Annotated in this window: 108 protein-coding genes and 1 pseudogene (2 of these 109 cut by a window edge); 40 read left to right on the forward strand and 69 right to left on the reverse strand. The window is 60.1% G+C overall.

Going from position 1 to position 115343, the window contains the following annotated elements; genetic code table 11:
* The 4 genes and pseudogenes from coaBC to argB all read left to right on the forward strand — a co-directional run.
* On the forward strand, window positions 1-13 hold the 3' portion of the coding sequence (coaBC, locus tag IF199_RS29310; RefSeq protein ID WP_096817285.1) for a bifunctional phosphopantothenoylcysteine decarboxylase/phosphopantothenate--cysteine ligase CoaBC. Its footprint begins 1196 nt before the window's first position; only the last 13 of its 1209 coding nucleotides appear in the window; its start codon lies off the left edge, out of view; the stop codon is at window positions 11-13.
* 5 nt (window positions 14-18) lie between these two features.
* Window positions 19-474, forward strand: coding sequence for a dUTP diphosphatase (dut, locus tag IF199_RS29315; protein ID WP_096817283.1), 456 nt, complete (start codon window positions 19-21; stop codon window positions 472-474).
* A 236-nt stretch (window positions 475-710) separates the two neighbouring features.
* Window positions 711-2114, forward strand: a pseudogene (locus IF199_RS29320) (phosphomannomutase/phosphoglucomutase); the annotation flags it as partial.
* Between the two features lie 24 nt (window positions 2115-2138).
* The gene (gene argB / locus IF199_RS29325; protein ID WP_003229488.1) at window positions 2139-3044 is read left to right on the forward strand and encodes an acetylglutamate kinase; all 906 of its coding nucleotides are present in this window, start codon (window positions 2139-2141) and stop codon (window positions 3042-3044) included.
* Window positions 3045-3114: 70 nt separating this feature from the next.
* On the opposite strand, the gene pyrE is transcribed toward argB, so the two are convergent.
* Window positions 3115-3759 carry an orotate phosphoribosyltransferase gene (pyrE, locus tag IF199_RS29330; RefSeq protein WP_011336558.1) on the reverse strand — a complete coding sequence of 215 codons (645 nt, stop codon included), beginning with the start codon at window positions 3757-3759 and terminating at the stop codon, window positions 3115-3117.
* A gap of 82 nt (window positions 3760-3841) precedes the next feature.
* Here pyrE and IF199_RS29335 point away from each other — a divergent pair, with 82 nt between their 5' ends.
* Window positions 3842-4621: an exodeoxyribonuclease III gene (locus IF199_RS29335; protein WP_007920349.1), complete on the forward strand. Its 780-nt coding sequence runs from the start codon at window positions 3842-3844 to the stop codon at window positions 4619-4621.
* A 93-nt stretch (window positions 4622-4714) separates the two neighbouring features.
* Here the strand turns inward: IF199_RS29335 and IF199_RS29340 are convergent, their stop codons facing one another.
* Both IF199_RS29340 and rph read right to left on the reverse strand, forming a co-directional pair.
* Window positions 4715-5083, reverse strand: a complete 369-nt coding sequence (locus tag IF199_RS29340; RefSeq protein ID WP_096817279.1) for a DUF4870 domain-containing protein — start codon at window positions 5081-5083, stop codon at window positions 4715-4717.
* Window positions 5084-5111: 28 nt separating this feature from the next.
* Window positions 5112-5834 carry a ribonuclease PH gene (gene rph, locus IF199_RS29345; protein ID WP_085731379.1) on the reverse strand — a complete coding sequence of 241 codons (723 nt, stop codon included), beginning with the start codon at window positions 5832-5834 and terminating at the stop codon, window positions 5112-5114.
* 268 nt (window positions 5835-6102) lie between these two features.
* Between rph and IF199_RS29350 the strand changes: the two genes are divergently transcribed.
* The 6 genes from IF199_RS29350 to IF199_RS29375 all read left to right on the forward strand — a co-directional run bounded on the left by IF199_RS29350 (window position 6103) and on the right by IF199_RS29375 (window position 11413).
* A complete protein-coding gene (locus IF199_RS29350) occupies window positions 6103-6966 on the forward strand; it encodes a YicC/YloC family endoribonuclease (RefSeq protein WP_192559294.1) in 864 nt (287 codons plus the stop codon).
* Window positions 6967-6978: 12 nt separating this feature from the next.
* Entirely contained in the window at window positions 6979-7599 is a 621-nt protein-coding gene (gene gmk, locus IF199_RS29355; RefSeq protein WP_003229498.1) for a guanylate kinase, read from the forward strand.
* Window positions 7600-7767: 168 nt separating this feature from the next.
* Window positions 7768-8031, forward strand: coding sequence for a DNA-directed RNA polymerase subunit omega (rpoZ, locus tag IF199_RS29360; RefSeq protein ID WP_003229503.1), 264 nt, complete (start codon window positions 7768-7770; stop codon window positions 8029-8031).
* Window positions 8032-8088: 57 nt separating this feature from the next.
* Window positions 8089-10194, forward strand: coding sequence for a bifunctional GTP diphosphokinase/guanosine-3',5'-bis pyrophosphate 3'-pyrophosphohydrolase (gene spoT / locus IF199_RS29365; protein ID WP_007954439.1), 2106 nt, complete (start codon window positions 8089-8091; stop codon window positions 10192-10194).
* Between the two features lie 24 nt (window positions 10195-10218).
* Entirely contained in the window at window positions 10219-10599 is a 381-nt protein-coding gene (locus IF199_RS29370; protein ID WP_003229509.1) for a RidA family protein, read from the forward strand.
* Between the two features lie 73 nt (window positions 10600-10672).
* Window positions 10673-11413 (forward strand): putative periplasmic lipoprotein, encoded by a 741-nt coding sequence (locus tag IF199_RS29375; RefSeq protein WP_192559295.1) that lies wholly within the window; start codon window positions 10673-10675, stop codon window positions 11411-11413.
* 63 nt (window positions 11414-11476) lie between these two features.
* Here the strand turns inward: IF199_RS29375 and IF199_RS29380 are convergent, their stop codons facing one another.
* Window positions 11477-12334 (reverse strand): SDR family oxidoreductase, encoded by an 858-nt coding sequence (locus tag IF199_RS29380; RefSeq protein WP_192559296.1) that lies wholly within the window; start codon window positions 12332-12334, stop codon window positions 11477-11479.
* 188 nt (window positions 12335-12522) lie between these two features.
* On the opposite strand from IF199_RS29380, the gene exbB reads away from it, so the two are divergent.
* From exbB to IF199_RS29410, 6 genes are all read left to right on the forward strand, one after another.
* A complete protein-coding gene (exbB, locus tag IF199_RS29385) occupies window positions 12523-13485 on the forward strand; it encodes a tonB-system energizer ExbB (RefSeq protein ID WP_192559297.1) in 963 nt (320 codons plus the stop codon).
* Between the two features lie 6 nt (window positions 13486-13491).
* Window positions 13492-13920 carry a TonB system transport protein ExbD gene (exbD, locus tag IF199_RS29390; RefSeq protein ID WP_096817269.1) on the forward strand — a complete coding sequence of 143 codons (429 nt, stop codon included), beginning with the start codon at window positions 13492-13494 and terminating at the stop codon, window positions 13918-13920.
* Window positions 13917-14663 (forward strand): energy transducer TonB family protein, encoded by a 747-nt coding sequence (locus IF199_RS29395; protein WP_096817268.1) that lies wholly within the window; start codon window positions 13917-13919, stop codon window positions 14661-14663. Before exbD ends, IF199_RS29395 begins: the two co-directional genes overlap by 4 nt.
* 175 nt (window positions 14664-14838) lie before the next feature.
* Window positions 14839-15768 carry a hydrogen peroxide-inducible genes activator gene (locus IF199_RS29400; protein WP_007954418.1) on the forward strand — a complete coding sequence of 310 codons (930 nt, stop codon included), beginning with the start codon at window positions 14839-14841 and terminating at the stop codon, window positions 15766-15768.
* Window positions 15769-15777: 9 nt separating this feature from the next.
* Window positions 15778-17853, forward strand: coding sequence for an ATP-dependent DNA helicase RecG (gene recG, locus IF199_RS29405; protein WP_192559298.1), 2076 nt, complete (start codon window positions 15778-15780; stop codon window positions 17851-17853).
* A 79-nt stretch (window positions 17854-17932) separates the two neighbouring features.
* The gene (locus IF199_RS29410) at window positions 17933-19333 is read left to right on the forward strand and encodes an aminoacyl-tRNA deacylase and HDOD domain-containing protein (protein WP_085708861.1); all 1401 of its coding nucleotides are present in this window, start codon (window positions 17933-17935) and stop codon (window positions 19331-19333) included.
* 211 nt (window positions 19334-19544) lie between these two features.
* On the opposite strand, the gene IF199_RS29415 is transcribed toward IF199_RS29410, so the two are convergent.
* On the reverse strand, window positions 19545-19928 hold the full coding sequence (locus IF199_RS29415; RefSeq protein ID WP_096817262.1) for an SCP2 sterol-binding domain-containing protein: 384 nt from the start codon (window positions 19926-19928) through the stop codon (window positions 19545-19547).
* Window positions 19929-20353: 425 nt separating this feature from the next.
* On the opposite strand from IF199_RS29415, the gene IF199_RS29420 reads away from it, so the two are divergent.
* A complete protein-coding gene (locus IF199_RS29420) occupies window positions 20354-20713 on the forward strand; it encodes a DUF6124 family protein (RefSeq protein ID WP_192559299.1) in 360 nt (119 codons plus the stop codon).
* Between the two features lie 62 nt (window positions 20714-20775).
* On the opposite strand, the gene IF199_RS29425 is transcribed toward IF199_RS29420, so the two are convergent.
* The 46 genes from IF199_RS29425 to tssA all read right to left on the reverse strand — a co-directional run bounded on the left by IF199_RS29425 (window position 20776) and on the right by tssA (window position 65199).
* Entirely contained in the window at window positions 20776-21864 is a 1089-nt protein-coding gene (locus IF199_RS29425) for a hypothetical protein (protein WP_244142422.1), read from the reverse strand.
* A 28-nt stretch (window positions 21865-21892) separates the two neighbouring features.
* Window positions 21893-22885, reverse strand: coding sequence for a hypothetical protein (locus IF199_RS29430; protein ID WP_244142423.1), 993 nt, complete (start codon window positions 22883-22885; stop codon window positions 21893-21895).
* A gap of 51 nt (window positions 22886-22936) precedes the next feature.
* Window positions 22937-23692 carry a lysozyme inhibitor LprI family protein gene (locus tag IF199_RS29435; RefSeq protein WP_192561022.1) on the reverse strand — a complete coding sequence of 252 codons (756 nt, stop codon included), beginning with the start codon at window positions 23690-23692 and terminating at the stop codon, window positions 22937-22939.
* 2 nt (window positions 23693-23694) lie between these two features.
* A complete protein-coding gene (locus tag IF199_RS29440) occupies window positions 23695-24543 on the reverse strand; it encodes a tetratricopeptide repeat protein (protein WP_192559300.1) in 849 nt (282 codons plus the stop codon).
* On the reverse strand, window positions 24530-25078 hold the full coding sequence (locus IF199_RS29445; RefSeq protein WP_192559301.1) for a hypothetical protein: 549 nt from the start codon (window positions 25076-25078) through the stop codon (window positions 24530-24532). Before IF199_RS29445 ends, IF199_RS29440 begins: the two co-directional genes overlap by 14 nt.
* A gap of 19 nt (window positions 25079-25097) precedes the next feature.
* Window positions 25098-25475, reverse strand: coding sequence for a hypothetical protein (locus IF199_RS29450; RefSeq protein ID WP_085708856.1), 378 nt, complete (start codon window positions 25473-25475; stop codon window positions 25098-25100).
* A gap of 28 nt (window positions 25476-25503) precedes the next feature.
* Window positions 25504-25986 (reverse strand): hypothetical protein, encoded by a 483-nt coding sequence (locus tag IF199_RS29455; protein ID WP_192559302.1) that lies wholly within the window; start codon window positions 25984-25986, stop codon window positions 25504-25506.
* Between the two features lie 22 nt (window positions 25987-26008).
* Window positions 26009-26518 (reverse strand): hypothetical protein, encoded by a 510-nt coding sequence (locus tag IF199_RS29460; RefSeq protein ID WP_244142424.1) that lies wholly within the window; start codon window positions 26516-26518, stop codon window positions 26009-26011.
* Window positions 26519-26648: 130 nt separating this feature from the next.
* On the reverse strand, window positions 26649-27380 hold the full coding sequence (locus tag IF199_RS29465; protein WP_192559303.1) for a hypothetical protein: 732 nt from the start codon (window positions 27378-27380) through the stop codon (window positions 26649-26651).
* A gap of 53 nt (window positions 27381-27433) precedes the next feature.
* Window positions 27434-29884 (reverse strand): PEP-utilizing enzyme, encoded by a 2451-nt coding sequence (locus tag IF199_RS29470; RefSeq protein ID WP_192559304.1) that lies wholly within the window; start codon window positions 29882-29884, stop codon window positions 27434-27436.
* Window positions 29885-29893: 9 nt separating this feature from the next.
* Window positions 29894-31288, reverse strand: a complete 1395-nt coding sequence (locus IF199_RS29475; RefSeq protein WP_192559305.1) for a TIGR01777 family oxidoreductase — start codon at window positions 31286-31288, stop codon at window positions 29894-29896.
* A gap of 99 nt (window positions 31289-31387) precedes the next feature.
* Complete coding sequence (locus IF199_RS29480) at window positions 31388-31984, reverse strand: hypothetical protein (RefSeq protein ID WP_192559306.1); 597 nt, start codon at window positions 31982-31984, stop codon at window positions 31388-31390.
* Window positions 31985-32030: 46 nt separating this feature from the next.
* Entirely contained in the window at window positions 32031-32471 is a 441-nt protein-coding gene (locus IF199_RS30715) for a lysozyme inhibitor LprI family protein (RefSeq protein ID WP_102620694.1), read from the reverse strand.
* On the reverse strand, window positions 32444-33493 hold the full coding sequence (locus IF199_RS29490; protein WP_192559307.1) for a sel1 repeat family protein: 1050 nt from the start codon (window positions 33491-33493) through the stop codon (window positions 32444-32446). The genes IF199_RS30715 and IF199_RS29490 overlap by 28 nt, the downstream gene beginning before the upstream one ends.
* 21 nt (window positions 33494-33514) lie before the next feature.
* On the reverse strand, window positions 33515-33976 hold the full coding sequence (locus tag IF199_RS29495; RefSeq protein WP_192559308.1) for an XAC2610-related protein: 462 nt from the start codon (window positions 33974-33976) through the stop codon (window positions 33515-33517).
* Window positions 33977-33985: 9 nt separating this feature from the next.
* A complete protein-coding gene (locus tag IF199_RS29500; RefSeq protein ID WP_425220397.1) occupies window positions 33986-34417 on the reverse strand; it encodes a hypothetical protein in 432 nt (143 codons plus the stop codon).
* Between the two features lie 28 nt (window positions 34418-34445).
* Window positions 34446-34844 (reverse strand): hypothetical protein, encoded by a 399-nt coding sequence (locus IF199_RS29505; RefSeq protein ID WP_192559310.1) that lies wholly within the window; start codon window positions 34842-34844, stop codon window positions 34446-34448.
* 175 nt (window positions 34845-35019) lie between these two features.
* Complete coding sequence (locus tag IF199_RS29510) at window positions 35020-35424, reverse strand: hypothetical protein (protein WP_192559311.1); 405 nt, start codon at window positions 35422-35424, stop codon at window positions 35020-35022.
* 41 nt (window positions 35425-35465) lie between these two features.
* Window positions 35466-36212, reverse strand: coding sequence for a lysozyme inhibitor LprI family protein (locus IF199_RS29515; RefSeq protein WP_244142425.1), 747 nt, complete (start codon window positions 36210-36212; stop codon window positions 35466-35468).
* Between the two features lie 145 nt (window positions 36213-36357).
* The gene (locus IF199_RS29520; RefSeq protein WP_192559312.1) at window positions 36358-36903 is read right to left on the reverse strand and encodes a hypothetical protein; all 546 of its coding nucleotides are present in this window, start codon (window positions 36901-36903) and stop codon (window positions 36358-36360) included.
* A complete protein-coding gene (locus IF199_RS29525) occupies window positions 36900-39584 on the reverse strand; it encodes a glycoside hydrolase family 19 protein (RefSeq protein ID WP_192559313.1) in 2685 nt (894 codons plus the stop codon). The genes IF199_RS29520 and IF199_RS29525 overlap by 4 nt, the downstream gene beginning before the upstream one ends.
* The gene (locus tag IF199_RS29530) at window positions 39577-39777 is read right to left on the reverse strand and encodes a hypothetical protein (protein ID WP_192559314.1); all 201 of its coding nucleotides are present in this window, start codon (window positions 39775-39777) and stop codon (window positions 39577-39579) included. The genes IF199_RS29525 and IF199_RS29530 overlap by 8 nt, the downstream gene beginning before the upstream one ends.
* Before the next feature lie 5 nt (window positions 39778-39782).
* On the reverse strand, window positions 39783-41819 hold the full coding sequence (locus tag IF199_RS29535) for a type VI secretion system Vgr family protein (RefSeq protein WP_192559315.1): 2037 nt from the start codon (window positions 41817-41819) through the stop codon (window positions 39783-39785).
* Window positions 41820-41847: 28 nt separating this feature from the next.
* Window positions 41848-42849 carry a serine/threonine-protein kinase gene (locus IF199_RS29540; RefSeq protein WP_192559316.1) on the reverse strand — a complete coding sequence of 334 codons (1002 nt, stop codon included), beginning with the start codon at window positions 42847-42849 and terminating at the stop codon, window positions 41848-41850.
* The gene (locus tag IF199_RS29545; RefSeq protein ID WP_011336583.1) at window positions 42846-43574 is read right to left on the reverse strand and encodes a PP2C family protein-serine/threonine phosphatase; all 729 of its coding nucleotides are present in this window, start codon (window positions 43572-43574) and stop codon (window positions 42846-42848) included. The genes IF199_RS29540 and IF199_RS29545 overlap by 4 nt, the downstream gene beginning before the upstream one ends.
* Window positions 43574-47113: a type VI secretion system membrane subunit TssM gene (gene tssM, locus IF199_RS29550; protein ID WP_096817228.1), complete on the reverse strand. Its 3540-nt coding sequence runs from the start codon at window positions 47111-47113 to the stop codon at window positions 43574-43576. The genes IF199_RS29545 and tssM overlap by 1 nt, the downstream gene beginning before the upstream one ends.
* 13 nt (window positions 47114-47126) lie before the next feature.
* Window positions 47127-48002, reverse strand: a complete 876-nt coding sequence (icmH, locus tag IF199_RS29555; RefSeq protein WP_007954389.1) for a type IVB secretion system protein IcmH/DotU — start codon at window positions 48000-48002, stop codon at window positions 47127-47129.
* Between the two features lie 5 nt (window positions 48003-48007).
* Window positions 48008-49339, reverse strand: a complete 1332-nt coding sequence (gene tssK, locus IF199_RS29560; protein ID WP_096817226.1) for a type VI secretion system baseplate subunit TssK — start codon at window positions 49337-49339, stop codon at window positions 48008-48010.
* Between the two features lie 2 nt (window positions 49340-49341).
* On the reverse strand, window positions 49342-49842 hold the full coding sequence (gene tssJ, locus IF199_RS29565; protein WP_102620680.1) for a type VI secretion system lipoprotein TssJ: 501 nt from the start codon (window positions 49840-49842) through the stop codon (window positions 49342-49344).
* 5 nt (window positions 49843-49847) lie between these two features.
* Complete coding sequence (tagH, locus tag IF199_RS29570; protein WP_096817222.1) at window positions 49848-51041, reverse strand: type VI secretion system-associated FHA domain protein TagH; 1194 nt, start codon at window positions 51039-51041, stop codon at window positions 49848-49850.
* A gap of 18 nt (window positions 51042-51059) precedes the next feature.
* Window positions 51060-51200 carry a hypothetical protein gene (locus tag IF199_RS29575; RefSeq protein WP_003229566.1) on the reverse strand — a complete coding sequence of 47 codons (141 nt, stop codon included), beginning with the start codon at window positions 51198-51200 and terminating at the stop codon, window positions 51060-51062.
* 93 nt (window positions 51201-51293) lie between these two features.
* Window positions 51294-52820, reverse strand: coding sequence for a sigma-54 interaction domain-containing protein (locus tag IF199_RS29580; RefSeq protein ID WP_192559317.1), 1527 nt, complete (start codon window positions 52818-52820; stop codon window positions 51294-51296).
* A gap of 10 nt (window positions 52821-52830) precedes the next feature.
* A complete protein-coding gene (gene tssH, locus IF199_RS29585; RefSeq protein WP_192559318.1) occupies window positions 52831-55488 on the reverse strand; it encodes a type VI secretion system ATPase TssH in 2658 nt (885 codons plus the stop codon).
* 11 nt (window positions 55489-55499) lie between these two features.
* A complete protein-coding gene (tssG, locus tag IF199_RS29590; RefSeq protein ID WP_192559319.1) occupies window positions 55500-56507 on the reverse strand; it encodes a type VI secretion system baseplate subunit TssG in 1008 nt (335 codons plus the stop codon).
* Complete coding sequence (gene tssF / locus IF199_RS29595; protein ID WP_096817214.1) at window positions 56471-58258, reverse strand: type VI secretion system baseplate subunit TssF; 1788 nt, start codon at window positions 58256-58258, stop codon at window positions 56471-56473. Before tssF ends, tssG begins: the two co-directional genes overlap by 37 nt.
* Before the next feature lie 27 nt (window positions 58259-58285).
* Window positions 58286-58711, reverse strand: coding sequence for a hypothetical protein (locus IF199_RS29600; protein ID WP_192559320.1), 426 nt, complete (start codon window positions 58709-58711; stop codon window positions 58286-58288).
* Window positions 58704-59153 (reverse strand): hypothetical protein, encoded by a 450-nt coding sequence (locus IF199_RS29605; RefSeq protein WP_192559321.1) that lies wholly within the window; start codon window positions 59151-59153, stop codon window positions 58704-58706. The genes IF199_RS29600 and IF199_RS29605 overlap by 8 nt, the downstream gene beginning before the upstream one ends.
* The gene (locus IF199_RS29610) at window positions 59150-59545 is read right to left on the reverse strand and encodes a hypothetical protein (RefSeq protein ID WP_192559322.1); all 396 of its coding nucleotides are present in this window, start codon (window positions 59543-59545) and stop codon (window positions 59150-59152) included. Before IF199_RS29610 ends, IF199_RS29605 begins: the two co-directional genes overlap by 4 nt.
* Window positions 59542-59925: a hypothetical protein gene (locus IF199_RS29615; RefSeq protein WP_192559323.1), complete on the reverse strand. Its 384-nt coding sequence runs from the start codon at window positions 59923-59925 to the stop codon at window positions 59542-59544. The genes IF199_RS29610 and IF199_RS29615 overlap by 4 nt, the downstream gene beginning before the upstream one ends.
* A gap of 52 nt (window positions 59926-59977) precedes the next feature.
* Complete coding sequence (locus IF199_RS29620; RefSeq protein WP_192559324.1) at window positions 59978-60322, reverse strand: hypothetical protein; 345 nt, start codon at window positions 60320-60322, stop codon at window positions 59978-59980.
* A 26-nt stretch (window positions 60323-60348) separates the two neighbouring features.
* The gene (locus tag IF199_RS29625) at window positions 60349-60720 is read right to left on the reverse strand and encodes a hypothetical protein (RefSeq protein WP_192559325.1); all 372 of its coding nucleotides are present in this window, start codon (window positions 60718-60720) and stop codon (window positions 60349-60351) included.
* A gap of 35 nt (window positions 60721-60755) precedes the next feature.
* Window positions 60756-61160, reverse strand: a complete 405-nt coding sequence (locus IF199_RS29630) for a hypothetical protein (RefSeq protein WP_244142426.1) — start codon at window positions 61158-61160, stop codon at window positions 60756-60758.
* 19 nt (window positions 61161-61179) lie between these two features.
* Complete coding sequence (gene tssE / locus IF199_RS29635) at window positions 61180-61587, reverse strand: type VI secretion system baseplate subunit TssE (RefSeq protein WP_007954373.1); 408 nt, start codon at window positions 61585-61587, stop codon at window positions 61180-61182.
* Window positions 61588-61596: 9 nt separating this feature from the next.
* Window positions 61597-63072, reverse strand: a complete 1476-nt coding sequence (gene tssC, locus IF199_RS29640; protein ID WP_096817193.1) for a type VI secretion system contractile sheath large subunit — start codon at window positions 63070-63072, stop codon at window positions 61597-61599.
* Between the two features lie 28 nt (window positions 63073-63100).
* On the reverse strand, window positions 63101-63604 hold the full coding sequence (gene tssB / locus IF199_RS29645) for a type VI secretion system contractile sheath small subunit (RefSeq protein WP_096817191.1): 504 nt from the start codon (window positions 63602-63604) through the stop codon (window positions 63101-63103).
* A 32-nt stretch (window positions 63605-63636) separates the two neighbouring features.
* Window positions 63637-65199 (reverse strand): type VI secretion system protein TssA, encoded by a 1563-nt coding sequence (gene tssA, locus IF199_RS29650; protein ID WP_102620672.1) that lies wholly within the window; start codon window positions 65197-65199, stop codon window positions 63637-63639.
* 717 nt (window positions 65200-65916) lie between these two features.
* Between tssA and tssI the strand changes: the two genes are divergently transcribed.
* Genes tssI through IF199_RS29665 form a run of 3 tightly spaced genes read left to right on the forward strand, consistent with a single transcriptional unit; the run spans window position 65917 to window position 71033 of the window.
* The gene (gene tssI, locus IF199_RS29655) at window positions 65917-69258 is read left to right on the forward strand and encodes a type VI secretion system tip protein TssI/VgrG (protein WP_192559326.1); all 3342 of its coding nucleotides are present in this window, start codon (window positions 65917-65919) and stop codon (window positions 69256-69258) included.
* Window positions 69251-69940 carry a DUF2931 family protein gene (locus tag IF199_RS29660; protein ID WP_192559327.1) on the forward strand — a complete coding sequence of 230 codons (690 nt, stop codon included), beginning with the start codon at window positions 69251-69253 and terminating at the stop codon, window positions 69938-69940. Before tssI ends, IF199_RS29660 begins: the two co-directional genes overlap by 8 nt.
* A 13-nt stretch (window positions 69941-69953) precedes the next feature.
* Entirely contained in the window at window positions 69954-71033 is a 1080-nt protein-coding gene (locus IF199_RS29665; protein WP_192561028.1) for a hypothetical protein, read from the forward strand.
* A 95-nt stretch (window positions 71034-71128) separates the two neighbouring features.
* On the opposite strand, the gene IF199_RS29670 is transcribed toward IF199_RS29665, so the two are convergent.
* From IF199_RS29670 to IF199_RS29680, 3 genes are all read right to left on the reverse strand, one after another.
* The gene (locus IF199_RS29670; RefSeq protein ID WP_003213368.1) at window positions 71129-71404 is read right to left on the reverse strand and encodes an HU family DNA-binding protein; all 276 of its coding nucleotides are present in this window, start codon (window positions 71402-71404) and stop codon (window positions 71129-71131) included.
* 192 nt (window positions 71405-71596) lie between these two features.
* Entirely contained in the window at window positions 71597-72745 is a 1149-nt protein-coding gene (locus tag IF199_RS29675; protein WP_096817182.1) for an NAD(P)/FAD-dependent oxidoreductase, read from the reverse strand.
* Between the two features lie 20 nt (window positions 72746-72765).
* Window positions 72766-72933, reverse strand: a complete 168-nt coding sequence (locus IF199_RS29680; protein ID WP_007954349.1) for a rubredoxin — start codon at window positions 72931-72933, stop codon at window positions 72766-72768.
* 199 nt (window positions 72934-73132) lie between these two features.
* Between IF199_RS29680 and IF199_RS29685 the strand changes: the two genes are divergently transcribed.
* A complete protein-coding gene (locus IF199_RS29685) occupies window positions 73133-73684 on the forward strand; it encodes a chorismate--pyruvate lyase family protein (protein ID WP_192559328.1) in 552 nt (183 codons plus the stop codon).
* Window positions 73684-74574, forward strand: coding sequence for a 4-hydroxybenzoate octaprenyltransferase (gene ubiA, locus IF199_RS29690; protein ID WP_192559329.1), 891 nt, complete (start codon window positions 73684-73686; stop codon window positions 74572-74574). The genes IF199_RS29685 and ubiA overlap by 1 nt, the downstream gene beginning before the upstream one ends.
* Before the next feature lie 64 nt (window positions 74575-74638).
* On the opposite strand, the gene IF199_RS29695 is transcribed toward ubiA, so the two are convergent.
* The gene (locus tag IF199_RS29695; protein ID WP_192559330.1) at window positions 74639-75016 is read right to left on the reverse strand and encodes a COG4315 family predicted lipoprotein; all 378 of its coding nucleotides are present in this window, start codon (window positions 75014-75016) and stop codon (window positions 74639-74641) included.
* A gap of 151 nt (window positions 75017-75167) precedes the next feature.
* Between IF199_RS29695 and phoB the strand changes: the two genes are divergently transcribed.
* The 3 genes from phoB (at window position 75168) to IF199_RS29710 (ending at window position 78670) form a co-directional block, all read left to right on the forward strand.
* Window positions 75168-75857: a phosphate regulon transcriptional regulator PhoB gene (gene phoB / locus IF199_RS29700; protein WP_003229608.1), complete on the forward strand. Its 690-nt coding sequence runs from the start codon at window positions 75168-75170 to the stop codon at window positions 75855-75857.
* Window positions 75858-75931: 74 nt separating this feature from the next.
* Window positions 75932-77218: a phosphate regulon sensor histidine kinase PhoR gene (phoR, locus tag IF199_RS29705; RefSeq protein WP_218887987.1), complete on the forward strand. Its 1287-nt coding sequence runs from the start codon at window positions 75932-75934 to the stop codon at window positions 77216-77218.
* Between the two features lie 111 nt (window positions 77219-77329).
* The gene (locus IF199_RS29710; RefSeq protein ID WP_096817174.1) at window positions 77330-78670 is read left to right on the forward strand and encodes a hemolysin family protein; all 1341 of its coding nucleotides are present in this window, start codon (window positions 77330-77332) and stop codon (window positions 78668-78670) included.
* A 6-nt stretch (window positions 78671-78676) separates the two neighbouring features.
* On the opposite strand, the gene IF199_RS29715 is transcribed toward IF199_RS29710, so the two are convergent.
* The 8 genes from IF199_RS29715 to IF199_RS29750 all read right to left on the reverse strand — a co-directional run bounded on the left by IF199_RS29715 (window position 78677) and on the right by IF199_RS29750 (window position 89258).
* Window positions 78677-79573: a peptidoglycan DD-metalloendopeptidase family protein gene (locus tag IF199_RS29715; protein ID WP_192559331.1), complete on the reverse strand. Its 897-nt coding sequence runs from the start codon at window positions 79571-79573 to the stop codon at window positions 78677-78679.
* 185 nt (window positions 79574-79758) lie between these two features.
* Window positions 79759-80715 carry a response regulator gene (locus IF199_RS29720; RefSeq protein WP_096817171.1) on the reverse strand — a complete coding sequence of 319 codons (957 nt, stop codon included), beginning with the start codon at window positions 80713-80715 and terminating at the stop codon, window positions 79759-79761.
* A gap of 178 nt (window positions 80716-80893) precedes the next feature.
* On the reverse strand, window positions 80894-81655 hold the full coding sequence (gene phoU / locus IF199_RS29725; RefSeq protein WP_007954334.1) for a phosphate signaling complex protein PhoU: 762 nt from the start codon (window positions 81653-81655) through the stop codon (window positions 80894-80896).
* A 74-nt stretch (window positions 81656-81729) separates the two neighbouring features.
* On the reverse strand, window positions 81730-82563 hold the full coding sequence (gene pstB / locus IF199_RS29730) for a phosphate ABC transporter ATP-binding protein PstB (RefSeq protein ID WP_065258233.1): 834 nt from the start codon (window positions 82561-82563) through the stop codon (window positions 81730-81732).
* A gap of 82 nt (window positions 82564-82645) precedes the next feature.
* Window positions 82646-84316 carry a phosphate ABC transporter permease PstA gene (gene pstA, locus IF199_RS29735; protein WP_192559332.1) on the reverse strand — a complete coding sequence of 557 codons (1671 nt, stop codon included), beginning with the start codon at window positions 84314-84316 and terminating at the stop codon, window positions 82646-82648.
* A gap of 15 nt (window positions 84317-84331) precedes the next feature.
* The gene (locus IF199_RS29740; protein WP_173861303.1) at window positions 84332-86365 is read right to left on the reverse strand and encodes an ABC transporter permease subunit; all 2034 of its coding nucleotides are present in this window, start codon (window positions 86363-86365) and stop codon (window positions 84332-84334) included.
* 424 nt (window positions 86366-86789) lie between these two features.
* Window positions 86790-87791: a phosphate ABC transporter substrate-binding protein PstS gene (locus tag IF199_RS29745; protein WP_085731336.1), complete on the reverse strand. Its 1002-nt coding sequence runs from the start codon at window positions 87789-87791 to the stop codon at window positions 86790-86792.
* 168 nt (window positions 87792-87959) lie between these two features.
* Window positions 87960-89258: an MFS transporter gene (locus tag IF199_RS29750; protein WP_096817164.1), complete on the reverse strand. Its 1299-nt coding sequence runs from the start codon at window positions 89256-89258 to the stop codon at window positions 87960-87962.
* A gap of 503 nt (window positions 89259-89761) precedes the next feature.
* On the opposite strand from IF199_RS29750, the gene IF199_RS29755 reads away from it, so the two are divergent.
* Complete coding sequence (locus IF199_RS29755) at window positions 89762-90166, forward strand: acyl-CoA thioesterase (RefSeq protein WP_003229628.1); 405 nt, start codon at window positions 89762-89764, stop codon at window positions 90164-90166.
* Between the two features lie 59 nt (window positions 90167-90225).
* Window positions 90226-91125 (forward strand): D-hexose-6-phosphate mutarotase, encoded by a 900-nt coding sequence (locus IF199_RS29760; RefSeq protein WP_192559333.1) that lies wholly within the window; start codon window positions 90226-90228, stop codon window positions 91123-91125.
* Between the two features lie 49 nt (window positions 91126-91174).
* Here the strand turns inward: IF199_RS29760 and IF199_RS29765 are convergent, their stop codons facing one another.
* The 5 genes from IF199_RS29765 to IF199_RS29785 all read right to left on the reverse strand — a co-directional run bounded on the left by IF199_RS29765 (window position 91175) and on the right by IF199_RS29785 (window position 94859).
* Complete coding sequence (locus tag IF199_RS29765) at window positions 91175-91711, reverse strand: DUF3299 domain-containing protein (RefSeq protein ID WP_096817160.1); 537 nt, start codon at window positions 91709-91711, stop codon at window positions 91175-91177.
* A 90-nt stretch (window positions 91712-91801) separates the two neighbouring features.
* Window positions 91802-92047, reverse strand: a complete 246-nt coding sequence (locus IF199_RS29770) for a GlsB/YeaQ/YmgE family stress response membrane protein (RefSeq protein WP_096817158.1) — start codon at window positions 92045-92047, stop codon at window positions 91802-91804.
* Between the two features lie 106 nt (window positions 92048-92153).
* On the reverse strand, window positions 92154-93236 hold the full coding sequence (locus IF199_RS29775) for a 5-(carboxyamino)imidazole ribonucleotide synthase (RefSeq protein ID WP_096817156.1): 1083 nt from the start codon (window positions 93234-93236) through the stop codon (window positions 92154-92156).
* A gap of 10 nt (window positions 93237-93246) precedes the next feature.
* On the reverse strand, window positions 93247-93738 hold the full coding sequence (purE, locus tag IF199_RS29780) for a 5-(carboxyamino)imidazole ribonucleotide mutase (protein WP_007954291.1): 492 nt from the start codon (window positions 93736-93738) through the stop codon (window positions 93247-93249).
* A gap of 212 nt (window positions 93739-93950) precedes the next feature.
* The gene (locus IF199_RS29785) at window positions 93951-94859 is read right to left on the reverse strand and encodes a LysR substrate-binding domain-containing protein (protein WP_096817154.1); all 909 of its coding nucleotides are present in this window, start codon (window positions 94857-94859) and stop codon (window positions 93951-93953) included.
* Between the two features lie 180 nt (window positions 94860-95039).
* Between IF199_RS29785 and aspA the strand changes: the two genes are divergently transcribed.
* The 8 genes from aspA (at window position 95040) to IF199_RS29825 (ending at window position 109486) form a co-directional block, all read left to right on the forward strand.
* Window positions 95040-96464, forward strand: a complete 1425-nt coding sequence (gene aspA / locus IF199_RS29790; protein WP_096817152.1) for an aspartate ammonia-lyase — start codon at window positions 95040-95042, stop codon at window positions 96462-96464.
* Between the two features lie 429 nt (window positions 96465-96893).
* Window positions 96894-98339 carry an alanine/glycine:cation symporter family protein gene (locus IF199_RS29795; protein ID WP_102620659.1) on the forward strand — a complete coding sequence of 482 codons (1446 nt, stop codon included), beginning with the start codon at window positions 96894-96896 and terminating at the stop codon, window positions 98337-98339.
* Window positions 98340-98438: 99 nt separating this feature from the next.
* Window positions 98439-99443 carry an asparaginase gene (locus IF199_RS29800; RefSeq protein WP_192559334.1) on the forward strand — a complete coding sequence of 335 codons (1005 nt, stop codon included), beginning with the start codon at window positions 98439-98441 and terminating at the stop codon, window positions 99441-99443.
* An 87-nt stretch (window positions 99444-99530) separates the two neighbouring features.
* Complete coding sequence (locus tag IF199_RS29805; protein WP_192559335.1) at window positions 99531-100523, forward strand: AraC family transcriptional regulator; 993 nt, start codon at window positions 99531-99533, stop codon at window positions 100521-100523.
* A 72-nt stretch (window positions 100524-100595) separates the two neighbouring features.
* Window positions 100596-102485 carry an ankyrin repeat domain-containing protein gene (locus IF199_RS29810; RefSeq protein WP_192559336.1) on the forward strand — a complete coding sequence of 630 codons (1890 nt, stop codon included), beginning with the start codon at window positions 100596-100598 and terminating at the stop codon, window positions 102483-102485.
* Window positions 102486-102649: 164 nt separating this feature from the next.
* Window positions 102650-103675: a histone deacetylase family protein gene (locus IF199_RS29815; protein ID WP_007954279.1), complete on the forward strand. Its 1026-nt coding sequence runs from the start codon at window positions 102650-102652 to the stop codon at window positions 103673-103675.
* The gene (locus IF199_RS29820) at window positions 103672-104772 is read left to right on the forward strand and encodes a polyamine ABC transporter substrate-binding protein (protein ID WP_096817142.1); all 1101 of its coding nucleotides are present in this window, start codon (window positions 103672-103674) and stop codon (window positions 104770-104772) included. Before IF199_RS29815 ends, IF199_RS29820 begins: the two co-directional genes overlap by 4 nt.
* Window positions 104773-104890: 118 nt before the next feature.
* Window positions 104891-109486, forward strand: coding sequence for a dermonecrotic toxin domain-containing protein (locus IF199_RS29825; protein WP_192559337.1), 4596 nt, complete (start codon window positions 104891-104893; stop codon window positions 109484-109486).
* Here IF199_RS29825 and pdxR read toward each other — a convergent pair whose 3' ends face one another.
* Window positions 109487-111040 carry a MocR-like pyridoxine biosynthesis transcription factor PdxR gene (pdxR, locus tag IF199_RS29830; RefSeq protein ID WP_192559338.1) on the reverse strand — a complete coding sequence of 518 codons (1554 nt, stop codon included), beginning with the start codon at window positions 111038-111040 and terminating at the stop codon, window positions 109487-109489.
* A gap of 92 nt (window positions 111041-111132) precedes the next feature.
* Between pdxR and IF199_RS29835 the strand changes: the two genes are divergently transcribed.
* From IF199_RS29835 to IF199_RS29850, 4 genes are all read left to right on the forward strand, one after another.
* Window positions 111133-111756: an FMN-binding negative transcriptional regulator gene (locus IF199_RS29835; RefSeq protein ID WP_192559339.1), complete on the forward strand. Its 624-nt coding sequence runs from the start codon at window positions 111133-111135 to the stop codon at window positions 111754-111756.
* Window positions 111757-111766: 10 nt separating this feature from the next.
* Window positions 111767-112213, forward strand: coding sequence for a GNAT family N-acetyltransferase (locus IF199_RS29840; RefSeq protein ID WP_011336633.1), 447 nt, complete (start codon window positions 111767-111769; stop codon window positions 112211-112213).
* A gap of 12 nt (window positions 112214-112225) precedes the next feature.
* The gene (locus IF199_RS29845) at window positions 112226-112897 is read left to right on the forward strand and encodes a GNAT family N-acetyltransferase (RefSeq protein ID WP_192559340.1); all 672 of its coding nucleotides are present in this window, start codon (window positions 112226-112228) and stop codon (window positions 112895-112897) included.
* 212 nt (window positions 112898-113109) lie between these two features.
* Window positions 113110-115343, forward strand: the 5' portion of a protein-coding gene (locus IF199_RS29850; RefSeq protein WP_192559341.1) for an autotransporter outer membrane beta-barrel domain-containing protein. It continues 724 nt past the right edge of the window; only the first 2234 of its 2958 coding nucleotides appear in the window; the start codon lies at window positions 113110-113112; the stop codon falls past the right edge of the window.

A 115343-nucleotide genomic window follows, 5' to 3' on the forward strand; every position in this document is an offset into this window, starting at 1 on the left:
GAACCAGGTTTAATTTACATGCACGCTTTGCAAGCCAAGATCCTCGACCCACGCATCGGTACCGAATTCCCGCTGCCGCAATACGCCACGCCAGGCTCCGCCGGCCTCGACCTGCGCGCCATGCTGCAAGAGGAAATCGTGATCAAGCCGGGTGAAACCGTGCTGATCCCTACCGGTCTGTCGGTGTACATCGGCGACCCGAACCTCGCCGCGCTGATCCTGCCGCGCTCGGGCATGGGCCATAAGCACGGCATCGTGCTGGGCAATCTGGTCGGTCTGATCGACTCCGATTACCAGGGCCCGCTGATGGTCTCCTGCTGGAACCGTGGCCAGACCGAATTCACCATGCCGGTCGGCGAGCGTCTGGCGCAACTGGTGCTGGTGCCGGTGGTGCAGGCGCACTTCGAAATGGTTGAAGAGTTCGTCGAAACCGAGCGCGGCGCTGGCGGTTTCGGCCACTCCGGCACCAAGTGATCGGCTAGAAATCTGTCGTGGCGAGGGCGTGTTTCTCGCCACGAATTTCAAAATGTCATCTGCAAGGTTTAGCACCGAAAATCAAGGCATTGGCAGGCCAAAGCCACGCCGGACAAGGCGTCATGGCCCTTTCACACCACGAACTCTCTGTGAAAACCGCCGTCATACCCTTCAGTTTGAGCCAGCCGCCGAGATGATTCGTCGGCGTGTCCCGCCACTTTCGAGATGGAGCATTTCCGCAGATGAGCACCCCCGCCCAAGTCGCCCCGAAGCTTCCCGACAGCATCTTCCGCGCCTATGACATTCGCGGCACCGTGCCGGAATTCCTCAATGCCGAAACCGCCTACTGGATCGGCCGCGCCATTGGCTCCCAGAGCCTGGCCCAGGGTGAACCGAACGTGTCCGTTGGCCGTGACGGCCGCCTGTCCGGTCCCGAACTGGTTGCCGCGCTGATTCGCGGCATCGCCGAAAGCGGCTGTCACGTCAGCGACGTCGGCCTGGTGCCGACCCCGGCGCTGTATTACGCCGCCAACGTGCTGGCGGGCAAATCCGGCGTGATGCTTACCGGCAGCCACAACCCGTCGAACTACAACGGCTTCAAGATCGTGATCGCCGGCGACACCCTCGCCAACGAACAGATCCAGGTTCTGCACGAGCGTATCAAGACCGGCAACCTGAGCAGCGGCCAGGGCAGCGTGACCCAGGTCGAGATCCTCGACCGCTACACCACCGAAATCGTCCAGGACATCAAACTGGCCCGGCGCCTGAAAGTCGTGGTCGACTGCGGCAACGGCGCGGCCGGCGTGATCGCCCCGCAACTGATCGAAGCGCTGAACTGCGAAGTCATCCCGCTGTTCTGCGAAGTCGACGGCAACTTCCCGAACCACCACCCGGACCCGGGCAAGCCTGAAAACCTTGTCGACCTGATCGCCAAGGTCAAGGAAACCAAGGCTGACATCGGCCTGGCCTTCGACGGTGACGGCGACCGCGTCGGCGTGGTGACCAACACCGGCACCATCGTGTTCCCGGACCGCCTGCTGATGCTGTTTGCCCGCGACGTGCTGGCCCGCAACCCGGGCGCGGAAATCATCTTCGACGTCAAATGCACCCGTCGCCTGATCCCGCTGATCAAGGAATATGGCGGCCAGTCGCTAATGTGGAAGACCGGTCACTCGTTGATCAAAAAGAAAATGAAACAGACCGGCGCGTTGCTGGCCGGTGAAATGAGCGGGCACATCTTCTTCAAGGAACGCTGGTTCGGTTTCGACGACGGCATTTACAGCGCCGCACGGCTGCTGGAAATCCTCAGCAAGGAAAAATCCGACGCGGAAACGCTGTTCGCGACCTTCCCGAACGATATTTCCACGCCGGAAATCAATATCCATGTGACCGAAGAGAGCAAATTCAGCATCATTGATGCACTGCACGATGCACAGTGGGGCCCAGGCGCCGACCTGACCACCATTGACGGCGTGCGGGTCGATTACGCCAAAGGCTGGGGCCTGGTGCGCGCCTCCAACACCACACCGGTGCTGGTGCTGCGTTTCGAGGCCGATGACCAGGCTGAATTGCAGCGCATCAAGGCTGTGTTCCATGCCCAACTGAAACGCGTTGCACCTGATCTCCAACTACCGTTCTGATTTCTGATTCACCCGGAGCCCTGAATGACCCTCGAACGCGAAGCCGCCGCCCACACCGCCCAGGTCCTGTCCGAAGCGCTGCCTTACATCCGACGTTATGTCGGCAAGACCCTGGTGATCAAATACGGCGGCAACGCGATGGAAAGCGAGGAGCTGAAAACCGGCTTCGCCCGCGACATCGTCTTGATGAAAGCCGTGGGGATCAACCCGGTCGTGGTTCATGGCGGCGGCCCGCAGATCGGTGATCTGCTCAAGCGCCTGTCGATCGAAAGCCACTTCGTCGACGGCATGCGCGTGACCGACGCGGCGACCATGGACGTGGTGGAAATGGTCCTCGGCGGTCAGGTCAACAAAAGCATCGTCAACCTGATCAACCGTCACGGCGGCAGCGCCATCGGCCTGACCGGCAAAGACGCGGGGCTGATTCGTGCGAAAAAGCTCACCGTCACCCGCCAGACCCCGGAGATGACTCAGCCGGAAATCATCGACATCGGCCAGGTGGGCGAAGTCGTCGGGATCAACACCGAACTGCTTAACCTGCTGGTCAAAGGCAACTTCATCCCGGTGATCGCGCCGATCGGCGTGGGTGAGAACGGCGAGTCGTACAACATCAACGCTGACCTGGTGGCCGGTAAAGTCGCCGAAGCGCTGAAAGCCGAGAAGCTGATGCTGCTGACCAACATCGCCGGCCTGATGGACAAGTCGGGCACCGTGCTGACCGGCCTGAGCACCCAACAGGTCGACGACCTGATCGCCGACGGCACCATCTACGGCGGCATGCTGCCGAAGATCCGCTGCGCACTGGAAGCGGTTCAGGGCGGTGTCGGCAGCTCGCTGATCATCGACGGCCGCGTGCCGAACGCGATCCTGCTGGAAATCTTCACCGACACCGGTGTGGGCACGCTGATCAGCAATCGCAAGCGTCCGTAAGCCGTAGCGCAAACAAAAAGACCCCGCTCAGCCAGGCTGAGCGGGGTCTTTTTTTGCCCTGAAGAAGCGATCAGACACCGAACTGGGCGCGATAGGCTTCAACGGCTGGCAGGTGTTGCTTGAGCTGCGGGTCGTCAGCCAGGAATTCCAGCACCTGGTTCAGCGACACGATGCTGATGACCGGGATGCCGAAATCACGTTCGACTTCCTGAATCGCCGACAGCTCACCGTTGCCACGCTCCTGACGGTTCAGGGCGATCAGCACGCCGGCAGCCTTGGCGCCGTCCTGGGAAGCGATGATCTGCATCACTTCACGGATCGCGGTGCCGGCGGTGATCACGTCGTCGATGATCAGCACGTCGCCGGTCAGCGGAGCGCCGACCAGGCTGCCGCCTTCGCCGTGGGCCTTGGCTTCCTTGCGGTTGAAGCACCATGGCAAATCGCGGTTATGGTGCTCGGCCAGCGCCACGGCAGTGGTTGCCGCCAGCGGGATGCCTTTGTAGGCCGGGCCAAACAGCACGTCGAACGGAATTCCGCTCTCGGCGATGGCTGCGGCGTAGAAACGACCCAGCTGCGCCAGCGCGGAGCCCGAGTTGAACAGACCGGCATTGAAGAAGTAAGGACTGGTGCGCCCGGACTTCAGGGTGAACTCACCGAAGCGCAAAACGCCGCGATCGATGGCAAAACGAATGAAATCGCGCTGATACGCTTGCATGAAAAAAACCCCAAATACCACGGATTTAGCTAATTAGCTTGACGCCGTGTATCATACACGCACGCGATTTTTGGGGCCATTTATGCGGATCATCAGTGTGAACGTCAATGGTATTCAGGCTGCAGTCGAGCGAGGTTTGCTCAGTTGGCTGCAGGCACAGAATGCCGACGTCATCTGCCTGCAGGACACCCGTGCCTCCGCCTTTGAACTGGACGACCCAGCCTTCCAACTGGATGGCTACTTCCTTTATGCCTGCGACGCAGAAGTTCCCGCCCAAGGTGGCGTGGCTTTGTACTCGCGGTTGCAACCGAAGGCTGTCATCAGCGGTCTCGGTTTCGAGACGGCCGACCGCTACGGGCGCTACCTGCAAGCAGATTTCGACAAAGTCAGTATTGCCACCTTGCTGCTTCCTTCGGGGATGAACGGCGATGAGGACTTGAACCAGAAGTTCAAGCTCATGGACGACTTCGGCAAGTACCTGGACAAACAGCGGCGCAAACGTCGCGAGTACATTTATTGTGGCTCGCTGTACGTCGCGCAGCAGAAGCTCGACATCAAGAACTGGCGCGACAGCCAGCAATCCCCGGGCTTCCTGGCGCCGGAACGCGCCTGGATGGACGAGATTGTCGGCAACATGGGCTACGTAGACGCCCTGCGCGAAGTCAGCCGCGAAGGCGACCAGTACAGCTGGTGGCCGGACAACGAACAGGCCGAGATGCTGAATCTGGGCTGGCGCTTCGACTACCAGATCCTGACCCCGGGCCTGCGGCGCTTCGTGCGCAGTGCACGCCTTCCGCGTCAGCCACGGTTCTCGCAGCACGCGCCGCTGATCGTCGACTACGACTGGACGCTGACCATCTAAGCGTCGATTCGTGGATGCAAAAAAGCCGACATCGATGTCGGCTTTTTTGTGGGCGCTGATTTTTGCTTTTATGCAGGGGACTCGAGTTGATCGTTATTTGAGCAATCGCCAAGTGAACGGATAGCGGTAAGGGAATCCGTTGTTAGCCTTCACCCCTGCAATAATCGGCAGCACAAACGAGCAAATGACCACCGGGATAATCAGCAGATACCCAATAAGCACTACCGTCAGCCCCACGCCAATGAGCGTAGCAATGGTCATCGTGATCTGAAAATTCAGTGCTTCCTTACCCTGCGCATCAATAAACGAGTCCTTCTCACGCTTCATCTGCCAGAGGATCAGCGGCCCGATCAAACTGCCAAATGGAAACCAGATCCCCAGCAAACCGGACAAGTGACAGAACATCGCCCATTGGCGAACCTCCTGGCTCGGCTTGGGCAGTAACTCTTGCTCATCACTCATCGCGTCTTCCTTGTGGGTACGAACCGTCTCAGTCGGCCAGTGCGGCCGTTTGCAGTTCGAAGATCTCGTTCATGCCTTTCTTGGCCAGTTCCAGCATCGCGTTCAGCTCTTCAGGCTGGAACGGCGCGCCTTCGGCGGTGCCCTGCACTTCGATAAAACCACCGGTGCTGGTCATTACCACGTTGAGGTCAGTCTCGGCGGCGGAATCTTCAAGATAGTCCAGGTCCAGCACCGGCTCGCCCTGGTACATGCCCACGGAAACAGCGCCGATCATTTGCTTGAGCGGGTCGCCGCCCTTCAGGCCGCCGCGCTTCTTGATCACTTTCAAGGCATCGACCAGTGCAACCATCGCGCCGGTGATCGACGCGGTACGGGTGCCGCCGTCAGCCTGGATCACGTCGCAATCGACGTACAGGGTGACGTCGCCCAGCTTGGACATGTCCAGCGCGGCGCGCAGGGAACGGCCGATCAGACGCTGGATTTCCAGGGTGCGGCCGCCCTGCTTGCCACGGCTCGCTTCACGCTGGTTACGCTCGCCGGTGGCGCGCGGCAGCATGCCGTACTCGGCGGTCAGCCAGCCCTGGCCCTGGCCTTTCAGGAAACGCGGTACGCCGTTTTCGACGCTGACGGTGCAGATGACTTTGGTATCACCGAATTCGACCAGTACCGATCCTTCGGCGTGCTTGGTGTAGTTGCGGGTAATGCGGATCGAGCGGAGCTGATCGGCAGCGCGACCACTTGGACGTTTCATAGGAGATACCTGTACTGGGGACGGAAAACTGCGGAGCATTATAGAGCTGCGCACCGCGCCTGGGCACTGCTTAAAAATTCCGGCCGTCGATCAAGGGCCCTGAAACGCACTTCGCCGACGGCCTGCAGCCCTTTGTCACACCGTGTGTTTGGGCGCATCTGCCGCACTGCGCTACAATCCTGCGCCTTTGCTGCCAGTCGGCTTAAATTCATTGATATCGAGCTGCGGAGCTTCAATCCGCGCCGATCTGTATCGCGAGGTCACCGCCATGGTGCACAGCATGACCGCCTTCGCCCGCGTCGAGAAAGCCGGCGTTCAGGGCACCCTGAGCTGGGAACTGCGCTCGGTCAACAGCCGCTACCTGGAACCCCATCTGCGCCTGCCGGAGTCGTTCCGCGACCTCGAAGGCGCCGTCCGCGAAGCCCTGCGCCAGGGCCTGTCGCGCGGCAAACTGGAATGCACCCTGCGCTTTACCGAAGAAAGCACCGGCAAGCCGCTGCAAGTGGACCGCGAGCGCGCTGCGCAACTGGTCGCTGCCGCTGAAACCGTCGCCGGCCTGATCAAGAACCCGGCCGCGCTGAACCCGCTGGAAGTGCTGGCCTGGCCCGGCGTACTGGTCGCCGACGCCACCGACCCGCAGGCGTTGAACGCCGAGGCGCTGGCCCTGTTCAATCAAGGCCTGAAAGATCTCAAGGCCGGGCGCGAGCGCGAAGGCGGGGAGCTGGCACGTCTGATCAACGATCGCCTGACTTCCATCGAGGAAGATGTGGTGACCCTGCGCGAACTGGTTCCGCAGATGCTCGCCACCCAGCGCCAGAAAGTCCTCGACCGCTTCGCCGACATGAAGGCCGAGATGGACCCGCAGCGCCTGGAACAGGAAATGGTCATGCTCGCGCAAAAGAGCGACGTGGCCGAAGAACTGGATCGCCTGAGCACCCACATCATCGAAGTTCGCCGGGTGCTGAAATCCGGCGGTGCCGCCGGTCGGCGCCTGGACTTCCTGATGCAGGAACTCAACCGCGAAGCCAACACACTGGGCTCCAAGGCCTTCGACCCGCGCAGCACCCAGGCGGCGGTCAACCTCAAGGTGTTGATCGAGCAGATGCGCGAACAAGTGCAGAATATTGAGTAAGGCTACCCCGACATGACCCACAGCACCGGCACCCTGTACATCATTTCCGCCCCTTCGGGCGCGGGCAAGAGCAGTCTGGTCAAGGCCCTGACCGACGCCAACCCGGAAATCCGCGTCTCGATTTCCCACACCACCCGCGCCATGCGCCCGGGCGAAGTGGACGGCGTGAACTATCACTTCGTGACCCGCGAAGAATTCGTGAAGATGGGCGAGCACGGCGATTTCCTCGAACGCGCCGAAGTCTTCGGCAACTTCTACGGCACCTCGCAAAGCCGCCTGCAGCAGACCCTGGACGAAGGTCACGACCTGATTCTGGAAATCGACTGGCAAGGCGCCGAGCAAGTGCGCAAGCTGATGCCGCAGGCCCGTTCGATCTTCATCCTGCCGCCATCGCTGCAGGCCCTGCACCAGCGCCTGACCAACCGTGGCCAGGACAGCGACGAGATCATCGACGGCCGGATGCGTGAAGCGGTCAGCGAGATGAGCCACTACGTCGAGTACGACTACTTGATCATCAACGACGATTTCGCCCACGCGCTGGACGATCTGAAAGCGATTTTCCGCGCCAATCAGCTGCAACAGAAACGCCAACAAGTGCGTTTCGGCAAATTGCTGGCTGAATTGCTGGGCTGAAACAGCACTTCCCAAAACCGCTGCAAGGGCTTTACATTGGTGCTTGCAGCGCGTTGAAGAGTCTGGTCAAAAAATCAGCGCTTCCCTAATCGCTGGTGATTTTTTAAACTGTTGAGTCCGCTCGCCCAACCGGGCAGCGCGCATATTGCATTCGCTCCGAGGAATACCATGGCCCGCGTAACCGTTGAAGACTGCCTAGAACACGTGGAAAACCGCTTTGAGCTGGTCATGCTCTCTACCAAGCGTGCCCGTCAACTGGCCACCGGCGGCAAAGAGCCCCTGGTACAGTGGGAAAACGACAAACCGACCGTAGTTGCGCTGCGTGAAATCGCTGAAGGCCTGATGAGCTACGAGTTCATCGCCGAGCAGGAAATCGTCCACGAAGACCCGGTCTTCGCTGCGTTCGAGGACGAGTCCAACGAGGCCGTCTAAGCCTATGCCTGGTCGACGTAGCACGGCGCGGGATCACAGCCTACGGCAGGAGTTATCATGCCGAGCATAGACGCCCTCGCCGATCGCTTATCGACCTACCTCGGCAACGACCAGGTCAACCTGGTCCGCCGAGCGTATTTCTACGCCGAACAAGCCCACGACGGCCAACGCCGCCGCAGTGGCGAGGCGTACGTCACGCATCCTCTTGCCGTGGCCAATATTCTTGCCGACATGCACATGGACCATCAGAGCCTGATGGCCGCGATGCTGCATGACGTGATCGAAGACACCGGTATCGCCAAAGAAGCGCTGCAAGCGCAATTCGGTGAAACCGTGGCCGAACTGGTCGACGGGGTCAGCAAACTGACCCAGATGAACTTCGAGACCAAGGCCGAAGCCCAGGCTGAAAACTTCCAGAAAATGGCCATGGCCATGGCCCGCGACATTCGCGTGATCCTGGTCAAGCTCGCCGACCGCCTGCACAACATGCGCACGCTGGAAGTGCTGTCCGGCGAAAAACGCCGGCGCATCGCCAAGGAAACCCTCGAGATCTATGCCCCCATCGCCAACCGGCTGGGCATGCACGCGATCCGCATCGAGTTCGAAGACCTCGGTTTCAAGGCCATGCACCCGATGCGTTCCGCGCGGATCTACCAGGCGGTCAAGCGCGCCCGGGGCAACCGCAAGGAAATCGTCAACAAGATCGAAGAGTCCCTTGGCCATTGCCTCGCCATCGACGGCATCCAGGGTGAAGTCAGCGGTCGCCAGAAACACCTCTACGGCATCTACAAGAAAATGCGCGGCAAGCGTCGGGCCTTCAACGAAATCATGGACGTCTACGCGTTCCGGATCATCGTCGACAAGGTCGATACCTGCTACCGCGTACTGGGTGCTGTACATAATTTGTACAAACCGTTGCCGGGGCGCTTCAAGGATTACATCGCGATCCCCAAGGCCAACGGCTATCAGTCGCTGCACACCACGCTGTTCGGCATGCACGGTGTACCGATCGAGATTCAGATCCGTACCCGCGAAATGGAAGAGATGGCCAATAACGGCATCGCCGCCCACTGGCTGTACAAATCCAGTGGTGACGAGCAGCCGAAAGGCACTCATGCCCGGGCCCGCCAGTGGGTCAAGGGCGTGCTGGAAATGCAGCAACGTGCCGGCAATTCGCTGGAATTCATCGAGAGCGTGAAGATCGACCTGTTCCCGGACGAGGTCTACGTGTTCACGCCCAAAGGCCGGATCATGGAGCTGCCCAAAGGCTCCACGGCGGTCGACTTTGCCTATGCGGTGCACACCGACGTCGGCAACAGCTGCATCGCCTGCCGGATCAACCGTCGTCTCGCACCGCTGTCCGAACCGCTGCAAAGCGGCTCCACGGTCGAGATCGTCAGCGCCCCCGGCGCGCGGCCGAACCCGGCGTGGCTCAATTTCGTGGTCACCGGCAAGGCGCGGACCCACATCCGTCATGCGCTGAAACTGCAACGCCGCTCCGAGTCCATCAGCCTCGGCGAACGCCTGTTGAACAAGGTGCTCAACGGCTTCGACAGCGCGCTGGAACAGATTCCGGCCGAACGCGTGAAGGCGATGCTCACCGAGTACCGCCTCGAACTGATCGAAGATTTGCTTGAAGACATCGGCCTGGGCAACCGCATGGCCTACGTCGTGGCGCGCCGCCTGCTCGGCGAAGGCGAACAATTGCCAAGCCCGGAAGGTCCGCTGGCGATTCGCGGCACCGAAGGCCTGGTCCTCAGTTACGCCAAATGCTGCACGCCGATCCCGGGCGACCCGATTGTCGGTCACCTGTCGGCGGGCAAAGGCATGGTCGTGCACCTGGACAACTGCCGCAACATCAGCGAAATCCGCCACAACCCGGAAAAATGCATCCAGCTCTCGTGGGCCAAGGATGTCACCGGCGAATTCAACGTCGAACTGCGCGTCGAACTGGAGCACCAGCGCGGCCTGATCGCCCTGCTGGCCAGCAGCGTCAACGCGGCCGACGGCAATATCGAGAAAATCAGCATGGACGAACGCGATGGCCGCATCAGCGTCGTCCAACTGGTGGTCAGCGTCCACGACCGTGTGCACCTGGCCCGCGTGATCAAGAAACTGCGCGCACTGACCGGGGTGATCCGCATCACCCGCATGCGTGCATAACTCAGACATTACAAGGAGTCATACATGACCAAGACCGTTATCACCAGCGACAAGGCCCCGGCCGCCATCGGCACTTACTCCCAGGCGATCAAGGCTGGCAACACTGTCTACATGTCGGGCCAGATCCCGCTGGACCCGAAAACCATGGAACTGGTCGAAGGCTTCGAAGCCCAGACCGTCCAGGTGTTCGAGAACCTGAAAGCCGTGGCCGAAGCTGCCGGCGGTTCGTTCAAGGACATCGTCAAGCTGAACATCTTCCTCACCGACCTGAGCCACTTCGCCAAGGTCAACGAGATCATGGGCAAGTACTTCGACCAGCCGTACCCAGCGCGCGCCGCCATCGGCGTTGCTGCCCTGCCAAAGGGTTCGCAGGTTGAAATGGATGCCATTCTGGTCATCGAGTAATGCGCACGGCGCGGCCCTTCAAGGTCGCGCCGACTGCTCTGCGGTAAAGAAAAGGTTTTGAAAGGATTCCACCATGCGCAAAGCGCTTGCTCTCTCGCTGCTCGCCATTTTCCTCGGCGGTTGCGCCAGCAACCCTGCCGACCGTGACATCAGCGGCACCTGGATCAACCAGGTCGCCATCGATGCCGCCGCCAAGGGCGGCCCCCTGCGCGAAGCGCTTCAGGCCTACGGCCCGAACCTGGAATGGGACATCAACACCAAGGCCAGTCAGGCCCGCTTCACCAACGGTTTTGAGAACGTCGAAGGACGGCTGCTGGGCGAACAGTCCGGCGCCTGGAAAGTCGATTTCTACGGCAGCTCCGGCAGCGAGCTGAAGCGCGACGGTAGCCAGTTGCACCAGGCCGCCAGCGAAAACGAACCACAGCAGCTCTTCGACCGAGCCCAGATCCCCGTGCCGGAAGGCGCACCGATCGGTGCCAGCTTCGAACGCGCCCTGTACTCAGCCTACCTGGGTGGCAACTGGACGATCGCCAGCGGTCAGGGCGAAGGTGCCACCGTGCAATTCCAGGCCGACGGACAAGTCTCCGGCCTGCCGGGTGCCGATCGCTATGCCCTGTGCCTCGCAGGCGATTGCGCGTCGATGAGCAGCGGCAACGACAGCATGTGGCTGCAACAGAACGGTCAGGGCAACAACTGGATCTTTGTGCGCAAGGGCAAGGAACTGGAAATCCTGCAGGCCGTGAACACGGCGCTGGCGGATGAACAACCGCAGTTCAGCCCCGGCGAACGCAAGTGGTTGCTCGAAAAGCAGTGATCTGCGCTTGAAACAAAAAAGGCGGAAGCAAGCCATTGCTCCCGCCTTTTTTACGTCCGGAAGTCAGCAGCGACCTTCAAGAATCGCGGCATACCCCTCGCGATAACTCGGATACGTCGGCACCCAGCCCAACGCCTTCGACCGGGCATTGCTGCAGCGCTTGCTGCCGGTTCGACGCACGCTCTCGTCTTCCGACCATTCGGTGACACCCAGATACTCACGCAACCAGGCAACGACCTCGGCCAGCGGTGCCGGCGCATCGTCCACGCCGATGTAGATGTCATCCAGCGCCACACCTTTGCGATCCGCCTCCAGCAGAAACGCCATCAAACCCGCTGCGTCATCGGCATGAATGCGATTGCCATACAGCGGCGGATCGACCGCCACGCGATAACCACGCCGCACCTGGGTCAGCAGCCATTCACGGCCCGGGCCGTAGATGCCGGTCAGACGCACGATGGTCGCCGGGATGCCGCTGTTCAGCGCGATTTGCTCGGCCTCCAGCATCAATCGACCGGAATAACCCGCAGCCACGGTTTCGGAGGTTTCATCTACCCATTCCCCGTCCTGCTGCCCGTAAACACTGCTGCTGGAAACGAACAACAGCCGATCCGGCACCTGTCCGTAATCGTCCAGCCAGCCCAACACATGCTGCAAACCCTGCACATAAGCCGCGCGATAACCGGCTTCATCGTGCTCGGTCGCAGCCGCGCAATACACCAGATAATCCACGGCGCCGACCGGCCAGGTCTCGGGGCAATCTTCATTGAACAAGTCACCGGCCACACCGATAACGCCTTCCGGCAAACGTGAAACATCCCGGCGCAGGCCATACACCTGAAAACCGGCAGCCAGTAATTGCTTTGCCAGACGGCTGCCGACATCACCGCAACCGGCGATCAAAACAGAGGGCGCGGACATCAAAAATCTCCCATCGGAAAGCGACAGACTAGCCTTGGCAGGGGACGAGCGGCTAGCAATGAAGGAAAAAAAGCAACTCTATTACTTTTGTTAACAAGAATTACTTGCAATAATGCACGCCACTTTTGTTCTCGGCCTCACGAGGCCTGGAAGAGCATCACCGTTTTTCTATCTCAGGTCCGGCCAGCATGACACGCAATCAAATCCCCGCTTCGCCAACCAACCGACCTCGCGCCTGGAGCGCGGTGGCTGCCCTGCTCCTCAGCCTGATGCTGGCGCCAACCGCCGCTTTCGCTGACGCCCAGACGCCGGCCACTCCAGCCGCTCACGAGCAGACTGCACCGGCCGCCCCTGCCGCAGCGCCGGCCGCGACCGACCCGGTTCAGGCCGTGGACGCCAGCGCCGAAGACGCACCTGAAGTCCTCGAAGCCGACAACACCCTGGGCATGGCCCACGACCTGTCGCCTTGGGGCATGTACCAGAACGCCGATATCATCGTGAAAATCGTGATGATCGGCCTGGCCATCGCGTCGATCATCACCTGGACCATCTGGATCGCCAAGGGCCTTGAGCTGATGGGCGCCAAGCGTCGTCTGCGTGGCGAAATCGCTGCCCTGAAAAAAGCCACCACCCTTAAAGAAGCCAGCGCCACTGCGGCGAAGGAAGGCACCCTCGCCAACCTGCTGGTTCACGACGCCCTTGAAGAGATGCGCCTGTCGACCAACGCACGCGAGAAAGAAGGCATCAAGGAACGCGTCAGCTTCCGCCTCGAGCGTCTGGTGGCTGCCTGTGGCCGCAACATGAGCAGCGGCACCGGCGTACTCGCCACCATCGGTTCCACCGCACCGTTCGTCGGTCTGTTCGGCACCGTGTGGGGCATCATGAACAGCTTCATCGGCATCGCCAAAACCCAGACCACCAACCTCGCCGTCGTGGCACCGGGCATCGCTGAAGCGCTGCTGGCCACCGCACTGGGTCTGGTCGCTGCGATCCCGGCGGTGGTGATCTACAACGTGTTCGCCCGCTCCATCGCCGGTTACAAGGCTCAGGTGTCCGATGCGTCGGCAGAAGTCCTGCTGCTGGTCAGCCGCGATCTCGACCACCAGCCTGAGCGCAGCAGCTCGCAACCGCACATGGTGAAAGTGGGGTAATCGGCCATGGGCCTGCATTTGAAAGAAGGCGCAGACGACGATCTGGCCGAGAACCACGAAATCAACGTCACGCCGTTCATCGACGTGATGCTGGTGCTGTTGATCATCTTCATGGTGGCTGCTCCGTTGGCCACCGTGGACATCAAGGTCGACCTGCCTGCCTCGACCGCCAAACCGGCGCCGCGGCCGGAGAAACCGGTGTTCCTCAGCGTGAAAGCTGACCAGCGCCTGTTCCTCGGCGAAGACGAGGTGAAAGCCGAAGCGCTTGGCGCCACCCTCGACGCCCGGACCAAAGGCAAGAAAGACACGACGATCTTCTTCCAGGCCGACAAAGGCGTGGACTACGGCGACCTGATGAGCGTGATGGACAACCTGCGCGCCGCCGGTTACCTGAAGGTCGGTCTGGTCGGACTCGAGAGCGCAGTCAAGAAATGATCACGACGCGCCATAAGCTGACGCGTTACAGCGGTAGCCTGGCCGTGGTGCTGGGCGTTCATGCGCTGGCCATCGCGCTGGCGCTGAACTGGACCGCCCGCCCGCCCATCGAATTGCCGCCGCAGGCAATGATGGTCGAGCTGGCACCGGTTCCGGCCCCGCCACCGCCTGCACCGCCGAAAGTCGTCACGCCACCGCAGCCACCGGCTCCGGTCGAAGAACTGCCGATCCCGAAACTGGCCGAAGCCCCCAAGGCAGAAATTGCTGTGCCCAAGCCGGTGAAGCCCAAGCCGAAACCGCAACCGCCAAAACCGGTTGAGAAGAAACCGGAGCCTGTGAAGGAAAAACCTTCCGAGGAAAAACCGGCAGAAACTCAGCAGACCCAGGCGCCGACGGAGAAATCCGCCCAGCCGGCACCGGGCCCGTCGCCAGCACAACTGGCGGCCAAGGCCAGTTGGCAAGGCACCCTGCTCGCGCACTTGCAGAAGTACAAGAAGTACCCGCAAAGCGCACAGGCGCGGGGCAAGGAAGGCTTGAACCGGCTGCGTTTCGTGGTCGATGCCGAAGGCAACGTGCTGTCGTTCGAACTGGTGGGCCGTTCTGGTAACGCTGATCTGGACCGGGCTACCCTGGACATGATCCGCCGCGCTCAACCGCTGCCCAAGCCACCGGCTGACATGCTGACCAATGGCTCGATCGAAATTGTTGCGCCGTTTGTTTACTCGCTGGAACGCCGCCGCTGATCTGCACTGGCAGAACACGGCTCGATCCCGCCAGAAAGGCACCGAAAGGTGCCTTTCTCATATCTGCAAACGGCAAACCGGCATTGCCCGGTGTCGCATTCATCACTCAGTCTGATAACGTGCGTCTATCGATTGCAGCCGGTATGCTTGGCCCGCATCTTCATGGACGCTTGCTATGACCCTCACAGAATTACGCTACATCGTTACCCTCGCCCAAGAGCAGCATTTCGGCCACGCGGCCGAGCGTTGCCACGTCAGCCAGCCGACCCTGTCGGTGGGCGTGAAAAAGCTTGAAGACGAACTCGGTGTGCTGATTTTCGAGCGCAGCAAAAGCGCCGTGCGCCTGACCCCGGTCGGCGAAGGCATCGTCGCCCAGGCGCAGAAAGTGCTGGAGCAGGCCCAAGGCATCCGCGAACTGGCCCAGGCCGGCAAGAACCAACTGACCGCCCCGCTGAAAGTCGGCGCGATCTACACCGTCGGCCCGTACCTGTTCCCGCACCTGATTCCACAACTGCACCGGGTCGCCCCGCAGATGCCGTTGTACATCGAAGAAAACTTCACCCACGTGCTGCGCGACAAACTGCGCAACGGCGAACTGGACGCGATCATCATCGCCCTGCCGTTCAACGAAGCCGACGTGCTGACCCTGCAACTCTACGACGAGCCGTTCTACGTCCTGATGCCGGCCCAGCACCCGTGGACCCAGAAAGAATCCATCGACGCCGCGCTGCTCAACGACAAGAGCCTGCTGCTGCTCGGCGAAGGCCACTGCTTCCGCGATCAGGTTCTGGAAGCCTGCCCGACCCTGACCAAGGGCAACGACGGCGCCAAACACACCACGGTGGAATCCAGCTCCCTGGAAACCATTCGCCACATGGTCGCGTCCGGCTTGGGCATTTCGATCCTGCCGCTGTCGGCGGTGGACAGCCATCACTACGCCCCGGGTGTGATCGAGGTTCGTCCGTTGTCGGCACCGGTGCCGTTCCGCACCGTGGCCATCGCTTGGCGTGCGAGCTTCCCGCGGCCAAAAGCCATCGAGATCCTCGCCGACTCCATTCGCCTGTGCTCGGTCGCCAAACCCGCCGCGCCGGTCACGGCCGGTTAAGCCAGCGTCATGACTGAGCTGTCGCAGGTGTCGGTCACCGCACTCAAGGGTGTCGGTGAGGCCATGGCCGAGAAACTGGCCAAGGTCGGTCTGGAAAACCTCCAGGACGTACTGTTCCACCTGCCGCTGCGCTATCAGGATCGCACCCGCGTGGTGCCGATCGGCGCATTGCGGCCGGGGCAGGACGCCGTGGTCGAAGGCACCGTCAGCGGCGCCGACGTGGTCATGGGCCGACGCCGCAGCCTCGTCGTGCGTTTGCAGGACGGCACCGGCGGCTTGAGCCTGCGCTTCTACCACTTCAGCAACGCGCAGAAAGAAGGCCTCAAGCGCGGCACGCGGATTCGCTGCTACGGTGAAGCCCGGCCGGGTGCCTCGGGGCTGGAGATCTACCACCCGGAATACCGCGCCATCAACGGCGACGAACCGCCGCCAGTGGATGAAACCCTGACCCCGGTCTACCCGCTGACCGAAGGCCTGACCCAGGCGCGTCTGCGCCAGTTGTGCCTACAGACGCTGACCCTGCTCAAGCCGGCCACCCTGCCCGACTGGCTGCCGACCGAGCTGGCCCGCGATTACCAACTGGCGCCGCTGGCCGACGCGATCCGCTACCTGCACAACCCGCCCGCCGATGCCGACGTCGACGAACTCGCCCTCGGTCATCACTGGGCCCAGCATCGCCTGGCCTTCGAAGAGCTGCTGACCCATCAACTGTCCCAGCAGCGCCTGCGCGAAAGCATGCGTTCCCTGCGCGCACCGGCCATGCCGAAAGCCACGAAGCTGCCACCGAAATACCTGGCCAACCTCGGCTTCAACCCGACCGGCGCTCAGCAGCGGGTCGGCAACGAAATCGCCTACGACCTCAGCCAGCACGAACCGATGCTGCGGCTGATTCAGGGCGACGTTGGCGCCGGCAAAACCGTGGTCGCCGCCCTCGCTGCGCTGCAAGCGCTGGAGGCGGGTTATCAGGTCGCACTGATGGCGCCGACCGAGATCCTCGCGGAGCAGCACTTCATCACCTTCAAGCGCTGGCTCGAGCCGCTGGGCATTGAAGTGGCATGGCTGGCCGGCAAGCTCAAGGGCAAGAACCGCGTCGCCGCGCTGGAGCAGATCGCCAGTGGCACACCGATGGTGGTCGGCACTCACGCGCTGTTCCAGGACGAAGTGCAGTTCAAGAACCTCGCGCTGGTGATCATCGACGAACAACACCGCTTCGGCGTGCAGCAACGTCTGGCGCTGCGGCAGAAAGGCGTCGGCGGGCGCATGTGCCCGCATCAATTGATCATGACCGCCACGCCGATTCCCCGGACGCTGGCGATGAGCGCCTACGCCGACCTCGACACCTCGATCCTCGACGAACTGCCGCCCGGCCGAACCCCGGTCAACACCGTGCTGGTCACCGATACCCGCCGCGTCGAAGTCATCGAACGGGTGCGCAGCGCCTGCACCGAGGGCCGTCAGGCCTATTGGGTGTGCACGCTGATTGAAGAGTCAGAAGAGCTGACCTGCCAGGCCGCCGAAACCACCTTCGAAGACCTCACCGCCGCCCTTGGCGAGCTGAAGGTCGGGCTGATCCACGGCCGCATGAAACCCGCCGAAAAAGCCGCCGTCATGGCCGAATTCAAGGCCGGCAACCTGCAATTGCTGGTCGCCACCACCGTGATCGAAGTCGGCGTCGACGTGCCCAACGCCAGCCTGATGATCATCGAAAACCCTGAACGTCTGGGCCTCGCGCAGCTGCACCAGTTGCGCGGCCGCGTCGGCCGGGGCAGCGCGGTCAGCCATTGCGTGCTGCTCTACCATCCGCCGCTGTCACAGATCGGCCGCCAGCGCCTGGGCATCATGCGCGAGACCAACGACGGTTTCGTCATCGCCGAAAAAGACCTCGAACTGCGCGGCCCCGGCGAAATGCTCGGCACCCGCCAGACCGGTCTGCTGCAATTCAAGGTCGCCGACCTGATGCGCGACGCCGATCTGCTGCCCGCCGTGCGCGATGCCGCCCAGGCATTGCTCGAACGCTGGCCCACCCACGTCAGCCCGCTGCTCGACCGATGGCTGCGACACGGGCAGCAATACGGCCAAGTGTGAGCACCGTCGCAGTTTCTCAAAGCTCGTTCCAACCAAGCTGGTTATACTCCAGCAATTGTTTCAAAAACGGATACAGACCATGACCGAAGCTGCTCTCGCCCCCGAATCCCCGCACGCTCCGTCTGTTATTCGGCTGCTGCTCAACAAGCTGGGCGTCGCCTACGAAGAAGTGCTCGACCACCACGGCCTCAACGCCTCGCGCAAAGTGCAGGCCGTGTTGCTGGACGACGCAGTCGGTGCGCTGATGGTGCTGTTTCCACAGAGCCAGTTGCTGGATCTCAACCGCCTCGCCGAGCTGACGGGCCGTCGCCTGACCGCCGTGTCCACAGAGCGCCTGGAAAAGATGCTCGGCAAACACAGCCTGAGCCTGCTGCCGGGCCTGCCGGCGCTGACCAGCTCGCCGTGCCTCTACGAAGAAAGCCTGCTGCGCGAGCCGAAGTTGCTGATCAACTCCGGCGAGCCGGGCCTGTTGCTGGAAATCGCCAGCGAAGACTTCAAGACCATGCTGACCAAGGCCAGTGCCGCCAACTTCGGCGAAGCCCTGAGCAGCATCCGCCCGAACCTCGACCGCCCGGACGATGACCGCGAGGAAATCACCCAGGCCGTGCAGGCGTTCACCGCGCGGCGCATCCAGCAACGTCTGGAAGCGACCATCGAGATTCCGCCGCTGGCCGAAACCGCACAAAAAATCATCAAGCTGCGCGTCGACCCGAACGCCACCATCGACGACATCACCGGCGTGGTCGAAACCGACCCGGCGCTGGCGGCGCAAGTGGTGAGCTGGGCGGCGTCGCCGTACTACGCTTCGCCGGGCAAGATCCGTTCGGTGGAAGACGCGATCGTCCGCGTGCTGGGCTTCGATCTGGTGATCAACCTGGCGCTGGGCCTGGCCCTCGGCAAGACCCTGAGCCTGCCCAAGGATCACCCGCAACACACCACGCCGTACTGGCAGCAGTCGATCTACACCGCCGCCGTCATCGAAGGCCTGACCCGCGCCATGCCGCGCGCCCAGCGCCCGGAAGCCGGCCTGACCTACCTCGCCGGCCTGCTGCACAACTTCGGCTACCTGTTGCTGGCCCACGTGTTCCCGCCGCACTTCTCGCTGATCTGCCGCCACCTGGAGGTCAACCCGCACCTGTGCCACAGCTACGTCGAGCAACACCTGTTGGGCATCAGCCGCGAACAGATCGGCTCCTGGCTGATGCGCTACTGGGACATGCCGGACGAACTGGCCACCGCCCTGCGCTTCCAGCACGACCCGAACTACGACGGCGCCTACGCCGAATACCCGAACCTCGTCTGCTTGGCCGTGCGCCTGCTGCGCGGTCGCGGGATCGGCTCCGGGCCGGATGAAGACATTCCGGATGCGTTGTTGGAGCGTGTTGGTTTGACTCGCGACAAGGCCAATGACGTCGTCAGCAAAGTGCTCGAGGCTGAAGTACTGCTGCGTGAACTGGCTTCGCAGTTCAGCCAGGCCTGATTCGCGCCCATAAAAAAGGCCCCACACTCAACCGAGTGTGGGGCCTTTTTTGTGGCGAGGGAGCTTGCTCCCGCTCGGCTGCGCAGCAGTCGCAAACCAACCAATAAGGTATGTCAGTTATAACGAGGTCTCAGGGTTTAGGCCCGCTTCGCAGCCCAGCGGGACGGTGCGGCGACCCGACAAGCTCCCTCGCCACAACAGTCCTTCATCCTCAAGCCTTCGGCTTGGCCTTCCTAGGCTTCAAATACTTCATCAACCCCTGAAACCACATCACCAGTGCCGGGTTGCCCTTGAGCTGGATCGACTTGTCCTGAATCCCCTGCATGAACGCCAGCTGCTTGTTCTTCGCCTGCATCGTGGCAAACCCGAACGCCGCGTCTTTAAAGGCAATCGCAAACGCCGGCTCCGCCACCACCCCGGACTTGCTGGTAATGCGTTGATCCTTCACCACGAAATGCCGCGCCACTTTCCCGTCCAGAGTCTGTAGCTGAAACACCAGATCCTTGTCACCCAACTGCTGCTGGAACGCAGGATTTGTCCGACTGGCCTTACCCATCAACAGACCCAGCATCCACAGAAGAAAACGAAATTTCATGCGCACAGCCTCAAAAGGAAAATGAACGGCTGGGGGAGTGTAAGGGATTCGGACGGATTCGCCACTATCCAAGACTGATAGAAGACGATGCAGGTCTTTTCTCGCATGATGACTGCCAAGTCACGCCTTGAGCCTGATCGTTCCCACGCTCTGCGTGGGAATGCATCCCGTGACGCTCCGCGTCACACCATCCCCCGTCCTACACCTGAAGAAACACATTCCTGTAGGAGCTGCCGATAGCAATGGTTTCTTGTTCCTCTACCCCGCAAATCCTTGGGAAATGTCCTTCAAACTGCGGTGCTGTCCATGAACTAGGCGTGCTCGGAGTTCATCGATAACCTCTTTCCGTCACCGCAAAATCGGTGACCGGATGTGCAAGTCCGAAAACCGGGGCAAATCTTTCCAACTCCAAAGGATTTACACCGATGATCGATCCAACCCTCACTGACGAAGAAGTTTCCCCCTACGAATTCCCAGACTCGAAGAAACTCCATGAAGCCGCCGAACGCGCCCTCGACCACCATTTCAAACCCAGCGCCCCACGCCCAAAACGCCTCGGCGGCCTGTTCGCCCTCTGCCCCAACGCCGACGCTGAAGCCCTCATGGCCAACGCCTCCGAAGACCTCCTGTCCATCAGCGCCTTCGCCGCCAACCTGGCCGACGACCTCGACGGCCCCCGCCGCTCGATGGCACTGGGCCTGAGCAGAATGGCGGACGGCGTGCGGTTGATGGTGGAAGGCACGCTCGATCACATTGAGTTTCGGGAGTATCAGGCCAAGCCGTAGCTGAATCGCGGGCGGAAAAAAGGGGACGTTGAGTCCCCTTTCCTGATCTTCGGCAACAGCAACTAGCGAAAGTCCTCTGCGCTTTTTGGTCGTGACTCCAACCCTTGGAGCGCCGCCCGGTTTATGAAGGAATAACTTCCTGAGTCGCATCGCTGCCTGAATACAACTTTGTCCTCCTTGAGCACTGTCAGAAAACTCACGAAGGCCTGACTAACGAGGTAGGTATACGCACCGCTTTTGAACTTGATGATGTTCAGGTTCACGCCGCCTTCCGACGCATCTACAACAAAGAACTTTCCCTTGGGTGGCATAGCGTTCTTTGGATAAACCATCTCGATGTTCCCCGGCACACCATAGCGATACTGGACAGAACCGGCCGTGGGCTTGCTGTTACCCGTCGCACAAACAGAAACCGTCTTGCCGCCCTCCAGCGGGCAGCTGAAGTAGATGTCTTCGTCATCCGAGCACAACGTTCCATCCTGCCTGCCCTTCAACGGCGCCGTCTCTTGTGAAACGCGCTCCGGCTTTTTGGCGGCATCGGCACAATTGGACAGGCAAACCAGCTTCGAAAGATCCGGAACATCGCTTTCAGTGAACAGGTACGTCGCTGAACCATCGCGGTTGCGGGCGTGATAAACGGGAACACTGACGGCCAGCCCTTTGGCCGATACCGGCACCTTGGTATCCCCGCCCGAGACGACCCAGCCTTCGGCCTCCCCGCATAACGCCTCCAAAGCGACTTCACTGAACGAGTCCTTCGTTGGCACGGCGAACGGCTTGGCATCACCTCGGCAGTCATAACCATGCCAGTAGGGCCCGGTATTCATATCAATATCGATCGAGAAAACATAAGCGCCTTCGAGCACAACTTTGCCGCTGTCGTAGGTGAAAACCAGCCAGCGGCGCGACTTCGCCTGGGAGTAGTTTTCTTCCTGAAGGATGTAGCGCTCGCCATCTCGGTACAGCCAAAAGCCACTCATCGCCCCAGCCGGTTCCTCCGTCTCGGAGAGACGCTGCCCGGAGTGTACGTCCACCAGGAAGTTGTCCTTCAGCGCCAGCGCGCATTCGCTGCCAACGTCCCTGCACGACGTGAGTGACGGGAACATCGGCCCCGCCACCGCAGAGAAAGAACACAGCAATAACGCGATCAAACCTAATCTTTTCAACTTGCCACCTGTTTCAAAGCGAGTAATCCATCACTTCTTCCAGCCGCCAGCATTGCCCACGGACAAACCGATACTCGAAGACATAATCGGTATCCGGTTTCTGCAGGATGGCGACGGCGTGATCACCCTGCTCTTCCTTGACGGTCAGCGTCAGGCCCTGGGCCTCTCGCTTCGCCAGATCCGGGACAATCGGGAACTTGAGCTGTTCGCCGCTGAGGCTGCTTTTTTGCATCTCGGGCTCGGGATCACCGGCCACGGTCGTGACCATTTTCAGCGGCTGCTGGACGAAGGCTTTCTGCACGTCCGCGCGTTCAGAGAAGGCTGAGAGGAACGTTGAAAAGTTGGGTGAGGGGCAAGCAGCACTGGCCTTGTCACCATCAGTTTTGAGTGGCTTCTGACGGTTGCCCTGATTCAGTTCTGAATCCGCAATCATCTTTGCATCCTGGGCTGCCAGAAACTTCTTAATACTCGCCGCATCTTTGTATGCGCACTCCACGCTTATCCCTTTATCCAAATCGCGGCCTTCGTAACAGTTCTGCAATTCAGGTGGATAGGTATTGCCGCGAAAAAATTCCAACGACAATCGGTCGCCATTCTTCACAAGATGCAGCTCCTGGGTTGAATAGGAGACACCTTGGAAACCCGTGTTCGACTCAGGTGTTTTCGTTAGAACAAACATGGATTTCCCCGCTCGCTCAGGGAAATTTCGTTCGAAGAAAAACACCGAGGCAATCTTCTCGCCTTCGACCTTCCACACATAATTCAGCGAAGGTTTCACCGCACTCATGGGCGCGTAGAAAATCTCGGCATCAGGTACATGCACGTCTCTAACCTGATCCTTAAGGTTGTTCTTCAAAAAGAACACCGTGATCTTTTGATCACCCAACGAAGCAACCACCGGGGGATGCAGTTCTCCGATGGTTTGTAGGTCACTTGCCGATGCCGGCCGAGTCGACAAGCCGACGATGAGGCCGAGCGCACCCAAACAACTTGAAAGCTTGTTCAATTCCGATCACTTCCCTGCTGATCAATCTTCTGAATATTTACGCTGATGGTTTCACGATGACTCAGGTGCGCCACATTTCAGCTCTTTGATCTGCTCGTTCTGAATCGGAATCACACAGGCGAGGCGCTTGGCGCCAGTAGAGCGAAGCTCTGTCAGGCTAAGCGTCACATGCAAACCATCTTCTGCGAACACATGATCCTCAAACCCCGCAGAGGAATAACCCGACCAAAACGGTTTGCCGTCAAAGCTGCAAAACCGCGTAGAGGAAAGCACCTTCCAGTTACCATCCGGTGCAACAATTTGAACGTTCAGGCATGGGTTGCCAAACGTAGTGATATAGCGAACCACAACATCGCCGAAACGCTGAGAAGCAGCTTTCGAAACGTTAACGACATTGACCACCTCACTCGGGCCATCAGGTGCGATAGCGTCAAGATAGACGGCACGCTCCAGACTCATTCTGGTGACGCATTTGTTGATAACCATGGTATGCGCCGCCGACCCGAATTGTGCAGCCGTGGTTTCAAGGGGGCACGTGGCGTCGCGCAACTTGATCCAGGCCCGTTGCGAGTCTCTGGCGATGACCATGAAAGCCTTCCCCTCCTCAGGCTCAGACTCCCACCCAGACTCGAACCGAGCCAACAATTTCTTGTAGCTGGAATTGAGTTTCGCGTCGGCATCTTTCCGCTCAGCTTCCACGCACTCGTCGTATTGCCAGCTCACCGTAATGACTTTGCAATTGTCCTCAGCGAGCGCGATTGAAGCGGACAGCAGGCCTAAGGACAACGCGATAAAGCGCACAAACATGTTCAATGTTTCATTCCCTGAATGACGGATCGCTCAACTACGCGTTGAGGTATTTTCTGCGCCTTGCCGTCCGCACTCATCGCGTCGCGGTACTGGTTGTAATAGCGCTGCGCTTCATCTTTGCGATCAAGGCGCCAGAGTGAATCGGCGATGTTCAACATCAGCACTGTGCGCTTACCGACGGCCTCAACGCCGCGATAAAACTTCAGTGCAAGTTCATCGTTTCCGCCCTCGGCCAAGTAAAAGGCCAGGTCGTTGAGAGCTTGAACATTGCGCGCCGGTGGGTGACAAGCCATATAGGCGTCTGGACTTATAGTGCGAAGATTGAATTCGAGTTCTTCCACGCGAGATTGCGGCATCTCAATACTTGAGACTTGATTCAACAAATCCTTTGGAGATGGTGTCGTCAAGGCAAGGTCAAGAACCTCCCCCTCACCGGAAGCCCATCGATTGCCCTCCCACTTGCCGTAGCAAAACGTGGCTGCGTGCTGACTCAGTACGCAACCGGTCTCCATCGAAACGACACCGCAACCAGTCTCCTCTGTTGGAATTTCTTCACCCTCTTGACCAATGACAACGCTATACAGAGTCTGAAGAAGCAGCACTGTTTTTTTGTCAGGGCTTAGCCAACTGTCATACGTTTCGGTACCAACGTCGGAAACATAGAGTGGGAAAGTCTTGCCATTCGCGGTAAACGAGGCGATCGCCAATTCCGCAGCAGGCCTGTTCCATGTCTTATCCTTCAGCGTCAACATGTGCCCGCCAACCCCGACGATCTGCATGTTCTCCGCCAAGGCATTGGCTGAAGCAAACAGGCTCATGACAATCATCAACCACTTAAGGCTGCCCATAGTCGATCCTTTTCACCGAGGGGCTTTCCGACTGCAGCTGCCTCTTCGTCACGCCATAAGCCTTGATCAGCTCTTCCCAGGAACCCTTCGAACCAAATGAGCGCTGGTTATTATCGAAGCTGTATTGCTCCAATCGCCCCGCAGTCGAGTAATACCCGCGCCATTCAGGACAGGCACCGCAACCGCCATAACCGCCTATCGAAACAAGACTGCCCTTGGTGCCTTTCACACAATCCATCGCCACGACAACGTTACTCAGCATCTTCGTCTTCTTACCGTCCGACGTAAGCTGTGAAACCTTGTCGATGTTGCGCCGCAACACTTTGCCGCCAATGTTGATCGTCTGATCGGAGCAGACCGGGATGAGGTGGGTTTCCGCGTCATCCACCGTCACGGATCGGCAGGACGACACCATCACCACTTCAACACCGCCACATTGCATGACATCGCGCTGGGTGTAGGCGTCCTTGGGAACGGCGAATGCTGGAAACGAGATCAGCAGCGAAAGGCTGCCCGCGAGAAGATGCTGATTCATGGAAAATTCCCTTTTGCCGTTAACCGGCCTGTTGTCCAGCCAGGCACTTTGCGTAGCCATCGGCGAATTTGGCATCGAATGACAGCTCCACCGGCTCTTCCAGTTCAGCCGAGGTATTGAGCAACACTCGAGTGGCCGGGGTGTATTTGATCCAGCCGATGGTGCCGGTGCCGTCCGTATCAAAGAGCAACTGGGCTCGCACGGTTTCACCGTCGTCATCGTCAATCAGCAGGTTGACCTTGTCCTTGCCGACATAGCGGAACGGGAAGTTGCTGCTCCTGACCATCTCGGTGAGATAGCCGTAGCAACTCACGGCTTCGGCAGTTGCCGGAATGGCGTAGGTGAGGGGCAACAGTAGAAGTGCACTCAGCATGGGCCGAATGGAAAAGCGGTTCATCCAATCATCCTTAATCAAACGGCGGCGATCACAAATCCTTGAACGCCAGCAGCCGGAACTCGTTGTTCACAAACTCGAAGTAGCGGGTCCTGTAGCGGCTTTCCAGCTCATTACCCTGCGCGTCCTCTTCGGTATCGGCCGCAATGCCGGAAACAATGAGCAGACGACTATCGGGCTTGTTCGACAGGCTGAAGGTATTGCCGTCGTATGCATTCGGCAGCCCGCCGACAACCTCCCCCGTACGCGCATCCAGCACTTCGCCGCAAATGGTGCTGCCGCCACAACCGAATTGGTACAGGATGTAGTGGCCGGCAAAGTTGACCTTGCGTTTGAGTGCCTGTGCACGATCCTTATCCATCCTCGGGTTGCTGTGTTCTTGCGGCACCGGTTCATGATTAGTGCCGGCGAACACTGGGGAGACGGTGTAATCCTTGAAGGCCGGGTTGGCGGCGTAAGCCACGGACGTGGCAATGGCCAAGAGACTGCCGAGCAGAACTGAACATCCTTTCACGCTGTAACTCCGTAACTGAAATCTATTCGGACTGACCTTCATAACGCTGTGTCTGTGGGTTGAATTGCCACAGATGTGGCCGGGTCAGGGCCTCTTCGCCCTTGTATCGAATCTGGCCACGCTTATCCCGGATGTAGGAGTAGATCTTGATGTCTTTAAAGTCGCCGCCGTTCTTGGGCGGACTGTCCAACACCTTGACCCCGGCGAAGTAACTGCCCCCGGCATAGTTCAGGTAACCACGGCACTGGATCAGGAAAGCGAATGTACTGTCCATGGATGACCCAATACCCACACGGGAGTTGAAGATGAAATCTTCGATGCCATCGCCATTGAGATCGCCGATGTAGACCACATGGCCGGGCTCAGTAGAAAACTCTTTACCATCGATTCTGGAAAGCATGTCTTCCGGCTCTTCACCTCTCTCTGACCATTTCGAGAGGAAATATCTGGCGTCGGTTTCCTGATTGCAGACATCCGTCGCCATCGCCACTAACGGAAGCCAGCCCATACATAACAACAGCAGTCTTTTCACTTCATTTCCTTTGAACTAACCCGTCTCAATTCAGCGGGAGTGTTTGTCCATTCGCAGCAAAGGGCGCGCTCGCCGTAGCGCCATTCGCCAGCAACATTTCACGCGGTAACTCCGTTCGGTCTTCGCAGGCTTACTCAAAAGCCATGCTGCGCACCGCTGTTTTGATTTGTTCAAATCCTTCGGTGCTGATCGCCAACGGTTTGGCCGAGCCTGATTCCGCCGAGCCGATCAGCACGTCTTTACCCCGCAGCAGACAAAAAGCGACGCGGGTAATGTGCCGTCGTGACTTGTCGTGGAAGCCGAAGATGAACCCCGAAGACTTCTCTCCACCTAATGCCTCGAAGGTGTATCTGTTCTTGGGCCCTGCCAGCGACGTAGGCTCCCAACCATGATCGGTCAGGGTCGCCGGGCATCTACGGTCGTTGTCATCACGCAGGAGTTGTAGAGCAATGGAGTCATTTTCCGGTGGCTTCCGGGCGGTGAGCAAGGAGAAGCTATCAGCGCTTTCACACACCGCACCAAACCACGGCTGGCTCAAGTTACCGGACTTCTCGAAATGCCAGTCATAGCCACTCGACGTTTCCGCCTGCCACATGCCAGGTGCGTTGGCCCGAGTGGGCAGTTGTTTGTCCGCGACGAACACCAGATAAAAGCTTTCGAACGTCAGCCATTGATCCTGTAACAGCGGCATGGAGAACCGGCATGAGCCCAACTCGACAGCTGCCTGGACAGGGCCGTGCGCAACAGCTGACTGGCCCGACTTATCACCAACCACAATGGCATCGGCGGCCACGGCCGTCTGTACCAGAGCAATACAGCCGAGTAGCGAACCCAGCAGCCATGAAGGCTTGATTAAACCCATCAATCCATATCCCTGTGCATAACGTTATCGACTACTTCTTGACCGCAGTCGGCTCATCCTTTGTTCGCAGGATTGATCAGCTCTAGCTCACCATCGAGGTACAACACCTCACACCCCACCCAGGCCGAATCCACCTGCGGCATCACCGCCGAAGGCTTGCGCAGTTCCCGCAACAACGTCGATCCATGCGACAACCGCCCGCCCATCCGCGCAATCACCGCCCGCGCTGCCTGATAGTGCGCGTGACGCCCGGGATCGAGGGTGTCTTCCAGCAAGATGTCTTCGCCAAGAATGCCCCGCACCTGCCCCGGGTAAATCATGAACCCGGTGGCCTGTTCGGCACCTTCGCGACCGTCCTGCCAGAAACTGCCGTCGCGCGTGCGGATGTCCGGGTGCGGCGCAAACCAGTGATCGCGATCCGCCAGTGGCATGGCGTGATGCAGGCGGAAGAAGATGCGCATCAGGTTGTCGCGATACCACTCGCGCACTTGCAGGTAGTAACCACGCAGGCCCGGCAGGCCGGTCGAGTGAGCGAGGCGAATCAGCCCTGACCATTGCGGGAAGGCCTGTAGTGGCAGCGCGCTCGACGCAGGTCGAGGTGTGGCGGGATCGGTCTCCCACGGCAGCCGATGAGGGCTGTTTTCCAGGTTGTCGTAAGCGGTGGGCGGTCGGCCCAGCCAGTCCCCGCCGCTGCTGGCCAGCGCCGTGGCGATGCACAGATTGCCCTGCACCACGAACACATAAAACCGGGTGAACCAGTCGGCCAGTTGCTGACCGTCAGCACCCTGGGCGACGAGGTCGGTCAGCTCTTGGTCGAAGCGCTGCAAGCCGTGCTCAAGGCTCAGCAAATATCCGCGAGCGATACGTTGCATGCGCAGGAACAACGGTAGGGAACGCACCATCCGCAGCGGTCGCCACGGCAGATGCGGGGTCGCACCGCCGACTTCACCGGCATAGTTGCTGGCGCTGATGCCCCAGTCGGCCAACCGTGCGAGAAACAGGTCGTTGTTGATGTAGGACGCGCCGCCAAATACAGCCGTGAACGGTTCGTTGTCCTGCAACACCCGCGCATCCCAACGAGCCATGATCGCCGGAATGCTCGCGGCGGCCCGGCGCTGGGCGTATTCCACCAGCATGCTGGGTTGCGGCGGCAAGATCTCGGCGATGTTGGCGGCCGTCAGGTGGCGGCGCCAGCCGTAGTCGCTGATCGGCCGGAATTGCAGCAGCCACAGTTGCGTACCGTCCCAGGCCCATTCGACATCGCCCGGCACATAGTGGAACACCCGCAAGACATCCTGGAGAAAGCGCCACAGCACGTCTTCGGTCAAACCGTGGGCGGCCGTGAACGTGCCACTGCGCCAGGCTTCGCCGAGCCGCGAGAGCGTCGCCCGCTCCGGGCTGATCTGGCCGTCGGCAAGGGACTCAAGATGACCTTCAACCCACTCGAGTTCCACCGACAGATGACGCACAAACGCGATGCCCGACACCTGCGGCGTGATGAAGCGCTGCACCACCACTTCCTCGACACCTTCGGCAGTCAGCTCGACGATGCGCGCCGGCACGATGGCGGCCGGCTCGCGCAGGTAAGTCGTGCTCAAACCGGCATTCGCCGAGTCGGCCTGATCTTCGCCGTAACTGGAGGAACGTACCGCCCAGATCGCCTGTGGTTGGCTGGCGAGAAAGGTCGGTAGTCGCGGGTCGTTGCAATCGTTGAGAGTCAGCGCCGTCGGCACCGGTTGCCGGGCCAGTTCCGCCAGACGCAAACGCCCGCCCTTGGTGTGCGCGACGAAGCCGCGCTCGCCCGACTCCAGCCACTGCGCAAACTGCGCGGGTGCGTCGATCCACGGGTAATGGCCCCAACCGGGTTGGAGGCTGATGGTCAGATCTGCGCGCGCAAGAATCGCCGACCATGCCGCCGCTTGTTCGATGCCAAGCACCTTGTCCTGATCGCCCCAGACCAGCTCGACCGGGTCGGTGATCCACTCCAGCAAGGGCAGCGCGGTGTCGGCACGGATCAGATCCCAGTGCGGCACAAACGCACGGCAGCGCGCATAACCGGCGCCCATGCGCTGGTACTGCGCGGGCGTCCAGGTCTGGTTGGAGAACTTGCGCGCGAACAGCGTGGGTTTGTTCGACAGCAGCCAATGAATGCTCTTTCGGATTGGCAGCGGTGACATCAGCGCCGGCAATCGACGCTGCCACAAAAAAGCGCCCACCGGCGCCAGCAAAACACTGCGAGAAAAGTGCCCGGGCCGACGTTGCAGCGCATGCAGCACCAGCAGCGCGTTGACCCCGACGGCCATGATCGCACTGCCCTTTTGCGTCATCGCCAACAAGATCTGGGCGTAAGCCGCCAGATCCTCGCAGGGCGGCTGCGGGTTGGCGCCGAAGCCCGGCAGCTCCAGCGGCACCACGTCGTAACGCTGAAAATGCGGCAACGCGTCATCCCACCAATCGGCGGCGCTGCCGTTGCCGGCCAGCAGGTACATCAGGGGCTTGCTCATGGGCGATCCTCAGGCCAGATCGCGCAGCGCGGCGTCGAGGGTCGGATAGCGGAACGTGTAACCCGCCTCGCTCAAACGCTGCGGCACCACACGCTGACCGTCGAAGAACAGCTGAGCCATTTCCCCGGCCAACGCACGCACTGGCGCTGCAGGAATGTGGAACCACACCGGGCGCTTGAGGACCTTACCAACGTTCTCGGCGAACGTTGCCTGACTGACGGTTTCGGGCGCGACCATGTTGTAGGTGCCGCGCAAACTTTCATCGTGGAAGGATCGAGCGATCACCTGAATCACATCGTCGCGGTGCACCCAGCTCATGATCTGCTGACCATCGCCCATGCGACCGCCGAAGCCCAGACGGAACGGGATCAACAATGGCAACAACGCACCGCCCGGCCCGAACACCACGCCGAGGCGCAGCACCACCTGGCGCACGCCAAACTGCGTGGCGGGTTGCGCCGAAGCCTCCCAACGCGCGCAGAGCTCAGCCATGAAACCGTCGCCCTTGCTGGCCTGTTCATCGAGGCTTTCGCTGGCATCACGCACGCCGTAGAAACCGATCGCCGAGGCCTGAATCCACAGCGCGGGTTTATGGCTCGTTTGCTTCAGCCAGCACATCAAGGCTTCGGTGGTATCGACCCGACTGGCGAGCAGTTGCGCCTGACGCGCGGGGCTCCAGCGCGGGCCAGCGACCGGTGCGCCGGCGAGGTTGATCACCACGTCGAACGGTTCGTCGCAGCCGAGTTCGCTCAACAAACGCACACAGCGGACGCGACCGTCGAACAGGTTCGCCGCTTTCAACGGATCCCGAGCCAACACGCTGACCGTGTGGCCGGCGTCGAGTAACTGATTGACCACGGCTTCACCGATAAACCCGGTGCCACCGGTGATCAGCACCCGCTTGTAGGCGCCGCCGACAAAGGGGTTGGATTTGCTCACGGTTCTTTCTGGTGGGGATTTCCGACGATCATGGCGCAGCAACCAGATCAGCGGCGGCAACAGCACCAGCAGCGCAAAACCGTCGAGCCACAGATGCGACCAGACCTGTTGTTGAGCTGAAAGCCACATGTCCTGCGGCGCCCATAACAGGACGCCCGCCATCAACCAGCCCCAAATTGCAGGTGCTTTAAGACGGTTGCCAAGGTGCACCAACGCGAGCATGTACAGCGAATAACTTTGCAACGTCGCGCCGAACAGCGCGAGCCACCACACCTGCTGCTCGTGACCGGCGGCAGGGACCGGATCGGCGCCCCAGAATGCGAGTTCGAGGGTGTGCAAATAGCCGTCGAGTAATCCGGAATGACCGGCCCACGTCAGCGTGAGACCGGCGAGCACATGCACGATTGCCGCGGCATACAACCAAAGCACCATCGCGGGGCGAAGAGAGAAAGAGGGGGCTGGCATTCCGTGTCCTGAGCGTATTCCTTGAGGGCGGGGAGTTTAAAGGAAAATGGGGGGTGTCAGTCGCGCGAAGACAAAACGTTTGGTTGCGTTCAGTGATCTCTATTGCGCGGAGTGAGCGTCGATCACGCCGAGTAAATCCTTCAACCTGGCAATATCCTCTTCGTAAAAGCCATTACATTGGGTGACGACTACATATTCAGAGCCGGTCGCTTTTCCATGGGTACTGCATACAAGTCCAAAACCTTCCCCGCCACCCTGTCGTTCATACACGACATCCCGCGCATCCATCAGTACCCAGCCTGGTATCGTCAGTTTTTTAGTGGCTGATTCGGGCAACTGATCGAAATACATGATTCCCTCAGCATTCGGCAACTTGACGAGCAAGTTGTAGGGCGACGACAAAGCACTCATCCCCACCGTTTTCTTGACCTCGTTGAGGTCATTACCCCGCACAATAAACGTAGAGAGGCGGTCTATATCACTCTCATAAGCTGGATGATTGCGCGGCGACAGCTTCAAGACTTCCACGGCGCCCTCGTTGAGGCAACTGACCACCTCAAGGGTTGATTGGACGTCATGAAACTCGCAGGTGGATTCTTGAGCAAACACTGTCGGTGATAGAAGTGCCGTGCAGAACGCGAACACCCAGGTGAAACAAGATTGGGGCACGCTCAATTGAATGGCCTTTTTACGCATTCCCATATCCCCACCCAACCAAGCAAAAACATTAATCAGCACAACATCAATGTGCCGGAAGGATACCGTCCAAATATAAAGCTCTCTCCAGACTCATCTTCGCGGCGCATCTATTCAGATCTGCAGAATAGGATGTCGTGTCCCATTCATTCTCAAACCCCTCAAGCCTGCAGTTCGAATCCCTCAGCTTTATCCATGCCCGCTGGGAGTTTTTCAGTCGATCTAGAAACGCCTTATGCTCTTCATGCCGAGACTGGTACTGAAAAATATACCGAAACCCTGCTCTATCAATCACCGCGTCGTAACTGTCATTAAGGACACGATCGGCAGCCTTCATCGCTTTTTCTGCGCACTCGTCACGTTGCCCAGCCGCTACTGCCTCACAACCTGCATCTTGGGAAAAACTGACTGACGAGACTGACATCGCCACAAATGCACAAAACATCCAACGCGCGACATTCACTGAGTGCCACCTGCGCCAATACATTCAATTGAGTTGTCCATGACGACGCCTCGGGCCGACAAGCGCTCGACCGCAGCAGGGCCCGACTTAAGCTCGGTCTTGCTGGCCTCGCGGTAACAGGCCATTGCACGGGGCAGATCAGCAGCGACGACAGTGCCGGCTTCGTAGACGTCACCCAATCGCAGGAGTGCGTGGCTAGAGCCTCGTAGCGCGGCGCTTTCCAATGTCGCCATCGATTTTTGCGGATCGATGCAGGCCTTGTGATCGTCGTACTCACCCTCATCGCAGTAAAACAAGGAGAGGAACACGCCATTGTCGGGATTACTCTGAAATGCCTGATTCATGAGCTCCAGAATCTGTTCATTCGGCAATCGCGGTGCCTGCCCGGAAAGACTGATTCCCGCGGCCGCCACTGCCGCCTGGGCCGAACCTTTGCGGGCGCCGTCCACATAGCTGTCCAGCGCTGCCGCGTACAAAGAGACACCGGATTCACCTGATGCCTTGTTGACCAGCCGATCGAACATCACGCCTTTCTTCAACTCGCGCTCACCGGGTGAAGGGTGATCTGTTCGAGCCACGTCATCCATCACCGCTTCGAGCGTCCAGTCTTCAACACTGTTCAGCACCCAGCAGTCGCTGTGTTTGAAGACGAAAATCTTCAAGAAGGTACCCTGCTGATCACGCACGACCACCCTGTTCGGAAATGCGATCTCGGTAGACAGGCTCAACGCGGCAGCATTTACCGTACCCAGCACGCTCAATTCATCGGCGGGCAAATGCTTGACGCTGCGCACGACAACCTTGGGTATGTTGCCTTCAGCCACGACATGAGTTGCCTGAATCGGCGACGCGGTAAACGCTTTCTGTACCGCCGAGTCCAATGAAAAGGCTTTGACGAAGTCAGCGAAGTTGTTAGCCGGGCATTGCTGTTCAGTAGAGGCGAAGGCGCTTGTGAACAGGCCGGTGCTCAACAATGCAACGGAAAGCCACTGATTCAGCCTGCGTGTTGTCATACCGCAACTCGGTACCGCAAAAAATCGTTTCAACAGTGTTCTTCCTTGAGCCATTCAGGTCTTGCGTTTGGTGAATCGGGTAATGCATTGCTCTGGCCCGTTCATGCCCCAATAAGTGCTGAGCAACGCCTTACGCTTTTTGTCTACGCGCAGGTTGACGAAGCCATCGCCGCAATCGGGCTTAGCCTCTTCGAAACGGTTTGTCTCAGGTTGGTAGATGAAGACTCTGAAGTAGGAGTAAGTACCCATCCCGTCATCAATCTGCCAGACAGAAAAGTCCTTCATACCGTCGAAATTGAAATCGCCGATCTGCATATGCAGCGGTTTTTCCGCTTGAAAATCGATTGCCTGCGACTCGCTATGGGCTGCGCTTTTAACAGAGACGTTCAGCGTGGAACCTTCGAGAACCCATGTTGCTTCGACGCCTTGGGTGGGAATAAACGTGGTGGTTTCGGCCCACACCGGCACAGTCCACAGCAGGCCGAGCAGTGATAGCGCCAGAGTTTTGAATGGCATGTGCTCGCCCTACTCCCACTTGCATCCGGACTCCAGTGTCGAGTCGACAAAGGTATTGACCATGAAACTGTATGTCTTGCCGTTGGACTTCTTCGTGTACGACATCGAGACAATCTGCGAGCCTTGAGTCATCAGTTCGTAGGTGCCCGTTACTTTGCCGTAAACCACTTCAGACCACGTCCGGGTGTGTTGCCAAGGGGCTTCCGGGTCGAGGATTTCGCTTTCGGAGTCGGTCAGCACAATGGAAATCGGCTCGCTGGACTTGGCGTACTTGACGAATCCACCTGACCACTTGCTGGATGAGTCGTAGTAGGTACGCAGTTCGAACTTCACCGGGCTGTCCTGTGAAAGTTCGAAGCAAAGTGATTCGGTGGTGACCTCCGCATAAGCCATCAGGGGGAAGAGGCTGACCAGCAGAAGAAGTGCTTTTTTCACGTTCATTTCCTTATGAGAGATCAGGGGCACGGGCCTATTCCGATCCCGCTACACACTGACCGTCCCGAAGATTAGGAGCCAGCGCCCGATTTCCCAACAGATACCAACTCGCAAGCGACTGACTCTCGCAATAAGCGTTCTTCTCGGCATCGTAATAAAACGCGACCTTGTGCTTGGCCATCCCGCCCCGGTTGGGGACAAACAACTCGACGGCGAACACGACATCGGGCAAAGCAGTTTTTCTGTCCGACATCAGCGTGGGTGGCCCCAGAAACTTACAAGGCACGCCGTCAAAAGGCAGATCCAACCGGCCGTCTTGATACCTGTAAATCGCGCAAATACCATTCGGATCTTCAATCACCACGGCAGCTATCGTTCCACCGCTCCAGTTCACCACGCCATCTGCAATGGCGCGAAAACTCTCGGCAGGCATTTGGTCTTCCTTTGTGAGTGCAGCGACCATCGCGGTGGGCATTGTATGGCTTGTACTGACACCGGCTGGCGCTGCGTTTGCGGACAACGCCCACGTCAACGCCAGGAACAACAGGGGAACGACTTTCACTCTGAATCTCCGATGGCATGGCTGACCGATATGCAATGCACGACCCTTACTGCGCCGTACATTCAGGTTCTGCGAGATGTTCACCATCAACGCGGAATCTGCATAATTCGGTAGTTTCATTCACTCCAACCAGCGACATCAGCTTGAAGGTCAACTGCAATTCGGTGTCGGAAAACGTGGCCTTATCCAATGAGACGTCGGAGAAGCCGTTGTTAAAGTTCTTCCCTTCAATGTCGCAGAACTCCATCGAGTCGCTTGCAGCCCCTTGTCCCCCAGGCTTGAGAATCTGAATATTGACGCAGGGACTATCGAACGTTTGGTAGTAACGGACCAGTTTTCCGGAAACGTAAGCGACATCGGCTTTGTATATATCGACGACCGGCCCTCGTGCGTTGCCTGCAAATGCACAACATGAAAAACACAAAACTGAAAACAGCGACAATCCTTTCAAGACTCACCCACTCCATAAACCTGCTGATCAAATGCTTTAGTTCACTGTTTGCTCTTGTCCGGAGCCATAGCCAATTGACGGGCTCGCTCTATCGTCGCGCGAATCAAACAGGAGTCCGACCATTCCCCGAAAACCGACTTAGACGATTTCGGCTCAGGCAGACACTCCGCATCGCGAAATTTCATCCAGGCCCTTTGGGTTTCTCTCAGGCCTTTCTGTGCATTTTCGTCCAACCGTTCCATGCGCTCCCGGTAAACGAGGTTGAGCAGTGCATCCGTATCCGTAACAACCAGATCAAGCGTCCCACTCGACGCAGTTGGCCACACAACGTCCGCCAACGCCTGCTTGGTTTCGTTGTTCCAATTGTAGAAACCGTTCTCTTCAATCTTCAGCCAGGCAGAGCGCCTATGATGATTGGTCGGATCGGTCGCACTGACTTCAGACTGGTAAACAATCTCCAGATAGATCGGGTCGGTTGAGCGCTGAGGATCATTCAGCAGCGTTTGGCGAACGATGGCCCGTTGTTTTTTGCTCTCGGTGATTTCAATCGAAAAGCATGGGTCCGGACCGGGGCGATCGGCTGACTTAACCCTCTCCAGACACTCTTTACGAAGGGCCATCGAGGTATCACCCGGCCCCCCTCCTACGTCGAGAACCCTGACGAGCAGTCGTATTTCTGGATCTTTGGAAAAATCTGCCTGAAGCACGGTCGCAATCATAGTTCCTTCTGCTTTCACAACCGAAGACAGCAACGAAAAAGCCAAAACAAGACTAATTCTAAAATTCATAATCCCTTGACGTCCGCAAAAACCCAACAACAAATTAGAACTTGTTTGAATCTAAACATACAGAACAGACCTATTTAAACGCCGCACCAAAATCAAAGTTGCTGAGCGCAATACAACAAATAAATTTGCCCTTTTACCCCCTCTCTCACTTAAAATCCTCGGCGCTTTTGGGGAGCGACTCAATACCTTTTAACGCCTTCCGATTAATGACAGAATAGCCACCCCTCTCACAAGATTTTCTAACAGCAAGTTCTCCACTCTTCAGAACGGTTAGAAAACTTCTATACGCTTGCGAAACAAGATACGTATATTTTCCATTATAGAATTTTATTATATTTAAGCTCACACTACCCTCAGATGCATTAACTACATAAAAACGCCCCTTTGGAGGAATTTTACTTTGCGGATACACAAGCTCTATTTTTTCAGGCACACCATACCTATATTGCACATATCCGGAGTTCGGATTGGTATTACCTAACGCACATACGGAAACAATTTTCCCTCCCGAAAGCGGGCAACTGAAATAGATATCCTCCTGTGCATTGCAGAGAGTAATATCCTCCGCTTCTTCTTCTACTTCTCCCTCTTCTGCAAATGCTGCGGACACAAAAAAACCAAACACAAAAACCACTAAACAAATTTTAAAAAAATTCATTAATGGCACATTAAAACGCAGGCACCCATTCATTTAAAATATTCCCCTTCCCATATTTTTTTGAAATTTTCCTTTCTTGCAACACGACTATTGGTATTATAATTTACAACATCCGTAATTGATTCTACTGCCGCTTCCGTTGGCCCTGCATCTGCCCTTATGTGCAAGCTATGATCTACCCAAAAATAACCTGCCGACCGAACCGCATACTTCATTTGAACTAGCAAGTCTGGAGTCTCTATAAAATCGTGATCCTCATTTGGCCATCTGCTTAAATTACTCCGATACCATGTTGTAAAATCTCTATAGTTAGCTCGTCCCGTTAACTGCTTCAGACCCCGCCCGCGAAACTTCCAGCCATCACCACTAGCATAGTCTCCATTCCCTAGTTGCACTCGGTTGCCATAGGCTCGATTAGCGACTTCTACATAATCCGCTTGCGTCACCGAAGTCCCATCGGCCTTTATCGGTTTTACAGTTTGATAACCGAGGGCATGTGCCGCGCTAGGGTTATTCGAGAAGTACGTGAACGTAGCAATTAGAGAAGTAGCCTTCCATAAGAAGCTTTCTTCCACGCTTAGTGTGGGCCCTGTCTCTTGCATTACCTGTGCAAAAAAATGACTTCTACGCAAAGGCGTATTTAGCTTGAAAAAATCAATATGGGCGTTTAGCTCGTCAGCTATAGCCTGAAGGTCACCATACTTAGAAGACTGAATAAATGGATATATTTTCTTCATCATCTCCAAAGTAAACTCAAACTTTGGTCTAACCTTGATATATTCAATAAACTCTATCGGATGAAAATGCCAAACAAGTCCATCAGCAGGAACCTCTGCTTTACCAGACAGTTCACTCCAGAACACCAACTTATCTATACGTGCCTGCTCATGGGCGAGCGTCTTTGGTGAACCTTCCAAAATCTGCGGCAGTCTGCCCCACTTCGCCTCGCTGGACGCGTCCTTCCACTCAGTTGGATGAAAGGCGATAAGCTTTGACCAATGAGACCTAAGCTCAGCATTTTGCAGTGCCTTAGGAAAATCCTCAGGTGTTACTTTCCCGTCTGCGTTTCCAAGCCTATCTAAGTCGCTGTATAGGCCTTTAAAAAACTCTGGCATGTCATCTGGATCAAGGAAACCGTCGGCAACGGCACTCGACTCCTTGACAATCCGAAAACCAAGCTTTTCCCAATCGTGCTGAGAGATAATCTCCGCTTCGCCTTTTGCGATTAGGCCTGTTTTACTTTGGCCATCCTCTTCGACTTTTGGCTCATACCATTCATCTGGATTTTTGAATATTGGAACTTTACTCAGTTCAATGACATGGTCCGAAAGCAACTCCACGACTCCCGTCTGGGGAGGCTTTTTGGTCAAAGTTTTATTTGCGGCCAATCGCAAAAATTTCTTCCCAGTTGTCAGTCCAGCCGGATTTTTTAAAAACTCTTCCAATTTTTGATCTGTTGTAAAAACCTCAATATGAACCTGATGCTTGCGAGTTGCCTCACCGCTCTCATCAAGAAGGTTTTCCATCAGGCCTAAGTAACCAATAGGATTTCCTGCCTTGATGCCGATACTAGTAATGACGACTTTCTCAAAAGCCTCATCAGCGGGAGTCACTGTATCCCACCGCATCGCTGGCGATGGAAGCTCATTTTCGACGCAAGCCCAAAACGTTGGAGGCACCGCTCCGCCTCCTCCGGGGCCGCCGCTAATTAGCGTGCATTCAGCCATGCGTCTAATCGCTCCAGCGATATTCAGGTTGACAACTTTTTCACTGTCGAAAGTAACAACACTTGTAGCTACCAGTGCTATAGAGCCAACTTGTGGCCCTGCATTTTGCCCACTGGCTTGTATTGCCGGAGCGCTGTATATCGGTAAGGGTTGTGGCCCTACTGTCGCCTTTACTTTACCGTGCCAATAATTCGGTTTTTCTCGCTGCGGAGGTAAAACCTCGAACCAACTTGGCCCTGTAACTGCGCCACTAGTTGTTGTTCGAGGATAAATCTCGCCATTCTTTTTGTAGGCAAACCAAGCCTCCTGACCCACTGCGCGGCCTGCCACACTTCCCTTCAGAATTTTACCCCTGGCATAAACCTCAACCGTTCCCTTTTTTTCGAGAATCTCAAATTCTGTGCCTGCAGCAATGGCTCCATAATTATGACAACCCGGCTCACCCTTAGCGTCGCTACGTGCAGTGAAACCACCGGCAATCATTTTAATTCTTTGATTAGGAGCTTCTTCAGGTGACAATGGATACCGATCAAACGGTAATAAATGCATGTACAAACTGTAAAATGTCAGTTTGTTCTGTTTGCCTTTATTCTCGCCTTCTTCGGTATTTGGAGGTGAATGATATTCGTGACGCACCAAACAGAAAGAATTAGTATACTTCAGATACTTAGAGCCCTCGCCCTCACCGAAGGTTGAAGTCAAGTAATCCTTACTCAAGCGATAAGCGACGACTTCACCATCAGCAATACAGCGTATGGGATCCTGAAGTACACATTGAGGTGCACTCAGGTCACTAATATGAATTCCACCATGCCAGAACTTGTTACTTCCTAGTAGATAGTGCCCTGACTTCTCACTTCCGATAGCCTGATAAACTTCTTCGGCATCTTTAAAATGCTTCCCATCAGACTTCCTTATGGGAAACTCAAACTTAATCGTCGGAACAATTATTTCCGGAGTTGTGCTTTGGGTCGAGGAGTCAGTCATTCTTTGCTTCCTGCAAGCCTACAGTTGAGTTCTTTGACGCAAGCCATTGCTGTCTGGCGAGCATCAAAGTTTCTGACTTCGCCGTTGAAGTTGTCATTTTCAATTGCACTTTTTCTCGACCAAAAAGCATGCTAACTGGCGCATCGGAAGTTAGCATCTCTGTAATCACTTTTTTCTTAAAAGCACGATTCATGTCTTTTACTCAGAAAACACAAAAAAAGCCTTCGGCTTAACCTTCTCAGGCGGCGCATTCAACAACGCCTGATCCATCAAACTCCCCGCCTTATCCTTATCCGCCGCCCCCGGCAGCACCGGCGGCTTGATCCCGATCCCGGTCCCCGAGCCAGCCGACCCGCCAGCATTAATCTTCACCACCGGCCCAACCACCGTCACACCGCCGCCATCGAGCTTGATGAAACTGCCGCCGCCGAGAATCGTCAGCTCAGTCCCCGCCTCAATAACAATCTTGTCCCCAGCCTTGATGTGTATCTCTTTCCCGGCACTGGTCAGTTGTGCCGTACCAAGCTTCACATGCTGGTTCTCACCAATAGTCAGGTGGTCGTCCATCCGTGCTTCGATCTTGCGGTCGCTGATGGTGGTGCGGTGTTCTTCGGCCTTCAGTTCGGTGTAGGTGTTCTTCACCACGGTGTCGTGGCGTTCATTCCCGACGCGGATTTTCTGGTCGTGCTCAACGTTTTCGTCCCAGTCGCGCTGGGCGTGGATGAAGATTTGTTCGGCGCCTTTTTTGTCTTCGATGCGCAGTTCGTTGTAGCCACCGCCGCCCGGGGAGCTGAGGGTTTTGAAGACGCTGCGGGTTTTGTTCGCCGGGAGGGCGTAGGGCACCGGGTTTTCCTTGTGGTACAGGCAGCCGGTCACCAGTGGTTGGTCGGGGTCGCCTTCGAGGAAGGTGACGAGGACTTCCATGCCGATGCGCGGGATGGAGATGGCGCCGTAGCGGTCGCCGGCCCAACTGCTGGAGACGCGCAGCCAGCAGCTGGTCTTGTCGTCGGCCAGGCCTTCGCGGTCCCAGTGGAATTGCACTTTGATGCGGCCGTATTGGTCGCAGTGGATTTCTTCGCCTTTCGGGCCGGTGACCATGGCGGTCTGGCTGCCGAGCACGCGGGGTTTCGGGTGTTCGAGGGCCGGGCGGTAGAACACGTCCCATGGGGTGGCGAGGAAGGTGTTGCGGTAGCCCTGGTGGAAATCGGCCTTGTGGTCGGTGGTGTCGCTGGTTACCGATTCTTCGAGAACTTGCGGCTGTTTGCCTTCGTGGAATATTTCGGTGAGCAGCCACAGGTCGTTCCACTCGCTGCGCGGGTGGTCGGACATTTCCATGAAGTGGCCGCTGACGAGTCTGGTCTGGTCGCCGCGACCCTCGGCCTGACGGTAGTCGGCGCGATGACGTTCGAGGGCGCGCTGGCTGAGGAACTTGCCGCGCGCGCGGTCGATGAAGCGGCCGGGGTAGTCGTAGTCTTCGAGATCCGGTTCAGTGCTCTCGCCGTCCGGTTTGTAGGCCGCTTCCATTTGCAGGCGCGGCTTTTCGAAGTCGTAGTCGCGGCGGGTGGTGCGGCTGGTGCGGGTTTCCAGACGCAGCCGGAAGCCTTTGATCACCGGCTCTTCGGCGACCATGCCGCTGCCCTGCACATACGCGGTCGGTTGGCCGAGGTTCGGGAACACGGTCTGGTCATCACCAAACACCAGCAGGTGACCTTTCGGGTTGTGCTGGAAGTGGTAGTGAATCCCTTCCTCTTCGCACAGACGCTGGACGAAGTGCAGGTCGGTTTCGTCGTACTGCACGCAGTAGTCGCGATCCGGGCACGGCTGGCTGAGCTGGAAGCTGTAGGCGTTGCCCTTGATGCCGTGCTCATCGAGGATCAGCGCAATGATTTTCGGCGCCGACATCTGCTGGTAGATGCGCTGGTTGGTGCGGTGATGCAGGTATTGCAGTTGCGGCACCAGCGAGACTTTGTAGCGGGTCAGGCGCTTGCCGGCATCGCCCTGGGCGACGCGGTAGATCTGGCCGTGGATGCCGGAGCCTTGCGGATCGAGGGCGAGGAACGCCTGTTTGTGCAGGAGCTTTTCCAGGTCCAGATCCGGGTTTTCGCTGACCAGTTCCAGGTCGAAACGGAACGGCTGGCTGATGCCTTCGGTGCCGGTGAACGACAGGACTTGCAGGTCGCCTACGTAGTCTTCAACGGTCAGGCTGAAGTGCGTTTCGTTAGCTGGGTTGAACATAGTGTGCTCCCTGTTCGAATGTCATCCGTTACGCCCGCAGTCGCAAACGCTGCAGCCAGGACGAAGTGGCGCCCAAGGCGTCACGCAATTGTTCAGCAGTGATGGTGCGCTCTGCCGCGTTGAAGCTCAGCGCTGTACGCAGCGCTGGCCAACAGTGTTTGGGTAGGTGCTGCGGGGCTTGCAGTTCGCGATCCAGGTGTTCGTCACGGGCCTGGGTCGAGGACAAGCGGCGGAACGGGTGTTTGCCGCCCGCCAGTTCATAGATCACGCAGGCCACGCCGTACACGTCCGCGCTGGCCGACAACGGTTGGCCCTCAAGCAGTTCGGGGGCGGCGTAGCCCGGGGTCCAGGCGTTGAAGCGCTCGCGGCTCAGGTGCGGCAGGCCGGGCAGGATGCCCTCCTCGGCTTGCCCGAGACCGAAGTCGAACAGGCGCACGCCGTCTTCGCAGAGCATGACGTTGCTCGGCTTCATGTCACCGTGCAGCACGCCGCGACGGTGGGCGTAGGCCAACGCGTCGAGCAGCGGCAGCGCGATGTCGCGCAGTTCTTTCCACGGCAGGCCCAGTGGCCGCTCGCAGAGCAGTTTGTCCAGGGTCAGGCCACGCATGAGTTCCATGGTGATGAAGGCCCGCTGGCAATCGGTGTCCACTTCGAACGTGTGCGGTCGCAGCACGTTGTCGTGGCGCAGGCGTCGGGTCAGGGCGAACTCGCTGTAGAGCAAGGCACTGGCGTCCGGCGACTCGGCAAATTCTTCGCTGAGGATTTTCAGCGCAATGTAAGGATCGGGATCGCCGAACTGTTCGTGCAGCAGATCCCGGGCCCGGTAAACCGCACCCATGCCACCGGCCCCGAGCAGACGCTCGAGGTGATAGCGGCCTGCCAGAACGTCTGGCAGTTCGCCGACGCTGGCCCGTGTAGGCGTCAGCGCGGGTTCGGCGTTGTGCTGCTTTGCAAAAGCGAAATAGGTCAGGTTGTTGGCCTGCTCTTCGCTCATCAGCAAGTCGTCGACTGAGGATTCGATTTCAGTCATTGGCGGATCACCACGGCAGTCAGATTGTCGCGAGCGGCACCCCGCAGGGCGCCGTCGAACAGACGTTCCAGCGCCACATGTGGCGCCGCCAGGCTGAGGGCGTTGCCGAGGGCGTCGCTGCTCAGGCCTTGATACAAACCATCGCTGCACAGCAGGAACACATCGCCCGGATAGACCTCGAGTTCCAGTACATCCAGGGTCAGTTGTTCCGCCGCGCCCACCGCCCGGGTCAAGGCCTGGGCTGCCGGGTGCGCCGCTGCCTGTTCGACGCTCATCTGTTGCTCGTCGATCAGTTGCTGTTGCAGCGAGTGATCCTTCGACAGCTGATACAGACGCTGCCCGCGCCACATGTAGCAACGGCTGTCGCCGGCCCAGATGCAGGCCGCGCGATTGCCATCCACCAGCAGCGCCACGACGGTGCTGCCCATGATGCTGTCGTGACGCCCGGCGGTGACGGTCAACTCTTGCCCCAGGCGCCGGTTCAGCCAGTGCAGGCACTGGCGGATGGCTTTGAGGCGTTCGTCGAAGTCTTCGTGTTGCGGCAGTTCAGCCAGGCTGGCGACGATCAACTGGCTGGCGATGTCGCCCCCCTGATGACCGCCCATGCCGTCCGCGACCACCCACAGCCCATGCTGCGGGGTGTCGAGGAAGGCATCTTCGTTGCGCGACCGCACCTTGCCCGGGTCGGTTCGCGCCGCGCTGCGCCAGGGACTGGCCACCAGCATCAGAGCTGCACCGGCATACGGAAGGTGCGCATCACGCCCATGTCGAACGGGTTCGGCGTGCGCTGGCTGGTCAGCAGGTAGTTGGCGCGCAGGCCACCCACGTCGGCTTTCAGCACCAGCACGTCACGACCGGTCAGGTACTCGGTCTGCATCAGGTCGAACAGACGGAACAACGACCACGGGCCGGAGTTCTTCTCGATGCCGATCGGGCGGCCGGCCATCTTGTCCATGACCAGGCTGGTGCGACCGTCTTCAGCATCGGTCGGCCACTTGAAGTTCATGGGCAGGATCGGACCGTGGCGGTATTCCATGGTCTTGTCGCCGAACTTGAACTCGGAACGGCTGACCGCCGGATCGAGAGTGTACGGCTCCAGCTTGAACTGCACGGTCGGCTCGGCCGGGTTGATCGAGAAGAAGCTCTGGCGAATGTTCAGTGCCGCAGCCATCTGATCGAGGAAGACCTTGGACACCGGCAGGCTGCGACCGTCGATGCTGCGCATCCGGTAGCTGCCCGGATCACCGCTGACGAATGGACGCATGTAGCTGTCGAAGAAGCGGTCGATGGTGCCCTGAGCCCGGAAGAACTCGCGGAAATCGCTGATCGCCACATCGCTGGTGCTCGAAGCGCTGAATGGGTAACGCTGGTTGATGGTCTTGCCATACACGCTGTACAGCTCGCTCTGATAACGGCCGTTCAGGTATTGGTAGGCATCGTTGAGCACCAGGCGCCACGAGTCTTCAGCCAGGACGTTGAACCACACGCTCAGCGGACGCGGCAGACGACCGGACGCATTGCGCAGGTTGGTCAGCGCATCACGCTGGCCGCTCATGCGGGTCTTGGCCAGTTCGAACGCGGCTTGCTCCGGCGTGCTGGAACGGGCGAGGCCCGCCAGTTGCAGTTGCAGGTCGTTGAGCGCGGCGAATGCCGGGGTCAGGTCAGCGGCCGGGCCGTTGTTGTCGTCGAGCAGTTTATGCAGCGGTTCGAAGCGGCGTTGCAGCGACTTCTTGGCGGTGTCGGGCAGATTCTTCGCCACGTTCATGGCCGAAGCCTTGTCCGCGACAGCGGAAGCGAGTTTGCCGACCTTGCCCAGTTTGCCCTTCTGCCCCGCCAGCGCATCGGCGGCGTCACCGGCTTCATCCACCGGCTCTGGGGCTGCCTGGAAGCGGGTGTTTTCGCGCACTTCAGTCAACAGCGCCAGCACCGGCGAGTTGGCCGAGGTCAGGCCTGCCAGTTGCTCGGCGCCTTCACCGGCGTCGCTGATCGGCGGCAGTGCCACCTGGCCAACGGCCTCGCTCCAGTAGTTGGCGTAGTCGCGGAAGTACAGTTGCTCCAGTTCGACCATCAGGCGACGCAGATCCATGTCGCTGATGCCCGCGCCTTCGCCCAGCACCCAGTTGTCACGCAGGATGTCGGTGACCAGCGCCGAACCCTGTACCGAAAAATACTGCTGATAGCCGGTCTGGGTATAGAAGCCCGGGATCACGTATTCGGTGCCGATGAACAGCGAGCCCTGCGGGCCGAGGTGCTGGCTGAAGCGATAGTCCGGCAGGTTGCGCGCCTGCTCACGGAGCATGCGGTAAACCACGTTTGCCAGCGATTCACTGCGCAGAACCTGACGCGCCTGAGTCACCAACTGCTCGTTGAGCGGGTAGATAAACGGCAGCTTCAGCAGACGCTCAAGGTGCGCGTTCAAACCGTTCTGCACCGCGGTGTTGCCGGTGTAGCGCTGCGACCAGTCGGTGGCGACCCAGTCCTTGAGCCATGCCGCGTCGCGACGATCCTTCATGTTCAGCATCAGGTACGCGCGCAGGCTGTTGATCAGCTTTTCGCGGTCCTTCATGTTGGCGCGGATCTGGCCTTCGAGCATGGTAGCGACGCGCGGCAGCAGTTGCTTTTCAAGCTCGCGCTCGTACGCTTCCTTGACCACCGGATTGACGTCCTGGCCCTGATACAGACCAACGCGCTCGTGGTACGCAGCGTCGCCCTTCTTCGGGAACACCTGAGTCGCGGCGTAGCTGGTGTCGAGGGTTTTCAGCGTACCCATGGCGTCATCGCGCGGCGACAGTGCCGTGCGTTGCTGCGTCCAGTTCTGCGCCAGATTGCGCAGGTTTTCCAGACGCTCGTAGTTGGCCGAGAAACCACCGGCCCAGAGCATGCCGAACAGCGCCAGGGCACCCAATGCACCGACGTACAACGCACGCTGGCCCCAATGGATGCGGCTGCGTTCGCGCTTGTCCAGACCGGCCAGATCGGCCTCGGGGAAAATCACCCGGCTGAGCAAGTGGTGGATGAAACGCGAACGACCGCTGCGCAGCGTCGGCAGCACGCCGGCGCTCATGCCCAGACTTGCGCCGATACCGGCAGTGGTCGAATCCATTTCGTGGGTCAGGTGCGGAGCGCTGGTCAGGTAGAAACCACGCAGCTGCGTCGCTCGCTGATAGCGGTTGCCGGTGAACGCCATGTCGACGAACAGGCACAGGCGCTCGCCGATCTGGCCCATCTGGTGCGGGAAGTCGAGGATGCGACCACGGCGCTGGGTGTCGCGCTCGGAGTGCATGCGCATGATCACCTGGCTGTTGAGGCGACGCAGCAGCTCTTCGAACTCGCCGCGCAGTACAGCCACGTCGGTGCCGACCTGATCCTTGCGGAAACTGGTACCCAGCACCTGATCGCTTTCTTCGCGGGTCAGTTGGTCGAAGAACTCGTCGAAGCCCAGCAGCTTGTCAGCCTTGCTCAGCACCAGATACACCGGCACATCGACGTGCAGCTTCTGATAGACGTCTTGCAGACGCGCACGCACCTGGCGAGCCAGAGTGTCGATGTCCTGCTCGCTGCCACTGGTGAGGGTTTCCACCGGAATGGTCACCAGCACGCCGTTCAGCGGACGCCCACGACGACGCTTGCGCAGCAGCTCCAGCAGAGTGGTCCAGGCGCTGCCGTCGACTTCCGAATCCGGCTGGGTCAGGTAACGGCCGGCGGTGTCGATCAGCACACCGTGGTCGGCGAAGTACCAGTCGCAATGACGGGTGCCGTGGGTGTCGCGGGTCAGCTTGCGGTCGATCTTGTTGATCGGGAATTCCAGCCCGGAGAAGTCCAGCAGGCTGGTCTTGCCACTGGCCTGCGGGCCGATCAGCAAGTACCACGGCAAGTCACTGCGCCAGCGCTCGCTGCGGCCGCGATACAGGCTCGAAGTCTTGAGGGTTTTCAGGGCGTCCTTGAAACGCTCCTTCAACTCTTTCTGCTCTTCTTCGATCAGGTCGTCGCGACGGATACGGTCCTGGCCATCTTCGGTTTCCTCGACGGCTTTCTTGCGAATACCGGCGCGCCAGCTGACGAAGACCATGGTCAGGCCCCAGATCAGGAACAGCACGCTGATGGTCAGCAACCGGGAGGTCGAACCTTCCCAGAACTTGTAGTCATCCACCGCCAACAACGGGCCGACGAACCACACCAGCAGGGCCACGAACAGCACCAGCAGCAAGGTCCAGACCCAGGTCTGGCGCAGGAAGGCGCCGACTTTCTTGAAAAACTTTTTCATCACACGTCCCTGTTTACGGCTGCGACTGCGGCTGGACCGCGGCCGGATCAAGCGGCTGATAAGGTTGCAGAACGGTGTCGCGCTGCTCGCCCAAGACCCAGGCGAAGCCCGAATACATCATCACCAGGCAGACGAAGGTGAACAGCACCACCATCCACGCCGGCACGATGCGCACCAGGTTGCGGCGCTGATCGTTGAGGCCTTCCCACTGCGGCGACAATTCGCGCGGCACGTCGCCACGCAACTGACGGATCTGCCGGTACAGGGCGTCGCGGATGCCTTCGAGTTCCAGCATGCCGCGCGCCTGTACGCGGTACTTGCCCTCGAAACCGAGGGACAGGCACAGGTACATCAGCTCCAGCATCGGCAGGTGCTTGACCGGGTTTTTCGACAGCCGATCGAGCAGCTGGAAGAACTTCTCGCCACCGAAGGTTTCGTTGTGGAAGCTGCTGAGCAGGCTCATCTGCGACCACTCGCTTTCGTTGCCCCACGGCGTAGTCACGACGGCTTCGTCGACCACGGTGCAGAGCACGTAACGCGCGGCCATCACCTGGCTGCTTTCGGCGCCGTTGTGCAGGGCGCGCACTTCAAACAGCTTGAGCCCGGCGGTCAGGCGCTCGTTGAGCGCGTAGAGGTCTTCGCGGGTTTCGCTGTGCTTGAGGCGCACCACTTCCGACAGCAGTTCGGACGACGCAGCCACCAGCGAATTCAGGCTGATGTTGAAGGCCTCCGCCGGGCGCAGGCGCGCAGCGTAGATCATCCGTTCTTCCAGTTGTTCGAAACGCGGTGGCGCAGCGAAGTCGGTCAGCGGACTCGCCGCCGGGCCATGGCCCTGACGGTCGAGCAGGACGGTTTTGTCGTCCTGGTTGTGTTCCATGTCCTTGATCATGTCGGTCAGTTCCTGATGGCCCAGAATTTCAGTTCAAGCTCGGCGAATTCGCCGGACACATGGAACGCGAAGCCGCCGGAGCGCTCGAGTTGTGCCAGGTCTTCGGAACTGAGTTCGAGGATGAAATAGGTTTTGTTGGAGTGGAACGCGATCTGCCGCGGGGCCACCGGCAACGGTTTGACCTTGATCCCCGGCAGGTGCAGGTTGACCAGTTGGCGGATGCGCTCCACCGGGCCGACCTTGAGGTGCGCAGGCAAGCGGTTGCGCAGTTCTTCGGAGTCGCAGTTGGCACTGGCTGCCAGCACGAACGACGCCGAGCCCAGCAGTTTGTGGTCGTGCAACGGCGACACGATGATCCCGTACTGACGCGCTTGCAGGATCAGTTCGATGGCGTGCTGTTCCAGCACCATCGACAGCACCTGACGGATCGACTCCATCAGTTTGCGGAAGCTCGCACCCTGGTCGGCGTGGGAGTAACGGCTGTCCAGACGCGGGCGTTTGCTGTCGCTGGAGAAGGTCGCCAGATCGCCGAGCATGGTCAGCAGCGTGCGGTACAACTCTTCCGGGTGAACCTGCTCCAGGCCCAGGTAGTGGCGCAGCAGCAGTTCGGTGCGGTTGATCAGTTGCAGCATCATGAAGTCGCCGATCTCCGCGCCGCCGACCTTGCCGTTCGAACGAATACGCTCGGCAATGGTGTCGCCCCGGTGACCGAGCATGCTGATCACTTCTTTCAGGCACGACAGCAGGTAGCTGGAAGCGTGGGCCTGAATGTAGGTCGGCACAAAGTCCGGATCGAGGCTGATCACGCCGTCCGGCGTGGTGTCGAGCACGTCGCAGATCTTCAGCTTCACGTAGGCCTGGTCGCTCTGCTGCTCGCCGAGCAACAGCTTGAAGTCCGGGCGACCGCATTTGACCTGGCTCGCCGAATCGTCACCGGCGTTGGAGTCGGCCACTTCGGTTTCATAGGCGGTGTAGCGCGCCAGCACGTCGGACTGCTCCGGGCGGCGGGCCTCGATGTGGTTACCGGTGACCAGCGGCAGCGCCAGGTAGATCGGCATGTTGCCGGTGTTCGGCGGCACGTCCAGCGCCAGCGGTTCGGTGTTGCCACCGAGTTCGAACAGGCTGCCGTCCGGCAGGATCCCCGAGGCTTCACTGATCACCAGTTTGCCCATGTTGAGGAACTGCAAGTCGATCTCGAGGTTCAGGAAACCCCAGGTGTAGCCGCCCAGCAACTGGGTGCGGGTCTTCATCTGGTGATCGTAGTAGCGGTCGTTGTGCTGGAAGTGCTGCGGACGCAGCAGCATGCCTTCCTGCCAGATGACTTTATGGGTATTCATGATCAGTCATCCGCCTTGGCGAGCACTTCGTTGGTTTTGCGGATACCGGCCTGATCCAGCGTCAGATCGGCTTCGGTGACTTCCAGCGGCGTGATCGGGAACGTGTGGCGCCACTTGGTTTCCGGCAGGTCGCGGTACGCGGCGAGGATGCCGATGTAGCGGCTGCCCTCCTCCACGCTGAGTTTCAGTTCCACGGTTTCACCCGGGCGCAGTTCGAGTTCTTCGCTGGCCACCAGATCAGGGTTGAGGGATTCCTTGGCGCGCTCGTAGAGGCTGAAGAAGTCGGCGTTCTCGAAGGTCACCGGGTGCTTGAGTTCGAACAGGCGCACCACGATCGGCGACGGACGACCATTGAGATCCGGGTTCAGTTGATCGCTGCCGGTGATCTTGAGGTTGATCTTGGTCACTTTCGAATACGGCGACATCGACGAGCAACCGGCGAGCAGCACCAACAGGGTGAGCGCGGTCAGCGTCTGGAAAAAAGCGGTCGAGCGGCGAGACATGCGCATCATCCTTGGTGGTCGGTGTGGAGGGTGGAGATCAGGCGGATCTGTTCTTCGTAGGCCTGGGCGAAGTCGCGGGCCAGCAGGCGCTCGCTCCACTCATCGTCCTGACGCAGCGCGTGGTGGTAGCGGTTGAACGCTCTCCAGCGGCCACCGGAAGTGGCGAGCAACGGCTTGTTGTCGCGCTCGAAACGCAGGGTCAACTGCTCCGGCGAGAAGTGCTCCAGGGTGCCGCGCACCGCCGCACGGCTGGCGGTCAGCAGCGCCACCTGATGCGCCTGCAAGTCGCGGAACGCACGGGAGATTGCCTGCTCGGCCGGCAAGTGGCCCGGCTTGTGCGGCTGCAACAGGATGTCCAGCGCTTCGCTCGGATCGACGGCGAATTTCAGCGGATTCTTGTTGGTGCCTTGCACGGTGGTCTGGGCCAGGCGCAGTTCGTTTTTCAGCTCGGAGCGGGTGCGCAGGCTCTGTTGCAGACCGCCGATGCTCTGGCGCAGCAGGCGTGCGGCATTGACCGCCAGTGCTTCGCGCTCGTCATGGCTCAGGCCTTTCAGATCGACCCCCAGTGCCGCACCGAAGTGATCCCAGAAACCCTGTGGCTGACGCTCGACCTCTTTCGGAGCCGGCGCAGGTTCAGGCTTGGGCTCGACGATCAGCTCCGGCACCATCAGGCTTTCCATGTCGATGCGCGCATAGTCGGCGCGCTGACGGGAGTCTTCGGGGTCGGTGACCGGCGCGAGCATTTCCTCGAATTCCGAGTACACGCGCTCTTGCTGCTCCAGCGACTTCAACGGGTCGAGGTCGAGGAACGCGTCGTCCGGAATGATGGTGCCGGCGGCCCGTGGCAGGCCCGCTTCACCGTCGAACGTCGCCGGGTCGCGCACCAGACGCGCGCGAATCTCGAAGTCGCCCAGCACGTAGGTGCTGCCATGCTCGATGCGCACCGGTTCGCCCTTGTGCAGGCGTGCGCCGCTGTCGCCGTCCTGGACACCGTTGCTGCTGGTGTCGGTCAGGAAGAACGTGCCCTCGCGATAACTGACGATCGCGTGGTGGTTGGACAAGTGACGCTTGCGGTCTGGGATGATCCAGTCGCAGTCCTCGCCCCGCCCGATCACGCCGCCGGCCTGTTTGAAGGTCCGCTGGCACAGCTCGGTGGGCACGAACTGCTTGGTGTTCAGCATTTCGAAAACCAATTCCATGTTTGATGCTCCTTGCGGTCACTTGCCGCGATTGACCGCCTGCGGATCACCCAATGGGCGGTAATCGTTATCGTTGAATTTGTAATTGCCGCTACAGCCGCCGAGGCCGCATAGAACGACGAGGGTCAGCAGGACAGCGTGCCAGTGACGAACAGACATCAGAGGGTCTCCAGGTGTAGACAAAGCACAAAGCGCCGACCCTTTCGGGCGGCGCTGATATAAGCGGACGAGGTGAAACCGACGGACTTTTGCCTACCCATCGAAGTCACCCAGATTGATGTTCAAACGGCCGAGCCGGTAAAGCAGCGTGCGACGGGGCAAGCCCAGTTCCCGGGCGGCGAGCGTCTGGTTGCCGTCGTTCTTGCGCAGGCAATCGAGAAGCAGATTGCGTTCGACCGCTTCCAGTCGTTCGCGCAGATTGAGGCCGCAGTGGTCTTCCGGCGCCGGTGCCGGTTCCAGTCGCAGCGAAAAATGCTCGGCCAGCAACTCACCGCCCTCGCACAACAGCACTGCCCGTTCGACCAGACCTTTGAGTTCGCGCACGTTGCCGGGGAAGGTGTAACCGGACAGGTGATCCAGCGCCGCTTCCGACCAGCGCACCGGGTCGCGTTGCAAAAACACGCAAGCCTTGTCGGCGAAGTGCTTGGCCAGATCGAGGATGTCGCCTTCGCGCTGACGCAGGGCCGGCAACTCGATCGGGAATTGCGCGAGGCGGTAGTACAAGTCCTCGCGGAATTTGCCTTCGCTGACCAGCACCGACAGATCGCGGTGCGTTGCGGCGATGATGCGCACGTCGATCTTGTGGGTGTCGTTGGAACCCAGCGGACGAATCTCGCCTTCCTGCAACACGCGCAGCAATTTGGCCTGCAACGCCAGCGGCATGTCGCCGATTTCGTCGAGCAACAGGGTCCCGCCATTGGCCGCGTCGAACAGCCCGGCGCGGTCGCGGTCGGCGCCGGTGAACGCGCCTTTGCGGTAGCCGAACAGCTCGCTTTCCAGCAGGTTTTCCGGGAACGCCGCGCAGTTCTGCACGATGAACGCCTGGGACCGGCGCGGGCCGCAATCATGGATTGCCCGCGCGACCACTTCCTTGCCGGTGCCGGTCTCACCGCGCAACAGCACGGTGTACGGGCTGTGCAGGACTTTGCTGATCAGCGAGTAGGTCTGGCGCATCGCCGCGCTCTTGCCGATCAGGCCGTAGCCGCTGGCACTCGGCAGGCTGCGCACGACCGGCGCGGCCGCATCCACTGGCTGTCGCAGGCGTTGCAGCAAGTGCAACTGACCAAGCACGAACGAGCCGAGCTGACCGAGGGAATCGGCAAACCCTTGCAGGTTGATGTGGCGACGGCTGGCGCACAGCAACAGGCCTTCGACCGCCTTCTGCCCGTTGACCAGCGGCACGCACAACAGCGACTGCCACGGCGTGGACGACGCCGGCAGAAAACTGGTTTCTTGCAGGCTGCCGCCCAGGTCGTCGAAGCACACCACGCGGTTCTGGCACAGGGCGAACTGCAACAGTTGCTCGCCGTTGTAATCGGCCGGCAGGCTCGCCGCGCTGCGCGGTTGCAGCACGCCGTCGAGGCATTCGGCATTCATCCCCAGCGACGTGTGCGTGGCGTCCAGCAAGTACAGCTGCGTCAGTTCGCAACTGCTCAGCCCGGCCAGACCGCGCACGAAGTCACCCAGCAGCGCAGCACCGTCCGCCGAGCGCGACAGGCTGGCGAACTGCGCCAGCAAGGCTTCGGCATAGAGCAGTGGCTGCGGCACTTGAGTGAACATCACACTCACCTCAGGCGAACTCGCAGGTCACGCTGGCGTCGCCGTCGAGCGTCGCATGCACGCGCTTGAGGCTTTCACCGGTGGCCATGGCGTCGAGCAAGCGGTCGGCCACCAGCGGCAACACGTGCTGGTCGAGCAAGTGGTCGATCAGACGCGCACCGCTTTCGCTCTGGGTGCAGCGCTCGGACAGGTGATCGACGAGGTTCTGGCACCAGCTGAAATCCAGCTGACGACGGTTCAGACGCTCGCCCAGACGACCGAGTTTGATCTCGATCAACTCGCGCAGCACCGGGCCGCCGACCGGGTAGTACGGCACCACTTTCATCCGCGCCAGCAGCGCCGGTTTGAAGTGTTTGCTGAGCACCGGGCGAATGGTTTCTTCCAGCACTTCGGCGGTCGGACGCGCGCCGTCTTCGCAGAGGTCGCTGATCTTGTCGCTGCCCAGGTTCGAGGTCATCAGGATCAGCGTGTTGCGGAAGTCGATCTCGCGCCCTTCGCCGTCGTTGGCCACACCTTTGTCGAAGATTTGGTAGAACAGGTTGAGCACGTCCGGGTCGGCCTTCTCGACTTCATCGAGCAACACCACCGAGTACGGTTTCTGGCGCACGGCTTCGGTGAGCATGCCGCCCTCGCCGTAACCGACGTAGCCTGGCGGCGCACCGATCAGGCGGGAAACAGTGTGCTTCTCCTGGAACTCGGACATGTTGATGGTGGTGATGAAGCGATCGCCGCCGTACAGCAAATCGGCGAGTGCCAGTGCGGTTTCGGTCTTGCCGACGCCGCTCGGGCCCACCAGCAGGAACACGCCGACCGGTGCGTCAGGCTTGTTCAGACCGGCAGCGGTGGCGCGCATCGAGCGATCCAGTGCGTGGACGGCTTGTTCCTGACCACGGATACGGGTGCGCAGGTCAGTGGCGAAGCTTGCGACTTTGGCGTTGTGTTCGCGGGCCAGTTGCGCCAGCGGCACGCCGGTCCAGGCGCTGATCACTTCGGCCACCAGACGCGGGCAGACTTCGAAGCTGACCAGACGCTCCTTGACCTGAGCGGCGGTCAGGGCGCTGTGGGTTTCGTTGAGTTGCGCTTCCAGCGCTTCGACGCTGAGGGCTTCGTCGACTTCGGCGGCGTGGGTTTCGATCACGGTGCCTTCGGCGTCTTCCTCAACAGTCACTGTCGGCTCGACCGCCGCCGCTTCACGGGCCTTGGCCAGTTGCTGACGCAGTTCCAGCAGGCGCTCGGCCAGTTGTTTCTGCTCGGTCCACAGGGTTTCCAGTGCGACCATTTCGTCTTCGGCTTCGTCCAGACGCGCTTCCAGTGCATCCAGCGCTTCGTGGTCGATCAGCAGACCGGCTTCGGCATCGCGGCGCAGGGCCTGGCGCTGACGGCCACCTTCAGCCAGCTCGCCACGCAGGCGTTCCAGGCTTTCCGGGGCAGCGGCGAGGCTGATGCGAACGCGGGCGCAGGCGGTGTCGAGTACATCGACCGCTTTGTCCGGCAGTTGGCGACCGGCCAGGTAACGGGCGGACAGTTCCGCTGCCGACACCACCGCATCATCGCGCAGGTAGATGCCGTGGCTTTTCTCGTAGACCTGAGCCAGGCCACGCAGGATGGTCACCGCTTCATTCACGGTCGGTTCATGCAGCTGAACCGGCTGGAAACGACGGGCCAGTGCCGGGTCTTTCTCGAAGTATTTCTTGTACTCGGCCCAGGTGGTCGCAGCGATGGTGCGCAGTTCGCCACGGGCCAGCGCCGGCTTCAGCAGGTTGGCCGCATCGGAACCACCGGCATTGCCACCCGCGCCGATCAGGGTGTGGGCTTCGTCGATGAACAGGATGATCGGCTTCGGCGAGGCTTTGACCTCGTCGATCACGCCTTTCAGACGACGCTCGAATTCACCTTTGACACTGGCGCCGGCCTGCAACAGGCCCATGTCCAGCGACAGCAGTTCGACGCCCTTGAGCACTTGCGGTACTTCACCGGCAGCGATGCGCGAGGCCAGGCCTTCGACGATGGCGGTTTTACCGACACCGGCTTCACCGACCACGATCGGGTTGTTCTTGCGGCGACGGGCGAGGATGTCGACCATCTGGCGGATCGCGCCATCGCGGCACAGCACCGGGTCGAGTTTGCCGTCGCGGGCCTGTTGGGTCAGGTTGTGGGTGAAGCGCTCCAGCAGCGATTCGCCTTGGGCAGCCGGTTTGCCGTTGGCCGCTGCTTGCGGCTGTTGCGACAGGGCAAACTCCTTCAGACGATCGATGTTCAGTTTGGCGAGCAACGGCTGGTAGCGGCTGCCGGCGTAGCGCATCGGGTTGCGCAGCAGCGCGAGGATCAGCGCCGCATCTTCGACCGAGGTCTGGCCCAGTTCAAGGTTGGCCACCAGCAGCGCGTCTTGCAGCCACTGCACCAGCTCCGGCGCGAACACCGGGTTGCGCGAAGCGCTGTGTTCAACCCGCGATTGCAGTGCGGCGCTCAGTTCGCCAGCGTCCACATCGGCATCTTGCAGCGCGCGGGAGAGCAGACCGTTCGGGCGCTCCAGCAGGCCCAGCATCAGGTCTTCGACCAGAATCTTGCTGCCGCCACGAGCGACGCAGCGCTCGGCCGAACGCTCCAGATCGCGACGGGTTTCGGCGTCCAGCGCCTGGATGAGTTGTTGCAGGTCTACGTTGATCATGGCTCACGTCCTTAATGAATTTTGCTGCCGAGTGTCACCACGCCGTCTGCTTTCTCGCAGCCCAGCCAACTGGTCCACCCCAGGCGACAGTCGTTCTTCTCGCCAATGCGCAGTTCGCGGATTTCTTCCGGGCGCAGCACCAGGCGAATGTCGTAATCGAGCGGGTCACGCAAGGTGAACCGCACCAGCGCGCAGAGCGGCTGGTAACCGAAACCGATGGGCAGGAATTCGTGGAAGCGTTCCCAGTCGAGTTCGGTGATGTGAATGCGGAACTTGCCGCTGCGGTCGCGCACGTGTTCGCCCAGCACCAGGTCTTCACCCAGCACGCTGTTGGCGAAGCCGAGGCGGTTGCGTTGCTCTTCGAGGATTTCCACGCGGCGCTCGATGCACTGCTCGATGACCAGGTCTTCGTGCTTGAAGTAGTAACGCAGCACCGCTTCGATCAGCGCCGCCGAGTGCGCCCGCAGACTGAGCAGGCCGAGGTACGGCAGCAGGCGTTTCCAGTTCAGTTCCTTGGCCCGGCGGATCTCGTCGCCGCCGAGGCCGATCAGGGCGAACAGCTGCGACGAGAACGGGTCAACCGCACCGCTCTGGAAGCTCGCGCGATAGCGATACTTGCGCCAGATCGGCAGCAACAGCCGTTGCAGGCGATGGTGGAACAGGTCGAGGAAGTTGCGCGTCGGGTTGCCGTCTTCGCTGTCGCCCAGGGCTTGTTCGCCGTAGAACGCTGGCAGCGGCGAACCGGAACCGACCAGGCCGATCAGGTTGAAACGCAGGCGCGCGCGCATCTGCCCGTGTTCTTCGAAAAACTCCACGCGATCGACGTCGCTGCCGGGAAATCCCAGGCTCGGGTTGGCCTGGAATTCCAGCTGGTCGTACAGGTCTTCTTCGCTCAGGTACGGGTGCGCGTCGCGCAGCCGGTCGATCACCAGCAACACGGCCTGAAACAGCGAGTACTCGCGTATTACCCGGGTCAGCCCGCTTAAAGCAGGGGCTGCAGACCCATACGTGGTGTCCATTGGTACACCTCTCCCTGTGTGCTTTTTACTCGCAGCTCGTGGAACGAATTGAGACTGGCGTAAAGCGCGAAAAACTCGTTGAGAACCGAGGCGAAGACGAACAGGTCGCCCTCACCGATATACCCTTCCGGGTCGATAGTCAGTTCGGTGCGCAAACCGCGCACCGGCAGGCCACGGTGCAGCCGGTCCACGTGGTGATGCTTGATCAGTTTCAGACCGCCGAGCAGGCGTTTGCTGACCTTCTCCGCGTGCTGGTCGTAGTAGCGCGGCAGGTCGTAGGTTTCGAGAATCACCTTCAGTGCATTGACGTCGGCCAGCGACAGATAGTTAAGCGACATGTTGCTGATCAGCTTCCACAGGAAGTCACGGTTCAGCGGCGGCGCGAAACTGGACGTGGCCGGGGTGATGTTGCGGAAACTCAGGAACTCCGGCGTTTCTTCGCAGGCCATGCAGATCTGCCCGAGCTTGAGTTTGCGCGGCAGGTTCTGGTTGGTGCAGACCAGCTCGATCGACAGGGTTTCGTGGGCTTCGGTGTGGCGGATGCCGAAGCTCAGGTAGGTGTCGAGGCCGTCGTGCAGCAGCGACGAACGCTGGCGGATGCTGTAATGCGGACGGCTGTTGGGCACGTCGAAACTCGGGTCGTGCTCGAAGGATTCGAACGGCACGTATTCCTGATAACCGAGGCCGCCGGGCTTCCAGCCGGTCACGGTTTCCACCGAGAACACGCCGCAGTTTTCCAGATCGAATTCCGCCGGCAGCAGCAGGTATTCATCCTGCTTGCCGTCGAGGCGGATCGGCAGTGCGTCGTGCTTGAACAGGTTGACGATCGGCGTGCAGAACAGCTTCACGTTATCCAGGGTCGGACGCATGCGCATGATGCCGCTCTTGCGGATGTCGAAGCGCAATTCCAGGCCGCGCATCTGCTTGAGGGTGTCTTCCGGCAGCGCCTTGAGAATGTCCAGACCGTGGACATCGACGAACAGGAATTTGTCCTGGAAAGCGAAGTATTCCTGCAGGTAGCGATAGCCCCGAAAGGTGTTCAGCGGATACGGGATCAACGCTTCTTCTTCGGCAAAACCCACTGGCTTGACGCGGTCGCCCGGAATCTTGAACGCCATCGGTTTGCCGCTCACACCGTCGATAGGCTTGCCGGCGCCGTCGAGCGGGATCAGTTCGATGCCGTCGAGGTTGCGCAGCAGGCTCAGGTAGAGCATCTGGCTGATGTAGCGCTCACCTGCAAAGTGCAGACGCAGCTTGCTCAGCTCCAGCTCGCCGAGGTGGCCGTCGGCACTCATCTCCAGGCGCAGGCTGAGCAGCGAACCGTCGCCCTTCACCGAGTAGTTCAGCGCGGCCAGATCCAGCGCCATGACTTCGGTCGGGTAGCAGGTGCGGAAGCGGCAACGCACGTCTTCGATCGGCACGCTTTCAATCGGCGTATCACGCTCGACCTTTAGCGCCGGCCCCGAGCGCTTGAGTGGATCGAACTGCAGAATGCTGAACGCCGGCAGCGGGCGCATGTAGTTCGGCCACAGCAACTGCATCAGCGAATGGCTGAGCTCCGGCAACTCGTCATCGAGCTTCTGGCGCAGCCGCCCGGTCAGAAACGCAAAGCCTTCCAGCAACCGCTCCACGTCCGGATCCCGCCCGGCCTGTCCCAGGAACGGTGCCAACGCCGGACTACGCTCGGCGAAACGGCGGCCCAGTTGGCGCAGTGCGGTGAGTTCGCTTTGGTAGTAGTGGTTAAAGGACACGGGGTACCTGCCTGGTAGTGGAACTCATCAAAAAAATATCCTGTAGAGCGCGACCGTCACGCCGGCACACACGTAACCGCCGATCAGGAGGTACGGCACGAGCAGGATCCAGCTGTAGGCCATGAAAGCACTGTAGAACGGCCCGGCAACCAGACTGCACAAGCCATAAAGCATCCATGGCACCGCGTAGAAAGGGATGAACTTCAACGGCGCCAGCCAGACCATCCGCAGCGCCTGCTGCTCATTGCGGCTCTTCGCGGCCCGCGAGCCCCATAGCGCAAACAACAGCAACCCGGGCATGCCGAACCACAACAGATACACCCAGTGGGTCTCGGACGAATCGAATGTCGAATAATCGCCAATCCACAGGCCATAGGATGAAAACGCCAACATGACCAGGAATGGCGCCCACAAGGCACCCATGAAGAAACTCAGCTGCGCGCGACTAAGCATGGCCAGCCTCCGACGCGCGTTTCGAGGCTTTTGCGCCGGAAAATTTGCGCATGTACCACGCTTCCAGGCCGACGCAAACGACGATCGCCGCCAAGGTGAACGCCCCCTGACCAATGCCATACAACAGCGCCCGCAGCGGGTGATGCGGCAGCATCCAGAACAGCACCAGCGCCACCCAGATCGCCCACATCACCAACTTCACGCGCAGCACGGGAATCAGCGCCAGCACCCAGTTGAAAACGAGAAAAAACTCGTAAAGGAATTTGCTGGTCAGGCGAATGTTCACACCACGGGAGGTCAAGCTGCCGTAGGTCGAGATGTACCAGTCGGCCGCGAAGTTATTCAGCAACGTGTAACCGACACAGAAAAGACTGTGGATCAACAGGCAGCAGACGATGCGGGCCGGCATGTTCATGCGCATCTCGTCAGGTCCGGCTGTCATGGGCAAAACACTCCGTCCTTGAGGGTCCAGCTGCGCTGTAGTCCATCGCGCTCGCGTTTGGCGTCGGGCAAGACGTGGCGCATCTCGTCTGCGCTGACGAGGCGCGTCCGCTCCGGCCCTTTCATCGTGAGCGAATAGCGACCGCTGATTTGCTCTTCGATGTCTTCACCGTAAGACTTGTAGCTGGCAACACTGACTCGCTCGCCCGGCGCAACCGGACGCGGCGTGATCGACGGCAACCAGTTGGTCGAATGCTGCGATTGCACTTCAAGCGGTACGCCACAGGTGTTGACGAGGTAAATGTCGTTTATATAAACCAGCTGCGTCGTGCAGCCCGCCAACAACAGGCCAGCCACCACTGACAGCGATGTCATGCAGGCGCTGAATTTCACTGAACACGCCCTCCCTTGCTCGTCGTGACCGGCACGTACGAGTCAACGAAGAGGTATTCACCGTCGAAAGCGCTGACCCGGTTCATCGTCAACGGTTTTCCATCCTGAGTGGCGAAGCGCACCCAGCCTTCCTTGACGAGACTGCCGCCCTCTGAACGCACCTGAATGAAGTAGTCCGGAGGCATCGACCGAGTAATCTCGATGAAGTCGCCACCATCCTCGGCACCCCGCCACACCGCGTCGGGATAACCGGGCAATACCGGCTTTTTCGAGTGACTCCAGCTCAATTTGATCGCGACCATCACGACGGCGATGATGGCCAATGCTCCGATCAGGCTCAGCAGATGATTGAGCCATTTCCACGCGCGCAGCCACGTCATGGCGAGCACCCGGTACGCGCATCGCGCTTCTCAAAATTGTTCGAGCCGGCGATCAGGCGCATTCAGGCACCGTCCATGTTTCCCAGCCCTGCATGCCAGGGAAAAAAAACGTTTGGCCGTGGAATTCGGGGGCGACGCCTTCAGCCTCTTTCAGCCACAGCTTCCATTCGGACGATTCGAGCAAGGTGCCGTCTTTTGTGAACACACGGAAAAAGTACGGACTGCTGAACAGCTCAAGCACCCGTCCGACCATACCCAGCGCGCCATAGCCCGGGGCGTACATGACGACATAACACTGACCCGATTCGCTCCAGTCTTTAGTCAAAGGATGAGCCAACCTGCCCGCGAACATCTTCAGCCCCAACAAGACCAGGAGCACGCAGGCCAGCGCAGCCACGACTAATCCGATGAGTCGGCTACCCATCAGTTTTCTATCACTTCATAGGGGGTATTACTGATCACGCTGTTGGCCCAATGCTCTTTCCAGCCTGGGAGCGACCACGTGAATGTTCGATCAGCCTTGTTGAAATCGATCCATGTAATGCCGACGACTTTTTCGTCTTCGTATTCGCGCATATACAGCGACTCACGAATCATCAGAGGCGTGCGGTAGATGTGATCGGGGTCCTTCAGGTCAACAACTCTGAGGTAAAGCATGTTGGATGCACCGATCATCCAACTGGCCGGAACCACCTCGAATCTGTAATCGCCTGAAGGGCTGACGGTCACCAGGGACGGGGTACGTGTCCGCTCACCAACGACGACGAGAAGTGCCAGCAACAACGCCGTGATCATGAAGACGCCAGCCGCCCTCGCGCTCTTTCGCAGGTTCATTGCTTGTCACACGCCGGAATATTCCAGCCTTCGTAACCCGTCGCTGTCGGGTAGATCGCATGACCGTATACCCACTGCGAGCGTTCATCGGTGGTGAACTCGTTTTGCCAGAGCAACCATTCGGACGATTTCAGCAGCGTGCCGTCTTTTGCGTAAACCCGGAAAAAGGCTTCGCTGGCAAACAGCTTGAAAATCATTCCCGGTATGCCGAGGGCCGAATACTGCGGAATGTAGGAGCGGATGAAGCACGTACCCGCGTCGTTCCAGTCGGTTGAGTACTCGTGAGCCAGCCGTGCCGCCGTCGTTTTCACGTAACAGGCAGCTGAAACCAGGGCAGCAGCCGTCAGGGCGAGAAATAGCAGCGCGCTACGCCCCCACTTCGCCAACGTACCCGGATTCACGGCGTTCCCTCGCATGGTCCTAATTCACCTTCACTTGACCGCTGCCATCCAGGCGCGCGGCGAAACTGACCTGACGCTTGAAACCCTCGACTTCCAGCAGGCCTTCGATGCTGAAGGCCAGGCGAAGCTGATCGTGGTCACGCGGCAGGGAAATGACACGCACGTTGCTCAGGCGCGGCTCGTAGGCTTCGATGAAGCTTTCGATGGCCAGGCGGGCCTGACTCAGGGAGTCGTGCAGGCTCAGGCGCATGTCATTGAGATCGGGCAACCCGTAGTCGGACAGCGTTTGCACGCTGCCGGCCCGGGTGCTGAGCATTTTGGCCAGATGGGCAGCCACCGACGCCATGGCAGAAGCCTCGAGGCTCCTGCCCTTGCGTAGTTCCGCGTCGCCGTTGAGGCGTTCGAAAAGGCTGCCGTATCCGTCCATGAGTCGCTCTTACTCTTTGTCCAGCTTGCCAACCAGCGACAGGGTGAAATCGGCACCCATGTACTTGAAGTGCGGGCGCACGTTCAGGCTGACGCGGTACCAGCCCGGCTCGCCTTCAACGTCGCTGACGATCACTTGCGCAGCGCGCAGCGGACGACGGCCACGCACTTCGGCGCTCGGGTTTTCCTGGTCGGCCACGTACTGGCGGATCCACTTGTTCAGTTCCAGCTCGAGGTCGGTACGCTCTTTCCACGAACCGAGTTGCTCGCGCTGCAGCACTTTCAGGTAGTGAGCCAGGCGGTTGACGATCATCATGTACGGCAGTTGGGTGCCGAGCTTGTAGTTCAGCTCTGCAGCCTTGCCTTCTGCGCTGATGCCGAAGAACTTCGGCTTCTGCACCGAGCTTGCGGAGAAGAACGCCGCGTTGTCGGAGCCTTTACGCATGGTCAGGGAGATGAAGCCTTCCTCGGCCAGTTCGTATTCACGACGGTCGGAAACCAGAACCTCGGTAGGAATCTTGGTTTCGATTTCGCCCATGCTTTCGAAGTGGTGCAGAGGCAGGTCTTCAACCGCGCCGCCGCTCTGTGGGCCGATGATGTTCGGGCACCAGCGGAACTTGGCGAAGCTGTCGGTCAGCTTGGTGCCGAACGCGTAAGCGGTGTTGCCCCACAGGTAGTGCTCGTGACTGTTGGCAACGTTTTCCTTGTACACGAACGATTTGACCGGGTTTTCTTCCGGGTCGTACGGGTTACGCAGCAGGAAACGCGGAACGGTCAGGCCAACGTAGCGGGAGTCTTCCGAGGTGCGGAAGCTCTGCCATTTGGTGAATTGCGGGCCTTCGAAGTGATCTTTCAGATCTTTCAGGTCCGGCAGGCCGGTGAAGCTTTCCAGGCCGAAGAATTTCGGGCCGGCAGCGGCGATGAACGGCGCGTGGGACATGCAGGATACGCTGGCCACGTACTGCATCAGTTTCACGTCCGGCGAGCTTGGGGACAGGTAGTAGTTGGCGATGATCGCGCCAACCGGCTGACCACCGAACTGGCCGTATTCAGCGGTGTAGATGTGCTTGTACAGGCCCGACTGCATCACTTCCGGCGAATCTTCGAAGTCGTCCAGCAGGTCGTCCTTGGAGACGTTGAGGATTTCGATCTTGATGTTTTCGCGGAAGTTGGTGCGGTCGACCAGCAGTTGCAGGCCACGCCACGACGATTCCAGCGACTGGAAGTCCGGGTGGTGCAGGATTTCGTCCATCTGACGGCTGAGCTTGGCATCGATCTCGGCGATCATGCGGTCAACCATGGCTTTCTTGACCGGCTCACCGTTGTTCTGCGGCTTGAGCAGCTCTTCGATGAACGCCGACACACCGCGCTTGGCGATGTCGTAGGCTTCGTCGTCCGGCGTCAGGCGGGTTTCGGCGATGATGCTGTCGAGGATGCTGTATTCGCCGTTTTCAGCGGCGTTCTGTTGTGCTGCGCTAGTGCTCATTGTGTTGGCTTCCTTGGCTGCTGGAGTCTCAGGCGTCCGGGGCTGCGGCGTTCAGGCCCAGCTCACCGAGTACGCGACCGCGGGATTCATCGTCGGCGAGCACGCCTTCGATGGCTTTACGGAACGCAGGTGCGTTACCCAGCGGGCCTTTGAGGGCCACCAGCGCGTCGCGCAGTTCCATCAGCTTTTTCAGCTCAGGCACTTGCTCGACCAGGCTGGCCGGGTTGAAGTCCTTCATCGAATTGACGCGCAGTTGCACGGCCAGTTCGTCGGCTTCGCCATCTTCCTGCAGACGGTTCGGTACGCTCAGTGTCAGCTGCAGCTCTTGCTTGGCCAGCACTTCGTCGAAGGTCATCTTGTCGATGCTGATCGGCTTGCGATCCTCGATCTTGCGATCGTCCTTGCGGTGGGTGTAGTCACCGATTGCCAGCAGCTTCAGCGGCAGTTCAATCTCTTCCTGAGCACCGCCGGTGGCGGGTTTGAAGGTGACGTTGATGCGTTCCTTGGGGGCTACCGAGCCTTCTTTGGCCATGGCTTTTCTCCTTGCGGTTGTGGCCCTGGGGCCTATTCGAGTACCACTTCGAGATCGAGGTGGCACAGCCTGCGATAAATCTCTTCCTTGCGTTCACGTACGGCATGGTTCTGCGGTAACAACTCGCAGCAACTGTGCAGCAGGTGCAGCACTTCCAATGCAAGATCGGGCTCCCAGGCGTGCAGGCCTGAGTCCTGTAATGTCTGATCGAGGGTTTCGAGCTGGTTCTTGGCGAGTTCGTATTTCTTGGCCAGGAAGCACAGCCGCGCGAGGGCGAACTGCCAGAAGAAGCGTTCGCGGCCGCCGTGAGCCGATTGCAAACCCTGCTTGAGGATCTGCACGGCAGGCTTGAGGCCTTCCTTGCGCAGGATCGGCTGGACTTCTTCCAGCGCCTTTTCCCAGGCCGGCTGAGTCTGGACGTCATCGGACTCGACCTTGCGCGGCGCGCTGGCGCTTTGCAGGTGCGGCATGACGTTGCCGGCGATCCACGCCCGGGTGGACGGATCGGCGAACGGCGCGCCGTCATGGAATCGCAACTCGATGATGCCGGGCAGGCGCTGAACCAAAAGCGCGAAGTGGATTTCCACTTCGCGCATGGCGAGCTCGGCGTTGAGGTTCTGGAGGCATTCCCAGACCATTCGTTGGCCATCGAACCAGAACGGCGCCTTCGCCAGGCTCGCCTCCAGTTCCACCAGCAGGTCGGCGTATTTGCCCTGGTCGAAACGGTCCTGGTACTGCTTGAGCTTGTCGACCGGCAACCCGCGCAGCATGGTGATCTGCTCGGCGTTGCGCTCGGGCACCGCGTCGATCGTCATCCACAGCAAGGTGCGGTTGAGGCGCAGGGCGCGCAGGTCGGTGGCTTTCTGCTTGAGCCACCAGGCGCACAACGGGCGGGCGCTTTCCTGCTGGGCGCGCAGGGCCTTGTGGGCTTCTTTCTCGTTATCGATCGGCGCGCCGGGCGCCAGCAACTGGCTGGCGGCCTGTTTGACCTGCGCCACCGCCGCGCCCACAACACCGGGGGCCGGCTGGTTGTCGGCGGCGCGCTGGATCATGGTTTTCAGGCGGCGGGAGAGCGGCAGCAGCAGCGGCGCATCATCGCCCAGATGTTCGGTACAGGCCGCGTCGAGACCGGACAGATGCTCGGACAACTGCCGGAACATCGGCAACTGTTCCTTGATCGCGATGTTCTCGGTGATCACCTGCTCCAGACGCGGCACCAGCCAGCCGATGGCAGCGGCCCGGGTACGGGGTTTGAGCGGATGGACCTCGGCCCAGTTGTTTTCCGACAAGTGGTGCAGCAAACCGAGGCCGGCGAGCAGCCCGGGGAAGGATTCACGCTGGTACAACGACCAGGCGAGCCAGGCCCCAACACGCAAATCCTTGGATTGGGTACGCAGCAGGTTTTCGCTGTTTTCGCGGATTTTCAGCCAGTCGATCTGCCCGCTTTCGTGCATCGACGAGGCTTTGGCCAGCTCGCTTTCCAGGGCCTCGAATTCGCTCGAAAAACGAACGTCTTCGCCCGCGAAATTCTCTTTGGAAACAGAGACTTTAGCGAGTTCGAGGTAATGGGCGGAAAGTTTGCTTGAGTAGGACATCCATGGCCTTTATTTGGATTACGGTCGTGCGCCTATTGGAGTTGCTGCGGCGCGGGGACAGTATCGAAGAGCAGTGAGAAGACTCATCCAATTGAGTGTGTGCTCTTTCAAGTGCGCGCATCGTAATCACAATGATGGCCACTAGCAAGCATCCGATTAAACAACAAGACGAACTGTTCATTGGGGTGTGTAGGAGATCGCCCTATATGTGACAGGGGTTTCCCCGATATCGGTTTATATTTCACATTTTCGGCCTCAAACCCCGTAAGCATTGATCTAGAGCGCCCAGCGAAAGCCAGCAACAGTGATGGCACGCCCGTTCCATAAATACAGATGAAAGCATGACAAAACCGGAAAAAATTTGAAGTAGGACGCTTCCGAAAATACACCCTCATCTATTAACAAATGAATGGCGACAACTGCGGACAATAAAAGTGCCATCAAATTGATGGCAATTCATATGTTGAATATTGTTGGAATACCTGTACAGACAGGATTATCGCGCGGGTTCTTTATCGCCTTGAATCACTTTCCCACAGGCATTTCCCACAACCCTGAGGTTGTTTTACAACACGGAATACTCCGACTTAAACCAGGGACTCTTCTTACATAAATTTGTTTCATGCCTTGTTAGCGTGCCGGGCAATGTTCGCGTGCGCAGACCAGGGAGGGTTTTGACATCACGCCAAATTTCCCTCTCTGCTTAAGGACAAGCGTATGTCTGGAGCTGTCAGTTCTGCGCGCTTTACGCTGCAGATCCCCGCCGTTCGCAACGACTTCAAGGTACTGGCTTTCGAAGGCTCCGAGGCCGTCAGCACGCTTTATGCCATCAAGGTTGAACTCGTCAGCGAGGTCCCTGACTTCGACGTGGAAAGTTTGCTGGGTCAGCCGGCGTTCCTTCGATTCGGGCTGGACGGCGAAGGTATTCATGGGCGCATCGAGAATGTGCAGGCCGGTGAGTCGGAAAAGCGACTGTCGCACTATGGCCTGACACTGGTTCCAGAGCTTCACTATTTGCAGTTCATTCACGACCAACGGATTTTCCAGAACCAGACTGTCCCGCAGATCATCACGCAAGTGCTCAAACGGCACGGCATCCTTGCCGATGCGTTCAGGTTCCATGTCCAGACCTTGCCACCACGTGCGTATTGCACCCAGTACGGTGAAACCGATTTCGAGTTCATCCAGCGGTTGTGCGCCGAAGAAGGTATTGCGTGGCATCACCAACACTCGGCCGAGGGGCACCTGCTGGTGTTCACCGATGACACGGTGTTCCTGCCAACTCTGCGTGCGACTCCCTATCGGCAGGATTGTGGGATGGTGCCCGAGCACCCGGTGGTCAGCCGGTTTACGCTGCACGCCCGAACACGCACCAGTCATGTCACACGCCGCGATTACGACCTGAAACGCCCGCATCTCTTGCTGGAAAGCCGCTTCAGCGCCGGGTTCACGCCGCGACTTGAAGACTATCGCTACCCATTAGCGATGGAGAACGAAAAACGCGGCAAACAACTTGCCCGTCAGGCCCTGGAGCGCCATCGCGCCGACTATGAAACGGCCGAGGGCCAGAGCAACCAGCCGACCCTGCGCTGTGGTTACCTGTTCGAGCTGACCGAACACACCCGCAAGCAATGCAACGGCCTTTGGCAGTTGCTTGAAGTCACCCACACCGGGCGACAACCTCAAGTGCTGGAGGAATCGGCCACCAACCAACTCAAGCCCACCGACGGTTTCACACAGGGATACCGCAACAGCTTCCGCGCCATTCCTGCCGATGTGGTTTTCCGCCCGCCTCTGCCTGCGCACCGGCCACCGCTGGTGAGCCAGACCGCTCGGGTGACGGGACCAAAAGGTGAAGAGATCTACTGCGATGAATTCGGTCGCGTGAAGATCGAATTCCCCTGGGACCGGGCCGCGTTGAACAACGAACGCAGCAGTTGCTGGGTACGGGTGTCGTCGAGCTGGGCCGGAAACGGCTTCGGTGCCGTCACCCTCCCCCGCATTGGGATGGAAGTGGTGGTGACCTTTCTGGAGGGCGACCCCGACCATCCGCTGATCACCGGCTGCGTGATCAACAAGCTCACGCCTGCGCCTTACAAACTGCCCGAGCACAAGACCCGAACCGTTTTGCGCAGCCACAGCTCGCCCGACTCCGGCGGTTACAGCGAACTGACGATTGAAGATCGTGCCGGGCGGGAGCTGATTTATCTGCGTGCCCAGCGCGATATGGAGCGGCAGATTCTCCATGACAGTCGGCTGGAAGTCGGGCGTGATCGATGGGAAAGCATCCAGGGCAGCAGCCAGACATCTGCCGGAAAGGTCATTGCCGTCGAGGCGGGACAGCAAGTGCAGATCAAGGCCGGAGCCACTGTGGTGCTGGATGCGGGCGCCAGTATCACGCTGAACGCGGGCGGTCATCACATCGTGATCAATGAGGGCGGGATATTCAGCAGCACCGAGATTGTGACGGGGGGAAAGTTATCCGCAGGTGAAGCAGCTGAACTTCCAGCGGCCGAAATGGCGGCGGCCCTGGCCGCTGGACAGGCGGCTGCCTCTACTCAAGCTCCGGAGAACGGCGAACTCGAAGAAGAGGAAGAAGAAGTCGAGTTGGAGGATGAAAAGCCTGCCGGGATTACGTTGCGGATCGGCGTGTTTTTCGATGGGACGGGGAACAATCTGTTCAACAGCGAACAGGTGAAAGGTTGCTATGCGCGGGATGTGAATCTTGAAGAGGAAGCCGAGGACATTCAACAGTTCTGCCAGATGCATGGGTATGACGGGCAGGGCAATGTGCCGGATAACAGTTATGGGAATGACGCCAGCAATGTGGCGAAGTTATACGAATTGTATATCGATGACCGAAACCGGCAATTAGCTGAAGAGGAAACTATCGGTTATATCCCCATTTACCTTGATGGCATCGGTACGAGAGGGCGCAAGGGCGACTCGTTTTTTTCGCAACTGACAGGCACAGGTGCGCAAGGTGTACTGGCGAGAGTCAAACAAAGTCCAGCAAGCATCCTCGAAGGAGTTCGTCTGTTTGAGTTGGCAAACCCCAACCGGAAGGTTGATTCAGTTCAGTTCGATATCTTCGGCTTCAGCCGTGGCGCCGCTGCTGCGAGGCACTTCGCCAATGAAGTGTTGAAAGGTGAGCAAAGCCCGCTGGCGCAGCTACTGCCAGCGGAATCGTCATTGTTCCTTGAGGACTTCTCCTGGCGGGTCAACATTGATGTCAGCATCAACTTCATCGGAATCTTCGACACGGCTGCCGCCATAGGAAGCATGGCCGACGGCGATTTCAGTGTCCATGATGCCAACAACCCCGGCGTCAGTCTGTATCTGGCGCCCGACCTCGCGAAGAAAATCGTGCACCTGGTTGCCCAGGACGAGCGTCGCCACAACTTTTCGCTCAACAGTGCCGGCAACGCCGATATTGTGCTGCCAGGCGTCCACTCTGACCTGGGAGGCGGGTATCTGCCGAATCTTGTTGAACGGGTTCTGCTTAGCAAGCCGCGCTGCAGCCGCGATGTGGACTTTAATACCCCTTCGTCGTCGACCAACGCTTATCGGTTGGCTGAACAAGAACTCTACCGACGCCAAGACCAATTGAAACTCTATGGGCTGCCCCTTCAAGTAAAGAGTTGGGTGGTGGAAACGGTCAGTAACGTCAAGGGCGACAGGCGGAAATCGAAGAATGTGTATGCAGCGGTCTACAGCGAACGGATCGTGCGCAATGATCTGTCCCTGATTTACCTGCGCGTCATGCGGGAGTTAGCAACCAGGAATGGGGTCGCGTTCGATACGATTGATGAAGAAGATCAGAAATATCCATTACCGGAAGAACTCAGAGGTATCGCCAAAAAAATAATGACTTATGCGCTGGGTGAAACACGCAGTATCGGTCTGAGCCTGAATGAGCAAGAGATACTCTCTCAACGCTACATTCATCTGTCGTCAAACTGGAATGCTGCGAAGGGATTCAACGAAACTGAGTTGAACATCCTGTTTATCAATCGCCCCGCCGATAAGTATGTTCGCATGGTGCACCCCAATGCGTGAGAACTCGTGCATGCTCAAAATTGGCTTTGCGCTGACATTTGCTGTGTTGCTGGGTGGCTGTGCATTCGGCGACAGAAGATCACTGCCTTACGAAGACTGGAACCTCAGGTTTTTTGCACCCGACTACATGCAGGTCTGGATCGAAACCGCAGACGTCGTGGACGTCAATAAGCGAATTTTTCGAGGTGCAGCCAGGGGAGTTCCAGCCATCGCTTATCCTCGACCACTCAATCAAGGTGTACCCGCCATTTTTCGGGGACAACCGAGAGGATGGCCGGAACATCCTGTAGGCAAAGGTCGATATATCAGGGAGGCCGCACTACCGCGACTGGTCTACGTGCGCTGGCAGTCCATGGCTGAGCCACAAACCTACGAAGCCTACATAGAAATCCCGGATTTGGCTCGCCGAACCATGCTCAAGAGTGAGCAAACGTTCTGTCGGGCAGACGGCAAATGGATCACGGATTACCGAAATATGGTGATCATTGGCCTCGCCCCCGGCGGCATCGCCAAGGTCTGGCTGGGCGGCCAATGTCTTTTGTCGACCGAAGTCATGCGGGTCCAGGGCACGATCAATCCCAAAGGCCCCTACGATGGCAGGTCCAACGGAAGGCATCGACCGCTCGCTGAAGAGTCCAAGGCTTACATCGAACAATTCGGCATCCCCTTTGAAAGCTGGTAAGGAGAGTGATTACATGGAGTTAAAAATATTGTTAATGGCGGCTTTTTTGAGTTTTCCCTTCACCGAGGCCTACGCAGATGTCCGCACACTGGACGGCCATTACTACCTTCAAGGTGCAATGGAGATGGGCGCGGAGTTGTTGCTGCGTAAGGACGGCACCTTTTCTGCCGGTATCGCCTATGGTTCGGCTGGCGGTGTCGCCAAGGGAAATTGGTATGTCGAGGAAAACACTCTCATGCTGGAGCAGGATCCTGCCACCCAACCAGCAAAGAAGCTTTCCTACAATCTTTCACGCGAGAGAACGCTGGTCGAACTCAAGGAATATGCCGACAACGAAAAAAATGAGTTGGCTAAAGAAAGCTACGTTTTAGAGCTACGGTACGATCGCCAACCTCCGCCACCGCCCCTGAAACCCGTGACTGTCTATTTTGAGTTCAATTCAGGTCCGCCAGGCCAATTACTATTGAGCTCGAATCAACAAACAGACCTCTGGCTTCCTTACGATCCCAAGAGAACGCTGAAGAAAATTGGCTTTGGCACAGATCACAATCACGGGGCAGATCAATGGTTCGATGTTTCGCCGGACAGCCGCGCCTTCAACATTGGCTGGAAGAAACGAAAAAACCAGCCCTTAACGTTCGAACAACCCACCGGATTTGATCTGGCGACTACCAGTCGATATCTGTCACAGGAAGAGCAACAGCGAGTTGCCCATAACTACTGGTTGACGTTGTATCACTTCGACCCGATCTCACCACCCGCTATCCAGCCGGTGGATGTTTATTGGCAATTCGAAGATGGCTCGACGTTGAAGCAGGTCTGGGCAGATTCGCAGCAGACCAAACTGACACAACCCTTCTCCCCAAATAGGACACTGGAGAAAATCGGTCTGCATACTCAAAATTCGCCTGATGACATCGAATGGTTCACCGTGATGCCGGAAACTCGATGGGCGACGCTGGACTGGCAAACCTATCCTGACCCTGCCAACGGCGATCTCTCTGTGCTGTTCAACGATCTGCAACTAGCCATCGAACCCGACTGCCTCGCCGTCAACTTTGGAAACGGAAAAGCCTGTTTCCGACGTAAATGACTCGACATACGGCCACAAAAAATGGGCACCCGACCGCAATCGGTGTGCCCATTTTTTCATTACGGTTCTCCCCGTGATTCAGGAGTGCGCCGCAATTATGGATTGACGCTGTCTTTCAACGATTTGCCTGGCTTGAACGCAACGGTGTTGCTGGCCTTGATCTTCACCGGCTCACCGGTTTGCGGGTTTTTGCCGGTGCGGGCACCGCGATGGCGTTGCAGGAAGGTGCCGAAGCCCACCAGCGTGACGCTGTCCTTGCGATGCAGGGCGCCGGTGATTTCTTCGAGGACGGCGTTGAGAACGCGGTTGGCCTGCTCTTTGGTCAGATCCGCTTTTTCAGCGATTGCAGCGGCGAGTTCTGGTTTACGCATTAGTGAAGCCCCTTTGAGTCGGTTTTTTGTTGTTATGTCCGTGCTGTTCTCGTTGGAACAGCGCCCAAGGCGCCGCAGGCTCTACTCTGCGGCAGACAGGAGTGAGGATGGCACGCGGTTAAGGGCGGCGCCAGTCTCCCCGCGACCTTTGTGGGGGCAAAAGCGGGGTGATTCCGACAGAACGACCAGTATTTACGCCAGCAAGGCCGGAAGCTGTTTGTTCAGCGCGAGTTTTTCCATCACCGCCGCGCCCGTCAGGGCATAACCGAGCAATTGCCCTTCTGCGTCGTGACACAGCGCCTTGACGTCGGCCCCCTGCCCTTCGACCGTCCAGACGCCTTCGCGGCCCCGTGGCGGCGGCGAAACCACCAGCGGGCAGACCGGCGTTTTAACCGTGATCGGCATCGGCCCGTAGTTCACCGCCGTCGGGTTACCGGCCAGGGTCTGTGCCAGCGCTCGCGCACAACTCATGAGGGGCATCACGTACAAAAGATTCAGCCCGTCGACTTCGGCGCAGTCGCCCAGGGCGTAAATGTTGGCGTGAGAGGTTTGCAGATGGCGGTCGACCATCACGCCGCGATTGGTCTGGATACCGGCTGCTGCCGCCAGATCGATCCGTGGGCGCAGACCGATGGCCGACACCACCACATCGCAAGGGACAACCTGGCCGTCGGACAGGTGGGCTTCCAGTCCATCGGCGACTTTTTGCAGTCGGGTCAGCACCGGGCCGAGGTGGAAACGCGCACCGAGGCTTTCCAGCCCGGCCTGCACCGCTGCCGCAGCGGCCGGGTGCAGCAGGGTCGGCATCACTTGCTCGCACGGCGCAACCAGTTGTACCTCATAACCGCCGAGGATCAGGTCGTTGGCGAACTCACAGCCGATCAGGCCGGCACCGAGCAGCAACACCCGACGCTTGCCCGCCGCCGCCGCGCGAAACCGTGCGTAGTCTTCGAGATCGTTGATCGGGAACACAAGATCCGCGCCATCGCCTTCAATCGGCACACGCACGGTTTCGGCGCCCCAGGCGAGGATCAGGTCGCGATAGCTCACCGCTTCCTCACCGATCCACAACCGCTTGTGGCCCGCGTCGATACCGCTGATGCGGGTGTGCGTGCGAATCTCGGCCTTCAATTGCTCGGCCATGGCGCCAGGTTCGGCCATGCTCAGGCCGTCGGCGTCCTTGTTCTTGCCAAAGCCGGTGGAGAGCATCGGCTTGGAGTAGGAGCGACCGTCATCGGCGGTAATCAACAGCAGCGGGGTTTCGCCATCGAGTTTGCGAAACTCGCGGGCCAGGTTGTAACCCGCCAGCCCGGTGCCGACGATTACGACAGGTGCGCTCATGCCTTACTCCTTGTGAGTTCTCAGTTGATTTCGATCATTTCGAAGTCCATCTTGCCGACGCCGCAGTCCGGGCACAGCCAGTCTTCCGGCACGTCCTGCCACAGGGTGCCCGGCGCGATGCCGTCGTCCGGCCAGCCATCGGCTTCGTTATAGATCAGGCCGCAGACCACACATTGCCACTTCTTCATTCAGGTACTTCCTCAGGGTTCAGGCTTTAGCCGGCGCGGACGGTCGATGGTGCAGCGCTGCCGTCCGGCTCAGGGCGTTTTGTACTGATCGTACCGGCCAGATGCAAGCCTGTTCGGCGCAATGGCGGCCCGGATCAATCAAACTCGCGGTTCGCCATGGTAAGCTCGCCGCCTCATTTGCTGCCAATAATGACTCATTGTGCAACTCAAAAACGCCCCGCTGTGGCGCCTGCAAAGCCACCTGAACCCCCTCCCCGACACGTCCACGCTCGACTGGCTGTTCGACGAAGGCTCCCTGACCCGCCGCCTGACCCGCCTGTCCGATGACGGCTTCAGCGTCACGCCGCTGTTCGAAGGCTGGCAGACCCTGCGCGACGACGAATGCGCGGCGCTGGAGCTGGCCGAAGGCAGCGAAGGCTGGGTGCGCGAGGTGTATCTGCGCGGTCATGGCGAGGCCTGGGTGTTCGCCCGCAGCGTGGCGTCGCGCAGTGCCTTGCAGGGCGATGGATTGCATATGGATGAGTTGGGCAGCCGCTCGCTGGGCGAACTGCTGTTCTGCGATCACGCGTTCCAGCGGCGCGCCATCGAAGTCTGCCATTACCCGGAACACTGGCTGCCCGAGGATTCCCGGGCTCCCGGACTGTGGGGCCGCCGTTCGCGTTTCGACCGTGGTGCATTGAGCGTACTGGTGGCGGAGATTTTCCTGCCTACGCTGTGGGAAGCCGTCCGCGTCCGTCCGGAGAACTGCTGATGTATCAAAGCCTGCTCAAATCCCTGAATCGCCTGAACCCGCGTGCCTGGGATTTCATTCAGTTGACCCGGATGGACAAGCCGATCGGCATTTACCTGCTGCTGTGGCCGACGCTCTGGGCCCTGTGGATTGCCGGCAAAGGCTCGCCGTCGCTGGCCAACATCGTGATTTTCGTCCTCGGCGTGGTACTGACCCGCGCCGGCGGTTGCGTGATCAATGACTGGGCCGACCGCAAGGTCGACGGCCATGTGAAGCGCACCGCAGAACGCCCGCTCGCTGCTGGCCGGATCAGCTCGAAAGAGGCACTGGTGTTCTTCGCCCTGCTGATGGGCGTGAGTTTCCTGCTGGTGCTGTGCACCAACGCCGCGACGATCTGGTTGTCGCTGGGTGGCCTGGCGCTGGCGTTCACTTACCCGTTCATGAAGCGCTACACCTATTACCCGCAGGTGGTGCTGGGCGCGGCGTTTTCCTGGGGCATGCCGATGGCGTTCACCGCCGAAACCGGTGAACTGCCGGCGACGGCCTGGCTGCTGTGGATCGCCAACCTGCTGTGGACGGTGGGCTACGACACTTATTACGCGATGACCGACCGCGACGATGACTTGAAGATCGGCGTGAAATCCACGGCGATCCTGTTCGGCGAGGCGGACCGGGTGATCATCCTGACCTTGCAGGCACTGTCGCTGGGCTGCCTGTTGCTGGCCGGGTCGAAGTTCGAGTTGGGGATGTGGTTCCACTTCGGCCTGCTGGTGGCGGCCGGGTGCTACGCCTGGGAGTTCTGGTACACCCGTGATCGCGACCGGATGCGCTGCTTCAAGGCGTTTTTGCACAACCACTGGGCCGGACTGGCGATTTTCGTCGGGATCGTGCTGGATTACGCGTTGCGCTGACGTTTGAAAAAGATCGCAGCCATCAGGCTGCGATCTTTTAACGGTTCAAATCAATCGACGTGGATCAGTGCTTCGGCATGTGCCACATGTCTTTAAAGCCTTCGCCCTTCATGTCTCCAGGCTTTTCATCCTTCATAAACGTATAGAGCGGCTTGCCGTCGTAAGACCATTGCATCATGCCGTCATCACGTTTGATCGGCATGAATTTGCCTTCGGCCTTGGCACCTGCGGGAGCCATCATTGGTGGCCACATCTTGGCGCATTCTCCGTTACACATCGATTTGCCGCCCATGTCCTTGTCGAACGTGTAGACAGTCATGCCCTTTTGATCGGTCATCATGCCGTCTTTCATCATTACCGGGTCGGCAGCGAACGCCATGGCAGGCAGAGCAACGGCGGCAGCCATCAGCAATGCCTTAAAGGAAGCAGTCATTTGAGTCATGGAAACCTTCTTTTGTGGTTGTCAGGATTCGGACTTAGAGCTTAGTTCAGGATCTGCACAATCGCCGCTGGACTAAAATACTGTCACACGACTGCAATAATTCCGTTATCTAATGCGGCGCAAGACAGTTAAATGACAAGAGGATTAAGGCATGGTTGGCAGGAGCATTCTGATCGTCGACGACGAAGCGCCCATTCGCGAAATGATCGCCGTTGCGTTGGAAATGGCCGGCTATGACTGCCTCGAGGCAGAGAACTCGCAGCAGGCGCACGCCATTATCGTCGACCGCAAACCGGACCTGATCCTGCTCGACTGGATGCTGCCCGGCACCTCCGGCATCGAGCTGGCCCGCCGCCTCAAGCGTGACGAGCTGACCGGGGACATCCCGATCATCATGCTCACCGCCAAGGGCGAAGAAGACAACAAGATCCAGGGTCTGGAAGTCGGTGCCGACGACTACATCACCAAACCGTTTTCCCCACGCGAACTGGTAGCACGCCTCAAAGCCGTGCTGCGTCGCGCCGGTCCGACCGATGGCGAAGCGCCAATCGAAGTCGGCGGCCTGCTGCTCGACCCGATCAGCCACCGCGTGACCATCGACGGCCGTCCGGCCGAAATGGGCCCGACCGAATACCGTCTGCTGCAATTCTTCATGACCCACCAGGAACGTGCCTACACTCGTGGCCAGTTGCTGGACCAGGTCTGGGGCGGCAACGTCTATGTTGAAGAGCGCACGGTCGACGTGCACATCCGACGCCTGCGCAAGGCGCTCGGCGACGCCTACGAAAATCTGGTACAAACCGTGCGCGGCACTGGCTATCGGTTCTCCACCAAGGCCTGAGCCGAGCGCCCTCCCCGCAGACAAGGACCGCATTTTCCGTGAACCAAAACTGGCATGGCACCCTGATTCGCCACATGCTGTTGCTGGTCACCGGCTGCCTGGTGATCGGCCTGATCACCGGCTACTACGGCTGGAGTCTGGCGGCGGGACTGGGCCTGTACCTGGCCTGGACGCTCAAGCAACTGCTGCGCCTGCACGAATGGCTGCGCCTGCACCAACCCGATGAAGCACCGCCCGACGGCTATGGCCTGTGGGGTGAAGTATTCGACAGCATCTACCACCTGCAACGCCGCGACCAACGGGTACGCGGACGCTTGCAAGCGGTGATCGACCGCGTTCAGGAATCCACCGCCGCGCTGAAAGACGCGGTGATCATGCTCGACAGCGACGGCAACCTGGAATGGTGGAACCGCGCCGCCGAAACCCTGCTCGGCCTGAAAACCCCACAGGACAGCGGCCAACCCGTGACCAACCTGGTTCGCCATCCGCGCTTCAAGGAATACTTCGAGCAGGAAAGCTACGCCGAACCGCTGGAAATCCCCTCGCCGACCAACGATCGTGTACGCATCCAGCTGTACCTCACGCGCTACGGCAACAACGAACACTTGATGCTGGTGCGCGACGTCACGCGCATCCATCAGCTGGAACAGATGCGCAAAGACTTCATCGCCAACGTCTCCCACGAACTGCGTACCCCGCTGACGGTGATCTGTGGCTACCTGGAAACCCTGCTCGACAACGTCGAGGAAGTGAACCCGCGCTGGAGCCGCGCCCTGCAGCAGATGCAGCAACAGGGCGGCCGCATGCAAACCCTGCTCAACGACTTGCTGTTGCTGGCCAAACTGGAAGCCACCGATTACCCGTCGGATAACCAGCCCGTGCATATCGACACCCTGCTGCAGTCGATCAAGAGCGATGCGCAGCAGTTGTCAGGCTCGAAGAATCAGCGCATCACCCTGGAAGCCGACACCAGCATCCTGCTCAAGGGCAGCGAGGCGGAACTGCGCAGCGCGTTTTCCAACCTGGTGTTCAACGCCGTCAAATACACCCCGGCCGAAGGCAATATCCGCATCCGCTGGTGGGGCGACGATCAGGGCGCGCACCTGAGCGTGCAGGATTCGGGGATCGGCATCGACAGCAAACACCTGCCGCGCCTGACCGAACGCTTCTACCGCGTCGACTCCAGCCGCAACTCCAACACCGGCGGCACGGGCCTGGGCCTGGCCATCGTCAAACACGTGTTGCTGCGCCACCGCGCGCGGATGGAGATCAGCAGCGTGCCCGGCCATGGCAGCACATTCACCTGCCATTTCGCCCCGGCGCAGGTCGCCCAGGCACGGGTCATCAGCGCCGCTGAGTAATGCCGGACTAGGCAATCGCCAGGTCAGCCGCTACATTGGCTGACTTGCGCCTGCCTTTCAGGCGCGATTTCTTCTCTCTTACGAATCACACGGAACCCGCAAAACTCCATCATGGACCCTTCCCCTGGCTTGTCCCTCGCTACCATTTTCGCCGATTTCGGCATGATTCTTTTCGCTCTGATCCTGGTTCTGCTCAACGGCTTCTTCGTTGCGGCGGAGTTCGCCATGGTCAAACTGCGCTCGACCCGGGTCGAAGCCATCGCTGAACAGCATGGCTGGCGCGGGCACATCCTGCGCACGGTGCACAGTCAGCTCGATGCTTACCTCTCGGCGTGCCAGCTCGGTATCACCCTCGCCTCCCTCGGCCTGGGCTGGGTCGGCGAGCCGGCGTTCGCGCACATTCTCGAGCCGCTGCTGAGCGCGGTCGGCGTGCAGTCGGCCGAAGTCGTCAAAGGCATTTCGTTCTTCACCGCGTTCTTCATCATTTCCTACCTGCACATCGTGGTCGGCGAACTCGCACCCAAATCCTGGGCGATCCGCAAACCCGAATTGCTGTCGCTGTGGACGGCGGTGCCGCTGTACCTGTTCTACTGGGCCATGTACCCGGCGATCTACCTGCTCAACGCCAGCGCCAACACCATCCTGCGCATCGCAGGGCAAGGTGAACCCGGCCCGCATCACGAGCACCACTACAGCCGTGAAGAACTGAAACTGATCCTGCACTCCAGCCGTGGCCAGGACCCGAGCGACCAAGGCATGCGCGTGCTGGCCTCGGCGGTGGAAATGGGCGAGCTGGAAGTGGTCGACTGGGCCAACTCCCGGGAAGACCTGATCACTCTCGAGTTCAACGCACCGCTGAAAGAGATCCTGGCGATGTTCCGTCGCCACAAGTTCAGCCGTTATCCGGTGTACGACAGCGAGCGCCAGGAGTTCGTCGGCCTGCTGCATATCAAGGATCTGCTGCTCGAGCTGGCGGCGCTGGATCACATCCCCGAGTCGTTCAACCTCGCCGAACTGACCCGTCCGCTGGAGCGCGTATCGCGACACATGCCGCTGTCGCAGTTGCTGGAACAGTTCCGCAAGGGCGGTTCGCACTTCGCCGTGGTCGAAGAGGCCGACGGCAACATCATCGGCTACCTGACCATGGAAGACGTGCTGGAAGTGCTGGTCGGCGATATCCAGGACGAACACCGCAAGGCCGAGCGCGGCATCCTCGCCTATCAGCCGGGCAAGCTCTTGGTACGGGGCGATACGCCGCTGTTCAAGGTCGAGCGCCTGCTGGGGATCGACCTGGATCACATCGAAGCCGAAACCCTCGCCGGGCTGATCTATGAAACCCTGAAACGGGTGCCGGAAGAGGAAGAAGTGCTGGAAGTCGAAGGTCTGCGGATCATCATCAAAAAGATGAAAGGCCCGAAAATCATTCTCGCCAAGGTACTGATGCTCGACTGACGGGGATTACCGCTTGCCCAACGCAAAGTTGGGCAACGCCCCCAGCGGCTGGTTGAACTGATACGGAATCGATACCAGCCCCCCACCTGTATTGCGCTGCACCACGAAGTGCAGGTGCGGGCCGCTGCTGTTGCCGGTATTGCCGGACAGCGCCAGCAGACTGCCCACCGCCACTCGCTGCCCTTCCCGCACACCCACCGACCCTTGCTTGAGATGCAGATACACGCCCATCGTGCCGTCGTCGTGCAGCACCCGCACGAAATTGCCGGAAGGATCGGTGCCGCGCCCGCTCTGGGAATTCTCGGTCTTCACCACCACCCCGGCCCGCGCCGCGATGATCGGCGTACCGACCGGCATGGCGATGTCCATCGCGTATTTGTTCTTCGGCCCGTAGTGGCTGTAGTCGCCATTGGCACCCTGACTCAGACGGAATGGCCCGCCCCGCCACGGAAACGGATAGCGATAGCTCTGAGCCGCGCCAGCGGGGTCACCCAGGGAATACTGGAACATCGGGGTGTACACCAGCGGCTTGCCACCGGACACCGCCGTCAGCAACGCCAGCCGCGTGTTGCTGCGCGCCGGTAGCACCCGGCGGATCGTTTCAGCCGGTGCGCCACGCACGTTGCTCATCCCGGTAAACGCCAGTGCAACCTCGACCGGCGCATACAGGTCGTTGCGCACGAACACCACGTCCGTGCCCTTCTGCTTCTTGATGTCGAGATAGACCTGGCGTTCGAGGCGCTCGACCATCCGGTCCTGAAACACGAACACCTGGGAGCCTTTGCTCGGACGGTCGCTGTACGAAACCACTCCGTTGGCATCGGTGGATTTGTAGATCGTCATGGCCACAGTCGAGGTGGAGGCCATGAGCAGACCACAGAAAAACAGCAGGCGCAGGGGCATGGGCAAAAGTTCTGTCGAGTAAGGCCTGGGAATGAGCCTAGCAGCTGAAGCAGACCAGGCTAGTCGACAGATGTTTCAAATTTGGCACAGCACAAAACAAAAGGTCGCAGCCCAGGGCTGCTCCCGCATTGGAATACCATCCTTTGCGGGGCTGCCCCAGGCTGCGACCTTTTTGGCCGCGACGCTTACGCGCCCGGAACGAAGTGCTTCTGCGCCGTGCCGCGGGCGATCAGACGGGAGATGTAGTCGAGCTTCTGCGCGTCCTGGTCGACGAAACGGAAGGTCAGTTGCAGCCAGTCGCTGTCGGCTTTCTGCTCATGCGCCACGATGGCGTGCAGGTAGCCGTTGAGGCGGGCGATTTCGGCGTTGTCGCCCTGCTCCAGATCGAGCACGGCGCTGTCGAGGATCTGCGGCAGGGTGTCGGTGCGTTTCACCACCAGCAGCGCTTCCTTGATGCTCAGGGCCTTGATCACGCATTGCTGGGTGCCGCTTGGCAGGCGCAGCTGGCCCTGACCACGACCGCTGGCCGGAGCGGCGGAGGCTGCCGGTGCTTTCACGGGCGGGCTGTTGAGCAGACCACGCTGTGGCGCGGCGGCAGGTGCCGGGGCCGCTGCAGCAGGCTTGGCAAACGGATTCACGGGAGCTGCCGCCGGTGCGGAACCGATGACCGCTGCCTTGCCGCCCGTCAACGCGCTCAGGGAGTCGTTGCCGAACGCCGAATTCATCTTGGTCGGGGCGCTGTTCATCAGGGTGTCGAGCTTGCCGACCTTGTTCAGGGCCTGCTTGACCTTGGTCAGCAGTTGCTCGTTGGTGAACGGCTTGCTGACGTAGCCGGAAACGCCGGCCTGAATCGCCTGCACCACGTTTTCCTTGTCGCCACGGCTGGTAACCATGACGAACGGCATGGTCTTGAGATTGTCCTGCTCACGGCACCAGGTCAGCAGTTCGAGGCCGGACATTTCCGGCATTTCCCAGTCGCACAGGACCAGGTCGAACGCTTCCTTGGCCAGCATGGCCTGAGCCTTTTTACCGTTGACGGCGTCCTCGGTGCGGATCCCCGGGAAGTAATTACGCAGGCACTTTTTCACCAGGTCACGAATGAACGATGCATCGTCCACGACCAACACACTGATCTTGCTCATCCAACACCCCTATTAAAATCCCGGCAAGCATAACGCTGGCTGATGGCACATTGCCAAAACTCTTCAGTCACGCCGGGACTTTTCGTTCGCGGGTGCTGCTTTTTAATTCGCTTCTGCCTTCTGAAAAGCAGAAACAAAAACGCCCGGCCAAAGGGCCGGGCGCTTTTCTCAGGCAATCTTACTTATCGTCAGCATCGCCCGGAACATTAGCGGTTTCACCACTTGTTCCTTCAACTTCTTCCTTCATGCGCTTGAGGCCCATGTGGCGCACGTCGGTGCCGCGCACCAGGTAAATCACCAACTCGGAGATGTTGCGTGCGTGATCGCCGATCCGCTCCAGCGAACGCAGCACCCAGATAATGCTCAAGACCCGCGAGATAGAGCGTGGGTCTTCCATCATGTAGGTCGCCAGCTCGCGCAGGGCCGTCTTGTATTCGCGGTCGATGATCTTGTCGTACTGCGCCACCGACAACGCCAGATCGGCGTCGAAGCGGGCAAACGCGTCCAGCGCATCGCGGACCATGTTGCGCACCTGGTCGCCGATGTGACGCACTTCGACGTAACCGCGCGGCGCTTCACCTTCTTCGCACAGCTGGATCGCACGACGGGCGATCTTGGTCGCTTCGTCGCCGATGCGCTCCAGGTCGATCACCGACTTGGAGATGCTGATGATCAGACGCAGGTCGGACGCCGCCGGTTGACGACGGGCCAGAATGCGCAGGCATTCTTCGTCGATGTTGCGTTCCATCTGGTTGATCTGGTCGTCGATCTCGCGCACTTGTTGGGCCAGACCCGAGTCGGCCTCGATCAGCGCGGTGACCGCGTCGTTGACCTGCTTCTCGACCAGCCCGCCCATGGCCAGGAGGTGGCTGCGCACTTCTTCCAGTTCGGCGTTGAACTGCGCGGAAATGTGGTGGGTAAGGCCTTCTTTACTAATCATGTTGGCGTCCTTGGAGCGTCCGGTAAGGTGCGGCGGGCCGCAGCGTCAATTCAGTGAGCGACAACCAGTGTCTGCTAGCCGTAACGACCGGTGATGTAGTCTTCGGTCTGCTTCTTGGCCGGATTGGTGAACAGGGTATCGGTGTCACCGAATTCCACCAGTTTGCCCATGTACATGAACGCCGTGTAGTCGGACACCCGTGCCGCCTGCTGCATGTTGTGGGTCACGATGACGATGGTGAACTTGGACTTGAGCTCGTAGATCAGCTCTTCGACTTTCAGGGTCGAGATCGGGTCGAGGGCCGAGCACGGTTCGTCGAGCAGCAGCACTTCCGGTTCCACGGCGATGGTACGGGCGATCACCAGACGTTGCTGCTGACCACCGGACAGGCCGAGTGCCGAGTCATGCAGACGGTCTTTCACTTCGTCCCACAGGGCCGCGCCTTTCAACGCCCACTCGACGGCTTCGTCGAGGATGCGTTTCTTGTTGATGCCCTGGATGCGCAGGCCGTAGACCACGTTCTCATAGATGGTCTTCGGGAACGGGTTAGGCTTCTGGAACACCATGCCGACGCGGCGACGCAGCTCGGCCACGTCCTCGCCCTTGCGGTAGATGTTGTTGCCGTAGAGGTTGATCGCGCCTTCGACACGGCAGCCATCCACCAGGTCGTTCATGCGGTTGAAGGTACGCAGCAGCGTGGACTTGCCGCAGCCGGACGGGCCGATGAAGGCGGTCACGCGCTGTTTCGGAATGTTCATGCTGACGTCGTACAGCGCTTGTTTCTCGCCGTAGAACAGGCTCAGGCCCGGCACTTCGATGGCCACGGTTTCCTGTTCGAGGTTCAGGCTCTGCTTGTCGCGGCCCAGGGCAGACATGTTGATGCCGTGGGTATGTGTTTCGTGCTGCATGGGAGGCTCCCTGTGCTAACAAATTCGGTTCGGTTGGCTGCCGGGAATCAGGCCGGCAGCCCTTCAATTCTTGTAACGGCGATCAGCTGTCCAGCGCCTTGTACTTCTCGCGCAGGTGGTTACGAATCCACACCGCCGACAGGTTGAGCACGGCAATCACCAGCACCAGCAGCAACGCGGTGGCGTACACCAGCGGTCGTGCGGCTTCGACGTTCGGGCTCTGGAAGCCGACGTCATAAATATGGAAGCCCAGGTGCATGATCTTCTGGTCCAGGTGCAGGTACGGGTAGTTGCCATCCACCGGCAGCGACGGCGCCAGTTTCACCACACCCACCAGCATCAGTGGTGCCACTTCACCGGCGGCGCGGGCCACGGCGAGGATCATGCCGGTCATCATGGCCGGGCTGGCCATCGGGATCACGATCTTCCACAGGGTTTCAGCCTTGGTCGCGCCGAGGGCCAGCGAGCCCTCACGCACGGTGCGAGGAATCCGCGCCAGACCTTCTTCGGTGGCCACGATCACCACCGGCACCGCCAGCAGCGCCAGGGTCAACGAAGCCCACAGCAGACCCGGCGTACCGAAGGTCGGTGCCGGCAGCGCTTCCGGGAAGAACAAGCGGTCGACCGAACCACCCAGCACGTAGACGAAGAAGCCCAGGCCGAACACGCCGTAAACGATCGCCGGAACACCCGCAAGGTTGTTCACCGCGATCCGGATGATCCGGGTCAGGGCGTTCTGCTTGGCGTATTCACGCAGGTACACCGCCGCCAGCACGCCGAACGGGGTCACGATCATCGCCATGATCAGGGTCATCATCACGGTGCCGAAGATGGCCGGGAAGATCCCGCCTTCGGTGTTCGCTTCACGCGGATCGTCGGACAGGAACTCCCAGATCTTGCTGAAGTAGAAACCGACCTTGGTGAAGGTGCTCATGGCGTTCGGCTGGTAGGCGTGAACCACTTTGCCCAGGCCGATTTCGATTTCCTTGCCGTTGGCATCACGAGCGGTCAAAGCGTCACGGTTGAACTGCGCGTGCAGGTCGGCCAGACGGGCTTCAACGTCTTGATAGCGGGCGTTCAGCTCGGCGCGCTCGGCATCCATGTCCGCTTGCGCGGTGGCGTCGAGTTTGCCTTCCAGCTCCAGTTTGCGGCCGTGCAGACGAATGCGCTCGAGACCGGCGTTGATCGCGCCGATGTCGGTTTTTTCCAGCGACTTCAGCTGCGCGGCAAGGCCGTTCACGCGGTTGATCCGCGCTTGCAGCTCAGGCCAGGCCGCTTCGCCTTCGGCGATCACCTTGCCGTCCTGTTTGACGTTGACCAGGTAGCCGTAGAAGTTGCCCCACTCGCGACGCTCGATCGCCATCAGCTCTGGCGGCGTGGTCTGGTTGGTCAGCCACTCGCCGACGATCCAGGTGAAGTCGTTGCCGTTCAGGTCACGGTTGCCGACCTTGATCAGCTCGCGGGTCATGAATTCCGGGCCGGCGTCCGGCACCGGCAGACCGGCGCTCTTCAGACGTGCACGCGGCACTTCTTCTTTCTGCACCACTTCACCGACGACCAGGTGATTGGCCTGGCCCGGCACGTCGTAGCTGGCATGCACCAGATCCGCCGGCCAGAAGTGACCCAGACCGCGCACGGCAATCACCGCCAGCAGGCCAATGGTCATGATGACCGCGATGGACACCGCGCCACCGCTGATCCAGACGCCCGGGGCGCCGCTCTTGAACCATCCATTCAGGGAGTTCTGTTTCACAGACTTCTACCTTTCTTAAAGCGACGAGTATTTCTTGCGCAGACGCTGACGAATCAGTTCCGCGAGGGTGTTCATGACGAAGGTGAACAACAGCAGCACCAGCGCCGAGAGGAACAGCACGCGGTAGTGGCTGCCGCCGACTTCCGACTCCGGCATTTCCACCGCGACGTTGGCGGCCAGGGTGCGCAGGCCTTCGAACAGGTTCATTTCCATGACCGGCGTGTTGCCGGTGGCCATCAGCACGATCATGGTTTCACCGACCGCACGGCCCATACCGATCATCAGCGCCGAGAAAATGCCCGGGCTGGCGGTCAGGATCACCACGCGAGTCATGGTCTGCCACGGCGTGGCACCGAGGGCCAGCGAGCCCAGGGTCAGGCCGCGCGGCACGCTGAACACGGCGTCTTCGGCGATCGAGTAGATGTTCGGGATCACCGCAAAACCCATGGCCAGACCGACCACCAGTGCGTTGCGCTGGTCGTAGGTGATGCCCAGGTCGTGGGAGATCCACATGCGCATGTCACCGCCGAAGAACCAGTTCTCCATGAACGGGCTCATGTACAGCGACAGCCAGCCCACGAACAGGATCACCGGGATCAGCAGCGCACTTTCCCAGCCATCCGGGACTTTCAGGCGGATCGATTCAGGCAGGCGGCTGAAAGTGAAACCGGCGACCAGAATGCCGATCGGCAGCAGCATCAGCAGGCTGAAGATGCCCGGCAGATGCCCTTCCACATACGGCGCGAGGAACAGGCCGGCGAAGAAGCCGAGGATCACCGTCGGCATCGCTTCCATCAGCTCGATCACCGGTTTGACCTTGCGGCGCATGCCCGGGGCCATGAAGTACGCGGTGTAGATCGCCGCGGCGACGGCCAGTGGCGCAGCCAGCAGCATCGCGTAGAACGCGGCTTTCAGGGTGCCGAAGGTCAGTGGCGACAGGCTCAGTTTCGGTTCGAAATCGGTGTTGGCAGCGGTCGATTGCCAGACGTATTTAGGCTCGTCGTAGTTCTCGTACCAGACCTTGCTCCACAGCGCGCTCCACGAGACTTCCGGGTGCGGGTTGTCGAGCAGCAGCGGTTGCAGCTTGCCGCCGGCCTCGACGATCACACGGTTGGCACGCGGCGACAGACCGAACAGGCCCTCGCCTTCGACCACCTGATCGACCAGCAAGGTGCGGTGCGCGGTGCTGTGGAACACGCCGAGCTTGCCGCTGGCATCCAGGGCCAGGAAGCCCTTGCGACGTTCTTCAGCGGTGATTTCAACGATTGGCGTCTTGCCCATCTGGAAGGTACGGATCTGCTTCAGGCGCAGTTCGCCATCGGTGTCGCGGGCCATGAACCACTGGGCCAGGCCACCGGTGGAGTCACCGACGATCAGCGAGATACCGCCCACCAGCTGGGTGGAAGCGGTAACTTGCGCATCGGCGTTTTCCAGCAGTTTGTAGCGACCGTTGAGGCTCTTGTCGCGCAGGCTGAACACGTCGGCCTGGGCACGGCCGTTGATCACGTAGAGCCATTGCTGACGCGGATCGACGAAGATGTTCTTCACAGGCTCGGTCATCTGCGGCAGATCGATACGCTTCTGCTCGTTGGTGACTTCGCCGGTCATCATGTTTTCTTCGCTGGTCAGCGACAGCACATTGAGTTGCGAACCGGTGGAGCCGACCAGCATCAGGGTCGAGTCGGTGGCGTTGAGGCTGACGTGCTCCAGTGCACCGCCGCTCTCGTTCAGCGCAATCGGCGTCTCGCCGTACGGGAACTCGACCGCCGGGGTGATGGTTTTCTTGCCATCCGGGTAGCTGACTTTATAGGTGTGACGGAACACCAGCGCCTGACCGTTGGACAGGCCCACGGCCACCAGCGGATGACCCGGCTGGTCTTCGCCGATGGAGGTCACACTGGCGCCTGCCGGCAACGGCAGATCGACGCGCTTCAATTCAGCGCCACTGTCGATGTCGAAGAACAGCGCCTGGCCCTTGTCGGAAACGCGCATGGCCACCTGATTCTGCTCTTCGAGCGAAATCATCAGTGGCTTGCCGGCGTCCTGCATCCAGGCCGGGGTGATTGCATCTTTCGCGGTCAGGTCAGCGCCCTTGAACAGAGGCGCGACGACGTAAGCGAGGAAGAAGAAGATCAGGGTGATGGCTGCCAGCACCGCCAGACCGCCGACGAGGACGTACCAGCGGGTGAAGCGATCCTTGAGCGCGCGAATGCGGCGCTTGCGTTGCAACTCAGGCGTATTGAAGTCAATGCGCTTGGGAGGGTTCGTAGTCATTTTGGAATTGGCCAGATCATTCATGCGCACACCCTAGCGATCCTGTATGACAGAAAGATGACAATGCAGTGACGCACCAAATCCGCCGCCAGCAGGGCACTGGCAGTGGATAAAAGAATTCGGGGAGTGTGGGAGCCGGGCCGCTTGCGGGCCGGGCCCCACACGTGAGTCAGGCGGGGTTCACCCCTGACTCAGTTTGTTACTTTTTTGCGACTTCAGCGCCGCCTTCCTGCAGGCCCAGGTCAGCCAGTGCTTTTGCAGCAACCTTGGCCGGCAGTGGGATGTAGCCGTCTTTCACTACCACTTCCTGGCCCTGTTTCGACAGAACCAGTTTCACGAACTCGGCTTCCAGCGGGGCCAGAGGCTTGTTCGGGGCTTTGTTGACGTATACGTACAGGAAACGGGACAGCGGGTACTTGCCGTTCAAGGCGTTTTCTTCGGTGTCTTCGATGAAATCGGTGCTGCCTTTCTTCGACAGAGCAACGGTTTTCACGCTGGCGGTCTTGTAGCCGATGCCCGAGTAACCGATGCCGTTCAGCGAGGAGCTGATCGACTGTACGACCGAAGCCGAGCCTGGTTGTTCGTTGACGTTAGGCTTGTAGTCGCCTTTGCACAGGGCTTCTTCCTTGAAGTAGCCGTAGGTGCCGGATACCGAGTTGCGACCGAACAGTTGAACCGGCTTGTTGGCCAGGTCGCCAGTCACGCCCAGGTCACCCCAGGTTTTCACTTCGGCTTTGGCGCCGCACAGACGGGTGGACGAGAAGATCGCGTCAACCTGTTCCATGGTCAGGTGCTGGATCGGGTTGTCCTTGTGCACGAATACAGCCAGGGCGTCCACGGCAACCGGGATAGCGGTTGGCTTGTAGCCGTACTTCTGTTCGAAGGCCGCCAGTTCGGTGTCCTTCATCTTGCGGCTCATCGGGCCCAGGTTGGAGGTGCCTTCGGTCAGCGCAGGTGGCGCGGTGGCGGAGCCAGCGGCCTGAATCTGGATGTTTACGTTCGGGTATTCTTTTTTGTAGTTCTCGGCCCACAAGGTCATGAGGTTGGCCAGGGTATCGGAGCCGACGCTGGACAGGTTGCCCGACACACCAGTGGTCTTGGTGTAGCTCGGGATCGACGGGTCAACAGCGGCGAACGCGTTGGCGGTCGCAACGCCAGCAGCGACAAAAGTCATTGCCGCCATCAAACGCTTCAGTTTCATGCCTTACTCCTAGCAGATAGGGGGTGTTAAGTCGGGGCCAAGTATCAGCAGGCCGTGTGAACACTCTATGGCTGAAATATGACAATTGGATGAAAGGCCAGCATCCCCTGTCGGAAGGCTGGCCTTTCAGCTGTAACCGAACGTGTGAGGCTGATTCAGCGGCGTGATTCAGCGCCCCTTGCTCCACAGCCAGGCGCCGACCAGGATCCCCATCCCGCACAGTACCGCCACGTAATAGGCAGGCCCCATCGCACTTTCTTTAAGCAGCAGGCTGACCACCATCGGGGTCAGGCCGCCGAAGATCGCGTAAGCGACGTTATAAGAGAAGGACAGACCGCTGAAGCGCACCACCGGCGGGAACGCCTTGACCATCACGTACGGCACCGCGCCGATGGTGCCGACCAGAAAACCGGTCAGCGCATACAGCGGGAACAGCCAGTTCGGGTGATCGGCGAGGCTGTGATAGAAGGTCCAGGAACTGATCAGCAAGCCCAGGCAACCGAACACGAACACGCGACCGGCACCGAAGCGGTCTGCCAATGCACCGGAAATGATGCAGCCCAGGCTCAGGAACACGATCGCCAGGCTGTTGGATTGCAGCGCGGTGGTCGGCGAGAAGTGATAGACCGTCTGCAGCACGGTCGGGGTCATCAGGATCACCACGACGATGCCGGCGGACAGCAGCCAGGTCAGCAGCATCGAAATGGCGATCGCACCGCGATGGTCACGCAGCACCGCGCGCAGCGGCACTTCTTCGGCCAGGGCCTTGCGCTGTTGCAGCTCGGCGAACACCGGGGTCTCGTGCAGCCAGCGGCGCAGGTAGACCGAGAACAGGCCGAACACGCCACCGAGCAGGAACGGGATCCGCCAGGCGTAATCCGAGACTTCCACTGGCGTATAGATGCTGTTGATCGCGGTGGCGACCAGCGAGCCCAGCAGGATGCCGGCGGTCAGGCCGCTGGTCAGGGTCCCGCAGGCGTAACCGATGTGCTTCCCGGGTACGTGTTCGGAAACGAAGACCCACGCCCCCGGCACTTCGCCGCCAATCGCCGCGCCCTGGATGACGCGCATCAACAGCAGCAGGATCGGCGCCCACATGCCGATCTGTGCATAAGTCGGCAGTAGGCCCATGATCAGGGTCGGCACGGCCATCATGAAGATGCTCAGGGTGAACATCTTCTTGCGCCCCAGCAGGTCGCCGAAGTGCGCCATGACGATCCCGCCCAACGGCCGCGCGAGGTAACCGGCGGCGAAGATGCCGAAGGTCTGCATCAGGCGCAGCCACTCGGGCATGTCGGCCGGGAAGAACAACTTGCCGACCACGGTGGCAAAGAACACGAAAATGATGAAATCGTAAAACTCCAGCGCGCCCCCCAGGGCCGATAGCGACAGAGTCTTGTAGTCATTGCGGGTCAACGGTCGTGCGGGTTGGTCGGGCTGCGCGAGGCTCGAGGGCGCTGTGGTCATGGCAAGGTCTTCTCTTATAGTCGGATCTGCCGCCACAACAACGCTGGCTGTGGCTCGGGCAGGTTCGGCACCATAGCAAATTGTTCGAAAAAGCACATAGAGGCGCGTTTTTGACGGTCGAAATGAGAACCGGACGGTCGTCGCGGAGTCTACCGACCGATATACTCGCAATCTTGCTCCCGCTTGTAGGGGGTTGCTGTGCGAAAACGTTGCTGTCATCCGACGCTGTGAGAACGTAGCGAGCGAAAGCAAGACAAGGAAAAAACAGGCGAGGACGCGGAGTTTACGGGTTGTAAATGAGCAGTCCGAGCCTGTTTTTGACGCTGGATTGCTGAGCGCAGTAGTTCTCACAGTGTCGGCAGTCGGTTTCGCAGAGTTTCCCCTTTAGTTGCCTTATGGAAAACGTGACGAACGTAGTATGTTCGGTGCTGAATCGTTTTTCCTGAAGACGGCTACCACCAGCAATACCCAACGAAGAGTCACGGGTCAGAGGCACCCCCGGCATGATAGAGCTCGAACAAGAAGATCCGATCCCGCAAGGCGACCTGGCCCTGCAAATCACCGCGCTTCCTCGCGAAACCAACGGCTTTGGCGATATTTTCGGCGGCTGGCTGGTGGCGCAGATGGACCTGGCCGGCACTGCAATGGCCAGCCGCGTCGCCGGTGGCCGTGTCGCGACCGTTGCCATCGATCGCATGGCGTTTCTGGTGCCGGTGGCCGTCGGCGCGCAATTGTCCTTTTATACCCAGACCCTGGAAATCGGCCGCAGCTCGATCCAGATGATGGTCGAGGTGTGGAGCGACGATCCGCTGTCCAGCGAGTGGCGTAAAGTGACCGAAGCGGTGTTCGTGTTCGTGGCCATCGATGGCAGCGGTCGCACCCGTTCGGTTCCGCCACGCGCTCGTTAAACCTCGCGGCCGTTTGAAGGTCGATAGTCGTCCCAAGTTGCTGATTCGAGAGTTGTCCCATGAACACGCCCAACGTTGAAGCCGTGAAACTGGATGAACTGAACTGCTGGCGCATCCGCCACGGTCAGGCTGAAGTGCTGGTCGCCCAGCAAGGCGCGCACATCCTCAGTTATCAGGTGGACGGCCAGCCGCCGCTGATCTGGCTGAACGACAAGGCCGTGTTCAAGACCGGCAAGAGCATCCGCGCCGGCGTGCCGGTGTGCTGGCCGTGGTTCGGCGTCTTTGCCCGCAACCCGCAGAGCGTTCAGGCGATGCGCGTCAGCGAAGAACCGGCCGCCGCTCACGGTTTTGTCCGGGCGATGGATTGGGAACTGGGCGGTATCGAAACCGAGGGCGAAAGCCTGAAAGTGGAGTTCAAGCTGCCCTACCCGGAAGGTGGTTTCCCGGGTTGGCCGCATCAGGTCGATCTGACCCTGACCCTGCGCCTCGACGATCAACTGCACATCAGCCTGACCAGCCACAACCGGGGTGCCGACACCGTCAGCATCAGCCAGGCGCTGCACAGTTACTTCGCCGTCAGCGATGTGCGCAACGTGCGTGTCGAAGGCGTGGACGGCCTGGATTACATCGAGACCCTGGATGACTGGAAGACGCACAACCAGCACGGTGACTTGCGCTTTGCCGGGGAAACCGACCGCATCTACCTCGATGCTCCGCCGCAACTGAGCATCGTCGATCCGGCCTGGGAACGGCGCATTGTGCTGACCGCTACCGGTTCACGCACGGCAGTGATCTGGAACCCGTGGATCGACCGCGCCGCCGCGTTCAGCGACATGGACAACGATGGCTGGCAGCGCATGCTGTGCATCGAGACGGCGAACGTGATGGACGATGTGGTGACCCTGGCACCGGAGGCCAGCCACACCATGGGTGTCAGCGTCGGCAGCCAGCCACTCTGAAAACAAAAAATCGCAGCCCTGGGGCTGCGATTTTTTTTGCTGCTCGGGATTACAGATCCTTTTCCTGCACCACCCGCACCTTGTCCGCTTCCAGCGCATAGGCCGCATCGGCCAGGTCATTGCTGACCTTTTCGATCTTCAACGTGCCGGTCACCCACAGCGGTGTGTAGATGTCATCCAGCTTCAAACCCTTTGGATAACGCACCAGCACCAGTTGATTCGGTGGCGGTGGCGGCACGTGGATGCACGCGCCTGGGTACGGCACCAGGAAAAACAACGTGCTACGGCCCTTGGCGTCGGACTCCAGCGGCACCGGATAACCGCCGATGCGGATGTGTTTGTCGTTCATCGACGCCACGGTCTTGGTCGAATACATCACCGCCGGCAAACCTTTGGCCTGCTTCATCCCGCCCTTCTCGGTGAAGGTGCCGGTGGCTTCCGGGGAGTTGTGGTCGATTTCAGGCATGGCCTCGAGGGCTTTCTGATCCGACTTGGGCATCAGTTCCAGCCAGTCGGTTTCCGGCAGATCGCCGGCGTGGGCCAGACCGCTGCCCAGCAAAAGGAGAGTCAACAGAAGACGGCGCATGAAGATGCTCGCAGGAAGGAGGAAACAGTCAATCGCCGAGCATTCTAGCCCTCTCCACCGGTTTGGCAGAGAGGGCTTTGTCGCTTTGGATCAGTTCTTTTTGATCAGGCCGTAGATCACCAGCAGGATGATCGCGCCTACCAGCGCACCGATGAAGCCTGCACCCTGGCCCGCGTGATAAATGCCCAGGGCCTGACCGCCGTAAGTGGCTGCCAGCGAACCGCCGATGCCCAGCAGGATGGTCATGATCCAGCCCATGCTGTCATCGCCCGGTTTCAGGAACCGTGCCAGCAGGCCAACGATCAGGCCGATAAAAATGGTTCCGATAATTCCCATGGCATTTCCCTCTGATTGATTGGCTATAGCCTAGCCAGACTTTGGCATCCTGCCATCAGAGAACGGCGGCCCCTAATGGTTCCGCCGCTGCCACATGAAACTGTTGTTACTCGGCGATCAGCGCTTCGACCTTGAGGATCTGCTGCTCGAGCGTCGCCTTGTCCTTGCACCGCAGGTTGGCGTGACCGACCTTGCGCCCGGCCTTGAAAGCCTTGCCGTAGTGATGCAGGTGGCAATCGTCGATGGCGATGACTTTTTCAACCGGCGGAACGACACCGATGAAGTTGAGCATCGCGCTCTCGCCGACCTTCGCGGTCGAACCCAGCGGCAGACCGGCTACGGCCCGCAGGTGGTTTTCGAACTGGCTGCACTCGGCGCCTTCGGTGGTCCAGTGCCCGGAGTTGTGCACGCGCGGGGCGATTTCGTTGGCCTTGAGGCCACCGTCGACTTCAAAGAACTCGAACGCCATCACGCCAACGTAGTCCAGCTGCTTGAGGACACGGCTGGAGTAGTCTTCGGCCAGGGCCTGCAACGGGTGATCGGTACTGGCGATCGACAGCTTGAGAATGCCGCTGTCGTGGGTGTTGTGCACCAATGGATAGAACTTCGTCTCGCCATCACGGGCGCGCACGGCGATCAGCGACACTTCGCCGGTGAACGGCACGAAGCCTTCCAGCAGGCAGGCCACGCTGCCCAGCTCGGCGAATGTGCCGACCACGTCTTCAGGCTTGCGCAGGACTTTTTGGCCCTTGCCGTCGTAACCCAGGGTGCGGGTTTTCAGCACGGCAGGCAGGCCGATCGAAGCGACGGCGGCGTCCAGATCGGCTTGCGACTGGATGTCGGCGAACGCCGGGGTCGGGATCCCCAGGTCCTTGAACATGCTCTTCTCGAACCAGCGGTCGCGAGCGATGCGCAGGGCTTCAGCGCTCGGGTAGACCGGCACGAATTGCGAAAGGAACGCCACGGTTTCAGCCGGGACGCTTTCGAACTCGAAGGTCACCAGATCGACTTCATCGGCCAGCTGACGCAGGTGATCCTGATCGCCGTAATCGGCCCGCAGGTGTTCGCCCAGTGCAGCGGCGCAAGCGTCCGGCGCAGGGTCGAGGAAAGCGAAGTTCATGCCCAGCGGGGTGCCCGCCAGGGCCAACATGCGACCCAACTGGCCGCCACCGATTACACCGATCTTCATCTCAACAACCTCAGGCAATACGTGGGTCTGGATTGTCCAGGACGCTGTCTGTCTGCTCGGCACGGAAGGTCTTCAGTACCGCGTGGAATTGTGGATGCTTGGCGCCCAGGATGCTCGCAGACAGCAAGGCTGCGTTGATCGCGCCCGCCTTGCCGATGGCCAGGGTGGCAACCGGAATGCCGGCCGGCATCTGCACGATCGACAGCAGCGAATCGACGCCCGAGAGCATCGCCGACTGCACCGGTACGCCCAGCACCGGCAGGTGGGTCTTGGCCGCACACATGCCTGGCAGGTGGGCTGCGCCACCGGCACCGGCGATGATCACCTCGATGCCGCGGCCTTCAGCCTCTTCGGCGTACTGGAACAGCAGATCCGGGGTGCGGTGGGCAGAAACCACCTTGACCTCGTACGGGATGCCGAGCTTTTCCAGCATATCGGCGGTGTGGCTAAGGGTGGACCAATCGGACTTGGAGCCCATGATCACGCCAACCAGTGCACTCATCGTCGCGCCTCTTCTCTCTGGGCGCCCGCAGGCGCGTCAAAAACAACAAGCCACGCAGAATGCGTGGCTTGTTGTAGGAAAAATGGCCGGACGAACCGGCCGAAGGCCGCGCAGTATACCGCAAAGAAAGCAATAAACAGCCCCCGATGCGACCATCTGTCAAATGAGCCAAAGCCCCGGTTTTATTGACTCAAAGGTCAGCGCCAGCGCATTCAGGAAGATTGTGCCGCACCGCCTTCAAGCTTGCGCCACAACAACCGTACATTGGCCTTGCGCACCAGCGCGCAGCGGTACAGGCGAATTTCCAGCGGCACGTGCCATTGCGGGCCGCCGCAGACCACCAGTTCGCCACGGGCGAGCTCGTTGCGCACGCTCAGTTGCGGCACCCAGGCAATGCCGAGGCCTTCGAGGGCCATGCTTTTCAGGCTGTCGGCCATGGCGGTTTCATAAATAGTGGTGAAGCGCAGCGCACGCTGGCGCAACAAGCCGTTCACCGAGCGCCCGAGAAACGCCCCGGCGCTGTAGGCCAGCAGCGGCACACTGGCCTCGCCTTCAAGATCGAACAGCGGTTTGCCATTGGCATCCGCCGCGCACACCGGAAGCATTTCGGTCTGCCCCAGGTGCAGCGACGGGAAAATTTCCGGGTCCATCTGCATCGCTGCGTCCGGGTCGTAGAACGCCAGCATCAGATCGCAGCCACCTTCACGCAGCGCGTGCACGGCATCGCCGACGTTGGTCGCCACCAGCCGCGTGGCGATGTTCAGGCCTTCGTTGCGCAGTTGCGCGATCCAGCGCGGGAAGAAACCGAGCGCCAGCGAGTGCGCCGCCGCCACTTGAATCACTTCGCCCTGCCCGCCTTCCAGATGATGGAGGTGGCGCAGCACTTCGCCGAGCTGTTCGACCACCGTGCGCGCGGTCACCAGAAACAGTTGCCCCGCCGCCGTCAGTTCGACCGGCGTGCGCGAGCGGTTGACCAGCGTCAGCCCGAGCGCCGCCTCCAGGCTGCGGATCCGCCGACTGAAGGCCGGCTGGGTCACGAAGCGCCGTTCGGCCGCCTGCGAGAAGCTGCGGGTGGCGGCCAGAGCACTGAAGTCCTCGAGCCATTTGCTTTCCAGATTCATCACGTCCTCCCGGACACGCACCAAAACAGGTCACACGTCTGCCGCGCACGCGGCGTCACACGGGCATTATGCCGAATGTGCATAGGGCAGTGTTTAACAGCATTGGCCCAAAATTTCCCACAAGCCTAGCATTCGCAGCGTTCCGGCACAGACCGGGTCCATATCGAGATGATTTCTATCATGTCCTCCGCTGCATCATTCCGCACAGAAAACGACCTGCTTGGCGCCCTCGAAGTCCCTGCTCAAGCGTATTACGGCATCCAGACCCTGCGAGCGGTGAACAACTTCCGTCTCTCGGGCGTTCCGATTTCGCACTACCCGAAGCTGGTTGTCGGTCTGGCAATGGTCAAACAGGCCGCTGCTGACGCCAACCGTGAGCTGGGTCACCTGAGCGAAGCCAAGCACGCTGCCATCAGCGAAGCCTGTGCACGTCTGATCCGCGGCGATTTCCACGAAGAGTTCGTGGTCGACATGATTCAAGGTGGCGCCGGTACCTCCACCAACATGAACGCCAACGAAGTGATCGCCAACATTGCTCTGGAAGCGATGGGTCACCAGAAAGGCGAGTACCAGTACCTGCACCCGAACGACGACGTCAACATGGCGCAGTCGACCAACGACGCCTACCCGACCGCGATCCGCCTGGGTCTGCTGCTGGGTCACGACGCGCTGCTGGCCAGCCTCGACAGCCTGATTCAGGCATTCGCGGCCAAGGGTCAAGAATTCAACCACGTCCTGAAGATGGGTCGTACCCAGCTGCAAGACGCCGTGCCGATGACCCTGGGTCAAGAGTTCCGCGCTTTCGCCACCACCATGGGCGAAGACCTGGCCCGTCTGAAGACGCTGGCCCCGGAACTGCTGACCGAAGTGAACCTGGGCGGCACCGCGATCGGCACCGGCATCAACGCCGACCCGCGCTATCAGGCCCTGGCCGTACAGCGTCTGGCACTGATCAGCGGTCAACCGCTGGTTCCAGCCGCCGACCTGATCGAAGCCACCTCCGACATGGGCGCCTTCGTGCTGTTCTCCGGCATGCTCAAGCGCACCGCGGTCAAGCTGTCGAAGATCTGCAACGACCTGCGCCTGCTGTCCAGCGGCCCACGTACCGGCATTAACGAAATCAACCTGCCGGCGCGTCAGCCAGGCAGCTCGATCATGCCAGGCAAGGTCAACCCGGTTATTCCGGAAGCCGTGAACCAGGTGGCATTCCAGGTCATCGGTAACGATCTGGCGCTGACCATGGCAGCCGAAGGCGGCCAACTGCAACTGAACGTGATGGAGCCGCTGATCGCCTTCAAGATCCTCGACTCGATCCGCCTGCTGCAACGCGCCATGGACATGCTGCGCGAGCACTGCATCGTCGGCATCACCGCCAACGAAGCGCGCTGCCGTGAACTGGTCGAACACTCGATCGGTCTGGTCACCGCACTGAACCCGTACATCGGCTACAAAAACGCCACCCGCATCGCCCGTATCGCCCTTGAAAGCGGCCGCGGCGTGCTGGAACTGGTGCGCGAAGAAGGTCTGCTCGACGAAGCCATGCTCGCCGACATCCTGCGCCCGGAAAACATGATTGCTCCGCGTCTGGTGCCTCTGAAAGGCTGATCCGACGCGTTACTTGTAGCACCGCTCACCAGGTCGAGGGACTAGACACCTCTCACCTTTTGAGGGCTTGGAGATCATTCTCCAAGCCCTTTTTTTTAACTATTTGAAAGGACAAACGTCTTCTGTGGGAGCCATCCCGCAAAAGCCCGACGCCGGTAACGTCGGGTGTTTCAAAGCCTCGTTTCGTCGCTTGCACCACAACCGTGCAGACGGGCGCCGCACTGATCGGTATAGTGCCGCCCCTCTTCGCGTGAGCGGTCGTCGGTAACGAGGCCATAACCCATGCGAAACCCGAACTAATAACAAACCCGCGAAATGGAACCGGGACGAAACCCTCGCCTCGCCTGTCGTGCCGAACGCACACCGGTGTAACGCGATGTTTCCGACCATCCAGTATTTGCTTACACAAAAAACAGCGAGGAAAAATCCATGCTCGAAGTCATCAACGACTTCCTCTCAGGGAAAGTACTGATCGTGCTCATTGTCGGGCTCGGTAGCTACTTCACGATTCGCTCGCGTTTCGTTCAATTGCGTCACTTCTTCCACATGTTCGCGGTGTTCCGCGACAGCCTCAAAGGCAGCGCCGGGCAACTCAGCTCGTTCCAGGCCCTGATGCTCAGCCTCGCCGGCCGCGTCGGTGCAGGCAACATCGCCGGTGTCGGCATCGCCGTGACCCTTGGTGGTCCGGGTGCGGTGTTCTGGATGTGGGTGACCGCACTGGTCGGAATGTCCAGCAGCTTCTTCGAATGTACCCTGGCCCAGGTCTACAAGCGCGCCGATGGCGACGGTCTGTACCGTGGTGGCCCGGCCTACTACATCCAGCACGGCCTGAAGCTCAAAGGCATGGCGGTGGTGTTCTCGATCCTGTTGCTGGTCACCTACGGCTTCGCCTTCATTGGCCTGCAGTCCTACACCGTGACCCACTCGCTGCAAAACGCCTTTGCGTTCGACCCGCAACACACCGGTATCGTCCTGGCAGTGCTGCTGGCCATCACCTTCATCGGCGGCATCAAGCGCATCGCTTCGGTGTCCGACCTGCTGGTACCGATCAAGACCCTGGCCTATATCGGCGTGACCCTGTACGTGATCGGCACCCAGATCGAACACGTGCCAGCCATGCTGGAAACCATCTTCAAGAGCGCCTTCGGTCTCGACCCGGCCTTCGGCGGCCTGCTCGGCAGCGCGATTGTCATGGGCGTGAAACGTGGCGTATTCGCCAACGAAGCGGGCCTGGGCAGTGCGCCGAACGTCGCCGCCGTGGCCGCCGTGAAGCACCCGGGCGCTCAGGGCGTGGTTCAGGCTTTCAGTGTGTTCCTCGACACCTTCGTGATCTGCACCTGCACCGCGCTGCTGATCCTGCTGTCGGGCTTCTACACCCCGGGCTTCGAAGGTGACGGCATCGTCCTGACCCAGAACTCGCTGGCCGCCGTGGTCGGTGACTGGGGTCGCATGTTCGTCAGCGTCGCGCTGTCGCTGTTCGTCTTCACTTGCATCCTCTACAACTACTACCTGGGCGAGAACAGCCTGCAGTTCCTCACCCGCAACCGCGCTGCGCTGATGACTTTCCGCGGCCTGGTGCTGGCGCTGGTGGTCTGGGGTTCGATGCAGGATCTGTCGACCGTGTTCGCCTTCGCCGACATCACCATGACCTGCCTGGCCTTCGTCAACCTGATAGCCCTGGCCATGCTGTTCAAGGTCGGCATGCGCGTGATGCGTGACTACGACGAGCAGCGCCGCGCCGGCGTCAGCCAGCCAGTGTTCGACTCCAGCAAATTTACCGATCTGGACCTGGACCTGAAGGCCTGGCCGACCAGCCCGTCGGTTGCTGCCAAGGCTGACGCTCAGCCGCAAGGCATCCCCGCAGCGCAACGCTGATCGGGTAAAAACCGGGCGCAGGTCTTGCGCCCGGCGTGACACAAGCGGCGGTCGGCGTCATGCTCGACCGCATGCTGTCTTCGTTCAGGAGAACTCCCCATGAATTCCTCGACCTACCCTGCCGCCCAGCACGTCATGGTGCTATACACCGGTGGCACCATCGGCATGCAGGCCAGCGCGAACGGCCTGGCCCCGGCTTCCGGTTTCGAAGCGCGGATGCGCGATTACCTGCACAGTCAGCCTGAGCTGGTGGTGCCGCAGTGGCGCTTTCGCGAGATGTCGCCGCTGATCGACAGCGCCAACATGACCCCGACCTACTGGCAGCAACTGCGTGAAGCCGTCGTCGACGCCGTCGATGTGCAAGGCTGCGACAGCGTGCTGATCCTGCACGGTACCGACACCCTGGCCTACAGCGCCGCCGCCATGAGCTTCCAGTTGCTCGGCCTGCATGCCCGCGTGTGCTTCACCGGTTCGATGCTGCCGGCCGGCGTCACCGACAGCGACGCCTGGGAAAACCTCAGCGGCGCGCTGGTCGCCCTCGGCCACGGCCTGGCGCCGGGTGTGCATCTGTATTTCCACGGCGAGCTGCTGGCCCCGACCCGTTGCGCGAAAGTGCGCAGCTTCGGCCGTCATCCGTTCAAACGTCTGGAACGTCAGGGCGGCGGCGTGAAAGCCACCTCGCTGCCAGCCGCGCTGAACTACAACCAGCCCAAGCAACTGGCCAGGGTTGCCGTATTGCCGCTGTTCCCGGGCATCGGCGCCGAGATCATCGACGGCCTGCTCGACAGCGGCATTCAGGGTCTGGTGCTGGAGTGCTACGGCAGCGGCACCGGGCCGAGCGACAATCCAGAGTTCCTTGCCAGCCTCGGCCGTGCGCGGGATAAAGGTGTCGTCGTGGTTGCGGTCACGCAGTGCCATGAAGGTGGTGTGGAACTGGATATCTACGAAGCGGGCAGCCGCTTGCGTGGCGCTGGCGTGTTGTCCGGTGGCGGCATGACCCGTGAGGCGGCGTTCGGCAAGTTGAATGCTTTGCTGGGTGCAGGCCTTGAAACGGCCGAAGTGCGGCGTCTGGTCGAACTCGACCTGTGCGGCGAACTCATCTGATCGCAACAAGCTGTGGGAGCCCCTCTGCTCCCACAGCCCGGCATGCAACTTGCTGCCGTTTCCAGCATCCCAAGGCTGGAAGATCTTATGCTCCACTCCCACCTCACCACACTCAATGCAGTCTCGTTGATCCTCAACACGTTCAAGACCGAAGGCTTGTCCAGTGAAGCGCTGCTCGCCGGCAGCGGCATCAGCGCGGCGGACCTGAGCCGGGCCGACACCCGCATCACCACCAATCAGGAGATGCAGGTCTGCGCCAACGCAGTCGCGCTCAAGCACGACATCGGCCTGGAACTGGGCCGGCGCATGCACGTTTCCTGCTACGGCATCCTCGGTTACGCGCTGCTGACCTGTGCCACCTTCGGTGACGCTTTGCGCCTGGCGATCCGTTATCCGGCGCTGCTGGGAACACTTTTCGAGCTGAGTCTGGAGGACGACGGCGAACGCATCTGGTTCGTCGCTGCCGATTACCGCGAAAGCCCGGGGATGGCGGTGTTCAACGCTGAGTTCTGTCTGGTGTCGCTGAAAGTCATCTGCGATGACCTGCTCGGCCATCCACTGCCACTACTCGCCACCCGCTTCGAACACGCCGCGCCGGATTACCGCGACAGCTACGCCGAACACTTCAACGCGCCCCTGCACTTCGGTGCCAAGGACAACGCCTTTGCCTTTGACCGGCGCTGGCTCGATCAGCCGCTGCCGCTGGCCGACATCATCACCCACCAGGCCATGGCCGAACGCTGCCGCAAGCAGAACATCGAGTTCACTGGCAGGCAGGCGTGGCTCGGGCGGATCCGCCAGTTGCTGACCGCACAACTCAACGCAGCACCTGGGCTGGAAGGTCTGGCGCAACAGATGAACTGCTCGCCGCGCACCTTGCGCCGGCATCTGAAGGACATGGGCTGCAGCTATCAGGAACTGCTCGACGAACTGCGTTTCGAACGGGCCAAACAGATGCTTTGCGAGGATCAGTTGCCGATCTACCGCATTGCCGAAACCCTCGGCTTCAGCGAGACCGCGAGCTTCCGCCATGCGTTCGTGCGCTGGAGCGGCGTGGCGCCGAGTCAGTTCCGCGCTTGAGATAAATCAGGCATCGCGCCACTGACTGCACTACATTACGCGGCCCGCCCCCATTGCCGGTGTTTTTGCTTGATGCTTCTTTTCCGTCGCTATTCACGCCTTGCCTTGCTCGCTGCACTGCTCAACCTGCCATTGGCCGCGCAGGCCATCGAACTGAACTGGTGGGGGCTCCCGCCGCACTCGGTGGTTGACGCACCCGAATATGGCAAAACCATCATTCCGATCCCCGCCGCGGCTGAAACGCCCGGAGTTGCGAAACCTCTGACAGGCTTGCTCAGCAGCTTTCGCGGTCTGTTCTACCTGAACGTTTACAGCGATGAGAACTACCGCGAACGTGTGCACAAACTGGGACCGATCCCATTGCTCACCGCCGACGAGTTTCACAGCTGCATCACCGAGTTTCAGTACATGAATCTGAGCTCGTCGGCCATGCGCACCGACATCGCGCCGGGTATCGTGGTCGATACCCTGAGTTTCGACTGTGTCAAAACCAGTGGCTGGGAAACCAAGCGCTACCTGCTGATCGACTGGCGCAAGCCCGGTGAGCCGTTGATGGCGTTGGGGCGGGTGCGCAACGATCACCTGCTGTCGTTCCAGCCGCTGCAGGAAACCTCTGCAACCGTGCTCGACACCTGGCTCAAAGGTATCGAAGGTGCCCGGGACGCCATGCGTTACAGCGTACCCGACGCCCCTCTGAGTATCGAAGTTGATCCACAGCCCTACCAGGCTGGCGACGGCGCCCTGCAACTGTGGGAGCTGCACCAGCAACTGAGCAAGGCCAGCGACAAAGGCCCTGGACTGAAGAAAGTCGATGAGCTGTTTTTGAACCAGGACTTCCGCCGAATCGGTGCCGATCAGAAAGACTTCCCCGGCCAGCTCAACGACATTGCTTACTGGAAAAGTGAACTGGCGCCAGACGAAGGTTCCCGGCAATGGCTGCTGGAAGTAGCACGTCGCGCACCACAACGCATTCCGGTCTATCTCAACCTCGCGGATCAGGCCTGGAAAAGCTATGAAAAAGCACCCGCCTACACGACCCAGTACGCATTGGCGCAGGAGTATTACCGGATTTACTGCGGTCTGCGCCTGCAGCGAAATCTGAGCGTTCCGGAGCGCGTGGTTCAGAGGCTGGGACTAGCCCAGGCCGAACCTCAGGCCTGCCAGGCACAATGGCCATTGATCGAGGCCGTGGACCAGCAGGACGAGCCGCGTGTACGGCAGTTGCTCGACAGTGGCCTCCAGGCCAAGACCCTGGGCGAGGACGGCCGAAGTGCCTTGTTGCACGCACTGGATGCACCGAACTTCGCCATCGCCCGCCTGCTGCTCGACCGGGGGGCTGAAACCAGCGGCATCAACGGCAGCGAACCGCTGGTGATGCAAGCATTAAACAAAGACCTCAAAGCCGACAAGGATCCGCAACAGGGCCAGCGAACCGAGTTTCTGCTCAATGCCGGCGCCGCCATCGACGAGCCCGATGCGCGGGGTGAGACCCTGCTGATGCAACGTACATCGCGTAAAGATGACGAGCTGTTCAACTGGCTGTTCAAGCATCCGCAGAACCTCGATCGCCGACAAAGCAAAGAACAGAGAACCGCGTTGTACGAAGCGATCTACCGCAACAACTATTCGGCAGCAAAACGTCTGGTTGAAGCCGGTGCGCAGCTGAATTTTGTCTACCCTGCCGGACGTTGCCATGAACGAGACCGCCTGGATTCGGTTCTGTACCTCCTCGCCAGCCAGGCCCCCAGAGGCGACATGGATCGAGAGATCGACCACCAGCAGGTCCTTGAGCTGTTCACGCTGATGCTGGAAAAAGGGGCCGACCCAACGCTGGGTGAGCCCTGTACAGACGATGCCTACAGCGCATTGCGCAAGATGCTGGAACAACGACAGCGTCCGGATTGGCTTGAGGTACTTGATCGCCATCAAGCCGCCATTGGCAAAACCGCGACTCGCCTCTGAATCCGAACGGCGCCCCTTCCTGGGGCGCTTTATTCGTCCAAGGGGCGAATTTCGGTCAGTTCTTTTGGCCATATCGATCCCCTTTTGGCCGCTCCTGACGTTCTCCGATTCGCCCCGCGCCGCAACACTGGGGTCAACCGAATCAGCCCTGCGGAGAACAACAAATGCTGACGATCTACTCTGACGATCACCACCTGCACCACGGCCGCTGCGAATTGATCGACGGGCAACTCAAGCCTTGCTTCGAGATGCCGTCGCGCGCCGACCACGTGTTGCAGCGGGTGAAAAACCAAAACCTCGGCCCGGTCGAGGCACCGAAGGATTTCGGCCTCGGGCCGATCGAGCGCATCCACAGCCGCGACTACCTCGACTTCTTCAAAGGCGCCTGGGCGCGCTGGACCGAATTCAACACCGACGGCGACTTGCTGCCCTACACCTGGCCGGCGCGCACCTTGCGTCAGGTCAAGCCGACCAGCCTGCACGGCCAGCTCGGTTATTACAGCTTCGACGGCGGCGCGCCGATCACCGCCGGCACCTGGCAAGCCGCGTACAGCGCAGCGCAAGTGGCGCTGACCGCACAAGCGGAAATCCAGCGCGGTGCGCGCGGAGCCTTCGCTCTGTGCCGTCCACCGGGACACCACGCTGCCGGCGATTTGATGGGGGGTTATTGCTACCTCAACAACGCCGCCATCGCGGCGCAAGCGTTCCTCGATCAGGGCCACAAGAAGGTCGCGATCCTCGACGTCGACTACCACCACGGCAACGGCACCCAATCGATTTTCTACGAGCGCAGCGATGTGCTTTTCACCTCGATCCACGGCCACCCGGAAGCGGAATTCCCGTTCTTCCTCGGTTATGAAGATGAACGCGGCGAAGGGGCCGGCGAAGGCTTCAACTTCAACTATCCGCTGCCGGCGGGTTCCGGCTGGGATGTCTGGAGTGCGGCGCTGGATCAGGCCTGCCAGGAGATCGACAACTACGGCGCCGACATCATCGTCGTGTCGCTGGGCGTCGACACCTTCAAAGACGATCCGATCTCGCAGTTCAAGCTCGACAGCCCGGACTACCTGGCCATGGGCAAGCGCATCGCCGCTCTCGGCAAACCGACCCTGTTCGTCATGGAGGGTGGCTACGCGGTGGAAGAAATCGGCATCAACGCGGTGAACGTGCTCGAAGGTTTCGAACAATGAACAGACTCAAGCACTTCATCGCGCCCGCGCTTTGTGCGGCACTGCTGAGCGGCGCCGCGCACGCCGAAGAACGCACCCTGCGCGTCTACAACTGGTTCGACTACATCACCCCCAAGGCACTGGAAGATTTCAAGGCGCAGAACAGTCAGACCAAACTGGTCTACGACATCTTCGACACCAACGAAGCACTGGAGGCCAAGTTGCTGACCGGCAACTCCGGCTATGACGTGGTGGTGCCGTCCAACGTGTTCCTGGCCAAGCAGATCGAGGCCGGGGTGTTCCAGCCGCTGGATCGCAGCCAGTTGCCGAACTGGAACCACCTCGATCCGAAACTGATGAAGCTGATCGAGGCCAACGACCCGGGCAACAAGTTCGCCGTGCCTTACATGTACGGCACCATCCTGATCGGCTTCAACCCGGCCAAGGTCAAGGCTGCACTGGGTGACAACGCGCCGGTGGACAGCTGGGACCTGATCTTCAAGGAGGAGAACATCAGCAAGCTCAAGCAGTGCGGCGTCGCCCTGCTCGACTCGCCATCGGAGATCCTGCCGCTGGCCCTGCAACACCTCGGCCTCGACCCCAACAGCAAGAACCCGGCGGATTACGCCAAGGCCGAAGCCTTGCTGATGAAGATTCGTCCGTACGTGACCTACTTCCATTCGTCCAAATACATGGCCGATATCGCCAACGGTGACATCTGCGTCGCGGTCGGTTATTCGGGCAGCTTCTCGCAAGCCGCCAACCGCGCCAAAGAGGCGAAGAACGGCGTGGTGGTCGACATGCGCCTGCCGAAGGAAGGTGCGCCGATCTGGTTCGACATGCTCGCCATCCCGAAAGGAGCGAAGAACCCGCAGGACGCCTACACCTTCATCAACTACCTGCTGCAACCGCAGGTGATCGCGCCGGTCAGCGACTTTGTCGGTTACCCGAACCCGAACAAGGACGCCACCGAACATGTCGATCCGGCAATCCGCAACAACCCCAACCTGTACCCGACGGATGCGGCGATGAATACGCTGTACACCCTGCAACCGTTGCCGCGTGATGCAGAACGGGCACGCACCCGGGCGTGGACCAAGATCAAGTCCGGCACCTGAAACGTTCCGCCCCACCAAGACCCGCCTCCGCGGGTCTTTTTTTGCCTGCAAGATCTATGTACCGCCGCGTGCCGTGGCCGGAATTTTAATGTGCCGGTTTTCCCCCATGGACACGACCATGACTGAACCTGCCGCCGCCACTACGCCCAGCGTTTCCCCTCCCTTGCTGAAACAGAGCCGGCTGGTCGAACTGACCGGCCGGGGCTACTCGCTGCATCAAGTCGCCTCGGCGCTGTTGCGCGAAGCACTGATGAAAAGCCATCCCGACCAACACATCGATCCGGATCGCACGATGCTCGCGACGCCTCTGCGCGAAACCGATGCCACACAGAACGCCACCGGGGTCTTTGCCTTCGAATCCCTGACCCATGCCTTTATCCAGCACTGCTTTAACAGAACCACGGCCGATTACATCGAAGGCGAGCACTTCCTGACCCGCACACCCGACGCCACTCCGCCCATCCTCCTGCCGGTGAGCATGGACGACGTCACCTCGCTGGTGAACGACCTTGCACCGTTTCTGTTCCTCGAATACCAGCAGCGCCAACTCGATTACTGGAATGAGTCCGCCGGCACCCAGCCGCGCTGGCAAGAGCTGTCCGACCTGTTGTGTTCGGCCGCGAATGTGCAGACGGCCAGTGGCTGGGATGTAGACGAGTGCGCACTGGCGCGATTTGTCGCTCAGCATCCGGATCGGGCAGAACGCTCGACAGTGAACAGCGATTTCAGCGGGCTGAAAGCCTGCCTGATGGACATCGACCTGGTTGACGGCAAGGACAGCACGCACCTGCTCATTGCCGGCGCACTGGTGCTGACTGCCACCGTCAAACAGCGGCAACGGATCCTGATGTACACCGTTGCCGATGGCTATGAGTCCTTCGAGTCGCTGGTCGCGCTGGGCGAAACATTGCCACAGCGACTCGATCCCGAGCTGTCCGGGCGCTCCCTGAAATGGCGCCTGATCGAACCCGAAGGGCATATCTTCGACGCCGTTGCACAGGCGCTGATCAGCAATCAGCTCGGTGCGATCGCGGCACTGGACCCCGCCAACCAGTCGATCAGTGCCCAGGCCTCCCCCGCAAGACAGAGCCGCGGTCGTTTCAATCCGCTCGAACGAGCCCGGCTCGACCAGTTGGAAGAGGCCATTCCCGATTGGCTGCAAGCCGGCTCCCTCCATGATCTGCAGGACTACAGTCGCTACATTGCCGAGCTCGGCACCTTGCGTGACGACGTCGAGAAGGGTGTTTTCAGAGATGACGACATTCCCCTGATCAAGCCCTACGCCGAACGCCGCATGTGCGAAGCAATCATCGCCGACAAAAGCGCCGAGGGCGCCGCCGAACTGCCTCTGGAACACCTGCGGATCAGTGTGACCAACAGCCTCGAAACCGGTGGCTTCACCCTGCCCAATCCATTTGACCGAATACACGAGACCCTGGGTGAGTTCGCCCTGCAAAACGCCCCGCCCTACCAAGCCACGATCGCCTTCGATAATGACCGAGCCGTACCTGCCTGGCTGACTGTGGACTTTCTCACCACAATCGCGGAAAAGGTCGACATCGGCGGTCATTACCCGCAACTGATCAAACGCGCACTGATTGATGACCCGATCCGGGCGGCCGAGCAAAAGACCCGCTACATGCGCCAGCTGCCGACACTCCTGCCGATGCTTGCACTGGAATGCAAGCTCAAGCACCAGGGCGACGTCGATCAGCGGGGTTATGACTACGTCTGCCAATTGATGGATGCCATCACCCGCAAACTTCCAACAGCCGAACACTCGGTGACGATCCGTCCGTTGGCATTCGTCCCTCGCCGCCGCTTGAGCCGGCGTTCGGACGTTGTCGCCAACATGTTCATCATCTGTCCGCGAGACCATACCCAGGGTCCTTGCCTGTTGTACCGGCCGCTGCTGGACACCCCGTTGATGCAGTTCGCCTCTCTGCAAAACCTGATGTACGCGCTGTATCAGGATGGCGAACTGCGCAATTCGGTATTGGCCTGGCTGGGCAGTGCAGCACTGAGTTTCGAGTACTCGCAGTACGCCTTCCCGGTCGGCCTGCCCTCGCCGTGGATCGTCACTCAATTGGCCACCGAACCGTTCATGCACCTGGATCTGACAGGCCCGATCGCACTGGAAAACGCCCCCCTCGGCGGCGACATCCTTGCCTCGCTGTACACCGCCAACAGTCAGGCGCTGGTCGAACTTGCGAACCGCCAGTCGCAGTCCAACAGCGAACGACGCTGGGCGCTTCTGGCGGACAGCGGCTGGGCGATGTTCAGCGTTGCTGCGAACTTCATGAGCGGCGCGGCGGGTACCGCCGTCTGGGTCTGGCAAACCATCACGCAGATCCAGCAGGCGATTGATGCCAATGAACACGACGACACCCTCGTGGCCTGGCAATCCACCGCCGATGTTCTGCTGACGCTCGGCATCATCCTGACCCAACGCGTCGTGGCGCGACGCAACCGCTCGTGGCTGCCGCACCAGAAGGAATCCCGCGAAACGGCCCGACTGTCGCCGGAGAAAGAGGAGTCCGCACCAGAAGTCACACCGTCAGTCACGCTCGACCCGGTTGCCATCACTGGCGAGGTGCCTGCCGCGCATCTCACCCAACTCGAGCAAGGGACACTGCTGCGACCCGACACCAGCGCACGCTTCATCGCGATGCTCGACCGCTTCAAGATCGCCACACCTGACTTGAGCGGGAAACAGGCCTCACCAGTCACTCACCTGTACACCCTCGACGGCAAGACCTGCGCCCGGGTCGGTACGCGCTGGTTCCAGGTGATCGCCCGGGCAGACGAGCCGGTGCATATCGTCGATCCGGCCGATCCACTGCGTATCGGCATGGCGCTGACATACGACGAGACTGCCGGGCAATGGCACTGGGACCCGAAACTGCGCTTGCGCGGCGGCATGCCGAAAAGCCGGATCGAGGCGTTCCGCCGCTCCAAAAAGCAGTCAATGGAGGCTGCCTGGACTGAGCTGGAGCAATTTGAAGCACACGAAACAGAGGCGAAAACACAACTGCTGCGAGCGCTGGTGGCCCTTCCACGGGACACCAGCGAAGCCGGCTTCGAGCACTCCGCATCCGTCTATCTGGGCAGGGCCACGAAGCTGGGCAATGAGTACACCCAGGCGCTGGACCAACTCGAAAACTGGCGTCTGGCGGGTGGCGGTGGCTCGGTACACCAGGCCAGACTGATGAGCCTGACCCTGGGTCAGCACCGCTGTTTCGGCTCGTGGCTGCGGGTGAAAATGCGGATGTACGCCAAGACCACACAGATCTTTGTCGACAGCGCGAACCAACACACACTGGTACCACGCAAGCAACAGATCGAAATCGCCACCGTCGCCACCGCGTTGAGCGACGAAATGATCACCACCCTGCAAACCCTGGATCGCTCGCTCCAGATATTGAACAGCCATTCGGCCAAGGCCAGAGAAGTGGCCACGAGGCTGGAATTGCTGCTGCCAGACTTCAACACACTCGATCTCAAGGCCAATGAAATCGGCATGTCCTACGAGCGCTGTGTGGAGGAGAAGCCGGGAGCCGCCATGAACGCCGCCCGCGCCGCGATCGGGATCATCACGGCCACGGCTGCCGATGCCAGTCATGAGCTGATCCTGCTGAGTAAAACCGCGGTGATTGCAGATGGACAGCTGGCGCGGATCGAACGTTTATCGCAGTGGAACGATCTCTTCGCCAGCCTCGGTGAACGCGTGGAGCAATTGCCTGCGGCCCATCCCGGCCAGTTCGTCCAGGCCAGGCTCGACAGGGTTCGCGAGCTGATCGGCGAGTTTCATGAAGTGGCCCGCGAACGCCTGACCACAGAATTGCCCGAACCGGAAGAACGACCCGCCCCCGTCAAGTCCCGGCCGCAGCCTTCAACGTCGCAGCCGAAAGTGAAGGTGAGCAAAAGTCGTCCACGCCCCGAAACAGGTGAGTCAGCCCCCATGGCCCAGAGCGGCGAGTCGGAGGCCGAGACATCGTTCGTCAAACTCACCGCGCAAAGACCCGAACCGACGGCGCCCGCCGATGACGAGGATATTGTTTCAGCGGCAATGGCGCTTGAAGCGAACATCGAGAGCTTCAACAGGAAAACCCGCGAGGACGCCAAGCGACCGGGGCGTATTCCCGCTGACATCCGCGACATGTTCGAACAGCAAGTCGAACGCCTCAAACAAATGGCCATCGACGTCGACAGCGCGATCACCCGAAGAAAAAATGCCAGGAAGGATCCTTGGCCCATTGCCTCCCTCATCCCGAACCTGCGCGAAGGCGCAACCCGCACCCACGCCGACGGCATTGCGACCTACGCGACCATGCTTAAACAACGCAAACCTCGGGAAACCTATTTCCACTGGCTGCACGACAACGGGCAGGTCAACGTGATCAAGGACCCACGCGGACGCATTCGTACCCGGCATCGCGGGGACTACTTTCAGGAGTACCGGATTCTCGACAAGGCCAACGCAAACAAACCGCTATGGGTCGCGCACTTTCATTACGACCAGCTCGGGGATGCGGATGAGCTGTACACCATTGCCCATCTGAAATTCGCCGATGCGTATCTGCAAACGCTGGATGACAAAACCCGCCAGACACTGGACACCTTCGACGCCGTCGACAATGCGCTGCGGCGTATCGTCGATCCGCAGGTGCGCGACCTGTTCCTCACCACAGGCCGACGCTCGACCGAAAGATGATTAACTGCGCCAGACTTCGCGCAAGCGGGCCAGAGCCGACTCGATCGCCGGCTCCGGCACCGCCGCAAAACCCAGCACCAGACCGGCGCGCCGATCGATCGGCGTCGTCGAGTCCGGCAGCCAGTACTTGCTCAAGCCATGGACTTCCACCCCGACGCTGGCGGCCTGTTCGATCAATTGCTGTTCGCGGGCCACGCTGTCGACCGCCACCGTCAAATGAAGTCCGGCGGACACGGCCGGCAGTTCGCCGACACCCGCCAAACCCTGGGGCCAACCATTGATGAGCGCATTGCGCCGGCTGAGTGCAGCACGGCGCATCCGCCGGATGTGCCGCTGAAAGTGCCCGGCCGCCATGAACTCGGCCATCACCGCCTGGGTGCTCACCTCGGAATGCCGGACATCCACCGCGCGCCGCTGTGCAAAGGCCTCCACCAACCCCGGCGGCAACACCAGATAACCCAGGCGCAGCGCCGGGAACGCGACTTTGCCGAAGGTGCCGACGTACAAGACACGACCCTGGCGGTCGAGCGCAGCCAGCGGAGCCAAGGGGGCGCCGGTGTAGCGATACTCGCCGTCGTAATCGTCCTCGACGATCCAACCCCCGGTGCGCTCGGCCCAGGCCAGCAATTCCAGGCGTCGCGCCAGGCTCATCACCACCCCTGTCGGGTATTGATGAGACGGCGTGACATAAGCCACACGGCAATCTTCGGCGGCGGCCAACGCTGCGCAATCGATGCCCTCCTCATCCACCGCAATGCCGTGCAATCGACCACCGGCCAATGCGAACGCATGACCCGCTGCGCGGTAGCCGGGATTCTCGATGCCGACCCCGGCGCCTGGCTCCACCAGCAACTGTGCACAAAGGCTGATTCCTTGCTGTGCGCCACTGGTGATCACAATTTGCTCAGCCGAGCACTGCATGCCGCGCGAACTGCGCAAATAGGCAGCGATCAGTCCACGCAACCGCGCATCGCCCGCCGGGTCGCCGTAACACAGTTGCTGCAAATCGGGTTTACGCCAGAACGCCGCATTCAGCTTGGCCCAGACGTCGAACGGGAACAGATCGAACGCCGGAACACCCACCCTGAAAGCCCGTGGCGGACCACTCGGCGGCGTAGGCAAATGGTTCTGTTCAAGCCGCTGCATCGCACCGCTGTGGATAACTTTGCTGGATAAATCCCCAGTGGAATCGACCGATTTTGTGGATAAGGCTGTGGGTAAGCCTGTTGAAAACCCTGTGGATACTTTTGTGGATAGTTTTTTCGTCGGTGTCGCCGATTGGGGCAACTGCGCCACATAAGTACCGTCCCCGACCCGCCCTTCGATGAAACCTTCGGCATACAGCTGATCGTAGGCGCGCACCACACTGTTGCGGGAAATCGTCAATGCCGCCGCCAGATCGCGACTGGCCGGCAGGCGTGTGCCGCTGGCCAGGCGCCCGTCGAGCACCCGCAGGCGCAAGGCCTGATAGAGCTGACGGCTCAGGCCTTTGCGGCGGTCGAGCTCAATGCCGGCAGGGTTGAACGGCAGCGACAGCGTGGTCGAATCGGGCATGGCAATGGACCTATGAAATTGGTCATCAATGGCTCTTACAACAGACCAATAGCCTGCCTACGATGCAGGCATTCGCCAAGGAAAATTTCTCCATGTACACGCCCCGCGCCTTTGCCATCGACGACTTGTCCCAACTGCACGAACTGATCCTCGCCACCCGCCTCGCCATTCTGGTGACTCACGGCGAACAGGGCTTGCAGGCCAGCCATGTGCCAGTGCTGCTGCATCGTGAACAAGGCCCGAACGGCACGCTGTACGGGCATCTGGCCAAGGCCAATCCACAGTGGAAAGACCTGCGCGACGGCGCCGAGGCCATGCTGATTTTTCCCGGTGCCGATGCCTATGTAAGCCCGGGCTTTTATCCGAGCAAGGCCGAGCACGGCAAAGTCGTGCCGACCTGGAACTACGTTGCCGTGCACGCCTACGGTCACGCCGAAACCTTCAGCGATGGCGGTCGTCTGCTGGACATCGTCAGCACCCTCACCAATCGCCATGAGGCCGGCCGCGCCCAGCCCTGGTCGGTCGACGATGCACCGGCCGATTACATCGACGGCATGCTCAAGGCCATCGTCGGGTTTGCCATTCCGATCGACCGTCTCGAAGGCAAGCGCAAGCTCAGCCAGAACCGCAGTCCCGAAGACATCGCCGGCGTGCGCGAAGGCCTGGCCGCCAGCCCCGACTTCAACGATCAAACCCTCGCTCACTTGATGCGTTAAGGAAATCACCATGAGTCAGATCGACATCCGTCCGGTCAGCGCCGCCGATCACGCGGCCTGGCTGCCGCTGTGGCAGGCCTACCTGCGCTTCTACAACACCGAGTTGCCGGACGCCGTCAGCCAAAGCACCTGGCAGCGTTTTCTCGACCCGAACGAACCGACCCACGCCGCGCTCGCCTGGGCCGACGGCAAAGCGGTGGGCATGGTTCATTTCATCTACCATCGTTCGAACTGGAGCATCGAAAACTCCTGCTACCTGCAAGACCTGCTGGTGGAGCCGCAAACCCGTGGCACCGGCGTCGGTCGTCTGCTGATCGAACACGTCTACGCCACCGCCAAGGCCGACGGTTGCTGCAAGGTGCACTGGCTGACCCACGAAACCAACGCCACCGCGATCCAGCTCTACGAGCGCATCGCCGAGCGTCCGGGTTTCATCCAGTTTCGCAAAGCCATTTAAGGAGCCACGCGCATGACGATTTCTCTCGCCGACTGGAAAGGCGTGCCGCCGCCCTCCACCACCCTGATCGAAGGCCGCTTCATCCGCCTGGAAAAACTCGACCCGGCGCGCCACGGCGACGACCTGTTCAACGCCCTGCAAGGCCCGGGCGCCGACCCGAAACTCTGGGACTATTTGCCCTACGGCCCGTTTCCGGAGCGCAGTGCCTTCAATGACTGGCTGAACAACCATGCTGCCCACAGCGACCCGTACTTCTTCAGCGTCATCGACCGCGCCAGCGGCCAGGTACAAGGCATCCTCAGCCTGATGTCGATCGTCCCGGCCCAGGGCCGCATCGAAATCGGCCACGTCACCTTCGGCGCACCGATGCAACGCTCGCCGAAAAGCACCGAAGCGGTCTACCTGCTGGCCAAGGAATCCTTCGCCCTCGGCTACCGTCGCCTCGAATGGAAATGCAACAACGGCAACGCCCGCTCCAAATACGCGGCCGAGCGGTTGGGTTTCAGCTTCGAAGGTGTGTTCCGCCAGCACATGGTGGTCAAGGGCCAGAACCGTGATACCGCGTGGTACTCGATCCTGGACTCGGAATGGCCGGCGATTGCGGCCGGGTTCGAGCGCTGGCTGAGCGACGAGAATCAGACGGCTGAGGGGCAGGTGAAAGGCTTGGTTGAGTGCCGCGGCTGAGTATGTAAACGCAAAGAAGGAAGCCCCCGACGGCGAGTGCGGCAGTTGAAGGGGTTTCCTGTCTGTTATTGCTTCATCTGCAACGAATTGCAGATGAAGCATCCAACCCGCAGACATATCTGCAAAAGAATGCACATAACCCAGACATCATTCTGTAAACCCCCTCCGCTATACAGAACGCCCTCGCTAATAACTAAAAGGACGTTCTCACCATGTCGTTCCCGCCTCAGCGCCTGTCGCTTGCCACTGCCCTGTTGATCGCCACGAGCACCGCCCACGGCAAGACCGTGCAGATCGACACCGCCACCACCGCGTCGCAGACATTGGGCGGCAACGACACCCTGACGATTTCGGCGCCGGGCAGCATCACCAACAGCGGCAAGGCCGTGAGCCTCAAGGACAGCACCAGCGGTGTCGGCGTGATCATCGACAACGCCGGCAAGATTATCTCCACCGGTGGCCGGGCCATCGACAGCAGTGGCGATCTGACCCAGGCGCGCAATTACGCCATCTACAACCGCAGCGGCGGACAGATTCTCGGCTCCAACGACGCGATTCGCATCGACAGCAACTTCGTCAGCGGCAGCCTGTTGATCGACAACAGCGGCACCATTCGCTCGACCACCGGCCAGGGCCTGGATCTGGATGCGTTGCGCAGCGACGGGGTGAAAACCACCATCATCAACCGCGCAGGCGGGCTGATTCGCGGCGACGCCAGCGACGGCATGAAGACCGGCGCCAACGCGACCATCAGCAACTATGGCGAGATCTCGACCGGTGACTCGCACAACGCCGACCAGAAGTTCGACGGCATCGATATCGACACCGCAACCGGTGTCAGCGTGACCAACTACGGCGTGATCTCCGGCGGCCGACATGGCATCACCACCGACCTCGGGGCGACGCTGGTGAACTACGGGCAGATCACCGGGCGCAATGGTTCCGGTTTCGGTTCCGACGGCGACGGCACGGTGATCAACCACGGCACCATCACTGGTGCGTATTCCGGGTTGCAGCCCAACGGCGACGGTGACGGCGTGGACATCGACAAAATCGCCCACATCGAAAACTACGGCACCATTCAAGGCGTTGGCGCCGGCGGTGTGGACAAGGGTGGTTTCGCCAACGGCAGTGAAGGCATCGCGCTGGGCGGTGGTTACATTCTCAACGCCAAGAGTGCCCTGATCAGCGGTGCCAACAGCGCCATTCTGGTGGACGACGGCAGCGGCGGTTCGGGACTGGCGGCCACCACGCTGGAAAACTACGGCACCATTCAAGGGCTCGACGGTTTCGGCGTGAAGTTCGTCGGTGAGTTCGCCGACAACGTGATCAACGGCGGCACGATCACCGGCAGCAACGGTCTGGCGCTGGACCTGGGCGGTGGCAACGACAGCCTGACACTGCGCAACGGCAGCCGCTTTGTCGGCGTGGCCGATGGCGGCACCGGTTACGACCGGGTAGTGATGGACGACGCGGCGGGCGGCAGCTTCGGTGCCAGCCGCAATTTCGAATGGCTGGAGGTCAAACAAGGCGCCTGGACCCTCACCGGCAGCGGCGATTTCAGCGACGGCGGTGCCGTGCGCAACGGCGCCACCCTGATCAACCAGGGCGGCATCGCCGGCAACCTGACCGTGGACGCCGGCGGCGTTTATGCCGGCGGCGGCTCGGTGAGCAACCTCAACGTGAATGGCACGTTGCGCACTGACACCCGGCTCGGTACAGCAACCATCGTGCACGACTTGAACATGGGCAGCGCATCCACCCTCGCCTACGGCGTCAACGCCGATGGCAGCAGCGCGCCGGTCCAGGTCGGCGGCACGGCCAACCTCAGTGGCGCGACACTGGCGGTCAATCCCGGCAGCGGCACGTATCCGTGGCAGAGCCATTACACGGTGCTGCAGGCTGCGCGGGTCAACGGTACGTTTGGCGCGGTCACCAGCGACTACGCGTTCCTCACGCCAACCCTCGCCTACACGCCGACTCAGGTCGACCTGACCTACACCCGCAACGACGTGGCGTTCAATGAACTCGCCGCCACCGGTAACGGCAGCAACGCGGCCAACAGCCTGGCCTCGATGGGCAAGAACAATGCGCTGTACAACGCCTTGCTCAACACCACTCAAAGCAGTGCAGGCGCAGCCATCGAGCAACTGGCCGGCGCCAGCAACGCCAACCTGACCAGCGCCACCCTCGGCGCCAGCAGCCAGGTCGGCAGCAGCATGCTCTCGGCGATGCAACAGATGGGCGGCAGTCCCGGCTTGATGGTCGGCCTCGATCAGCGCGACACACCGATCCTCGCCGCCAACGGCGTACCGGCCGCAGCCCGAAACCTGAATGATCCCAATGCTCAGGGCCGGCTCTGGCTGCAAGCCATCGGCGGCTACGGCAAGCTCGATGGCGAACATGGCAATGGCCGTCTGGAACAACGCACCAAGGGCAGCGTACT

It is taken from the genome of Pseudomonas allokribbensis, assembly GCF_014863605.1.
GTDB classification, from domain to species: Bacteria; Pseudomonadota; Gammaproteobacteria; order Pseudomonadales; family Pseudomonadaceae; genus Aquipseudomonas; species Aquipseudomonas allokribbensis.

Excerpts from the sequence above, each read along its gene's own strand:
- IF199_RS29340 (WP_096817279.1), bottom strand. The coding sequence starts at position 5,083 with ATGAGTGATGAGCAAGAGTTACTGCCCAAGCCGAGCCAGGAGGTTCGC.
- IF199_RS29445 (WP_192559301.1), bottom strand. The coding sequence starts at position 25,078 with ATGAATCAGCATCTTCTCGCGGGCAGCCTTTCGCTGCTGATCTCGTTT.
- IF199_RS29795 (WP_102620659.1), top strand. The coding sequence starts at position 96,894 with ATGCTCGAAGTCATCAACGACTTCCTCTCAGGGAAAGTACTGATCGTG.
- IF199_RS29370 (WP_003229509.1), top strand. The coding sequence starts at position 10,219 with ATGACCAAGACCGTTATCACCAGCGACAAGGCCCCGGCCGCCATCGGC.
- tssM (WP_096817228.1), bottom strand. The coding sequence starts at position 47,113 with ATGAAAAAGTTTTTCAAGAAAGTCGGCGCCTTCCTGCGCCAGACCTGG.
- pyrE (WP_011336558.1), bottom strand. The coding sequence starts at position 3,759 with ATGCAAGCGTATCAGCGCGATTTCATTCGTTTTGCCATCGATCGCGGC.
- tssG (WP_192559319.1), bottom strand. The coding sequence starts at position 56,507 with ATGGACACCACGTATGGGTCTGCAGCCCCTGCTTTAAGCGGGCTGACC.
- IF199_RS29470 (WP_192559304.1), bottom strand. The coding sequence starts at position 29,884 with ATGAGCAAGCCCCTGATGTACCTGCTGGCCGGCAACGGCAGCGCCGCC.
- IF199_RS29715 (WP_192559331.1), bottom strand. The coding sequence starts at position 79,573 with ATGCCCCTGCGCCTGCTGTTTTTCTGTGGTCTGCTCATGGCCTCCACC.
- IF199_RS29740 (WP_173861303.1), bottom strand. The coding sequence starts at position 86,365 with ATGCAGGACGCCGGCAAGCCACTGATGATTTCGCTCGAAGAGCAGAAT.
- IF199_RS29400 (WP_007954418.1), top strand. The coding sequence starts at position 14,839 with ATGACCCTCACAGAATTACGCTACATCGTTACCCTCGCCCAAGAGCAG.
- IF199_RS29695 (WP_192559330.1), bottom strand. The coding sequence starts at position 75,016 with ATGACTCAAATGACTGCTTCCTTTAAGGCATTGCTGATGGCTGCCGCC.
- exbB (WP_192559297.1), top strand. The coding sequence starts at position 12,523 with ATGACACGCAATCAAATCCCCGCTTCGCCAACCAACCGACCTCGCGCC.
- IF199_RS29540 (WP_192559316.1), bottom strand. The coding sequence starts at position 42,849 with ATGACTGAAATCGAATCCTCAGTCGACGACTTGCTGATGAGCGAAGAG.
- IF199_RS29450 (WP_085708856.1), bottom strand. The coding sequence starts at position 25,475 with ATGAACCGCTTTTCCATTCGGCCCATGCTGAGTGCACTTCTACTGTTG.
- exbD (WP_096817269.1), top strand. The coding sequence starts at position 13,492 with ATGGGCCTGCATTTGAAAGAAGGCGCAGACGACGATCTGGCCGAGAAC.
- IF199_RS29755 (WP_003229628.1), top strand. The coding sequence starts at position 89,762 with ATGATAGAGCTCGAACAAGAAGATCCGATCCCGCAAGGCGACCTGGCC.
- rph (WP_085731379.1), bottom strand. The coding sequence starts at position 5,834 with ATGAAACGTCCAAGTGGTCGCGCTGCCGATCAGCTCCGCTCGATCCGC.
- IF199_RS29395 (WP_096817268.1), top strand. The coding sequence starts at position 13,917 with ATGATCACGACGCGCCATAAGCTGACGCGTTACAGCGGTAGCCTGGCC.
- phoB (WP_003229608.1), top strand. The coding sequence starts at position 75,168 with ATGGTTGGCAGGAGCATTCTGATCGTCGACGACGAAGCGCCCATTCGC.
- IF199_RS29380 (WP_192559296.1), bottom strand. The coding sequence starts at position 12,334 with ATGTCCGCGCCCTCTGTTTTGATCGCCGGTTGCGGTGATGTCGGCAGC.
- phoR (WP_218887987.1), top strand. The coding sequence starts at position 75,932 with ATGCTGTTGCTGGTCACCGGCTGCCTGGTGATCGGCCTGATCACCGGC.
- IF199_RS29535 (WP_192559315.1), bottom strand. The coding sequence starts at position 41,819 with ATGTTCAACCCAGCTAACGAAACGCACTTCAGCCTGACCGTTGAAGAC.
- IF199_RS29530 (WP_192559314.1), bottom strand. The coding sequence starts at position 39,777 with ATGAATCGTGCTTTTAAGAAAAAAGTGATTACAGAGATGCTAACTTCC.
- IF199_RS29670 (WP_003213368.1), bottom strand. The coding sequence starts at position 71,404 with ATGCGTAAACCAGAACTCGCCGCTGCAATCGCTGAAAAAGCGGATCTG.
- pdxR (WP_192559338.1), bottom strand. The coding sequence starts at position 111,040 with ATGCCCGATTCGACCACGCTGTCGCTGCCGTTCAACCCTGCCGGCATT.
- phoU (WP_007954334.1), bottom strand. The coding sequence starts at position 81,655 with ATGATTAGTAAAGAAGGCCTTACCCACCACATTTCCGCGCAGTTCAAC.
- IF199_RS29710 (WP_096817174.1), top strand. The coding sequence starts at position 77,330 with ATGGACCCTTCCCCTGGCTTGTCCCTCGCTACCATTTTCGCCGATTTC.
- IF199_RS29765 (WP_096817160.1), bottom strand. The coding sequence starts at position 91,711 with ATGCGCCGTCTTCTGTTGACTCTCCTTTTGCTGGGCAGCGGTCTGGCC.
- argB (WP_003229488.1), top strand. The coding sequence starts at position 2,139 with ATGACCCTCGAACGCGAAGCCGCCGCCCACACCGCCCAGGTCCTGTCC.
- IF199_RS29500 (WP_425220397.1), bottom strand. The coding sequence starts at position 34,417 with ATGAACGTGAAAAAAGCACTTCTTCTGCTGGTCAGCCTCTTCCCCCTG.
- IF199_RS29495 (WP_192559308.1), bottom strand. The coding sequence starts at position 33,976 with ATGCCATTCAAAACTCTGGCGCTATCACTGCTCGGCCTGCTGTGGACT.
- aspA (WP_096817152.1), top strand. The coding sequence starts at position 95,040 with ATGTCCTCCGCTGCATCATTCCGCACAGAAAACGACCTGCTTGGCGCC.
- IF199_RS29350 (WP_192559294.1), top strand. The coding sequence starts at position 6,103 with ATGGTGCACAGCATGACCGCCTTCGCCCGCGTCGAGAAAGCCGGCGTT.
- IF199_RS30715 (WP_102620694.1), bottom strand. The coding sequence starts at position 32,471 with ATGTATTGGCGCAGGTGGCACTCAGTGAATGTCGCGCGTTGGATGTTT.
- IF199_RS29785 (WP_096817154.1), bottom strand. The coding sequence starts at position 94,859 with ATGAATCTGGAAAGCAAATGGCTCGAGGACTTCAGTGCTCTGGCCGCC.
- IF199_RS29375 (WP_192559295.1), top strand. The coding sequence starts at position 10,673 with ATGCGCAAAGCGCTTGCTCTCTCGCTGCTCGCCATTTTCCTCGGCGGT.
- IF199_RS29410 (WP_085708861.1), top strand. The coding sequence starts at position 17,933 with ATGACCGAAGCTGCTCTCGCCCCCGAATCCCCGCACGCTCCGTCTGTT.
- IF199_RS29825 (WP_192559337.1), top strand. The coding sequence starts at position 104,891 with ATGACTGAACCTGCCGCCGCCACTACGCCCAGCGTTTCCCCTCCCTTG.
- ubiA (WP_192559329.1), top strand. The coding sequence starts at position 73,684 with ATGTATCAAAGCCTGCTCAAATCCCTGAATCGCCTGAACCCGCGTGCC.
- tssI (WP_192559326.1), top strand. The coding sequence starts at position 65,917 with ATGTCTGGAGCTGTCAGTTCTGCGCGCTTTACGCTGCAGATCCCCGCC.
- tssE (WP_007954373.1), bottom strand. The coding sequence starts at position 61,587 with ATGGACGGATACGGCAGCCTTTTCGAACGCCTCAACGGCGACGCGGAA.
- IF199_RS29775 (WP_096817156.1), bottom strand. The coding sequence starts at position 93,236 with ATGAAGATCGGTGTAATCGGTGGCGGCCAGTTGGGTCGCATGTTGGCC.
- IF199_RS29335 (WP_007920349.1), top strand. The coding sequence starts at position 3,842 with ATGCGGATCATCAGTGTGAACGTCAATGGTATTCAGGCTGCAGTCGAG.
- IF199_RS29420 (WP_192559299.1), top strand. The coding sequence starts at position 20,354 with ATGATCGATCCAACCCTCACTGACGAAGAAGTTTCCCCCTACGAATTC.
- pstB (WP_065258233.1), bottom strand. The coding sequence starts at position 82,563 with ATGCAGCACGAAACACATACCCACGGCATCAACATGTCTGCCCTGGGC.
- tssA (WP_102620672.1), bottom strand. The coding sequence starts at position 65,199 with ATGTCCTACTCAAGCAAACTTTCCGCCCATTACCTCGAACTCGCTAAA.
- IF199_RS29810 (WP_192559336.1), top strand. The coding sequence starts at position 100,596 with ATGCTTCTTTTCCGTCGCTATTCACGCCTTGCCTTGCTCGCTGCACTG.
- IF199_RS29720 (WP_096817171.1), bottom strand. The coding sequence starts at position 80,715 with ATGAGCAAGATCAGTGTGTTGGTCGTGGACGATGCATCGTTCATTCGT.
- recG (WP_192559298.1), top strand. The coding sequence starts at position 15,778 with ATGACTGAGCTGTCGCAGGTGTCGGTCACCGCACTCAAGGGTGTCGGT.
- IF199_RS29475 (WP_192559305.1), bottom strand. The coding sequence starts at position 31,288 with ATGCCAGCCCCCTCTTTCTCTCTTCGCCCCGCGATGGTGCTTTGGTTG.
- IF199_RS29415 (WP_096817262.1), bottom strand. The coding sequence starts at position 19,928 with ATGAAATTTCGTTTTCTTCTGTGGATGCTGGGTCTGTTGATGGGTAAG.
- IF199_RS29770 (WP_096817158.1), bottom strand. The coding sequence starts at position 92,047 with ATGGGAATTATCGGAACCATTTTTATCGGCCTGATCGTTGGCCTGCTG.
- IF199_RS29525 (WP_192559313.1), bottom strand. The coding sequence starts at position 39,584 with ATGACTGACTCCTCGACCCAAAGCACAACTCCGGAAATAATTGTTCCG.
- icmH (WP_007954389.1), bottom strand. The coding sequence starts at position 48,002 with ATGATCAAGGACATGGAACACAACCAGGACGACAAAACCGTCCTGCTC.
- IF199_RS29615 (WP_192559323.1), bottom strand. The coding sequence starts at position 59,925 with ATGACGTGGCTGCGCGCGTGGAAATGGCTCAATCATCTGCTGAGCCTG.
- spoT (WP_007954439.1), top strand. The coding sequence starts at position 8,089 with ATGCCGAGCATAGACGCCCTCGCCGATCGCTTATCGACCTACCTCGGC.
- dut (WP_096817283.1), top strand. The coding sequence starts at position 19 with ATGCACGCTTTGCAAGCCAAGATCCTCGACCCACGCATCGGTACCGAA.
- IF199_RS29845 (WP_192559340.1), top strand. The coding sequence starts at position 112,226 with ATGACGATTTCTCTCGCCGACTGGAAAGGCGTGCCGCCGCCCTCCACC.
- IF199_RS29605 (WP_192559321.1), bottom strand. The coding sequence starts at position 59,153 with ATGACAGCCGGACCTGACGAGATGCGCATGAACATGCCGGCCCGCATC.
- tagH (WP_096817222.1), bottom strand. The coding sequence starts at position 51,041 with ATGGAATTGGTTTTCGAAATGCTGAACACCAAGCAGTTCGTGCCCACC.
- IF199_RS29520 (WP_192559312.1), bottom strand. The coding sequence starts at position 36,903 with ATGAATGGGTGCCTGCGTTTTAATGTGCCATTAATGAATTTTTTTAAA.
- rpoZ (WP_003229503.1), top strand. The coding sequence starts at position 7,768 with ATGGCCCGCGTAACCGTTGAAGACTGCCTAGAACACGTGGAAAACCGC.
- IF199_RS29545 (WP_011336583.1), bottom strand. The coding sequence starts at position 43,574 with ATGCTGGTGGCCAGTCCCTGGCGCAGCGCGGCGCGAACCGACCCGGGC.
- purE (WP_007954291.1), bottom strand. The coding sequence starts at position 93,738 with ATGAGTGCACTGGTTGGCGTGATCATGGGCTCCAAGTCCGATTGGTCC.
- IF199_RS29800 (WP_192559334.1), top strand. The coding sequence starts at position 98,439 with ATGAATTCCTCGACCTACCCTGCCGCCCAGCACGTCATGGTGCTATAC.
- tssH (WP_192559318.1), bottom strand. The coding sequence starts at position 55,488 with ATGATCAACGTAGACCTGCAACAACTCATCCAGGCGCTGGACGCCGAA.
- IF199_RS29675 (WP_096817182.1), bottom strand. The coding sequence starts at position 72,745 with ATGAGCGCACCTGTCGTAATCGTCGGCACCGGGCTGGCGGGTTACAAC.
- IF199_RS29760 (WP_192559333.1), top strand. The coding sequence starts at position 90,226 with ATGAACACGCCCAACGTTGAAGCCGTGAAACTGGATGAACTGAACTGC.
- IF199_RS29505 (WP_192559310.1), bottom strand. The coding sequence starts at position 34,844 with ATGCCTGCCGAGAGTTTTCGCGCCATTGCAGATGGCGTGGTGAACTGG.
- tssC (WP_096817193.1), bottom strand. The coding sequence starts at position 63,072 with ATGAGCACTAGCGCAGCACAACAGAACGCCGCTGAAAACGGCGAATAC.
- IF199_RS29820 (WP_096817142.1), top strand. The coding sequence starts at position 103,672 with ATGAACAGACTCAAGCACTTCATCGCGCCCGCGCTTTGTGCGGCACTG.
- IF199_RS29440 (WP_192559300.1), bottom strand. The coding sequence starts at position 24,543 with ATGGGCAGCCTTAAGTGGTTGATGATTGTCATGAGCCTGTTTGCTTCA.
- IF199_RS29745 (WP_085731336.1), bottom strand. The coding sequence starts at position 87,791 with ATGAAACTGAAGCGTTTGATGGCGGCAATGACTTTTGTCGCTGCTGGC.
- IF199_RS29580 (WP_192559317.1), bottom strand. The coding sequence starts at position 52,820 with ATGTTCACTCAAGTGCCGCAGCCACTGCTCTATGCCGAAGCCTTGCTG.
- IF199_RS29625 (WP_192559325.1), bottom strand. The coding sequence starts at position 60,720 with ATGATCACGGCGTTGTTGCTGGCACTTCTCGTCGTCGTTGGTGAGCGG.
- IF199_RS29600 (WP_192559320.1), bottom strand. The coding sequence starts at position 58,711 with ATGCTTAGTCGCGCGCAGCTGAGTTTCTTCATGGGTGCCTTGTGGGCG.
- IF199_RS29750 (WP_096817164.1), bottom strand. The coding sequence starts at position 89,258 with ATGACCACAGCGCCCTCGAGCCTCGCGCAGCCCGACCAACCCGCACGA.
- IF199_RS29435 (WP_192561022.1), bottom strand. The coding sequence starts at position 23,692 with ATGTTTGTGCGCTTTATCGCGTTGTCCTTAGGCCTGCTGTCCGCTTCA.
- IF199_RS29575 (WP_003229566.1), bottom strand. The coding sequence starts at position 51,200 with ATGTCTGTTCGTCACTGGCACGCTGTCCTGCTGACCCTCGTCGTTCTA.
- IF199_RS29805 (WP_192559335.1), top strand. The coding sequence starts at position 99,531 with ATGCTCCACTCCCACCTCACCACACTCAATGCAGTCTCGTTGATCCTC.
- IF199_RS29680 (WP_007954349.1), bottom strand. The coding sequence starts at position 72,933 with ATGAAGAAGTGGCAATGTGTGGTCTGCGGCCTGATCTATAACGAAGCC.
- tssJ (WP_102620680.1), bottom strand. The coding sequence starts at position 49,842 with ATGTCTCGCCGCTCGACCGCTTTTTTCCAGACGCTGACCGCGCTCACC.
- IF199_RS29835 (WP_192559339.1), top strand. The coding sequence starts at position 111,133 with ATGTACACGCCCCGCGCCTTTGCCATCGACGACTTGTCCCAACTGCAC.
- gmk (WP_003229498.1), top strand. The coding sequence starts at position 6,979 with ATGACCCACAGCACCGGCACCCTGTACATCATTTCCGCCCCTTCGGGC.
- IF199_RS29840 (WP_011336633.1), top strand. The coding sequence starts at position 111,767 with ATGAGTCAGATCGACATCCGTCCGGTCAGCGCCGCCGATCACGCGGCC.
- IF199_RS29660 (WP_192559327.1), top strand. The coding sequence starts at position 69,251 with ATGCGTGAGAACTCGTGCATGCTCAAAATTGGCTTTGCGCTGACATTT.
- tssK (WP_096817226.1), bottom strand. The coding sequence starts at position 49,339 with ATGAATACCCATAAAGTCATCTGGCAGGAAGGCATGCTGCTGCGTCCG.
- tssB (WP_096817191.1), bottom strand. The coding sequence starts at position 63,604 with ATGGCCAAAGAAGGCTCGGTAGCCCCCAAGGAACGCATCAACGTCACC.
- IF199_RS29515 (WP_244142425.1), bottom strand. The coding sequence starts at position 36,212 with ATGAATTTTAGAATTAGTCTTGTTTTGGCTTTTTCGTTGCTGTCTTCG.
- IF199_RS29465 (WP_192559303.1), bottom strand. The coding sequence starts at position 27,380 with ATGGGTTTAATCAAGCCTTCATGGCTGCTGGGTTCGCTACTCGGCTGT.
- IF199_RS29665 (WP_192561028.1), top strand. The coding sequence starts at position 69,954 with ATGGAGTTAAAAATATTGTTAATGGCGGCTTTTTTGAGTTTTCCCTTC.
- IF199_RS29480 (WP_192559306.1), bottom strand. The coding sequence starts at position 31,984 with ATGCGTAAAAAGGCCATTCAATTGAGCGTGCCCCAATCTTGTTTCACC.
- IF199_RS29815 (WP_007954279.1), top strand. The coding sequence starts at position 102,650 with ATGCTGACGATCTACTCTGACGATCACCACCTGCACCACGGCCGCTGC.